General features: G+C 68.0%; 99 protein-coding genes and 12 pseudogenes (2 of these 111 cut by a window edge). 54 read left to right on the plus strand and 57 right to left on the minus strand.

Features of this window, described 5'->3' with window-relative positions:
- A protein-coding gene (locus QCD66_RS11480; RefSeq protein WP_375735562.1) for a tetratricopeptide repeat protein crosses the window boundary here: on the plus strand, nt 1-275 show its end. The gene continues 1,255 nt to the left of window position 1, outside the view; only the last 275 of its 1,530 coding nucleotides appear in the window; the start codon falls outside the window, past its left edge; its stop codon occupies nt 273-275.
- 207 nt (nt 276-482) lie between these two features.
- Here the strand turns inward: QCD66_RS11480 and QCD66_RS11485 are convergent.
- A pseudogene (locus tag QCD66_RS11485) lies at nt 483-1,012 on the minus strand (IS30 family transposase); the annotation flags it as partial.
- Between the two features lie 200 nt (nt 1,013-1,212).
- On the opposite strand from QCD66_RS11485, the gene QCD66_RS11490 reads away from it, so the two are divergent.
- On the plus strand, nt 1,213-2,418 hold the full coding sequence (locus QCD66_RS11490) for an IS110 family transposase (RefSeq protein WP_375735563.1): 1,206 nt from the start codon (nt 1,213-1,215) through the stop codon (nt 2,416-2,418).
- 14 nt (nt 2,419-2,432) lie between these two features.
- Here the strand turns inward: QCD66_RS11490 and QCD66_RS11495 are convergent.
- The 4 genes and pseudogenes from QCD66_RS11495 to QCD66_RS11510 all read right to left on the minus strand — a co-directional run.
- Nucleotides 2,433-3,107: pseudogene (locus QCD66_RS11495) on the minus strand (transposase); the annotation flags it as partial.
- Between the two features lie 297 nt (nt 3,108-3,404).
- Nucleotides 3,405-5,111 (minus strand): IS1634 family transposase, encoded by a 1,707-nt coding sequence (locus QCD66_RS11500; protein WP_375735564.1) that lies wholly within the window; start codon nt 5,109-5,111, stop codon nt 3,405-3,407.
- 736 nt (nt 5,112-5,847) lie between these two features.
- Entirely contained in the window at nt 5,848-6,078 is a 231-nt protein-coding gene (locus tag QCD66_RS11505) for an FIMAH domain-containing protein (RefSeq protein WP_375735570.1), read from the minus strand.
- A 498-nt stretch (nt 6,079-6,576) separates the two neighbouring features.
- Nucleotides 6,577-8,118, minus strand: coding sequence for an NAD(P)/FAD-dependent oxidoreductase (locus QCD66_RS11510; protein ID WP_375735565.1), 1,542 nt, complete (start codon nt 8,116-8,118; stop codon nt 6,577-6,579).
- A gap of 141 nt (nt 8,119-8,259) precedes the next feature.
- On the opposite strand from QCD66_RS11510, the gene QCD66_RS11515 reads away from it, so the two are divergent.
- The 4 genes and pseudogenes from QCD66_RS11515 to QCD66_RS11530 form a co-directional block, all read left to right on the plus strand.
- A complete protein-coding gene (locus QCD66_RS11515; protein ID WP_375735566.1) occupies nt 8,260-9,489 on the plus strand; it encodes a hypothetical protein in 1,230 nt (409 codons plus the stop codon).
- Nucleotides 9,490-9,814: 325 nt separating this feature from the next.
- Nucleotides 9,815-10,101, plus strand: a pseudogene (locus QCD66_RS11520) (IS30 family transposase); the annotation flags it as partial.
- A 266-nt stretch (nt 10,102-10,367) separates the two neighbouring features.
- Complete coding sequence (locus QCD66_RS11525) at nt 10,368-10,601, plus strand: transposase (protein ID WP_364223205.1); 234 nt, start codon at nt 10,368-10,370, stop codon at nt 10,599-10,601.
- 343 nt (nt 10,602-10,944) lie between these two features.
- Nucleotides 10,945-11,181 (plus strand): annotated as a pseudogene (locus QCD66_RS11530) (transposase); the annotation flags it as partial.
- Between the two features lie 288 nt (nt 11,182-11,469).
- Here the strand turns inward: QCD66_RS11530 and QCD66_RS11535 are convergent.
- Nucleotides 11,470-12,011 (minus strand): annotated as a pseudogene (locus tag QCD66_RS11535) (transposase family protein); the annotation flags it as partial.
- Nucleotides 12,012-12,246: 235 nt separating this feature from the next.
- On the opposite strand from QCD66_RS11535, the gene QCD66_RS11540 reads away from it, so the two are divergent.
- Together QCD66_RS11540 and QCD66_RS11545 are read left to right on the plus strand one after the other, a co-directional pair.
- Nucleotides 12,247-12,534 carry a DUF6194 family protein gene (locus QCD66_RS11540; RefSeq protein WP_375735567.1) on the plus strand — a complete coding sequence of 96 codons (288 nt, stop codon included), beginning with the start codon at nt 12,247-12,249 and terminating at the stop codon, nt 12,532-12,534.
- Between the two features lie 65 nt (nt 12,535-12,599).
- Nucleotides 12,600-13,226, plus strand: a complete 627-nt coding sequence (locus tag QCD66_RS11545; RefSeq protein ID WP_407567116.1) for a hypothetical protein — start codon at nt 12,600-12,602, stop codon at nt 13,224-13,226.
- Between the two features lie 346 nt (nt 13,227-13,572).
- Here QCD66_RS11545 and QCD66_RS11550 read toward each other — a convergent pair whose 3' ends face one another.
- On the minus strand, nt 13,573-13,698 hold the full coding sequence (locus QCD66_RS11550) for a hypothetical protein (RefSeq protein WP_375735569.1): 126 nt from the start codon (nt 13,696-13,698) through the stop codon (nt 13,573-13,575).
- Nucleotides 13,699-14,000: 302 nt separating this feature from the next.
- Nucleotides 14,001-15,701, minus strand: a complete 1,701-nt coding sequence (locus tag QCD66_RS11555) for an IS1634 family transposase (protein ID WP_407566753.1) — start codon at nt 15,699-15,701, stop codon at nt 14,001-14,003.
- A gap of 275 nt (nt 15,702-15,976) precedes the next feature.
- Between QCD66_RS11555 and QCD66_RS11560 the strand changes: the two genes are divergently transcribed.
- Nucleotides 15,977-16,327, plus strand: coding sequence for an Lsr2 family protein (locus QCD66_RS11560; protein ID WP_375736540.1), 351 nt, complete (start codon nt 15,977-15,979; stop codon nt 16,325-16,327).
- A 34-nt stretch (nt 16,328-16,361) separates the two neighbouring features.
- Here QCD66_RS11560 and QCD66_RS11565 read toward each other — a convergent pair whose 3' ends face one another.
- Entirely contained in the window at nt 16,362-17,609 is a 1,248-nt protein-coding gene (locus tag QCD66_RS11565; protein WP_375736539.1) for an MFS transporter, read from the minus strand.
- Nucleotides 17,610-17,750: 141 nt separating this feature from the next.
- On the opposite strand from QCD66_RS11565, the gene QCD66_RS11570 reads away from it, so the two are divergent.
- Nucleotides 17,751-18,308 (plus strand): CGNR zinc finger domain-containing protein, encoded by a 558-nt coding sequence (locus tag QCD66_RS11570; protein WP_364223174.1) that lies wholly within the window; start codon nt 17,751-17,753, stop codon nt 18,306-18,308.
- Nucleotides 18,309-18,567: 259 nt separating this feature from the next.
- Here the strand turns inward: QCD66_RS11570 and QCD66_RS11575 are convergent, their stop codons facing one another.
- Nucleotides 18,568-19,794 carry a CaiB/BaiF CoA transferase family protein gene (locus QCD66_RS11575; RefSeq protein ID WP_375736538.1) on the minus strand — a complete coding sequence of 409 codons (1,227 nt, stop codon included), beginning with the start codon at nt 19,792-19,794 and terminating at the stop codon, nt 18,568-18,570.
- Between the two features lie 264 nt (nt 19,795-20,058).
- On the opposite strand from QCD66_RS11575, the gene QCD66_RS11580 reads away from it, so the two are divergent.
- The 7 genes from QCD66_RS11580 to QCD66_RS11610 all read left to right on the plus strand — a co-directional run bounded on the left by QCD66_RS11580 (nt 20,059) and on the right by QCD66_RS11610 (nt 26,698).
- Nucleotides 20,059-21,231 (plus strand): extracellular solute-binding protein, encoded by a 1,173-nt coding sequence (locus QCD66_RS11580; RefSeq protein ID WP_375736537.1) that lies wholly within the window; start codon nt 20,059-20,061, stop codon nt 21,229-21,231.
- A gap of 177 nt (nt 21,232-21,408) precedes the next feature.
- Nucleotides 21,409-22,257 (plus strand): carbohydrate ABC transporter permease, encoded by an 849-nt coding sequence (locus QCD66_RS11585; RefSeq protein WP_375736536.1) that lies wholly within the window; start codon nt 21,409-21,411, stop codon nt 22,255-22,257.
- A gap of 80 nt (nt 22,258-22,337) precedes the next feature.
- Nucleotides 22,338-23,114, plus strand: a complete 777-nt coding sequence (locus tag QCD66_RS11590) for a carbohydrate ABC transporter permease (RefSeq protein WP_375736535.1) — start codon at nt 22,338-22,340, stop codon at nt 23,112-23,114.
- Between the two features lie 61 nt (nt 23,115-23,175).
- The gene (locus QCD66_RS11595; RefSeq protein WP_375736541.1) at nt 23,176-23,952 is read left to right on the plus strand and encodes an SDR family NAD(P)-dependent oxidoreductase; all 777 of its coding nucleotides are present in this window, start codon (nt 23,176-23,178) and stop codon (nt 23,950-23,952) included.
- Between the two features lie 53 nt (nt 23,953-24,005).
- Nucleotides 24,006-24,860: an SMP-30/gluconolactonase/LRE family protein gene (locus QCD66_RS11600; protein WP_375736534.1), complete on the plus strand. Its 855-nt coding sequence runs from the start codon at nt 24,006-24,008 to the stop codon at nt 24,858-24,860.
- Between the two features lie 10 nt (nt 24,861-24,870).
- Complete coding sequence (locus tag QCD66_RS11605) at nt 24,871-25,656, plus strand: SDR family NAD(P)-dependent oxidoreductase (RefSeq protein ID WP_375736533.1); 786 nt, start codon at nt 24,871-24,873, stop codon at nt 25,654-25,656.
- A gap of 34 nt (nt 25,657-25,690) precedes the next feature.
- Complete coding sequence (locus tag QCD66_RS11610; RefSeq protein WP_364223153.1) at nt 25,691-26,698, plus strand: LacI family DNA-binding transcriptional regulator; 1,008 nt, start codon at nt 25,691-25,693, stop codon at nt 26,696-26,698.
- A 32-nt stretch (nt 26,699-26,730) separates the two neighbouring features.
- Here QCD66_RS11610 and QCD66_RS11615 read toward each other — a convergent pair whose 3' ends face one another.
- Together QCD66_RS11615 and QCD66_RS11620 are read right to left on the minus strand one after the other, a co-directional pair.
- Entirely contained in the window at nt 26,731-28,155 is a 1,425-nt protein-coding gene (locus QCD66_RS11615) for a GH1 family beta-glucosidase (RefSeq protein ID WP_375736532.1), read from the minus strand.
- Nucleotides 28,155-28,976 carry an amidohydrolase family protein gene (locus QCD66_RS11620; protein WP_375736531.1) on the minus strand — a complete coding sequence of 274 codons (822 nt, stop codon included), beginning with the start codon at nt 28,974-28,976 and terminating at the stop codon, nt 28,155-28,157. Before QCD66_RS11620 ends, QCD66_RS11615 begins: the two co-directional genes overlap by 1 nt.
- A 214-nt stretch (nt 28,977-29,190) precedes the next feature.
- Between QCD66_RS11620 and QCD66_RS11625 the strand changes: the two genes are divergently transcribed.
- The 4 genes from QCD66_RS11625 (at nt 29,191) to QCD66_RS11640 (ending at nt 32,836) form a co-directional block, all read left to right on the plus strand.
- Complete coding sequence (locus tag QCD66_RS11625; protein WP_364223144.1) at nt 29,191-29,727, plus strand: 2,4'-dihydroxyacetophenone dioxygenase family protein; 537 nt, start codon at nt 29,191-29,193, stop codon at nt 29,725-29,727.
- 1 nt (nt 29,728) lies between these two features.
- Nucleotides 29,729-30,745, plus strand: a complete 1,017-nt coding sequence (locus QCD66_RS11630; protein WP_375736530.1) for a zinc-binding dehydrogenase — start codon at nt 29,729-29,731, stop codon at nt 30,743-30,745.
- 44 nt (nt 30,746-30,789) lie between these two features.
- The gene (locus QCD66_RS11635) at nt 30,790-31,776 is read left to right on the plus strand and encodes an NAD(P)H-quinone oxidoreductase (RefSeq protein ID WP_375736529.1); all 987 of its coding nucleotides are present in this window, start codon (nt 30,790-30,792) and stop codon (nt 31,774-31,776) included.
- Nucleotides 31,777-32,158: 382 nt separating this feature from the next.
- The gene (locus QCD66_RS11640) at nt 32,159-32,836 is read left to right on the plus strand and encodes an MFS transporter (RefSeq protein ID WP_375736528.1); all 678 of its coding nucleotides are present in this window, start codon (nt 32,159-32,161) and stop codon (nt 32,834-32,836) included.
- Between the two features lie 62 nt (nt 32,837-32,898).
- Here QCD66_RS11640 and QCD66_RS11645 read toward each other — a convergent pair whose 3' ends face one another.
- Complete coding sequence (locus tag QCD66_RS11645) at nt 32,899-33,249, minus strand: hypothetical protein (protein ID WP_407566987.1); 351 nt, start codon at nt 33,247-33,249, stop codon at nt 32,899-32,901.
- 104 nt (nt 33,250-33,353) lie between these two features.
- Here QCD66_RS11645 and QCD66_RS11650 point away from each other — a divergent pair, with 104 nt between their 5' ends.
- From QCD66_RS11650 to QCD66_RS11665, 4 genes are all read left to right on the plus strand, one after another.
- A complete protein-coding gene (locus QCD66_RS11650) occupies nt 33,354-34,472 on the plus strand; it encodes an IS630 family transposase (protein ID WP_375737351.1) in 1,119 nt (372 codons plus the stop codon).
- 158 nt (nt 34,473-34,630) lie between these two features.
- Complete coding sequence (locus QCD66_RS11655) at nt 34,631-35,671, plus strand: IS630 family transposase (protein WP_375737361.1); 1,041 nt, start codon at nt 34,631-34,633, stop codon at nt 35,669-35,671.
- A 66-nt stretch (nt 35,672-35,737) separates the two neighbouring features.
- On the plus strand, nt 35,738-36,871 hold the full coding sequence (locus QCD66_RS11660) for an IS701 family transposase (RefSeq protein ID WP_407567234.1): 1,134 nt from the start codon (nt 35,738-35,740) through the stop codon (nt 36,869-36,871).
- Nucleotides 36,872-36,876: 5 nt separating this feature from the next.
- On the plus strand, nt 36,877-37,035 hold the full coding sequence (locus QCD66_RS11665; RefSeq protein WP_375737403.1) for a hypothetical protein: 159 nt from the start codon (nt 36,877-36,879) through the stop codon (nt 37,033-37,035).
- Nucleotides 37,036-37,088: 53 nt separating this feature from the next.
- Here the strand turns inward: QCD66_RS11665 and QCD66_RS11670 are convergent, their stop codons facing one another.
- A complete protein-coding gene (locus QCD66_RS11670; RefSeq protein ID WP_407567117.1) occupies nt 37,089-38,033 on the minus strand; it encodes a sulfotransferase domain-containing protein in 945 nt (314 codons plus the stop codon).
- 504 nt (nt 38,034-38,537) lie between these two features.
- Between QCD66_RS11670 and QCD66_RS11675 the strand changes: the two are divergent.
- Nucleotides 38,538-39,479 (plus strand): annotated as a pseudogene (locus QCD66_RS11675) (ISAzo13 family transposase); the annotation flags it as partial.
- A 172-nt stretch (nt 39,480-39,651) separates the two neighbouring features.
- Nucleotides 39,652-41,352, plus strand: a complete 1,701-nt coding sequence (locus tag QCD66_RS11680; protein ID WP_407567114.1) for an IS1634 family transposase — start codon at nt 39,652-39,654, stop codon at nt 41,350-41,352.
- 469 nt (nt 41,353-41,821) lie between these two features.
- Here the strand turns inward: QCD66_RS11680 and QCD66_RS11685 are convergent, their stop codons facing one another.
- Both QCD66_RS11685 and QCD66_RS11690 read right to left on the minus strand, forming a co-directional pair.
- Complete coding sequence (locus tag QCD66_RS11685) at nt 41,822-43,861, minus strand: glycogen debranching N-terminal domain-containing protein (RefSeq protein ID WP_407567118.1); 2,040 nt, start codon at nt 43,859-43,861, stop codon at nt 41,822-41,824.
- Entirely contained in the window at nt 43,858-44,235 is a 378-nt protein-coding gene (locus tag QCD66_RS11690) for an SCP2 sterol-binding domain-containing protein (protein ID WP_375737197.1), read from the minus strand. Before QCD66_RS11690 ends, QCD66_RS11685 begins: the two co-directional genes overlap by 4 nt.
- 209 nt (nt 44,236-44,444) lie before the next feature.
- Here QCD66_RS11690 and QCD66_RS11695 point away from each other — a divergent pair, with 209 nt between their 5' ends.
- A complete protein-coding gene (locus QCD66_RS11695; RefSeq protein WP_364223333.1) occupies nt 44,445-44,822 on the plus strand; it encodes an SCP2 sterol-binding domain-containing protein in 378 nt (125 codons plus the stop codon).
- Nucleotides 44,819-46,879: a glycogen debranching N-terminal domain-containing protein gene (locus tag QCD66_RS11700; RefSeq protein WP_375737198.1), complete on the plus strand. Its 2,061-nt coding sequence runs from the start codon at nt 44,819-44,821 to the stop codon at nt 46,877-46,879. Before QCD66_RS11695 ends, QCD66_RS11700 begins: the two co-directional genes overlap by 4 nt.
- A gap of 446 nt (nt 46,880-47,325) precedes the next feature.
- Here QCD66_RS11700 and QCD66_RS11705 read toward each other — a convergent pair.
- Nucleotides 47,326-47,526: pseudogene (locus tag QCD66_RS11705) on the minus strand (transposase); the annotation flags it as partial.
- A 155-nt stretch (nt 47,527-47,681) separates the two neighbouring features.
- A pseudogene (locus QCD66_RS11710) lies at nt 47,682-49,215 on the minus strand (ISL3 family transposase).
- Nucleotides 49,216-50,026: 811 nt separating this feature from the next.
- Here QCD66_RS11710 and QCD66_RS11715 point away from each other — a divergent pair.
- The 4 genes and pseudogenes from QCD66_RS11715 to QCD66_RS11730 all read left to right on the plus strand — a co-directional run.
- Nucleotides 50,027-50,197: pseudogene (locus tag QCD66_RS11715) on the plus strand (polysaccharide deacetylase family protein); the annotation flags it as partial.
- A gap of 35 nt (nt 50,198-50,232) precedes the next feature.
- Nucleotides 50,233-50,445, plus strand: coding sequence for an Hsp20/alpha crystallin family protein (locus tag QCD66_RS11720; protein WP_375736275.1), 213 nt, complete (start codon nt 50,233-50,235; stop codon nt 50,443-50,445).
- Nucleotides 50,446-50,494: 49 nt separating this feature from the next.
- Nucleotides 50,495-50,797 carry a hypothetical protein gene (locus QCD66_RS11725; RefSeq protein WP_375736274.1) on the plus strand — a complete coding sequence of 101 codons (303 nt, stop codon included), beginning with the start codon at nt 50,495-50,497 and terminating at the stop codon, nt 50,795-50,797.
- Between the two features lie 328 nt (nt 50,798-51,125).
- Nucleotides 51,126-52,028: a fructosamine kinase family protein gene (locus QCD66_RS11730; protein ID WP_375736273.1), complete on the plus strand. Its 903-nt coding sequence runs from the start codon at nt 51,126-51,128 to the stop codon at nt 52,026-52,028.
- Nucleotides 52,029-52,128: 100 nt separating this feature from the next.
- On the opposite strand, the gene QCD66_RS11735 is transcribed toward QCD66_RS11730, so the two are convergent.
- From QCD66_RS11735 to QCD66_RS11760, 6 genes are all read right to left on the minus strand, one after another.
- Nucleotides 52,129-53,151, minus strand: coding sequence for an HAD-IA family hydrolase (locus QCD66_RS11735; RefSeq protein WP_375736272.1), 1,023 nt, complete (start codon nt 53,149-53,151; stop codon nt 52,129-52,131).
- Nucleotides 53,152-53,389: 238 nt separating this feature from the next.
- On the minus strand, nt 53,390-53,902 hold the full coding sequence (locus QCD66_RS11740; protein ID WP_375736271.1) for a GNAT family N-acetyltransferase: 513 nt from the start codon (nt 53,900-53,902) through the stop codon (nt 53,390-53,392).
- A complete protein-coding gene (locus QCD66_RS11745; protein ID WP_375736270.1) occupies nt 53,899-55,143 on the minus strand; it encodes a hypothetical protein in 1,245 nt (414 codons plus the stop codon). Before QCD66_RS11745 ends, QCD66_RS11740 begins: the two co-directional genes overlap by 4 nt.
- Nucleotides 55,144-55,302: 159 nt before the next feature.
- Nucleotides 55,303-56,442, minus strand: coding sequence for a methyltransferase domain-containing protein (locus QCD66_RS11750; RefSeq protein WP_375736269.1), 1,140 nt, complete (start codon nt 56,440-56,442; stop codon nt 55,303-55,305).
- Complete coding sequence (tgmB, locus tag QCD66_RS11755; RefSeq protein ID WP_375736268.1) at nt 56,439-57,410, minus strand: ATP-grasp ribosomal peptide maturase; 972 nt, start codon at nt 57,408-57,410, stop codon at nt 56,439-56,441. The genes QCD66_RS11750 and tgmB overlap by 4 nt, the downstream gene beginning before the upstream one ends.
- An 11-nt stretch (nt 57,411-57,421) precedes the next feature.
- Nucleotides 57,422-57,691 (minus strand): hypothetical protein, encoded by a 270-nt coding sequence (locus QCD66_RS11760; RefSeq protein ID WP_357543723.1) that lies wholly within the window; start codon nt 57,689-57,691, stop codon nt 57,422-57,424.
- Between the two features lie 236 nt (nt 57,692-57,927).
- On the opposite strand from QCD66_RS11760, the gene QCD66_RS11765 reads away from it, so the two are divergent.
- Nucleotides 57,928-59,139 (plus strand): helix-turn-helix domain-containing protein, encoded by a 1,212-nt coding sequence (locus QCD66_RS11765; RefSeq protein WP_375736267.1) that lies wholly within the window; start codon nt 57,928-57,930, stop codon nt 59,137-59,139.
- 345 nt (nt 59,140-59,484) lie between these two features.
- On the opposite strand, the gene QCD66_RS11770 is transcribed toward QCD66_RS11765, so the two are convergent.
- On the minus strand, nt 59,485-59,793 hold the full coding sequence (locus QCD66_RS11770) for an ArsR/SmtB family transcription factor (RefSeq protein WP_375736266.1): 309 nt from the start codon (nt 59,791-59,793) through the stop codon (nt 59,485-59,487).
- Between the two features lie 250 nt (nt 59,794-60,043).
- Here QCD66_RS11770 and QCD66_RS11775 point away from each other — a divergent pair, with 250 nt between their 5' ends.
- On the plus strand, nt 60,044-61,087 hold the full coding sequence (locus QCD66_RS11775) for an ArsO family NAD(P)H-dependent flavin-containing monooxygenase (protein WP_375736265.1): 1,044 nt from the start codon (nt 60,044-60,046) through the stop codon (nt 61,085-61,087).
- Between the two features lie 40 nt (nt 61,088-61,127).
- Here QCD66_RS11775 and trxB read toward each other — a convergent pair whose 3' ends face one another.
- From trxB to QCD66_RS11805, 6 genes are all read right to left on the minus strand, one after another.
- Nucleotides 61,128-62,057 (minus strand): thioredoxin-disulfide reductase, encoded by a 930-nt coding sequence (gene trxB, locus QCD66_RS11780; RefSeq protein ID WP_375736264.1) that lies wholly within the window; start codon nt 62,055-62,057, stop codon nt 61,128-61,130.
- Nucleotides 62,058-62,128: 71 nt separating this feature from the next.
- Nucleotides 62,129-62,536 (minus strand): arsenate reductase ArsC, encoded by a 408-nt coding sequence (locus tag QCD66_RS11785; protein ID WP_375736263.1) that lies wholly within the window; start codon nt 62,534-62,536, stop codon nt 62,129-62,131.
- Nucleotides 62,537-62,717: 181 nt separating this feature from the next.
- On the minus strand, nt 62,718-63,458 hold the full coding sequence (locus QCD66_RS11790) for an aquaporin (protein ID WP_375736262.1): 741 nt from the start codon (nt 63,456-63,458) through the stop codon (nt 62,718-62,720).
- 54 nt (nt 63,459-63,512) lie between these two features.
- Nucleotides 63,513-64,169: an arsenate reductase ArsC gene (locus QCD66_RS11795; protein ID WP_375736261.1), complete on the minus strand. Its 657-nt coding sequence runs from the start codon at nt 64,167-64,169 to the stop codon at nt 63,513-63,515.
- Complete coding sequence (locus QCD66_RS11800; protein ID WP_375736260.1) at nt 64,166-64,852, minus strand: ArsR family transcriptional regulator; 687 nt, start codon at nt 64,850-64,852, stop codon at nt 64,166-64,168. The genes QCD66_RS11795 and QCD66_RS11800 overlap by 4 nt, the downstream gene beginning before the upstream one ends.
- Nucleotides 64,853-64,940: 88 nt before the next feature.
- Nucleotides 64,941-65,273, minus strand: a complete 333-nt coding sequence (locus QCD66_RS11805) for an ArsR/SmtB family transcription factor (RefSeq protein ID WP_407567119.1) — start codon at nt 65,271-65,273, stop codon at nt 64,941-64,943.
- A 62-nt stretch (nt 65,274-65,335) separates the two neighbouring features.
- Here QCD66_RS11805 and QCD66_RS11810 point away from each other — a divergent pair, with 62 nt between their 5' ends.
- Nucleotides 65,336-66,463: a flavin-containing monooxygenase gene (locus tag QCD66_RS11810; protein ID WP_375736258.1), complete on the plus strand. Its 1,128-nt coding sequence runs from the start codon at nt 65,336-65,338 to the stop codon at nt 66,461-66,463.
- Nucleotides 66,464-66,719: 256 nt separating this feature from the next.
- Here QCD66_RS11810 and QCD66_RS11815 read toward each other — a convergent pair whose 3' ends face one another.
- The gene (locus QCD66_RS11815; protein ID WP_375736257.1) at nt 66,720-67,181 is read right to left on the minus strand and encodes a hypothetical protein; all 462 of its coding nucleotides are present in this window, start codon (nt 67,179-67,181) and stop codon (nt 66,720-66,722) included.
- A gap of 519 nt (nt 67,182-67,700) precedes the next feature.
- Here QCD66_RS11815 and QCD66_RS11820 point away from each other — a divergent pair.
- Nucleotides 67,701-68,789: pseudogene (locus QCD66_RS11820) on the plus strand (IS110 family transposase); the annotation flags it as partial.
- A 108-nt stretch (nt 68,790-68,897) separates the two neighbouring features.
- Here the strand turns inward: QCD66_RS11820 and QCD66_RS11825 are convergent.
- The 4 genes and pseudogenes from QCD66_RS11825 to QCD66_RS11840 all read right to left on the minus strand — a co-directional run.
- A pseudogene (locus QCD66_RS11825) lies at nt 68,898-69,126 on the minus strand (DUF4158 domain-containing protein); the annotation flags it as partial.
- The gene (locus QCD66_RS11830; protein WP_375736255.1) at nt 69,113-69,379 is read right to left on the minus strand and encodes a recombinase family protein; all 267 of its coding nucleotides are present in this window, start codon (nt 69,377-69,379) and stop codon (nt 69,113-69,115) included. The pseudogene QCD66_RS11825 and the gene QCD66_RS11830, both read right to left, overlap by 14 nt.
- Before the next feature lie 403 nt (nt 69,380-69,782).
- Nucleotides 69,783-70,736: a TerC family protein gene (locus QCD66_RS11835; RefSeq protein WP_375736254.1), complete on the minus strand. Its 954-nt coding sequence runs from the start codon at nt 70,734-70,736 to the stop codon at nt 69,783-69,785.
- Between the two features lie 132 nt (nt 70,737-70,868).
- A protein-coding gene (locus QCD66_RS11840; RefSeq protein WP_407567242.1) for an IS5 family transposase occupies nt 70,869-71,716 on the minus strand; the annotation gives its coding sequence in 2 pieces (ribosomal slippage) (nt 70,869-71,551 and nt 71,551-71,716; 849 coding nt in all).
- Nucleotides 71,717-71,858: 142 nt separating this feature from the next.
- Here QCD66_RS11840 and QCD66_RS11845 point away from each other — a divergent pair.
- Nucleotides 71,859-73,259, plus strand: a pseudogene (locus QCD66_RS11845) (IS3 family transposase).
- Nucleotides 73,260-73,624: 365 nt separating this feature from the next.
- On the opposite strand, the gene QCD66_RS11850 reads toward QCD66_RS11845, so the two are convergent.
- From QCD66_RS11850 to QCD66_RS11860, 3 genes are all read right to left on the minus strand, one after another.
- Nucleotides 73,625-74,374 carry an aspartate/glutamate racemase family protein gene (locus QCD66_RS11850; protein ID WP_375737305.1) on the minus strand — a complete coding sequence of 250 codons (750 nt, stop codon included), beginning with the start codon at nt 74,372-74,374 and terminating at the stop codon, nt 73,625-73,627.
- Between the two features lie 460 nt (nt 74,375-74,834).
- Nucleotides 74,835-75,959, minus strand: coding sequence for an IS630 family transposase (locus QCD66_RS11855; RefSeq protein WP_407567120.1), 1,125 nt, complete (start codon nt 75,957-75,959; stop codon nt 74,835-74,837).
- Between the two features lie 567 nt (nt 75,960-76,526).
- The gene (locus QCD66_RS11860; protein ID WP_375736798.1) at nt 76,527-76,850 is read right to left on the minus strand and encodes a hypothetical protein; all 324 of its coding nucleotides are present in this window, start codon (nt 76,848-76,850) and stop codon (nt 76,527-76,529) included.
- Nucleotides 76,851-77,564: 714 nt separating this feature from the next.
- Between QCD66_RS11860 and QCD66_RS11865 the strand changes: the two genes are divergently transcribed.
- Both QCD66_RS11865 and QCD66_RS11870 read left to right on the plus strand, forming a co-directional pair.
- On the plus strand, nt 77,565-77,861 hold the full coding sequence (locus QCD66_RS11865) for a polysaccharide deacetylase family protein (protein ID WP_375736799.1): 297 nt from the start codon (nt 77,565-77,567) through the stop codon (nt 77,859-77,861).
- 220 nt (nt 77,862-78,081) lie between these two features.
- Nucleotides 78,082-78,951: an alpha/beta fold hydrolase gene (locus QCD66_RS11870; protein ID WP_375736800.1), complete on the plus strand. Its 870-nt coding sequence runs from the start codon at nt 78,082-78,084 to the stop codon at nt 78,949-78,951.
- 68 nt (nt 78,952-79,019) lie between these two features.
- Here QCD66_RS11870 and QCD66_RS11875 read toward each other — a convergent pair whose 3' ends face one another.
- From QCD66_RS11875 to QCD66_RS11890, 4 genes are all read right to left on the minus strand, one after another.
- Entirely contained in the window at nt 79,020-79,211 is a 192-nt protein-coding gene (locus tag QCD66_RS11875) for an NUDIX hydrolase (protein ID WP_375736801.1), read from the minus strand.
- Nucleotides 79,212-79,372: 161 nt separating this feature from the next.
- Nucleotides 79,373-81,745 carry an RNaseH domain-containing protein gene (locus QCD66_RS11880; protein ID WP_375736802.1) on the minus strand — a complete coding sequence of 791 codons (2,373 nt, stop codon included), beginning with the start codon at nt 81,743-81,745 and terminating at the stop codon, nt 79,373-79,375.
- Nucleotides 81,746-81,780: 35 nt separating this feature from the next.
- The gene (locus QCD66_RS11885) at nt 81,781-84,996 is read right to left on the minus strand and encodes a hypothetical protein (RefSeq protein ID WP_375736803.1); all 3,216 of its coding nucleotides are present in this window, start codon (nt 84,994-84,996) and stop codon (nt 81,781-81,783) included.
- The gene (locus QCD66_RS11890) at nt 84,993-85,994 is read right to left on the minus strand and encodes a hypothetical protein (RefSeq protein ID WP_375736804.1); all 1,002 of its coding nucleotides are present in this window, start codon (nt 85,992-85,994) and stop codon (nt 84,993-84,995) included. The genes QCD66_RS11885 and QCD66_RS11890 overlap by 4 nt, the downstream gene beginning before the upstream one ends.
- Nucleotides 85,995-86,366: 372 nt before the next feature.
- Here QCD66_RS11890 and QCD66_RS11895 point away from each other — a divergent pair, with 372 nt between their 5' ends.
- From QCD66_RS11895 to QCD66_RS11905, 3 genes are all read left to right on the plus strand, one after another.
- Complete coding sequence (locus QCD66_RS11895) at nt 86,367-87,161, plus strand: hypothetical protein (RefSeq protein WP_375736805.1); 795 nt, start codon at nt 86,367-86,369, stop codon at nt 87,159-87,161.
- Nucleotides 87,148-88,407 (plus strand): helix-turn-helix domain-containing protein, encoded by a 1,260-nt coding sequence (locus QCD66_RS11900; RefSeq protein ID WP_375736806.1) that lies wholly within the window; start codon nt 87,148-87,150, stop codon nt 88,405-88,407. The genes QCD66_RS11895 and QCD66_RS11900 overlap by 14 nt, the downstream gene beginning before the upstream one ends.
- 650 nt (nt 88,408-89,057) lie before the next feature.
- Nucleotides 89,058-90,758, plus strand: a complete 1,701-nt coding sequence (locus tag QCD66_RS11905) for an IS1634 family transposase (protein WP_407566753.1) — start codon at nt 89,058-89,060, stop codon at nt 90,756-90,758.
- A 98-nt stretch (nt 90,759-90,856) separates the two neighbouring features.
- Here the strand turns inward: QCD66_RS11905 and QCD66_RS11910 are convergent, their stop codons facing one another.
- Complete coding sequence (locus QCD66_RS11910) at nt 90,857-91,204, minus strand: hypothetical protein (protein WP_375737367.1); 348 nt, start codon at nt 91,202-91,204, stop codon at nt 90,857-90,859.
- A gap of 383 nt (nt 91,205-91,587) precedes the next feature.
- A complete protein-coding gene (locus QCD66_RS11915) occupies nt 91,588-91,965 on the minus strand; it encodes a hypothetical protein (protein WP_407567121.1) in 378 nt (125 codons plus the stop codon).
- 114 nt (nt 91,966-92,079) lie between these two features.
- Here QCD66_RS11915 and QCD66_RS11920 point away from each other — a divergent pair, with 114 nt between their 5' ends.
- Nucleotides 92,080-93,192, plus strand: a complete 1,113-nt coding sequence (locus QCD66_RS11920) for an ISAs1 family transposase (protein ID WP_407566990.1) — start codon at nt 92,080-92,082, stop codon at nt 93,190-93,192.
- Here the strand turns inward: QCD66_RS11920 and QCD66_RS11925 are convergent.
- From QCD66_RS11925 to QCD66_RS11965, 9 genes are all read right to left on the minus strand, one after another.
- A complete protein-coding gene (locus QCD66_RS11925) occupies nt 93,185-93,595 on the minus strand; it encodes a hypothetical protein (protein WP_375737021.1) in 411 nt (136 codons plus the stop codon). The genes QCD66_RS11920 and QCD66_RS11925 overlap by 8 nt on opposite strands.
- Before the next feature lie 423 nt (nt 93,596-94,018).
- Nucleotides 94,019-94,783 (minus strand): GP88 family protein, encoded by a 765-nt coding sequence (locus QCD66_RS11930; RefSeq protein WP_375737022.1) that lies wholly within the window; start codon nt 94,781-94,783, stop codon nt 94,019-94,021.
- Between the two features lie 348 nt (nt 94,784-95,131).
- Complete coding sequence (locus QCD66_RS11935; protein ID WP_375737023.1) at nt 95,132-95,974, minus strand: replication-relaxation family protein; 843 nt, start codon at nt 95,972-95,974, stop codon at nt 95,132-95,134.
- A 285-nt stretch (nt 95,975-96,259) separates the two neighbouring features.
- Nucleotides 96,260-98,620, minus strand: a complete 2,361-nt coding sequence (locus tag QCD66_RS11940) for a helicase HerA domain-containing protein (RefSeq protein ID WP_375737025.1) — start codon at nt 98,618-98,620, stop codon at nt 96,260-96,262.
- Nucleotides 98,621-98,763: 143 nt separating this feature from the next.
- Complete coding sequence (locus QCD66_RS11945) at nt 98,764-100,569, minus strand: VirB4 family type IV secretion system protein (RefSeq protein WP_375737026.1); 1,806 nt, start codon at nt 100,567-100,569, stop codon at nt 98,764-98,766.
- 26 nt (nt 100,570-100,595) lie between these two features.
- Entirely contained in the window at nt 100,596-101,525 is a 930-nt protein-coding gene (locus QCD66_RS11950) for a PrgI family protein (protein WP_375737024.1), read from the minus strand.
- A gap of 511 nt (nt 101,526-102,036) precedes the next feature.
- Nucleotides 102,037-102,828 carry an IS1634 family transposase gene (locus QCD66_RS11955; protein WP_407567122.1) on the minus strand — a complete coding sequence of 264 codons (792 nt, stop codon included), beginning with the start codon at nt 102,826-102,828 and terminating at the stop codon, nt 102,037-102,039.
- Nucleotides 102,815-103,738, minus strand: a complete 924-nt coding sequence (locus QCD66_RS11960) for an IS1634 family transposase (RefSeq protein ID WP_407567123.1) — start codon at nt 103,736-103,738, stop codon at nt 102,815-102,817. Before QCD66_RS11960 ends, QCD66_RS11955 begins: the two co-directional genes overlap by 14 nt.
- A 179-nt stretch (nt 103,739-103,917) precedes the next feature.
- On the minus strand, nt 103,918-104,619 hold the full coding sequence (locus QCD66_RS11965; RefSeq protein WP_407567124.1) for a hypothetical protein: 702 nt from the start codon (nt 104,617-104,619) through the stop codon (nt 103,918-103,920).
- Here QCD66_RS11965 and QCD66_RS11970 point away from each other — a divergent pair.
- Nucleotides 104,612-105,055, plus strand: a complete 444-nt coding sequence (locus QCD66_RS11970; protein WP_407567125.1) for a hypothetical protein — start codon at nt 104,612-104,614, stop codon at nt 105,053-105,055. The genes QCD66_RS11965 and QCD66_RS11970 overlap by 8 nt on opposite strands.
- A gap of 27 nt (nt 105,056-105,082) precedes the next feature.
- Here QCD66_RS11970 and QCD66_RS11975 read toward each other — a convergent pair whose 3' ends face one another.
- A complete protein-coding gene (locus QCD66_RS11975) occupies nt 105,083-105,421 on the minus strand; it encodes a pilin (RefSeq protein ID WP_364219129.1) in 339 nt (112 codons plus the stop codon).
- 434 nt (nt 105,422-105,855) lie between these two features.
- Between QCD66_RS11975 and QCD66_RS11980 the strand changes: the two genes are divergently transcribed.
- Nucleotides 105,856-106,167, plus strand: a complete 312-nt coding sequence (locus QCD66_RS11980; RefSeq protein ID WP_364219126.1) for a hypothetical protein — start codon at nt 105,856-105,858, stop codon at nt 106,165-106,167.
- 205 nt (nt 106,168-106,372) lie between these two features.
- The gene (locus QCD66_RS11985; RefSeq protein WP_375735126.1) at nt 106,373-108,880 is read left to right on the plus strand and encodes a hypothetical protein; all 2,508 of its coding nucleotides are present in this window, start codon (nt 106,373-106,375) and stop codon (nt 108,878-108,880) included.
- 143 nt (nt 108,881-109,023) lie between these two features.
- Here QCD66_RS11985 and QCD66_RS11990 read toward each other — a convergent pair whose 3' ends face one another.
- Nucleotides 109,024-109,818 carry a hypothetical protein gene (locus tag QCD66_RS11990; protein ID WP_375735125.1) on the minus strand — a complete coding sequence of 265 codons (795 nt, stop codon included), beginning with the start codon at nt 109,816-109,818 and terminating at the stop codon, nt 109,024-109,026.
- A gap of 654 nt (nt 109,819-110,472) precedes the next feature.
- Here QCD66_RS11990 and QCD66_RS11995 point away from each other — a divergent pair.
- From QCD66_RS11995 to QCD66_RS12025, 7 genes are all read left to right on the plus strand, one after another.
- Nucleotides 110,473-111,189, plus strand: a complete 717-nt coding sequence (locus tag QCD66_RS11995; RefSeq protein ID WP_375735124.1) for a hypothetical protein — start codon at nt 110,473-110,475, stop codon at nt 111,187-111,189.
- Nucleotides 111,182-111,742 carry a hypothetical protein gene (locus QCD66_RS12000; protein WP_375735123.1) on the plus strand — a complete coding sequence of 187 codons (561 nt, stop codon included), beginning with the start codon at nt 111,182-111,184 and terminating at the stop codon, nt 111,740-111,742. Before QCD66_RS11995 ends, QCD66_RS12000 begins: the two co-directional genes overlap by 8 nt.
- The gene (locus QCD66_RS12005) at nt 111,739-112,284 is read left to right on the plus strand and encodes an XF1762 family protein (RefSeq protein WP_375735122.1); all 546 of its coding nucleotides are present in this window, start codon (nt 111,739-111,741) and stop codon (nt 112,282-112,284) included. The genes QCD66_RS12000 and QCD66_RS12005 overlap by 4 nt, the downstream gene beginning before the upstream one ends.
- Nucleotides 112,281-112,826 carry a hypothetical protein gene (locus QCD66_RS12010; RefSeq protein ID WP_375735121.1) on the plus strand — a complete coding sequence of 182 codons (546 nt, stop codon included), beginning with the start codon at nt 112,281-112,283 and terminating at the stop codon, nt 112,824-112,826. The genes QCD66_RS12005 and QCD66_RS12010 overlap by 4 nt, the downstream gene beginning before the upstream one ends.
- Before the next feature lie 105 nt (nt 112,827-112,931).
- Nucleotides 112,932-113,609 carry a DUF6244 family protein gene (locus QCD66_RS12015; RefSeq protein WP_375735120.1) on the plus strand — a complete coding sequence of 226 codons (678 nt, stop codon included), beginning with the start codon at nt 112,932-112,934 and terminating at the stop codon, nt 113,607-113,609.
- Nucleotides 113,534-113,953, plus strand: a complete 420-nt coding sequence (locus QCD66_RS12020; protein ID WP_375735119.1) for a DddA-like double-stranded DNA deaminase toxin — start codon at nt 113,534-113,536, stop codon at nt 113,951-113,953. The genes QCD66_RS12015 and QCD66_RS12020 overlap by 76 nt, the downstream gene beginning before the upstream one ends.
- Nucleotides 113,950-114,363: an Imm1 family immunity protein gene (locus tag QCD66_RS12025; protein WP_375735118.1), complete on the plus strand. Its 414-nt coding sequence runs from the start codon at nt 113,950-113,952 to the stop codon at nt 114,361-114,363. The genes QCD66_RS12020 and QCD66_RS12025 overlap by 4 nt, the downstream gene beginning before the upstream one ends.
- Nucleotides 114,364-114,788: 425 nt before the next feature.
- Here the strand turns inward: QCD66_RS12025 and menC are convergent, their stop codons facing one another.
- Nucleotides 114,789-115,343, minus strand: partial view of an o-succinylbenzoate synthase gene (menC, locus tag QCD66_RS12030; RefSeq protein ID WP_375735117.1) — the 3' portion only. It continues 567 nt past the right edge of the window; the window shows 555 of its 1,122 coding nt (coding positions 568-1,122); the start codon falls outside the window, past its right edge; it ends in the stop codon at nt 114,789-114,791.

Consider the following 115,343-nt stretch of genomic DNA (forward strand, 5'->3'; position numbering starts at 1 on the left):
GTGATGCGGTCGGCGCTGTCGCCGCCTACGAGCAGTTACTGACCGACCGCCTGCGGATCCTCGGCCCCGACCACCCTGGCACCCTGACTACCCGCCACGACCTCGCCCGCTGGTGGGGGCAGGCCGGTGATGCGGCCGGCGCCGCCGCCGCCTACGAGCAGCTACTCACCGACCAGTTGCGGATCCTCGGCCCCGACCACCCCGACACCCCGGCCACCCGCCACAACCTCGTCTATTGGCAGAACCGGGCTATCGCGGATGGCAACGATCCGTAAGCACTGCAGGTGAACGGAGGCGAACCCGCGCCAGACGAATACGCACTCCGGCTGTCGGCGATCATGAAGTTCGGTTCTGGCGATGATCTTGTGGTCCAGATGGTCAGGCGCTGAGCAGGGTTCGGCGGCGAAGGAGATCGAAGCTGGCCCGCCCATACATCGATCGTTTGGTGTGTCCTGAACATGGAGGAGGTTCGGTAGGCGAGTTCAACCGGTCGTTGCAACACCGGGTTGTTGTAGTGAGCGTAGCTGCTCGTCGAAGACCTCGGCCGGGGTCTTCCAGCCGAGGATCTTGCGGGGCCGGTTGTTGACCGCCAGGGCGACGGCTTCGAGGTCCTGGGCGGACCACCGGGACAGGTCGGTGCCCTTCGGGAAGTACTGGCGCAGCAGTCCGTTCGTGTTCTCGTTCGTCGGGCGTTGCCAGGGCGAGTGCGGATCGGCGAAGAACACCTCGTGCCGGTATCGAGGGCGAACTGCGCATGAGCGGAGAGTTCCTTCCCGCGGTCCCAGGTGAGGGTCTTGCGCAGCTGCTCGGGCAACTTTGTCATCGACACCGTCAAGGCGGTGTTCATCGCGACGGCGCCGTAGCCGCCGAGCGAGGGACCGTTCTTCACCGGTGGTTTCTCGCCCCAGCCCTCCAGCCGAGGCAGATGCACCAGGAGCGTGCAGCGGCTGGCGCGCTCGACGAGCGTGCCGATCGCGGAGCGGCCCGTCCCGATGATCAGGTCCCCTTCCGTAAGACTGTCGATGGCCCAGGAGGGTCGGGTGTGGCTGAGATCGCCTTGCGCTCTGGTCGCTTACTGGGAATGTCCGCCCGGCTCTTCGGGGCGCCCCGGCTGCTGATTGAGATCTGCGCTCGGTCGCTGGTTACGGAAGCGTCAGCGGGGTGTTCCACGGGCCGCTGACGGTATCCGGAGATCGACGGACGGAGACGCGCGTGGAGGGACAACGAGACAGAGCCTGGGTCGGTATTGATGTCGGCAAGGCCCACCACTGGGTGTGTGTCGTGGACGGAGACGGCAAGAGGCTGCTGTCGGCAAAGATCAATAACGACGAGGCTGAGATCGTCGCGCTCGTCTCCACCGCTGGCGCCCTGGCGTCACGGTTGACCTGGGCGGTCGACATCATCGGTGCACCGTCGGCGCTGCTGCTTGCGCTGCTGGCTCGCGCCGGCCAGTCGGTGTGTTACGCCTCGGGCCGGGTGGTCGCGGCGATGAGCGCGGCGTATGCCGGCGAGGGCAAGACCGACGCCAAGGACGCCTACGTGATCGCCGAGACTTCCCGGCTGCGCCGGGACTTGGCTGTCATCGACGCCCAAACCGACCTGGTCCGCAACCTCGCGGTGTTGACCGGGCACAGGGCGGATCTGATCGCCGATCGAGTGCGGATGATCAACCGGCTGCGGGACCTGATGACCAGCGTGTTTCCCAGCCTGGAGCGGGCCTTCGACTATTCGTCGCACAAGGGAGCGCTGGTGCTGCTTACCGGTTACGCGAGCCCTGACCGGATCCGGCGCATCGGCCAGACACGCCTGACCGGCTGGCTACGGAGTCGTAGTGTGCGCGGCTCGTCCGATGTGGCCGCCCGGGCGATCACTGCGGCGAGGACGCAGTCTGTCGTGCTGCCCGGTCAAGAGCTGACCGCGAGTATCATCGCGGAGCTGGCCGGGGCCATCCTTGCCCTCGACGAACGGCTGAAGGCTCTCGATGCCCAGATCGAGCAGACCTTCGCCGAACATCCGCAGGCAGCAGTCATTCAATCCATGCCCGGCTTTGGCCCGTTCCTCGGCGCTTCGCTGCTGGTCGGCACCGGCGACCTGCGTGCCTTCCCCAGCGCCGGCCATCTTGCCGCCGCAGCCGGGCTCGTGCCGGTCCCGAACGACTCTGGACGCCGCACCGGCAACCTGCATCGGCCGCTGCGCTACAGCCGCCCGCTGCGACACGTCTTCTACCTCTCTGCGCAGACCAGCATGATGCGCGCCGGTCCCAACCGCGACTACTACCTCAAGAAGCGCGACCGCGGAGCCACCCACAGCCAGGCCGTCATCGCCCTAGCCCGTCGCCGAATCGACGTCCTATGGGCGCTGCTGCGCGAGAACCGAACCTGGACCGCGACACCACCCGCGACAGCTCAGGCCGCTTGACAAGAACATTGAGATTCCCAGTGCCCGGGGACCGCGCGGTCCGCGGCTTCGGCGGGGCGCTCGGACAGGACGACATCGGCAGTGACATGCCCTCGCGGCTTGTTCTGTGACCGCGCCCGAGGCTCCCGCAGCGCCCGGCCGGCGCGCAGACACGCGACCAGTTCACGCTTGAGCGCGCCACGCCCCTGAATGAACAGTGACTGGTAGATCGCCTCGTGGCTGATGCGCATGGACTCATCATCGGGGAAGTCGACACGCAGCCGGTGCGAGATCTGCTCCGGGCTCCACGCCGTCGCCCAGCGGCGGTCCTGCCGATGCGGCTTGTTCAGCCCCTTCCACGCCGGCGTCTCAGGCCCGGTGACGATCGTGCCGTCGGGTCGGCGGACACCGCCGGCGAGCCGGTCCTGCACGTAATCACGCAACCTGTCGTTGCCCACGAGCTTCGCGGTCTTCGGGCGCTTGCCGGCCTGCTGCGCCTTCCACTGCGCCACCAGAGCCCGGTAGACCTGCTTACCGCCCCTGGTCGCCGCGTTACGGCGCAGCTCGCGAGAAACCGTTCCCGGGTCGCGTCCGATCCTGCGGCCGATCTCGCGCACGCCGACCCCCTGGGCACGCAGCAGCGCGACCTCCTCCCGCTCGGCAAATGACAGGTAACGGCCCGTGGGCTCGTCCAGACTGATCGGCGGCATGCCGCCAGCGTGACGGAACCACCGGGACCCGACCGGCCACGACACACCCACAGCCTCCGCGGCCTCCACCGTCGTCACACCCGACGCGATCCACCGCCAGAAAACACGCTGCACCGCACGAGACGGCTCCGGCCGTCCCGGTGAACGCATCGGCGGTCGCAATGCCCGATCCGCCGCCCACTGCCCCGGGTTCGACGTAATTCGGTGATCTGGAGAGCCGAATCTTGGGTTTGACCTGGGTGGACATGGGTGGGACCGCCTGTAGGGCGTTTCTCTAGGCGGTGGCGTTTCGGCTGGTCAGCGGGGTGTGGGCTGAAGGTCGAGGACCTGCTTGGGGTGGGGGATGCCGAGCTTGGCGAGCAGGTCGCGCTGGGGCTTGGTCAGGCTGGTGACCTGCTGGAACGTGCCGGTGGGGCCGGTGAACGTTCCGACGTGCAGGCGTTGGAGTTCACGGCGGGTCCGGGGCCAGGTCGTGTCGGTGCGGGTCTCGATGATGCGGATGAGCAGGAGGGCGAGCCAGCACAGGACGACGTGGGCGCGGATGCGTTCTTCGAGCCGGTGGTAGACCGGCCGGAGGTCGATGATCTGTTTCATGTCGCGCCAGCCGCGTTCGACTTCCAGGAGTTGCTTGTAGCCCAGGGCGATGTCCTCGGCGCTGAGGTGGGGGTCCGAGCAGCGCAGGAGGTATTTGCCGTCGAGGTTCTCCTCCGTCTTGATCCTGGCCTGGTCGAGGCGGAGCTTGCCGGCGGGGGTGGCGCGCAGGTAGCGGTTCAGTCCGGGTTTGCCGGCGATCTTCCCGCGTACCTCGCCGCGCTTGAACTCGCTGAGGGTGTCCGTGTCGGCGATCAGTTCTTGCAGGTGGGCGACGAGTTGCTCGCGCATGTGCTTGTCGCGTTGCGCGGCTTCGGGGTTGTGGCAGATCACGAACCGGTCGGTGTCGCTGATCCGTACTTCCTTGACGCGCATGTTCTCGGCGATCTCGGTGTAGCGGCCCTGCCGGGACAGGGCGGCCGTGACCTCGGATGATCCGGAGCGGAGCTTCTCGCCGATGATGTAGGCGTGGTCGCCCTGCCGCAGATAGCGGCGGTTGGCCGCGCAGGAGAAGCCGCGGTCGGTCACCCACACGATCTTCGCCAGGGTCCAGTCCCGCATCTCGTCCTTGACCTGCCGGATCACCGTGGAGTCGGAGGCGTTGCCCGGCCAGCACCAGCAGCGCACCGGGATGCCGTCGCGGGTGACGGCCATGCCGATGACGATCTGCGGCAGGTCGTCGCGGGAGTCCTTGGACTTGCCGTAGGCGCGGAACCCGCTGTGGTTCGTGTCGCCGCCTGCCTCGCTGTGGTGGAGCGGACGGCCGGCGTCGTCGCGGGCGACGGGATCGTCGGGCTCGGCCAGCTCGAAGTAGGTGCTGGTGGTGTCGAAGAACAGCAGGTCCACTTCGAGGTTCAGAAGGGTGGCGACGGAGTCGAAGACCTGCTTCTCCAGGTCGTCGGTGACCTCGTGCAGCCAGTCCATCGCCCGGTAGCAGGGCTGCTCGCCGATCTCGGGCAGTCCGTCGATGTGCACGTCGTTGGTGATCCAGTCGGCGGCGGCGAGCTTCGACGACGGCGCCAGGGCACGGTTGGCGACCAGGGCGAACAGCACCCGTTCGGTGGTGGTCATGTCTCGGGGCCGGCCGCGCTTGGGCTGTCCGACCCGGGCCACGATCTGGTCGATCTTCAGTCTGCGCCACAGGTGGTCGAGCACGTGGGTGCCGCCGATCGGCACCGAGGAAACGAACTCCAGGTCGGATGCGGCGGTGGCCACGAGCGCGTCACCAGGCTCCAACAGCTTCGATAGAGACGCGACCAGGCGCTTGACCGCGTCGCGGTCGAGCTGGTCCTCGCGGCCGAAGGTGAACAGCACCTTGGGCACCGCCCGGCCCTTGGCCGGGTCCCACTCGTTGTGGGCCAGGTGCAGGTACCGGACCGTGCCGGACTTGTTCTCCCGCTTCGTCGTCTTCACGTACACGGCTCTAGAGCATACGAGATACACCCAGGCCAGAACAGGCCAGCCCAGACAATCGCGTCTCTAGGCGTTCCTGGCTATCCCTGCCCCTCGCGGCCCGCTGGCCAGCGTGTTCCGCCACGCAGGACCTCCAGCCCTGCCGAATTACGTCGAACCCGGGACTGCCGACGCGCACCAGCCGGCACAGGCACCTGCTTCCTGCCACGCCCCATCGCAAACCTCCGTGATCAAGGTGTTGCGACGACCAGTTGAATCCGCCGTAGGTCGAGTTTCCGAAGTGGTGCTGCACGGATGATGAAGGGTTTAGCCCTTCGGAGTCGCCCGGCGGTGGAGGGCTCCAAACCGCCTCATGCTGCGTTGGCTGAAGACCGTCGTGGTGAGCGATGAGGAAAAGGCGCCCGAGAGGTGTCAGGTGGGGATCAGGAAGACGAATGCGAGTGAATCGTTGCTGACGTGTTGAAACAGATATAGAAGACATCAAAACCGGGGTGTCAAACGGATCCCGGGACGAGCCTGGCGGGTGTGCCGTCTTCTGGCCAGGTGGTGTCCGGCATGTGAGATTGTCGTCCGGCGAGAACGGCCCCCGTGCTACGTAGTGACGGACGGCGTTGGTCAACTCATCCAGTTGGTGCTGCCGCTCGTCCGGCCCGATCGCGACGCCCGCCAGGTATGTGATGGGCCGCGGGGCGGATTGGGTGCCGCCCAATCTGCCCCCGCTACGCCGTTTCGGGGGTCAGGTTCGGATTGAGGTGATCAGGGCTTGCCCGTCGCGGACCAGTAGTGCCTGTGGTCCGGGGGCGTTGAGGGTGTTGGCGTGGTTGAGGAAGGTGTTCAGAGCGGTCATCGCGGTGGCCTTGTCGCCGGCGCTCAGGGCGGCCGCGGCCTGGTTGAGGCTGGCGCTGAGTTGGTCTGCCTTGGGTGGCCGAGATTGTCCTGGTGGCTGCGTAGCCGTTGACGAGCGTATGCAGGTCGGTCAGCGACGTGGTGGTGGTGAACTTGACCGTTTTTGTGGTGACGTTGCCGGCTTGGTACTTGGCGGTGATCGTCAAGGTGTGCTCGCCTAGTGGCAGGTCGGCCAGTTTGATCGTTTTGTCGCGTCGGATCTGGTTTCCGTCGAGCAGGGCGACATTGTTGGTGCCGGCCGCGCCGGAGGTGGAGTTACTGACCGTCCAGTTCGGAGTCAGCGTGCCCGAGTCGCCGTACGAGGTGCCGTCGGTGATGTCCTCGACCTCGACTGTCGGCCCGGTGTGGTCTACCCGCAGCCACAGCGAGCGCTGCTTCGAGGTGTTGCCGGCCCGGTCGATTGCCTGGTAGAGCGGGCGGCGCGGACGCGGCGGGGATCGTGGCGCCCGCCGGCGGCGCCGTGGGATGCGGGCCAGGTCGGCCTGCTCACGTCCGGTGCGCTCGGCGACGGGCCGGATGATCGAGCCGGTCACCTCCCGAGGCCTGGGCGCGATCGCCGTCATGGCGGCCGGCTTGATTGGCCGTCGCCGTGGATGGCGGCTGCCACGGTGGTCGCGGGCAGCGGTGGGGCTGGTGTCAGCGGTGCCTCGCGGCCGGTGCTGCGGCGCCCGTCGCCTTTGGCCGGCTCCTCGTGGTAGTCCTGCTCCACGTTGACCGACCAGACGTCGTGGCCGGCGCCCTGGGCGATGTTCTCGGCGGTGAGCATCGCCGTCAGCATCGAGTGGTCCTGGTTGTTGTAGCGGTGCATACCGTTGCGTCCGACCGGGTGCACGTTCGGCACCTCCCGTGCCAGCCACTGCCGGATCACGTCGACGTTGCGTTCGTAGCGTTCGTCGTAAACCGGGTACGCCTTCGGCATCCGCACGACGTAGCCGGCCTCGACGACCCCGGGGCGGGTCAGCCCCAGCTTCTCCAACTCCGTGGTCGCGGCGACGATCAGGTCGGCGTCGGGTGTCCGCCAGGTCTCGTCGTCCACCGACACGAAGTACTCGAGGCCGAGGCAGGTGCGGCCGTCCTTCACCAGATACGACGACCAGGAGCCGAAGTTCTGGATGCGGCCCACCTTCACGCCCGGGTCGTGCACGTAGATCCAATTGTCGGGGAACGAGAACTCCGACGGCACGACCAGCGCCACGGTGAGGAAGTCCCGGTAGCGCAGGTCCTGGGCTGCGGCCCGGACCTCCGGCGGCGGGGCTGGACGCAGAGCGGCCACCAGTTCGGAGATGGGCATCGAAGAGACGATGTGGGCGGCCGGCTCGGTGCGCCGCCCGGCGGCGCCGTCGACGGTGACCGCGACCGCGCGACGCCGCTGCGGGTCGCGGTGGACGGCGGTCACCGAGGTGCCGGTCTGCACCGCGCCGCCGCGTCGTCGTACCTCCTCGGCGCAGCGTTCCCACATCATCCCGGGTCCCAGCTTCGGGTACTGGAATTCCTCGATCAGGCTGGTGACGTCCTTGCGGTTACGTTTCGGTAGTACCGCGTTGCGGATCGCCTTGGCCAGTGACAGGTTCTTGATCCGCTGGGCCGCCCAGTCCGCCCGCAGTCGGTCGGCCGGCATGCCCCATACCTTCTCCGTGTAGGTCTTGAAGAAGATCGAGTACAGCCGCCAGCCGAACCGGGCCGAGACCCATCCCTCGAAGTGTGACTGGTCCCTCGGTGGCCGCAGCCGCGCCCGCGCGTACGAGCCCATGCATCGGGCAGCCTCCCAGAGCCCCAGGTTGCGCAGCGCGTTGCCGGCATTCAGCGGGTAGTCGTAGAGCGCTCCCCGGTAGTGGATCCGGCTCATCCGGGGGCGGAGCAGGAAGTCCTCGTCGGGCAGGATCTCGTGCCAGAAGTTCTCGACCCGGGACACCTTCGTGAAGAACCGGTGCCCGCCGATGTCGAAGCGCCACCCGTCCCGCTCCACGGTCCGGCTGATGCCGCCGACTACCTCGTCGGCCTCGAACACCCGCACCGGAGCGCCTCGATGGAGCAGTTCGTACGCCGCGGTCAGGCCCGCGGGACCCGCACCGATCACTACGGTGCCGTGCTCGTCGCCCACGCCCCGCCGCCTCCCTCACCCGATCGGTCGGACGGCTGGCCGCTTACCCGCTACGTCGGCCATGACACACGCCAGGAGCAGGGTGTGGTCGGCTCCGTACCGGGTACGCGGCGCCGATTCGTGCGGGACGGTGGGGGACGGATGGTCGGGACGGGCGGGGTGGGCCGGCTGCTTGCTCGGGTGCCCGCGCCCTGGCCGTACGTGCTCGCGGTCTTCGTCGGCACCAAGGTCGCCCTCAGTCTGGTCGGAGTGCTCACGCTCGCCGCCTTCGACGAGATTCCCTGGGCGCCGCCGCCGGACGATGTGCTGATGCGCCAGCAGCAGCGGGAGGTCTCGCCGCACCGGTGGCTGTCGCTCTGGTTCGCCTGGGACTCATTCCTCTACGACCACCTTGCCCGGATGCCGCTCGACCAGCCGTGGCGGGACTTCGGCTTCCCCCTGCTGTACCCGTTCCTCGCCCGGCCGCTGGCCCCGCTGCTGGGCGGCGATACCACGCTGGCGCTGCTGGTCGTCGCCAACGCGGCCTTCGTCGGCGTGCTCTACTACGCCCACCAGCTCGGCGAGCGCCTGCTGACGGGCGCTACCACCGGCGCTGCCGGCGGTAGCGCCACCGACGGTGGCGGTGACCGGGCGTCGAGGCGGTTCGTGCGGTACCTGGTGCTGCTGCCCACCGCCTTCCTGTTCCACGCGGCGCTCACGGAGTCGCTCTTCCTCTGCCTGGCACTGGCGACCTTCTACTACGCGGAGAAGCGGCGGTGGCCGTTGGTCGGCGTGGTCGGCTTCTTCCTCGCGCTGAGCAGGTCGGCCGGGTTCTTCGTGGTCCTCCCGCTGGCCTTGCTACTGCTCGGGCAGGGCGGCTACCGGCTGGGCCCACGCGCCCTGCGGGGGTACCTGCGTACCGGATGGCCCCTGCTGCTGCTGCCTGCCGGCTGGCTCACCTTCATGGCGTTCTGCCGGTGGCAGAGTGGGGACTGGTTCGCCTACAAGCATGCCCAGGAGGAGGGCTGGAACATCCGCGTGCAGAACCCGTTCGGCGTGCTCTGGCACGGTGTGACCGGGACAGCGCCGCGGGACGCCGTACGGGTCTGGATCGCCGTCGTGGTCCTGGCCGTCCTCGTCACCGGCGCCCGCCACCTGGGCCTGCCCTACCTGGTGTATGGGGTGATGATGGTGCTGGTGCCGCTGTCGATGGGCCCACCCGTCTACAAGAGCCTGCTGCGCTACCTGCTCGCCGTATTCCCGGTGGCCCTCGTGCTGGCCTCCTGGGCGCGGCGGCCCAAGGTCGACGTCTGGTTGACCGCCGCGCTCGCGCTGCTCCAGGGCGTCCTGTTCGTCGTCTGGCTCGCCTACTGGACCCACTTCATCATCTGAACGACGCCGATCCGGCGGATGATTCCGGTCGCCAGCACCCCGACCCAGAGTGCCGCTGTCCCCGCCCAGTGCCAGCGAAATCGCCTGTGCCCCACCTGTATCAGGGGCAGCCGGACCGCCGTCAGAGCCGGGGTGACGTCCCGGGCCACAGAGCCGCCAGAGGTTTCGGCACACGGTGGAAATGGTCACCCCCGTCTGCACGGAGCTGGCCAGCCTGCGGGAACACCTGCTGACTCCGCTCCTGCGGCCTTGGCTGCCGGTCGTACACGCGATCACTGGGCGGATCCAACTGATCGTCGCAACACCTTGTCGGAGAGGTGGAGCGGTGGGCAGTGGGCCGGGGCAGAAGCGGGTTCGGGAGTATCGGGGTCAGATTCCCTCGCCGGGTCGACCGACAGTGGCGTGGCGTGAGGACCGGGTCAATTCTGGGCTGCGATCAGTCGCGGTGTGATGACCGAGGACGCGGCCGTGGCAGAGGGCGTGCCGTCGCCGGTCGGATTCCGGTGGTTCCGGCACGCTGGCGGCGTGAATCCTTCCATGTCGCCGACGGTGTCGGGCCGCTATCTGTCGCTCAGCGAACGTGAGGGCATCGCTCTGTCGCGGGCGCGAGGCAGGCCAAAGACCTGCGGATCAGAGGTTAGGGGTTCGAGTCCCTTCGGGCGCGCAAGATCAATAGTGGTCTGACCTGCTGGAATGCTGGTCAGGCCCCTTGCTCGTTCCGTCTCTTGTGGATGGTTGGGTGGTCGGTGGGTGCTCGTGCGACGAGCATCCCTCGCGTCCCGGCCCGTCCAGCGGCGGCAAGGCCTGTCCGGGTTGGTTTTGATCATGGTGTCCCCATCTCAGATGGTGATGTGCTGGCTTGCCATCCTCTTTGCGCGATGGTCGATGCGGACGACATGGTGCGGACCGGGGCTCCGGACGACTTCTGGCAGGAAGCCCAGCCGTTGATCCCGGTCCCGGCGGTGCGGCCGCAGGGTGGTGGGAAGCGGCGGGCTGATGGCCGGGCAGTCCTGGCCGCGATCGTCTATCTGGTCCAGGCCGGGTGCTCCTGGCCGAAGCTGCCCGCGGTGCTGATCACGCTGACTGCACGTGCATTGGCCGCTGCCCGTTGACACCGAACTCGCCCGCTCGATCGCGGTCCTCGCCCGGGCCTGCCAGGACGCCACGTGGCGGCGCACCCGGGCCGGCAACGAGCTGCGGTCCCTGCTGCGCGAGTATTACCCGGCCATGCTCGAGGCTGCCGCCAACCGCAGCGGCAGCTTGGCCACGCCGCTGACTCGAGTCCTGATCGAGCTGGCCCCGACTCCCGCCGCGGCGCTCACGGCGTCCACGGCCCGTATCGCGGCCGCGCTGCGCAGGGCTGGCCGTTCCCGCAACATCGACCAGGTCGCCGCCGAGCTTCACACGATCCTGCGCCGGCCCCACCTACGTCAGGATCCGCTCGTCGAGCAGGCGATGGGCGTCCAAGCCTTGCGGTTGCTCGCCACGCTCACCACGCAGTGCGAGACCATCGACCACTTGTCGGCGGCAGTCGAGGCGTCGTTCCGACAGCACCCGGACTACGAGATCATCACCAGCTTTCCCGGCATCGCAGCCCAGGCCGGCGCCCGACTGCTGGCCGAGATCGGCGACGGCCGTACCCGATTCGCCGATGCGCGATCTTTGAAAGCTTTCGCCGGCGCGGCACCGGTGACCCGTGCCTCCGGCCGCAGCCTCATCGTCTCGCAACGCCGGATCAAGAACGACAGACTCGCCGCGGTCGGCTTCACCTGGGGACTGTCAGCACTCAACCTGTCACCCGGCGTGGCGAGCCCACTACGACCGGCGCCGAACCGCCGGAGACGGCCACGCCGCAACCTTCCGCCGCCTGTTCAACCGCTTCCTCGGCTGCCTGCACCACTGCCTGCAAACACGGGAGCACTACCGAGAGCCGGTGGCCTTCCCGACCTCGACCGAAGCGGTCGCTGTTTGACAGTTACGCCCATCGGATGTCTTGTCCGCGAAGGTCATCACATCGACGCTGGTCAGGGCCTCGATGAGGCCGTGGGATTTGGCCGCGGTCACGTCGTGCGTCGATCCGGGCAGCGCGGCCGAGGCCCACTTGAGCCGGCCCGCGGGGTCGGCCAGGATCTGCACGTTGACTCCGTGTCGCTTGTGTTTTCCCGAGTAGTAGGGCCGTTGGTTGGCGACCCGGTCGATTGGGATCAGCGTCCCGTCCAGGATCGCGAACGCCAGCCGTGTGGCCTCGGCATCGTTACGGCGAGGTCTGGTGCGCAGGTGGCGAGTAGGTCGACGGCTTCCCGCAGGTATCGCCACGCGGTGGTCACCGATACCCCGAACCCGGCGGCCAGGCGGGTGAGGGTGTCGCCGTTGCGCAGGTGGGCCAGGGCCATCAACGCCTGCCGCTGCGCAGGTAGCCGGCGCCACCGGCTGCCGAGCGAGAGCCTGCGGGCCCGGATCAGGTCGGTCAGGCGGGTCAGGCTGCGCGTGGAAAGCGGGATGCTGGCAGGATAGGCAAGCAACGAAGCTCCCGTGGCGGACGGTGTGTCTTGGTCGACTGCTGTCCTGCCGGGAGCTTCGTCCTATCTGGAGCAGCGACACGCCATCCCCGCCCGTCCCGCCCAGACCAGACCTGATCACGATGAAAGAGGCTCATTGTCGAACATGATGTGTCGGTCTTCGACGAGCCCTCCCATTTCGTCCGCCCCGGCGTCTTCCGGCTCAACCTGGGACCTGGGCCGAGCCGAATTCGAGCGCGTGTTCGCCTTTCCGCCCAAGGAATTCGCTGCGCACCGGGATGAGTTCGACTTCGCCCGGGTGGACATGGTCGTGCCGCACCCGGGCTACGCGCTCTACGGCTTCGGCAGCATCGTCATGCCCGGCCCGCAGATGCGGCCCGAGATCGACCGGCTGCTCGCGATCGCCCACGCCCGAGCAGTCGACCGCCACGAGCGCGCATCCCGCCGGGCGGCCGACCAGCAGGGCGCGTTCGCCGACAGCGCGAATCATGGCGGGGTGACGGTTGACGGTCTTCTGCCGGAATGAAGTTGCTCCGACGCGGCTGTTTGTCGTACTCCGGTCAAGGTGGTGTTCGTCGATATCCTGACCAGATGCGATCTTTCCGTATGAGCCTCGGACCGCTGCTGCTACTTGCCCTCGTCGCCTGCTCGGGTCCTGACACGGCCGCGACCGCGCCTTCCTCGTCGCCGGCCGAGCCGCCCCGGCCCGGCCGGCTGATGCCGAGCGCCAACCCGTACACCGCTGACGGCCCCGCCACGACCACGGACTACGGCGCTCCCGGTACACCGCACGCGGAGATCATGTATAAGTTGCAGCAACAGGTGCTGAACCAGGCCGGCTCGCCGGCGCATACGTCCGTGACCTGCAACAAGAAGTTCTTGACCGGCAACGTGACGGCGAGGTGCACGGTGAAGTTCGACGACCTCGCGGTGCCGATGGACGTGACGGTGTCGATCGCCGACCAGTACATGACCTGGTCCGCCGTCGCCTCGGTCGGCGTGCTGTCCCGGCCGAATGTGGGTTTTCTGTGGAACAGCGAAGCAGCCAACAACAACGCCCGGCCGGGCACTGCGATGTGCGACGCCGCGATGCCCGACCAGGCGGTGTTCCCCTTCGGCGCGACGCCGTTCTACTGCTGGTACACCACGGAGTTGGGCACCGTGGTGGAAAAGCAGGTGTCGGTCGACCGGCGGGGCATCACCTTCGAGAATGCCTGACCATGAGGAGACTTCGCACGCCGCCGAGGGCGGAGTCGCTTCGCCGGGCAGCGACAGCCCATTGATGAACGCCCTTGAGGACATGTCACAGAGAAGACGTGTCCGCAGCCGAGACTGCGGGCACCTCCCTGTTGAGAAGGGTCAGTTCAGTCGGTACGCCGTTGGCATGGTCTGCTTCACGGTGTTGCCTTGGCTGTCTGGGGCGGTGATCCGCAGCGGCCGCCGCGCCGGTTGCGCCCTTCTTACGGTGGTGCTGATCCATGCCACTGCGCCTGCTCCTGTTCGACTTCGACGGGCTGCTCTGCGACACCGAGCGGGCCGCCCACCCAGGGCCTCGGCAAAGTCGTTAGGTGATGCCGAGTAGTGCCAGTGGGCGGCTGCTGTCGCGGGCGTGGTGGCGGGTTGCGGCGGCGATGTTGGTGACGCCGGCGGCGCGTAGCGCGCCGATGGCGGCGTTGTGCAGGGCGGTCATGACTTGTGGTCCGGTGCCGGTGCGGATCTGGGAGCGGTCTTCGTCGTGGGTGACGTCCCGAACGTGGATCAGTAAGGCGAGATCGTTTTAGTATTTGTAGTACGGGTCGGTTGATCCAGACCGTGGCGGGAGTCTGGGCGGCTGGGGTGGTCGCGGGAATCGTTGTGGGTGGCGGGTCTGGGCCCCGGGTTCCGCAGTTTGTAGTTCAACGATCATCGGAATCTGGATGTGGAGCAGCGAAGATTGACGTGCGTCGAACAAGAGGCGTGTGTCTACGCCCTCTTGCCAGGATCTGATCTTGGCTACTGGGGGTCGAAGGCGGTGACCCGGGCCGGCGGCTGGACGGAAAGTGCCTGGTAGATGGCCTTGTGTTCGGGTCTCAGCGGGGTGGTCTGCACGACGGTGCCGGCGGGCCCGGCGAGGGTGACCTGGCTGATTCGTCCGAGTTGCCGGTTGATGTTTCGCCAGGTCTGGCCGGTGGCGCGTTCGGCGACGCGGATCAGCAGCAGGGCCAGCCAGCAGATGAGGACGTGGGCGCGGATGCGGTGCTCGAGGCGGTGGAACACCGGCCGCAGCAGCAGTTGCGACTTCAGGTCGCGGAACCCGCGCTCGGCCTCGAGGAGGTTCTTGTAGCCCAGCGCGACGTCCTCGGCGCTGATGTGCGGGTCGGAGGTGGCGATGAGGTACTTGCCATCGAGGCGTTCCTCGGCCTTGACCTTGGCCTTGTTGACCTTCAGTCGTCCGTTGGGCTGCTGGACGAGCCACCGGCCCAGGGTCGGGTGGTCGCGCAGGGCGCACTCGGCGCGGGCGTGCGCCGCCTCGTTCTTCTTACGGGCCTTGTCTGCGACGGGTCGTCTGGCGTCGCGTTCGCGCTGGTCACGGATGCGTTCGAGTTCGGCTTCGACGCGGGCGATCGCGTCGTCGCGGTGCTGCTTGTCACGCATCGCCTGGTCGGGGTTGTGGCAGATGACGAACCGCACGTCGGATCCGTCGATGCGTACTTCCTTGACGCGCAGGTTGTCCTTGACCTGCTGGTAGCGGCCCTGGCGGGCCAGGACCCGCTCGACGAGGGGGTTGCCGTCACGCATGCGCATCCCGGCGATGTAGTGCCCGCCGGCGCGGCGCAGGTAGGCCAGGTTGTCCGCGCTGGAGAACCCGCGGTCGACCACGGTGATCACGCGTCCGAGCTTCCAGTCGCGCATGTCGTCGCGAACCTCGGCCAGCACGGCCTGGTCATTGCTGTTGCCGGGCCAGCACCAGCACCGCACCGGGATGCCTTCCTTGGTCACGGCCAGGCCGATGACGATCTGCGGCAGATCCGAGCGGTGGTCCTTGGAGTGCCCGAACCGGCGAAACGCATCGTCGCCGTCGTCTTCGGTGTCGCGTTCGAAGTAGGTGCTGGTGGTGTCGAAGAACAACAGGTCGACTTCAAGGTTGAACAGGTTGGCCACGGCGAAGAACACCGCCTCCTGCACCCGGCCGCAGGTATCGGCGTCGATGAGCAGGTCCATCGCCCGGTACGCGTGGTCGTCGTCCATACCGGTCAGGCCCGGGATGACCGTGTCCTGCCCGGCCCACTCGGCGGCCGACAGCTTGCTCATCGGCGCCACAGCTCGGTTGGCGACCAGCGCGAACAGCACCCGTTCCATGTTCGTGGTGAACCTACGCGCGTCCGCAGCCGCCCGCACCGCCGCGCCGACGTCGAGGCGCCGCCACAACCCGTCGAGCAGCCATGTCGACCCGATCGACCGTGCGTCGACGACGTCGAGAGGTCCCGCTCCGGCCGCCAGGCCCGCTTCCGCACCCGCGCCGTCTTCGCCGAAGTGCTTGTCGATCGACGCGGCGAGCCGGCGCAGCCCTTCGACGTCGACCCGGTCGACGCGGCCCAGATTCATAAGCACATCAGGCTTGATCTTGCCGTCCACGCGCCGGTTGTGTGCCAACGCGACGTAGCGCACCACGCTGCCGTCGGCGTTGGTCCGCGAGGTGAACCGCAGATACATGACTACGAAGAAACCACATCACCACTGGCAGAACAAGATGTGAATCTCAGGTCGTGTTACTACACTTTCGGATCCGCCGGCCCAGTCCGAGGCATCTGCGAGCCCGTGACCAGCATCGACCCCGACCCGATCATGCTTGTGTTCCTACGAACTGCGGAACTCGGGTGGGCGGTAGCCGACGTTTGTCGCAGTGCCGGCCAGCGATTGTCGTTCGAGCTGAGGAGGACGCTACCGGCCCTCCGGCACGTACTCGCGTTGACGTAACAGGAGACCCCATGGCCAGGCAGGTAATCACCACGCTCATCGACGACTTGGACGGGAAGCCGGCTGACCGGACCGTCGAGTTCGGAATCGGCGGTGTTAAGTACACCATCGATCTGTCCGAGGCCAACGCCGGCAAGCTACGCACCTCTCTCGACCCGTACATCGAAGCCGGCCGGCGACTCGGCCGCAGCGGACCGGCCTCGCCCACGAGCCGGCCGGCCAGCCGATCCGCGACGGCCCCCAACAGGCGTCAGGAGAATCGTGAGATCCGTGACTGGGCCGCCCAGAATGGTTTCGAGGTCTCCGTACGTGGCCGTATCCCACAAGAAGTGCTCGACGCCTACCGCACGGCACACCGGTAGCCGTCTCCATCTTCGGGCGGCATCGTCAGAGCCCTCATGGAACCCGAGGCGCTTCGCTGTCGGGTCTGGCAGCGGTGTTGGTCGTGGTGACGGGTCTGCGTCGTGGCGATCGTGACGGCTCCTGCGGCGAACATGGCGAGCACGAGCATCGCCTGACCAGGGTGTACAGCAGTGCTGCTGCCGCCTGCAGGAGGGCGATGCCGGTCAGGTACCAGTGTGCGGTGCCGACGGTGGCCAGCCCGGCGAGAGCGGAACCGGTAGCAGCAGCGGAGATCTTCAGCCCGGCCCCGATGGTGAACACCTGCGTGCGCAACTGCGGCGGGGAGTGATCGGCGCGGATGCGGAGGGTCACGGCAAGGACGAGACCGTCGCACGCACCGGCCGCGGCGAAGCAGACTGCCGCGACGGGGACGGAGGAGACCAGCGCCGCGGCGGCGAGCCCGAGAGCGGTACCGAGCAGGCCGATGACAGCCAACCGCTGCGGCAACACGGTCGGCCGCAGACGGGTCATGCCGAGCGTGCCGGCCATGGCGCCGACCGCGAACGCGGTCATCAGCAAGCCGCCGGCTCCCGCGCTTCCCAGGCTTGTGGCGAGAAGGACGCTGGTCGTGGTCAGTGCACCGATACCGGTGAAGGCCAGGCAGGTGGCCGCGGTGATGGCACGCAGTTCCCTTTCCTGCCAGACCGTTCTCACACCGTCGGCCATGTCCCTGCGAAGCCGCGTCGGCACCACCGGTGAGCCCTCGACGCCAGTGCGCAGCGGGAGCAGTGCCGTCAGCACGCAGGCACACGCCGCCGCCGCCGACAGGACGAGCATCGCCGTCGCCGGGGAGAGGGCCGAGGCGACCAGCCCGGCGGTTCCGGGGCCGGCGACGGCGGCGGCGTTGTAGGTCATGGCGTCCCAGGAGTAGGCGCGGCTGCGCTCCCCGCCCGCCGGCAGCAACCGCGTGATCAGGCTGGACAGGCCGCCGGAGACGATCGGCCCGCAGCAGCCCCCGGCCGCCGCGATGGTGAGGGCCAGAGGAAGGGGAATGCGTCCGATGCTGATCGCCAGGGCGGAAATCGCCATGGCGAAGCCACCGAGCGCGCCGGCGTAGAAGAGCCGGGGCCGGCGTGCACGTGCTGCCACGGCGCCGGCCAGCGGAGCCGCAAAGACATGGGGGGCCATCCAGGCCGTCAGGACGAACGCCCCGTGCGCCGCGCTGCCCGTACGGTCTATGGCCAGCATGACCACTGCCACCGCCATGCCCTCATCGGCCAGCCGCGCGAAGAACGCGGTCACCAGGTATCGCAGCACTCTCGACCGCCCTGACATCGCCACCTCCACCAAGTAGCGGGATCTTATTGCAAGACGTTACAGTCGAGGGTGTATGTATTTTCGATGCCCACCCGCCGTCCGGACCGCGGATCAAGGAGTGCAGACGTGACAAGCCAGGGCTTCCAGGCCGTCCAGCGCCTGATCGACCTCGCGAACGCCGTACGAACCCATCCCGAACTGCCGCGCGAGGTGGCGGTGTCGCTCTTGGCCCACCACGGCGAGGGCCCGCAGGACCTGACCGAAGCGGCACTGTCCGACGCAGACCTCCGGGAGCTGAGGGGCGCCGCTCTGAAGATGACCGAAATCCTCACCGAGAGCGACACCGACCGGGCAGCCGTCGCCCTCAACGAGCTCTTGGCCGACCACGCCGCCGCCCCCCGCCTGTCCCGGCACGACGGCCACCCCTGGCACCTGCACGTCGACCGCGGCGACGCCGGATGGGCCGACTGGTTCCTGGCCTCCAGCGCCCTGGCCCTGGCGCAGATCCTCACCGAGCACGGCCGCGCCACCTGGGGCGAATGCGCGGCCGCCAACTGCCGCAAGCTCTACCATGGCACCGGCCCCGGCAGCCCGCGCCGCTACTGCTCCACCACCTGCGCATCACGCACCCGGGTCGCCGAACACCGCCGCCGCAAGCAGACACACACCTCAGCTCACAAATGACCGGCAGACGCCCCTGGCAGGTTGCTCGACCGCGGCGGGCCGACCACGTTGTCAACGTGACCCCCCGGGTGCCGGTGTCGTCGCCCAGCTCGGTCGGGGCCTGCAGCGCGTCGCCGCCGATGTCGACGGTCAGGCCCTGGTCGCGGGCCCGGCCGGCGATGCCGGTGAGCGCATCACGGTCGCCGTCGGTCAGGTCCTGCGCTGGGCGACGATCGAGATCACGACTACCGTATCGACGAGGATGGACCGGGGGGCGAGGTCAACTTTCGCGGTGTGCGGTAGGTGGTACGGAGGTGACGCCAGCGTCCAGCAGGTCGGCGATGGCGTCTTCTGAGTAGTTGAGTTCGCGGAGGATGTCGCGGGAATGTGAGCCTTCTGGCAGTGGTGGCCGGTTGGGCAGAGTTGCGGCGCCGTTGAGCATGAAGCCCAGGAGCGGTACGCCGATCGGTCCGTCGATGCCCGGCACGGCGATTGGTGTGAAGGCGCCACGTTCGGCGTATTGGACGTCGCTGAGCGCGTCGGCGAGTGATCCTCGTACGCGGGCCGCGGGGATGTGGCTCCTCTGGAGTAGTTCTTCCCATTCCTCGGCGGTGCGGGTGAGCATGATCTTCGAGAGGGTGGCGTGCTCTCGGTCGAAGTCGGCGGTGGGGGAGTTGAACGGGTCGGGCTTGATCAGCTCCGGGTGGCCGAGCAGGGTCCACAGTCTGGTCATTTGATCCTTGTTGCAGGCACCGAGCATGATCGAGCCGGCTCGGGTCGGGTAGGTGGACGTGGTGGCCAGTGCCATGGTGTTCCCGGTCGGTGTGGGCTCGAACCCGTCGCGAAGGTGCGAGGTGACGTGGCAGGCCATCAGGATGGCGGCGACGTCGATCATGCCGACGTCGATAGACGTTCCTTCGCCGGTGCGGTCCCGGTGGAAGAGGGCGCTGGCTATGGCGAAGGCCGCGGTGATTCCGGTGGCGTAGTCGATGGCGGGCGATCCCTGGCGCAGGGGGCCAGTGCGCTGGTCGCCGTTGGCGGACATGTAGCCCGAGGTTGCCTGGACGACGTTTTCGTATCCGGTGTGCTCCCGCTTGGGACCACGGGCGCCGAACGCCGAGATGCCGCAGTGGATCAGCCCGGGATTGATGGCCGCGAGGTCTGCGTAGCCGATGCCGAGCCGCTCGTAGGCGCCGGGCCGGGCGTTGGTGAGGAACACGTCGCTTCGTCGCACGAGTTCCTTGAGCACCGCCCGGCCGCGTTCGTCCTTGAGGTCGAGCGTCAAGAACCGCTTTCCCGCGTTCTGGGTCAGGAACTGAGTCCCCATGCCCTGGTCGTTCAGGCTCGGGTCTGTGCCGACGTTACGCACGAAATCAGGAGAACACGGCCTTTCCACCTTGATTACCTCTGCTCCGAGCAGGGCGAGTTGGTAGGCCGCGTAGGGCGCGGCGAGCACCTGCGAGGCATCCACTACGCGGATGCCGGCGAAGGGTAGTGAAGCTCCCACAGTGAGTGCACCTGCCTCTTGTGCGGACTTGTAGTTACAGTCGGTAGTCGAAGTGGGTGGTTGGCAGTAAGCCTGGGACGTCCTATTATTCGATTAAGCAACCTCCACACCGCCGACGTCAACCCACCACGCCGTACGCAAGGAGCGACCATGCGTCCGAAGCCTCACGTAGCTATAGCCGGCATGACGGCCGTGGCTATCGCCCTTACCGCGTGTTCGTCCGGGGAGCCGGATGCGGCCTCGTCGGGGCCGCCCTCCGGGGGCGTGACGATCCTCAGTTGGCGGCTCGCCGACCCGGGCGCACTCGGCCAGCTGCACCAGAGCTGGATCGACTCCTTCAATGCGAGTCAGAGCGCCATCAAGGTCACCGGTGAGCCGGTTCCCTTCGCGGACAAGGGCACCAAGCTGGTCAACACCGCGCTGAGTGGGTCAGCCCCCGACATCGTCGCGATCACCACCTCCGAGATCGCCGACTACGCGAACTACCTCCTGCCGGTGGACGAGTACTGGCAGGCCGAAGGCGCCGAGTTCGCCGGTGCCTTCACCGAATCCGCCAGGAACCTGGCCAAGTGGGATGGCAAGCTCTGGGGAGTTCCCATCGAGGACGGCACCAGCGACGCCCTCTACTACAACAAGAAGGTGCTGGCCGAGGCCGGCGTCGACGTCGAGAACGCAGTTAGTTCTTGGGCGAACTTCCGGTCGGCGCTGCAGACCGTGAAGGCGTCCGGCAAGACACCGATGGTGTTCCAGGGCAAGGACGCCGCCAGCTTCGAACGGCACTGGGCGTGGTACGTCGCCGGTGGCGTGAAGCTGGATGATCCGGCGCAGTATGTCGCGCAGATGTGCAGCCCGCAGGCGGAGCAGACCTTCGCCTGGCTGACCGCGCTCTACACCGAGGGTGGCCTGGTCCCGAACCCGTCCGGCATCGGCTACGACGAGTTGACCCGCCAGTTCGCCGCCGGCGACGTCGGTTTCGTCACCGATGGTCCTTGGGGTCTCGGCATCTACGAGGGCAACAACCCCGGTATCGGCGACAGCATCGGGGTGACCCGCATGCCTCCGAAGGAAGTTGGGGGACAAACCGGGGCGAACCAGGACGCCCTTATCTTCGTTATCCCCAAGAACGCCAAGAATCCTCGGGCGGCCTGGGAGTTCATCAAGTACATGAGCACCGACAAGGCTCAGGAGGGCAGTGCCGAGGCAGGCGGATTCGTCCCCACACGCACGGCTGTCTTCAACTCGCCGACGGTCACCGAGAACGAGTTGCTGTCCACCTACAGCACGCTGATCGAGGAAGGTGGATTTGTTCGTCCTCGAGGGCCGCACATGGCAGAGATGCGGCAGATCCTGATTACCGCGTACCAGGCCGCCGTGACCGGCCAGCAACCCGTGGACCGGGCATTCCAGTCCGCCTGCAACCAACTCAAGGCACTCTGACCACCGCCCGGCCCGATGTCTGGTTCTCCTCCCTCGGCCTGTCGAGGAGGAGAACCAGGAGGGAAGCTGATCATGGACAGCGCAACAAAGAACCCTCCGCGGCGGCAGAAAACCCCCAGAGATGCCCGGAGTGCCGGGCGGGCCGTTGCCCGTCCCAGGGCGTCGCTGCGGATCCGGATGGTCTTCTTCGGGCCGCTCCTCGTTCTGATGGTGGGCCTGCTCGCCTTTCCGATCCTGTTCGCCCTGTATGCGAGCTTCGCCGACGTCAACAACCTGTTCTCGCTCAAGTTCGCCGGCCTGACGAACTACGAGTCGCTTCTGGCGCGCCCGGAGACCCTCTCCGGTCCGCTGGTCAACACACTGCGCTTCACCCTCGGCTCCGTGGTTCTGGCCCTGACGCTCGGCTTCGGCGCCGCCCTTCTACTGAACGGGCGGCTGGCCGGGCGCCGGGTGATGCGCAGCGCGTTCATGTTCCCGTGGGTGATTCCGACGGTCGTCACGGCACTGCTGTGGCGATGGATCATGGACTCCAACGCCGGTGCGTTCAACGGACTGTTACTACAACTGCGAATCATCGACCAGCCGGTCAGCTGGTTGGGTGAACCTCAGCTGGCGCCGTGGATCATCATCCTCGCCCAGGTCTGGCGCGGCTTTCCGTTCATCATGGTGATGCTGCTCGCGGCGATGCAGACCATCCCCGCAGAGCTGCACGAAGCGGCGGCTGTCGATGGTGCCGGACCGCTGCGACGTCTGGTGTCGATCACCTGGCCGGGCGTACGACCGATCTTCATCCTCGTCGGCACGCTGGAGGGCCTGTACGCGTTCCGCGAGTTCGCGATGATCGACGTGGTCACCGGCGGCGGCCCCGCTGGCGCGACCGAGGTTCTGGCCACCCAGGTGTACCGGCTGTTCTTCCAGTATCACCGGTTCGGCGATGCGATGGCACTCGCGGCGCTCATGTTCGTGCTGGCGTTGATCGCCACCCTGTTTCTCATGCGCATGGCAGCGCGAGGCGAGGAGGACTGATGATGGCGACCCGGTCCACGCGGCTGTACCACCTATCCCGTCTGACGGGCACCGCGATCAGGTACACACTCGTCGCGTGCTTGCTGCTGTTCGCGCTCCTGCCCTTCTTCTGGATGCTGTCCACGGCGTTGAAGCCGGCCACCCAGATCTACACCAGCCCGGTGACCTGGTGGCCGTCGAGCCCCACACTGGAGAACTTCGTCGCGGTCGTCACCCGCGCCGACTTCACCGTCATCATGGGGAACACCCTGCTGGTCGCCGGCGTGTCGGCAACGGTGAGCACCACCGTGGCGCTGCTCGCCGCGTACGGGTTGTCACGTCTGGCCAGCCGATGGGGTGAGCTCCTCGTCCTGCTCCTGCTGTTCGCGCAGATGATCCCGACGATCCTCTTCGTCATCCCGTACTTCCTCGTCTTCCGGACGCTGGGCCTGCTCGACACCCTGCTGGTGCTGATCGTCACCCACGTCTCGCTCACCATGCCGATCGCCACCTGGCTGTTGCGGCGATTCATCGCCAAGGTGCCCCGCGAACTCGACGAGGCGGCGCTCATCGACGGGTGCGGCCAAGTGGGTGCCCTTTTCCGGGTGGTAGCCCCGTCCGCGCGGGCGGGCATCGGCGCCGTCTTCTTCTACGCCTTCCTCGGCTCCTGGCACGAGTACCTCTTCGCCCTGTCGTTGACCAGCTCACCGGAGAACCGGGTGGTGACGCTGGGAATCACCTCGCTGGTGGGGCAGTACCAGGTGTCCTGGGGCGAACTGATGGCACTGGGCATCCTTACCACCCTGCCGCTCATCGCCCTGTTCCTGCTCGTGGAGCGGAACCTGGTCGAAGGCCTCGCCGGTGGAGTCAAGGGCTGAGCAGACTGCTCCGACAGGGCGGTCCGCAACGACAACCGAAAGGAAAGTGGCAGCAGTGGGAATGTTGGATGGCCGGGTGGCGATCGTGACCGGTGGCGCCCGTGGACTCGGCGAGGGAATCGCCCGGCGCTTCGCCGCCGAGGGCGCCTCGGTCGTCATCGCGGACCGCACACCGGCCGAGCCGTTACTGGCGCAGCTCGCGCCGACCCAGATCGGTCACCTGACGGCGACCGTGGACGTGCGGTCGCCCCGCGAGGTCGACGACCTCGTCGCCGACACGGTCGCCCGGTACGGCCGCCTGGACGTCATGGTTAACAACGCCGGCGTGATGGACTCGGGCGCCGAGGTCGCCGACCTGACCGACGAGGAGTACGACTTCGTGCTCGACGTCAACGTGCGGGGCGTGTTCAACGGCTGCCGGGCCGCGGCCCGGGTGTTCCGGGAACAGGACCGGGGGCGGATCATCAACGTCGCCTCCTACATCGGAAAGAAGGCGATCGGCGGTCACGCCCTGTACTCCGCGTCCAAGGCTGCGGTCATCTCACTGACCCAGGCCCTCGCCCTGGAGTTGGGTAAACACGGAACGACCGTCAACAGCATCTGCCCGGGCACCATGTACACCCCGATGTGGGTGGAGAAACTCCCGACCTTCGTCGGTGAGGCGAATCCGGATGTGGAGAAGTACCGGCGCGAGCACGCGGCGGCCAACATCCCGGTCGGTCGGATGGGAACCGGACAGGACGTGGGAGCGATGGCGGCCTGGCTGGCCAGCGACGACGCCGTTTTCGTGACCGGAGCGGCACTCAACCTCACCGGCGGCGAGGCGGTGTTCTTCTGAGCGGCGAGCCGCCGGCCGGAGCCGGCATCAGGGCCGTCACCGCACCTGAGGACGTGCTCGGCGAGTCTCCGGTCTGGCTCGGCGACCGCGACGGCCTGATCTGGGTCGACAGTCTGCGGGGCCGGATACGGTACCTCGCGGGTGGGGAACTCGATCTGGGGGAGAAGATCGGGTCGGTCGCGCCTCTGGCTGGCGGCGGCCTCATCGCGGCGCTGGAACACCGGGTGGTGGCGCTCCAGAGCGACCGTGCGGTGCGCGAGATCTGCCGGTTGCGTCTGCCGACGACGCACCGGCTCAACGACGGTGCGGTCGACCCGTACGGCAGGTTCGTGTTCGGAAGCATGAACGAGGAGCGCGACGCGCCCAGTGCTGCGCTCTACCGGCTGGGCTTCGGCGGTGTCGAGGTGCTGCGCGACGGACTGACCCTCAGTAACGGCATCGACTGGTCGCCGGACGCAACGACCATCTACTTCACCGACTCGACGGCGAAACGTATCTTCGCCGCCGAGTACCCGGCCGATGGTGGGTTGCGCAACGAGCGGGTCTTCGCCGAGTGGTCGGGCCCGGGCATGCCCGACGGGCTCGCGGTCGACGCCGCCGGACACGTCTGGTCGGCCATCTGGGACGGCTCGTGCCTGGTCAGGTTCGCCCCCGACGGTGATCTCGTCGGCCAGGTCGACCTACCGGTGCCCCGGCCCACCAGCCTGGCGTTCGGGGGAGCGGGGCTGCGTGCCGTGTACGTGACCTCGGCCAGAGTGGGGCTCAGCCGTCCAGCACTGGACCGGTGGCCGTACTCCGGCGCGCTCCTGGTCGGCACGCTCGATGCCGGCGGACTCGCCTCCCGTCGGGTGCGCGAGTTGCCCGAGAAACCGTCGACTTTCGACGGTGCGGTGAACCAGGATGGATGAGGGAGGACCAGTGAAGGCACTGACCGCCAAGGTTGCGGTGGTGACTGGAGCCAGGCAAGGGCTCGGCGAGGCCACGGCGCGTCGCCTGGCCGACGACGGGGCAACCGTGGTCGTGGCGGATCTGCAGGACCCGGGCGCGCTGGCCGCGGAGCTGGAGCAACGCACCGGCCGCCGGCATGCGGGTGTGGTCCTCGATGTCACGGACGGCCGGCGGCTCCGTGCGGCGCTCGACGACGTGGTGGCGAGGTTCGGTTCACTCGATGTCCTGGTCAACAACGCCGGGGTGAGCCAGCCGCAGCTTCCGCTGATCGAGACGACCGACGAGACCTACGAGCACGTGATGGCGGTGAACGCACGTGGTGTGTTCAACGGCATCCGTGCCGGCGGGGCGATCATGGCCGAGTCCGGCGGCGGCCGGATCATCAACATCGCCTCCTATCTCGGCAAACGTGGCCTGGCGACCTTCGGCGTCTACAGCGCGAGCAAGGGTGCCGTCATCTCCCTGACCCAGGCCGCCGCGGAGGAACTCGGGCCGTACGGGGTTACCGTCAACGCGGTGTGCCCCGGCACCATGGTCACGCAGCTCATGCTCGACACCCTGTCAGCGACGACGGGTGAGGAGAACCCAGACGCGGAGGCCTGGATGCGTGCGTACGCGGGCGACCGGATCCCGGTTCGTCGCATGGGCCGGCCGGCGGACGTCGCGGGGCTGGTGTCCTGGCTGGCAAGCGATGACAGCTCCTACATGACGGGGGCCGCGCTGAACCTCAGTGGAGGCGAGGCGTTGTACTTTTAGGTGTCCCATGGTGTCGCACCGGGAAGGAACCCAGATGAGCGGCGGAAACCGTCGACGTGTCACGCAACGCGACGTGGCGCGGGCCGTTGGCGTGACCTCGGCGACGGTTTCGTATGCCCTCAATGGCCAGCCGGGTGTCAGTGACGAGTTGCGGGAGCGCATCGCAAAGGTCGCGGACGAGATGGGTTTCCGCCCCAGCCGGCTGGCTGTCGGCCTGCGGCTCGGACACACGGACACGATCGGCCTGCTCGTGCCGGACGTGGCGAACCCGTTCTATCCGGAACTCGCGTCAGGCGTCATCGAGGCGGCGGCGGCCGAAGGGCTCCAGGTCTTCGTCTCGCAGGTGGGGCTCGACGGTCGTGATCAACTCCGCGTGATCACCGCGCTGGTCGACAGCCACTGCGAAGGGCTCCTGCTCACCGCGGTTCTGCCGGAGGACGCCTCCATGCTCAAGGAGCTACAGGCGCGCCGCATCCCATTCGGCCTGATCAACCGCAGGATCGAGGACTTACCCGCCGACTGGGTCGGCATCGACGACTTCGCCGCTGCCAAGGAACTCGTCGCACAGGTGGTGGGGAGCCGCCGCAGCGTCGCCATCTTCGGCGGCCCCGAGCGGTCGTCGGTGAGCGCGGGCCGGACCGCCGGAGCCCTGGCCGCGCTGCGGGAGGCGGGTCTGGAGCCGTTGCCGGACGGCCGGGCCGGCGCGCTGACACGCGATAGCGGCGCCGAGCGGGCGCGTGCCCTGTTCGATTCGCAGGGCCCAGTCGACCTGGTGGTCTGCGGCAATGACGTCATCGCGCTAGGCGTCATGGACGTGTGCTACGAGCGCGGGCTGTCCGTGCCCCAGGATGTCGCTATCACCGGCTTCGACGACATGAGCTTTGCCAGCGCCGGACCGCTGCGTCTGACCTCCGTCGAGGTGCCTCGACAGGAGATGGGGCGTCGCGCCGTTCAGACCCTGCGCAGGCGGATCGCCGGCTTCGACGGCGAAGCGCAGGTTGTCGAACTGCCCTATCGCATTCGCCGTCGAAGCACCGCTTGAGTCAAGACCGCCGTTGGCGATCCGGCTGGCGTCTATTCGGGGATGCGGCCGGTCCGGGCGAGTTCCGCGAACCACAACGCACTGTCCTTCTTCGTCCGGACGAGCGTGTCGTAGTCGACGTGAACGATCCCGAAACGCTTGGCATAGCCGTACGCCCACTCATAGTTGTCGAGCAGTGACCACACGAAGTAGCCGCGCAGGTCCACGCCAGCCTCGATAAGGCGGTGCACGGCCGTGAGATGCCGTCGCAGGTAGTCGACCCGCTCCACGTCGTGTACCCGGCCTGCCACGACTGTGTCTTCGAAGGCGGCACCGTTCTCGGTGATCATCAACGGCAGCTCCGGGTAGGCCCGCGCGATCGAGCCGACCAGTTCCATCAGGCCAGCGGGTTCGATGTTCCACCCCATCGCGGTGTGTGGGCCCGGCTGCGGAAGGAACTCGACGTCCTCGGCGCCCGGCCAGGGATTCCCAGCCAGGATCGCGTTGCCGCTGACCGCCCGTTCATCGGATGCGGAGTCCCACATCTGCACCAGCTTGGTCGAGTAGTAGTTGATCCCGAGCACGTCGAGCGGTTGCCGGATCGTATCGAGGTCACCGTCCCGGACGAACGACCAGTCGGTGATCTTCGCCGTGTCGGCGAAGAGATCCTCGGGGTAAGCGCCGCTGAGCATCGGTCCGGTCCAGATCCGGTTGCCAACGGCATCGATCCGCCGTACGGCCTCGGCACCGGTGGGGCCGGCCGGACGCAGCGCGTGCAGGTTCAGCGTGACCGAGAAGTCCGGATCGTTGCGCACGACACCGCGCAGCGCCTCGATAGCGAGCCCGTGGGCGAGGTTCAGATGGTGCGCGGCGGCCAACACGTCCGCCGGATCCTGCCGGCCTGGGGCGTGCACGCCCGACCCGTACCCGAGGTGGGCGGTGCACCACGGCTCGTTGAGAGTCGTCCAGGTCTGGACCCGGTCGCCGTAGCGTTCGCCCATCCGGCGGGCGTATTCGCCGAACGCCTCGGCGGTGTCCCGGGCCGGCCAACCGCCGTTGTCCTCGAGCGCCTGGGGCAGATCCCAGTGGTAGAGGGTCACCGTTGGGGTGATTCCGCGCTCGAGCAGCCCGTCGATCACCCGGTCGTAGAAGTCGAGGCCGGCGCTGTTCATCCGCCCGGTGCCCTCCGGGATGACCCGGGACCAGGAGATGGAGAAGCGGTACGACTGCAGGTGCAACGACTTCATCAGGTCGAGGTCTTCGTCGAGCCGGTGGTAGTGGTCGCAGGCCACGTCGCCGGTGTCGCCGTTGACCACCTTGCCCGGGATGCGACTGAAGGTGTCCCAGATCGAGGGGCCGCGTCCGTCCTCGTGTGCCGCGCCCTCGATCTGGTACGCGGCCGTCGCCGAGCCGAACACGAACCCCGGCGGAAACTCAAGACCGCTGTCGCGGAAGTCGGGTGAACCCTGCATGACCATCACGCCTCCTCGATCTTGAAGATCCGCCGGGCGTTCTCGGCGAAGAGCTTCCGCTTGTCGTCTTCGCTGATCGCCGCGTTGGCGACGAGCGGGATGTCGAGTGTCGTCTCGTAGTACGGGTTACTGCTGGCCCAGAGCACCCGGTCCGCGCCGAGGCGCTCGACCGCGTGTTCGATCGGGTAGAGCTGGGTGTGCGAGACGGCCGTGTCGAAGACGATGTTGGGGTGCCGCTCGCCCAGGTCGAGGCTGGCCGCCTCGTGCGTGGTGTCCATGAAGGGGTGCGCGTTGAGGAACGTCACGGTCGGGAAGGCGTCGGCCAGCCGGCCGAGCTGGAACGGTGCCTCCAGGACCGAGTGCTGCGCCGTGTGCACCTGGGCGACGGCGTCCGGGTATCGGGCGAGCCGCTCGACGATGGCGAACATGGACGGATGGTCGAGGGGGAGCCCGTTGAAGTCGTTGTGGAACATCAGACCCGAGAGGCCGAGGTCGGTCATGACCCGGTCGACCTCGTCCAGGGCGGCCGCGCCGTGACGGGGCTCCACCACCCCGAGTCCGCGCACCAGGTGGTCCGGGTGCTCCCGCAGGGCCGCGGCGATACCGTCGTTCTGCGCGCGTGAGTCGGCGACCCCGTTCGGATCCTCGTATCCCGGTATCGGCGAGATGACCGACTGGTCGATGCCGTTGAGCCGCATCTTTCGGATGATCTCGTCGGTCGAGCCCGCCACGGACAGTACCGAGCTGATTCCCAGGTGGACGTGTACGTCGATCTTGTAGAAGTTCGCCACTTTCTCGTCTCCCTCGTAACGAGTCTGACTCGTCACCGTAAACCAACCGCCCCGGCACCGAAGTCGCAGGACTTATTCGATTAATGTAGCATGGTGGCCGTTGGCTGAGGGCCGACCTGGCCCGGTCCGGGGCCACCCGTCCCAGCGCCCCGCGCGGTCGCATCCGGGCAGCCGACCCGAACTCGTTCCGACGCATCCAAGGGATGCCCGCCCCTGTCGGCGGCTACAAGAAGGGTGAACACAGATGCCGGTGTCGACACGAACGGATCCACTGACCGGCGAACCGCTGGCCTACCAGGGTGAGCAGCCGTTCGGGAAGGCGGACGACCTGGTCATCGCCGGCGTACTCGGCGCCGACTGCGACGAACGGTTGTGGGTGCCGCAGTCGGACGACGTCTCGTTCCGGCCGCTGCTGTTCTCGGTCAGTCACGGGTACTTCGTGAACGTCCTGCGCGTGCGGAAGACGGGCATCCTGTCCCGCCACCGCCACGCGGGTCCGGTGCACGCCGTCACCCTCAAGGGACGCTGGCACTATCTGGAGCACGACTGGTGGGCGGAGGAGGGCGGCTACAGCTTCGAGCCGCCAGGCGACATCCACACCCTCGAGGTACCCGACGACGTCGAGGAGATGAGGACCCTCTTCCACGTCTCGGGCGCCTACATCTACGTGGATCCGAACGGCGTGCCGCAGGGCGTAGAGGACGTCTTCACCAAGCTCGAGAACGCCCGCCGGCACTACGCCAGCAACGGCATCGGACTGGACTACCTCGACTCACTGGTCCGCTGACATGCCCGACAACGGCATGCGGGCACTGGTCAAGCGAAGTCGCAGCCCGCGCGACGTGGCAGTGATCGACTGGCGCCGGCCGGTGCCGTCTGCGGGCGAGGTCCTCGTCCGCACCGAAGCCGTAGGACTCTGCGGCAGTGACGTCCACGCCTGGAAGCAGGACATCGGTTACGAGTGGGTCGCACGCTCGGTGGTGCTCGGGCACGAGGCGGTCGGCGTCGTCATCGAAGTCGGCAGTGACGTGGACCCCGGATGGATCGGCCAGCGGGTCGTACCAATCTCGATCGACGGCTGCGGCGAATGCGACGTATGCGCCACCCGCCGCCGGCACATCTGCCCACGCCGTCAAGTCCTGGGACTCTCGTTCCACGGCGCGGCGGCCGACTGCTTCACCGTCGCCGCACAACGCCTCGTCGTCGTCCCCGACGATCTGCCCGTGCAGGCCCTCGTCCTCACCGAGCCGCTCGCTATCGCCATGCACGCCGTCAGCAAGCTGCAGGACGCCGCGCACGGGCGGGCCAGCGAGATCGTCGTCACCGGGCCGGGGCCGATCGGGCTCATGGCGGCGCTACTCCTGGACAGCTTCGGTCACCGGGTGACCCTCGTCGGCATCGCTCGTGATCAATCGGTCCGCCTCGCCGCCGCCGCCAAGCTCGGCCTTCAGACATCCCAAGGCGAGGACCTACCGCTCGCCCCCGACATGTGGCTGGAGGCCTCTGGATCCGGCGAGGCGCTCGACCGAGCCGTGCGCCAGACCGCGATCGGAGGCGCCGTCGTGGTGCCGGCGGTGTTCGCACGGATCCCCACGGTGGACATCAACGTGGTGACCCGCCACGAGCTGCACCTGCTGGGCAGTTACGGAGCAAGCCGAGAGGACTACGAACGGGCGGCGGCAACTCTCCAGCGGGATCCGGGCCGATGGGACGGCCTCACGACCTCCTTCCCCCTCGACCAGGGAGTCGACGCGCTCCACGCCGTCGAACAAGGGTCTGTCGTCAAGGCAATCCTCCTGCCCTGACCGAGGACATCAGTCGCCTGCCAACCAAGTGGAGACGGAACACGATGAAGGCCATCGAAATCACTCGCTACGGAGAACCCGAGGTGCTGCACTGGAGGGAGGTGCCCGACCCGACGCCCGCACCCGGGGAGGTGGTGATCGAGATCGCCGCGACGGCGGTCAACCGAGCCGACATCCTGCAACGGCAGGGAAGGTACGACCCCCCACCCGGCGCACCGATATACCCCGGGCTCGAGTGCTCGGGGCGAATCGTTGCGCTAGGCGAGGCGGTGTCTGACTGGGCGATCGGCGACCAGGTGTGCGCACTGCTGGCGGGCGGCGGATACGCCGAGTACGTCGCTGTCCCGGCCAGCCAACTACTACCGATCCCCACCGGCGTCGACCTCTACACCGCGGCCGGACTACCCGAGGTCTCCTGCACCGTGGAGTCCAACCTGTTCCAGGTCGCAGGACTGCGCTCCGGAGACACGCTGCTCGTGCACGGCGGTGCCTCCGGCATCGGTACCTTCGCCATCCAACGCGCCACGGCCGAGGGCATCCGCGTGCTGGTCACCGCCGGTACCCCAAGGAAGCTCGCCAGATGCCGGGAACTGGGCGCCGACGTGGCGATCTCGTACCACACCGAGGATTTTGTCGCGCGGGTGCGGGAGCAAACGGGCGACCGTGGTGTCGACGTAGTGCTCGATATGGTCGGCGGCGCCTACCTTAGCCGCAACGTCGAGGTCCTGGCCCTCGGCGGCCGCCTGGTCGTGATCGGCCTGCAGGGGGGCGACCGAGCCGAACTCGACCTTGGCCAGCTACAACGCAAGCGAGCCAGCGTAACGGCCACCACGCTGCGGGCGCGACCAATCGCGGAGAAGGCCGAAATCGTCCAAGCGGTACGGAAACGCGTTTGGCCGCTGATCGAGAACGGGCAGATCCGCCCACAAACCGACCGGACCCTGCCGATAACCGAGGTGGCGGAGGCACACCGGATCCTCGAGGCGAGCGGCCACATCGGCAAGATCATCCTAACCGTACGGTCGCAGTAGCACCCGCACGCGACCTGACTACCGGCCGCTGATCGGCCTGGCATTGCCGTCGGCGACCGACGGCCCGTCAGGCCGCCTGCCGGCGACCAGCAGTCTCATGGTCGTACGACAACGCCCTGGCCGAGTCGTACTTCGCCGCCCTCAACCGCGGCCTCGACGTCAACCACCGCCGATGGCGCACCGAGCGCCCGCCGCGACGTGTCCAGGTGGATCGCCCTCCACAACCACCTCCGCCGCCACCTCGCACTCGGCTACCTCGCCCCCCGCCGACTACGAACAGGCACTCAAACCCACTACCTCGCAACAGATAGCGGCATAACCCGGTGTCCACATCCCAGGGGACCCTCATGTCGGAATTCACCCAGGTGTATATACTCGTCGGGTGAGCGCGCCGGAATACCCCGCACCGGTCCAACCGCTGGTGGTCCGCCCGCTCTGGTCGCTTGCCGGCCCAACCCTCGGAGCGCTACTCGCCGCCGGGCTGATCACCGCTCCCATCGGACCATGGGGAAGCACCATCCAGCGGGAGCTCGGACTTTCCACCGCGACCACGGCAGTAACCCTGATCGCATCGTACGTGGCGGCAATGGCGGCAATGGCCGCACCCGGCTACCTGCTCGGCCGACGGTGGCCCACCGCGACCGGGGTTTCGGCGCTTCTGCTCCTGGTCGTCGGAAGCCTGGTGTGCTCTCTCGCGCCAGGTGCGGCGCCGATGGCGGTTGGACGGGTAGTCCTGGGGCTGGGGGCCGGAACCGTGATCGGCGTCCTCCTCGCCGTGTCCAGACAGCTGAACCGCTGGCGTTCTCAGGCCCAACTGGTTCTTGGCCTCACGCTCGGCGCCGCTCTCCTGCTCGGGCCTGTCGTGAGCGGCGTGCTGACGCAGACGATGACCTGGCGGATGGTGTTCCTGGTCGACCTACCGGTGGCCGGGCTCGCGCTGGTTGTTACCGCAGCCAGCGGGATCGCCATGTGGGTCATGCGTGCATCCCAGCCGAGCCCGCAGCCCGCCCCCGCTGCAGTGCGGCCCAGCGGCACCCGCCTCGGCGGCCCAACGCGCTGAAATTGTCAATGCATTTGAACAACGTCCCTCGACCGGCCGCCGGCCCTTAGTGCCTCTCGTCGTTAATTCGTCGGGGGTTGTGTCCAGGCGGTGGGGTCGTTGAGGTAGAGGCCGCAGGCGCAGTCGAGGGCTTCTTCGGGGCTGCCGGCGTGCAGTCCGTTGGGCAGGACGAAGTCTTGGTAGGCGTCGCGGCTGGCGAGGTAGATCGCGAAGCCCCACCTGCTGGCGGAGCCGCCGTAGCGGAGCCGGCACAGCGGCAGGGTGGTGCCGTCGGCGAGCCGCCCGTCGACGTAGGCGAAGATGCCGTGATACCGCACGGGCACGGCTGTGAGGGCGGGCCAGCGGGTGCGGGCGTGTGCGCTCAGGCGTTGACGCAGGCTGGTCTTGGTCGACTCGGGTGGGGGCTTGGCCACGACTGCCATCCTGCCCCACCCCCTGTGCCGTCGTGTCGGTGCTGGCGCCGTGGCGGTGCGGGTGGCACAACGTTGCGGTGCCTCCGTCATCCCCGTACCCGATCATGCTCGACGCTGCCGAGCGTGTCGTCCTGCAGGCGCTGGCCCGCCGGCCTACGACCTCCTACCGGCTGGTGGTGCGGGCTCGTATCGTGCTGGCCGCAGCCGATGGTGCCAGCAACACTGTGATCGCCGCCGATCAGCGGGTGCACGTGGATACGGTGCGTAAATGGCGGGTGCGGTTCTACCAGCGGCGGCTGGACGGGTTGGCCGACGCGCCGCGTCCTGGCCGGCCGCGCAGGTTCAGCGACGTGCAGGCCGCGCAGGTCAAAGCCCTCGCGTGTGAGTTGCCGGCCGAGCGTGGCGTGCCACTGTCCCGGTGGAGCGCCGCTGATCTGGCCGACGAAGCGGTGGCCGCCGGTGTCGTGGAGGACATCTCGGCGGCGACGGTGACGCGCTGGCTGGCCGCCGATGCGATCAAGCCCTGGCGGCACCGGTCGTGGATCTTCCCCCGGGACCCACAGTTCGCCGTCAAGGCCAGCAGGGTGCTGGACCTGTACGCCCGCATATGGGATGGGAGCCCGCTGGGCGGGGGCGAGTTCGTCATCAGCGCGGATGAGAAGACCTCGATCCAGGCGCGGTGCCGCTGCCATCCCAGCCTGCCGCCGGGCCGGTCGAGGCTGATGCGTGTCGAGCACGAGTACGAACGCGGCGGCGCCTTGGCGTACTTGGCCGCGTTGGACGTGCATCACGGCAAGGTGTTCGGCCGCTGTGAGCCCTCCACCGGGCTGGTCCCGTTCGCCCGCCTGGTCGAGCAGGTCATGACCAGCCAGCCCTACGCCTCAGCGGATCGGGTGTTCTGGATCGTGGACAACGGATCCTCCCACCGCGGGCAGGCCTCTATCGATCGCCTGACCGAGGCGTGGCCCACCGCGACGCTGGTCCACCTACCGATCCACGCGTCGTGGTTGAACCAGGTTGAGCTGTATTTCTCGATCGTGCAGCGCAAGGTCGTCACGCCGAACGACTTCTACGACCTGGCCGATGTCCAGGACCGGCTCATCGCCTTCCAGGAGCACTACAACCTCGGCGCCCGTCCGTTCAACTGGCGATACACCAAGAGAGACCTCGACGCCCTACTCAAACGACTCGCCGCGCACGAGTTCCTACCTGCCGCCGCGTAACCCCCGACGAATTAACGACGAGAGGCACTTAGCTAAGCAGGTTGCCGGAAGTTATGTCCGTAACTCGCCCGAGTCGACGCAGCTCCACATAGGAAGACCCCGTCGGGGGTTTGATCGAGTTACCACACAAGATCAGCCCCGACGAGGTCCCCGCCAGTATGCGCCCCGCGCACGTGTACGCCAACCCGACCGACGAGCAGTACCACCAGATCCTGGACGCCCTGCACCGGCAGTGGCGGGTCGCCACCCGCGCGATGATGGTCCTGCTGTCCGCCAGCGGAATGTCCGCCGCCGAGATCGGCGCCCTGCTGCACTACGACCCGGCCACCGTCCGCCGGTGGATCACCCGCCACAACCTCGAAGGCCTCGCCGGACTACCCGACCGGCCCCGTCCCGGACGCCCCCGCCTGGGCAGCCCACGCCTGGGCGACCGCATCCGTACCCTGCTCACCACCCCGAAGGCTTGGACCACCGGCCGGGTCTGGCGGGCGTTGGGCCGCCCACCACTGAGCCTGCGCACCGTCTACCGACGCATCCGGGAACAGGCCCGATGGTGCAGGCCCCGCCTGACCGCCAAGAGCGCCCCCGACCACGACACCGTCTGCGCCGGCATCCGCGACCAGATCGCCGCCCTGCCCGAAGGATCAGTCGTCCTCGCCGAGGACGAAACCCACCTCGACCTGCTCGCCCGGGTCCGCGCCTGCTGGACGCCGGTCGGCGTGCGTCACCGTGTCCCGACCCCGGGCACCAACCTGCGCCGCACCATCCACGGCGCGGTCAACCTGGCCACCGGCGCCTTCCACCACCACGTCTCGGTCCGCAACGTGTCCGTGGTGTTCTGCTACTTCCTCGACATGCTCCTGACCGCCTACCCCGACGCCCCCGTCGTCGCCGTGATCTGCGACAACGGCACCACCCACCACAGCGGCATCACCCGACGGTGGCTGGCCGAACACCCCCGCCTACTGCTGATCGAAGGCGCCAGATACAGCCCACAGGACAACCCCGTCGAACGGATCTGGGCCGCGCTGAAGCAGCACATCGCCAACACCGCCCCCGCCACCATGGCCGACCGGATCCGGCAGGCCCACACCTTCTTCCGCCACCGAACACCCGACCAGAACCTCACCACCACCGCGCCCTGGACCTCACCCTGGCTACCCCAGGGTTACGGACAGGACTTCTGGCCAGGCGCTTAGTACTGCAACGGCGTTTCGCAACCTTCTGTGGTTGTCGTAAGTTAGTTCATTGTGGTCAGTGTCGGGTTGGTCGAGTCGTGGGACGTTGAGCTTGGGGATCTGCTGGCGCGGATTGCGGGGCGGTTTTCGCGGGTGGAGTCGCGGAAGCGGGCGTTCGCGTATGTGCGTGGGCTGCTCGCGCCGCTGGAGCGGCGCAACGGGTGGACCCTGGCCGAGCAGGCCGGTGATGGTTCGCCGGACGGGATGCAGGCGTTGCTGTGCAGCCCGTGCTGGGACCGCAACGCGGTGCGGGACGAGGTACGCGACTACGTGGTGGAACACATCGGCGACCCGGACGGGGTGCTGATCGCCGACGAGACCGGTTTCGCCAAGAAGGGCCGAGCCTCGGCGGGGGTTCAGCGGCAGTATTCCGGCACGCTGGGCCGCACGGACAACTGCCAGATCGGGGTGTTTCTGGCCTACGCCACACCGAAGGGTCGGGCGTTGCTCGACCGGGAGTTGTACCTGCCGGTGTCGTGGACTGACGACCGTGCCAGGTGCCGCAAGGCGGCGGTCCCGGACGAGGTCGCCTTCGCGACCAAGCCACAGCAGGCCAGGATGATGCTTGAACGGGCGATCGCCGCGGGTGTGCCGTTCGCCTGGTTCACCGCGGACGAGCTCTACGGGCAGAACCCCGGGTTGCGCGGCTGGCTGGAGGAGCAGGACGTCTCGTATGCGATGGCGACCCGCTGCGATGACGAGGTGGCCTCCGGGCTGCACACCACCACCCGGGTCGACGCGCTGATCGGCAAGGTGCCGGGTGGTGCGTGGCGGCGTATGTCCTGCGGCGACGGGGCGCACGGGCCGCGGGTCTACGACTGGGCCTGGCTGCCGATCCGCCGGCCGTTCCTGCACGGCCGTCGCGGCTGGGTCCTCGCGCGGCGCAGTGTCAGCGACCCGACCGAGATCGCCTACTACGTGTGCTTCGGCAAGCGCGGCACCCGGCTGCGCGAGCTGGTCAGGGTCGCCGGGTCCCGGTGGGCGGTCGAGGAGTCGTTCCAGACTGCGAAGAACGAGGTCGGCCTGGACCAGTACCAGGTCCGCCGCTACGACGCCTGGTACGCCCACATCACCCTGGCCATGCTCGCCGCCGCGTTTTTGGTCGCCACCCGGGCCCGCGAGGTGGCAAAGGGGGCACCGACGACGGCGAGCACACGCTGATCCCGTTGAGCAGCAACGAAATCCGCCGCCTGCTCAGCAAACTCGTCCTCATCGGACGGGCCACGGCCGGACACGTGCTGCACTGGTCCGGCTGGCGTCGCCGCCGACAAGCCCAAGCGAAAGCCAGCCACTACCACAAACACTTCAAAGACCATCGTACGTGACGAACCGCCGTTGCAGTATTAGGCGGGATAGCGAGAAGGAGGGCGGCGTAGGGTCAGCGGGCGGGGACGATGGGGCCGCGGTGCAACCAGTCGATGAGGTCGAGCTCGGCCAGCTTCGCGACCCGATCCTCGTATCGTCGCAGGTCATCTTCGTCGAGCAGGTCCCGCCACTGGCCGCTGACACCCTGGTTGAAGAACCGCTTCGGATCGCGCCACATCGCCGCGACCGGGGTCAGAGCCTCCGCCCGGCCGCGCATCGAGTCGAATGTCGCCGCCCGCACCAGATCCGGCCACCGCGACTCCGGCACCTCGATTCCGAGGCGCCCGGCGAGGAACCTCATCTGGCCTTCAAGATCTGACTTCAGATCGTCGTAGTGCAGCAGCAGCACGTTGGGCCGCTCCCGCTCGGCCCAGAACCCCGACAGGTGGTGCAGCATCGACGGCAGGCCCACCTGCACATTGGTGTCCTCCAGCCAGGTCCAGAACCGGTTGTACGCGGACTCCGCAGGCGCCGGAGCCGTATCGGCGGGCTCCTGGGTCGGGCTACCGTTGGCCACCAGCATCGCGTCGAAGGCCTCTTGGGCGACGTTCTGGAAATGAGCGTCCCAGGAGATCGCGACGTCCCGGGGGTCCCGACCGACCGCAACGTAGGTCACCCCCTCATGGATGGGCAGCCCGTCGAAGGGCGTATGAGTCTTGATGAAACGGCGATGCCGCTGCGCCTCGTAGAACGCGAAGATGTCGTCCCGACTGCGAGTCAACATGTCGAGCCAGTAGGTGAGGTCGTCCAGCCGTGCCGGCAGCTCCGGTGTCTGGAAGATCAACAAGGCGCAGATCGTCTGGGTCCACGTCGTCCCGCACTTCGCGGGGGTCGAAACTACGATGTCACCTTCGCGGAACGGGAAACCCTCCCACCGTCCGCTGTCCATAACCTCGTTCTGGTACCGAACCGTCGGTTGACGCAACGGTCCTCCCTGCTTTTCGGTTGGTCTGTCCATGGTAGACCTAACCTATCGAACCGGGCGCCCGTCGACCATCGTGCGGGCCGGTGAAGGGCCAGGGTGCGAGCTATCTCGGTGGTTCGAGTTCGAGGGTCATGCCGGTGCTGGTGAAGAAGCCGGCGAGGAGATCGTTCTGTTGCTGACAAGCGCGTAGTTGACGTTTGACCAGTTCAGCGAGGTGGTCGATACCGCAGGCGGCGGTGTTGGTCAGGCCGCGTTCATCCAGCGCCCGACGCCTTCGGTGGGGTTGAGGTCCGGAGCGTAGGCAGGTAACCGGGTCACGGTCAGCCACGGCCGGGCGGTGGTCAGGGCGTGCATGCGGTGGCCGGCGTGGTGTTCAGGTTGTCCCAGGTCAGCACTATCGGTGCCCGCAGGCGCTGGTGGGCCTGATCGAGGAAGGCGATGTAATCGTCCTCGCTGAACGTTCCGCCAGCAGTCCACCGCCGTCGCCACAGGCGCGAATAACTAGCGGTTTTCGGGTCTCGCGTTGTCTGCTGTGGTATGGGCGTGGATGAGATCGAGGGGCTGCTGGCGGCGAAGTTCCGGGTGCTGTTCCCGCATCTGGATGAGCGGCAGCGTCGTCTGTTGATGGGGGCCGAGGCCCGGGGTTTGGGGCATGGCGGAATCAGGCTGGTGGCCAGGGCTGCCGGGGTCGCGGAGAGTACGGTCTCGCGCGGTGTCTCCGATTTGGACGCCGGTGAGGTGTCGTTGGGTAGGACGCGTCGGGTGGGTGGGGCCGGCCGCAAGCGGCTGGTCGATCTTGATCCGGGGCTGCGGCCGGCGTTGCTGGCGTTGGTCGAGCCGGACATACGTGGGGATCCGATGTCGCCGCTGCGGTGGACGACCAGGTCGACGCGCGGGCTGGCCCGGGAGTTGACCGGCCAGGGGTGGCGGATCTCGGCCGACACCGTCGCCGACGTTCTGCGTGACGAGGGCTTCAGTCTGCAGGCCAACGTGAAGACGATCGAGGGGAAGCAGCATCCGGACCGGGATGCCCAGTTCCGGTATCTCAACGAGTAGGTAAAGGACCACCAGGCCGACGGTGATCCGGTGATCAGCGTGGACACGAAGAAGAAGGAACTGGTCGGCTAGTTCCGCAACGGCGGGCGTCAGTGGCGGCCGATCGGTGACCCGGTCCACGTCAAGACGCACGACTTTCCCGAACGGCCGATCGGTAAGGCGATCCCGTACGGGATCTACGACGTGACCGCGGACACCGGCTGGGTCAACGTCGGCTGCGATCATGACACCGCCGCGTTCGCGGTCGCCTCGATCCGCCGCTGGCAGACCCGCGGCGCGGGCGACTATCCGAACGCCCGCAGGCTGCTGGTCACCGCCGACGCGGGTGGCTCCAACGGATACCGGACCCGGGCGTGGAAGACCGAACTCGCGACCCTGGCCGCCGAGACCGGCCTCGACATCACGGTGTGCCACCTGCCACCCTGCGTTCCGCAGCTTCGCGTCGATATAGTCGGCGCGCGGACCTGAAGCTGCAGCTCAAGGCGTCGCGGCCTGACGGAAACGGCGAAAACGCCTAGTGACACGCCTACCTGTGGATAACTTCTACTAGCTGCTGATCTATTGCGGTGGTCATAGTCGGTGTACGGTCTGGGCCGTGTACGTGAAGGCGTCGACGCGCAAGACCCGCGACGGGCAGACGATCCGCTACCTGCAGCTGGCCCACAACGAGTGGGACCCGATCGCGAAGGCGTCCAAGACGCGGGTGCTGTACTCCTTCGGCCGAGAGGACCAGCTGGACGTCGCCGGGGTGCGTCGCCTGGTCGACGCGCTGTCACGCCTGCTGGACCCGGCCGACGCCCTCGCCGCAGCCGCGCCGACGGGGCTGTCGTTTCTGGAGTCGCGGCCGTTGGGCGGGGCGTGGCTGCTCGACGGCCTGTGGCGGCAGCTGGGTATCGACAAGATCGCGCGAGGCATGGTCAATACCGCCCGTCGTGAGGTCGACGTCGAACGGGTGCTGTTCGCGCTGGTCGCCAACCGGGCGCTCAAGCCGTCGAGCAAGCTGGCGGCATCGGAGTGGGTCTGCCACGACGTGCACCTGCCCGGCCTGCCGAACGTCACCGACGACGCCTGCTACCGGGCGATGGACGACCTGATCGGCGTTGAGCCCGCGCTGACCCGGGCGATCTACGACAGCATCGCCGACCTGCTCAACCTCGAAGTCGACCTGCTGTTCTTCGACACGACCAGCACGTACTTCGAACTGGACGAGGCCGACGACCTGGCATGGCGCGACGACAAGGGCCGCGTGGTCGACGAAGGCGACCCGGCCGCGGTCAAGCAGGCCGGGTTCCGGACCCACGGCAAGAGCAAGGACCACCGCGACGACCTGCCCCAGGTCGTGGTCGGCATGGCCGTGACCCGCACCGGCATCCCGGTGCGGGTGTGGTGCTGGCCGGGCAACACGGGCGACTCGGCGCTGATCCGCCAGGTCAAGACCGAGATGCGTGAGTGGAGTCTCGCCCGGATCGTGTGGGTCGCCGACCGCGGCTTCGCCTCCGCCGAGAACAGAAGGTTCCTGCAGCAGGGCGCAGGCGGCTACATCCTCGGCGAGAAGCTGCGCGCCGGCACCGCCGAAGCCGACGCCGCCCTGGCCCGGCAGGGCCGCTACGCCACCGTCGCCGACAACCTGCAGGTCAAAGAGGTCAACATCGGTGCCGACGACCGGTTCGTGATCTGCTTCAACCCCGAAGCCGCCGAGCGCGACGCCGCCGTGCGTGAACGGCTGATCGCCCAGCTCACCGACAAGATCGACGGCTCGGACAAGCTCAACGCCACAAAACGCGCCGAGCTACGCGGGGTGATCTCCACCAAGCCTGGCCTCAACCGCTACCTGCGCGTCACACCCAAGGGCCTGCTACGAGTCGACGCCGCCGCCATCAAGGCCGAGCAGCGCCTGGACGGCAAGTACCTGCTGCGCTGCTCCGACCCGAAGCTGTCGGCCGAGGACATCGCGCTGGGCTACAAGCAGCTCCTCGAGATCGAACGCGGCTGGCGCGACATGAAGACCACCCTGGACCTGCGGCCCGTCTACCACCGCCGCGAAGACCGCATCCGCGCCCACATCCTGCTCTGCTGGCTGGCGCTGCTGCTCATCCGCGTCGCCGAGACCACCACCGGCCACACCTGGGCCAAGATCCGCACCGACGTCGAGCGGCTGCACATCGGCGTGTTCACCGGCCCCGCCGGCACGTTCTGCCAGCGCACCGAGCTGTCCCAGCCCCAGAAGGCCCTGTTCGCCAAGCTGAAGGTCGCCGAACCGCCCCGCGTCATCGAGGCGATACCCGCAACCGCCTGACCAGCCTGAATGCCGCGGCCTAGTGACACGCCTCGCCACCGGGCCTACCCGTGTTTGCCCAGCTCAAGCCGCAGATTCGCGGACTATATCGAAGCGAAGCTGCGGAACGCAGGACCAACCAGTGCACCGAAACCCGCACGACCCGGTCCCGGACGCCCGCCCGGCACCCCGAACCGCCTACGCGCACCCCGCCACGACGTCGGGAAAACCGCCGTCCGCGACCTGAGCATCACTGCCCGCAAACAACGCGCAGGGTTAAAGAACAAGCTGAGTGCCCGTTGAAGAACCAGGTCAGCGTGGCGGGCGTCGGCTGAGGGCACAGGAATCCGAATCGTTCTCGGTGTGTCGCGCGGACACGAGGTAGGGCTTTCGGCCAGCCTCGCGTGTCGAGTTGTGCCCTTCGGTGAGCGGTTGCCGGTTGGGGCGCTTGGTGCAGCGCTCGCTCTCCTTCGGGGGCGAGCCCGTGCGGTCAGCGTCGGTCCGGGTGGGCGCGTCCGACTGCACCCGCCCTGCCCCATCGCCCGGGGATGTCGAGCAGTTCGATCCGGCCCATGCCCGAAGGCACGGCCGGTCTGGCCACCAGGTGCTCGCCGCGTGGCTCCATGCCGAGCATGGTCCGCAGCAGCAACAGGGGAGTTCCGGTGGACCACGCCTGTGGGCTGCACGCCGTGGGGTACAGCACGGGATATCTGGTCAGCGTCCGCTCGTATCCGCCGAACGCCTCGGGGAGCCGCCCGTCGAAGTGTTCCGCGGCGTCGATGATTCCCTCGGCGATGCGGCCGGCTTCCTGGTGGAATCCGTAGCGGCGTAGCCCCCAGGCGATGAAGGAGTTGTCGAATGGCCAGACGGTGCCGACGTGGTAGCCGATCGGGTTGTAGCGTCCCTCGCCGGTGCCGAGCGTCCGCACCCCCCAGCCGGAGAACAGTTGGGGGCCGAGCAGGTGTTCGGCGATCTTCGGTGCCCGGGATTCGTCGACGATGCCGCTCCATAGCAGGTGGCCGATGTTGGAGGAGAGGGCGTCGACCTGGCGGCCGTCGCCGTCGAGGGCGAGGGCGTAGTACTCGCCGTCGGAGACCCAGAAGTCGCGGTTGAAGCGTTCCTTGAGGTCGGCGGCTTCCCGTTCGAGGCGGTCGGCGTACGCGGGGTCGTGCCAGAACTCGCGGGCCAGCCTGGCGCCGCGGATCTTGGCGTCGTACGCGTAGCCCTGCAGCTCACAGGTCGCCCGGGGCAGGCTGGGCAGCCGCCCGTCCCGGAACGAGATGGAGTCCCAGGAGTCCTTCCAGCACTGGTTCTCCAGCCCGGTCCGTTCGTTGCGGCGTTGGTACCAGGCGTAGCCGTCGCCCATGATGTCGCCGTACTCGTCGATCCAGTGCAGGGCGGCTCTCCCGGGACGTTCGAGAGACCGGACCAGCGTGGCGTCGCCGGTCCACCGCTCGTACTCGTCGAGCAGGATGACGAAGAGAGGAGTGGAGTCGGCGCTACCGTAGTACGGCGAGTGTGGCTGCTCCTCGAATGCGGCCGTCTCCCCGTACCGCAGCTCGTGGAGGATCTTCCCGGGCTCCTCCTCGCGGAAGTCATGCAGGACGGCCCCCTGTCGCACGGTGAGCTGGTGCAGCGTCGTGGCGGCGAGGTCGGGCGCGAACGGCAGTGCCTGGATGCTGGTGAGGATGCTGTCCCGGCCGAAGATCGCCATGAACCACGGTAGGCCGGCGGCGGGGATGGCGTGTCCGCTGGCGGTCAGCGGTGCGTAAAACAGCGCGGAGAGGTCGGCCAGGCTGCGTCGGTAGGTCATTCCCAACGTGGGGGAGTCGCAGGTGAGGCGGGGTGCCTGCGCGAGCCAGCCGGCCAGGTCCTGCCGGATCTGCGCTCGGGATCGACCGGGTCTGCCCTCCAGGCTCTTGCGAAGGTCGCGCCCGTCCAGGCCCAGCGCCTGCACGTGCAGGTCGGTGGTCCATTGACCGTGCGGTTCGAGTCGAACGTGGTATGTCAGCCCCTGCTCGTCGACTCGGGCCGGCACGGTGGACGAGACCAGGGTCTCCCGGCAAAACGCTTCCCGCCGATAGCCGAGACGTAGGCGCCCGCCGTCGACCTGGGTGTAGTACGTCCCGCTCTTGTTCCGCACGTCCTTGATCTCGAAGAGGTCGGCGAAGTCGCTGTCGACGTCGATCCGGATCCGCAGGTCGACGGGCTTGGGCTCGTGGTTGATCACGGTCAGTTGCTCCATGAAGCTTCCGCCGATGGAGCGGTCGCGAATGGCCGAAACACCGATGTCGACGAGTGGAGCGGGGAGGGTCGGGACGACGACCATGCGGCTCTCGAAGTACTCGACCTCCTCGACGGTGAGCACGTTGACCCGCTCGTCGTTAATGGACAGGATCCATCTCGACAGGAATCGGGTGTCGAACGAGAAGAACCCGGTCGGGATGGTGGGAGACGCGTCGATGTCGCCCGTCTCCTCACTGACGACGAACGTGTTGCCGTCCAGTAGCCGGACGAGGCCGTCGCTCATGCCGCACGTCTCCGTTCGCGGCCGAAATCCCGAGGGTGATGGGCTTCGGGCGGCGCCGGCATGAGCCGAACGAAGAGGCGGGCCAGCCGGACATCACCCTCCGTCGTGATGTCGTTGCGCAACCATGCCGGGTACATCTGTGACTGGCCAGCCAAGATCCGGTCGAAGGTCGCCCGGCTGCCATGGAATACACAGTCGGCCTTGCCTCCATCCCGAGAGACGCGGATATCGCCCCGTTCGATGGCCACGAACCAGCGGTCGACGCCCTGCTCGTGGGTGAGGTCGAACCGTATGGTCCCGGTGGCGTCCTCGAGGAGGGTTTCGTGCCCGCGACGGGCGAGGGATTGGAAGAAGCTCGTGGTGGGATTCGACATGTCCGCCTCCCTCCGATGCGCGCCGAGCCCGGATGAGCCGCCTACCCACCCTGACCCGGAGCGAGGCCCTGCCGCATCACCCGGATCGGGTGGATTTCCCCGCGCCGCTCGCGACCGCAGTCCAGGTTCATCCGTTCCGAGTGAGGCCAACCCACCCTGATGCGAATGATGCTGCTCGTGGTCCGGCGGTTTTCTACGGGGGTGGTGCCATGTCGGAGGCGACCAAGAAGTTCTTCGAAGCGCTCGAACGACACGGCCACGAACGCCTGCTGAAGAAGACGAACGGCACCATACGGTTCGACCTCGAGCGTGACCACGACGTCGACCACTGGTTCGTGGAGATCCGCGGCGGCGTCGTCCGGGTGTCACAGCAGAACCGCGCCGCCGACACCGTCATCCGCTCCGACGACGCCTTCTTCGACCGGATGGTCCGCGGCGAAGCCAAACCGCACCCGGCGTGGCTGAGGAACGACATAACGCTCAAAGGACAAATCCGGCTCGTCAGCTTGCTGGAGCGGCTCTTCGCGCCGCCGCCCAACGCGCGTCACCCGCGGATCGCCGCCCGGGACCGGGGGAGGCAGGGATGAAAACCGATCTCGTCAGAATCCTGGACGGCAACATCTCCGTGTTGAGCGACGACAGCGGCGACATAGAGTCGACGCCCAACGTCCCAACCGGCTACTTCTCATTCGACACCCGGTTCCTCTCGCTGTGGCGACTGACCATCAACGGCGAACGGGTGAGCACACTGGCGATGGACGACCCGTCGTACTTCGAGGCGCGGTTCTTCCTGGTGCCCGGGGCCCCGACACACTACGTCGACGCCAAGGTCTCGGTGATCCGCGAACGGGCGGTGGCCGGCAGCTTCGAGGAGCGGTTGACAGTGCTCAACCATTCCGGGGAACCGGCCGAGTTCACCGTCCGGGTGGACGCCGGCTCTGACTTCAGCTCCGTGTACATAATCAGACAAGAACGCACGCCGGCCGGCCGGCTCTACCAACGCGTCGAGAACGGTCGCCTGCACCTCGGCTACGTGCGGGAGAAGTTCCGGCTAGAGACGGTGATCTCCACGACCGAGCCGGCGCAGGTCGACCAACGGGGGCTGACCTACCACATCCGGATCGAACCCCACGGGCAGTGGACCACCATGCTGCACGTCCGGGGGCTGGTGCTGCATCCCGACGGTCAGGACATGCGAGAACACCTGACTCCCCCTCGCCAGCAACGCGACACGGCAAGGCTCCAACACGACCTGCGGCAGTGGCTCGACAAGGCTCCGCAGCTGAGCTGCGACTGGAAGCAACTGGAGCGGACCTACCAGCGCAGCCTGGTCGACCTTGCCGCGCTGCGGTTCTCGCCGCTGGCGCTACCGACCGAGCCGCTGCCCGCGGCGGGTCTGCCGTGGAACGCCACCCTCACCGGCCGCGACCCCATCCTCACCAGCCTGCAGGTCCTGCCGTTCACACCGGACATGGCCGTCAACACCCTGCGGATGCTCGGCATCTACCAGGGCAGCGTGCTCGACGACTTCCGCGACGAGGAGCCGGGCAAGATCCTGCGCGAGTTCCGCTACGGCGAGCTGACCGCGTTTGAAGAAAATCCCACATCGCCCTACTTCGGCGCCGCCGACAACACCCCGCTCTACGTCATCCTGCTCGACGAGTACGAGCGGTGGACGGGGGACGCCGCGGTGGTGCGCGAGTTCGAGGACGAGGCGCGCGCGGCGCTGCACTGGATCGACGAGTACGGCGACATCATGGGCGACGGCTACGTCTGGTACCAACGCCGCAACGAGCGGACCGGGCTGGAGAACCAGTGCTGGAAGGACTCCCCGACGGCCATCTCGTTCCGGGACGGGCGGCTGCCCAGCCTGCCCCGGGCGACCTGTGAGCTGCAGGGCTACGCGTACGACGCCAAGATCCGCGGCGCCAGGCTGGCCCGCGAGTTCTGGCACGACCCCGCGTACGCCGACCGCCTCGAACGGGAAGCCGCCGACCTCAAGGAACGCTTCAACCGCGACTTCTGGGTCTCCGACGGCGAGTACTACGCCCTCGCCCTCGACGGCGACGGCCGCCAGGTCGACGCCCTCTCCTCCAACATCGGCCACCTGCTATGGAGCGGCATCGTCGACGAATCCCGGGCACCGAAGATCGCCGAACACCTGCTCGGCCCCCGCCTCTTTTCCGGCTGGGGCGTACGCACCCTCGCGCAGGGCGAGGGGCAGTACAACCCACTCGGCTACCACGTCGGCACCGTCTGGCCATTCGACAACGCCTTCATCGCCTGGGGGCTACGCCGCTACGGATTCCACCAGGAAGCCGGGCGGATCGCCGAGGGAATCATCGACGCGTCCCGGCACTTCCAGGGTCGACTTCCGGAAGCCTTCGGCGGCTACGACCGCGAGTTGACCCGGCACCCCGTCCAGGAACCCGCGGCGAACAGCCCACAGGCCCTGGCCACCGCAGCGCCCCTGCTGCTGATACGCACGCTGCTCGGCCTCGAGCCCTACGGCGATGATCTGGTGGTCGTGCCGGCACTGCCCGAACGGTTCGGTCGCATCGAACTGCTCGACATCCTCGGACGCTGGGGCCGCATCGACGCCATCGGCGTGACATCCCAGGAGGCGTACGCGGCCGACAGATGAGCGTGGCGGCGTTGCCGCCGACCGATGCCGGTGACCAGTGCTGCGGCAGACAAAGCCGCAGTTCACAACCCCTGCGAACCAGTTATGGCACGGCACAGGGTCAACGGGCCAAGGGAGCCAACCTCCGCAGCTCCTCGGTAGAAATCTCCGGTTTTCCAAACGTGTTGCGGCGGGCGCACCGGGCGGTGATCTCCGGGGTGTCCGGGCCGGTGTGCCCGCCGGGACCGGCCGACAGCGGCGATGTCCGCCAGGGCCCGAGCGAATCGGTCCCTCGCGGGCAGGTCGAGCGCGACGGCTACCGCGTCGGGCTCGCCGACGTCGCTGGCGCGGGGCACCGTTGATGCGTCTCGACGGCCGGCTACCCACGCCGCAGACCGTGGGCACGACGTGGGAAGGCGCCTGGACCGACCGCCTGAACTCCGACAACTCGGTCCTTCAGCCCCAATGTCGGTGAGCACCGTCTTGGTCCGGCTGCCGTTACGGGTGTTCCCGCTGCCCCGACCGGCCGGGTCGTGCTTGTCGTAGCCGACGTGGTCGGTGATCTCACCGTCCAACGCGGACTCAAGAACCCGCTTGGTCAGCTGCTGTAGTAGCCCGCCCTCGCCGGTCAGCTTCAGCCCGTCACCGCGAGCCCGATCGACCAGCATCGCGATCAACTGCTCATTCGTGACCGCACCCGCCGGCGCCACGGCCGACCGCTGTTCCTCGGTGGTCTCGGTCGTCATCTGGCGTCTCTCCCTTGATCGGTCGATCAGCCGTTATTTGGGCCCTGTCTCACATTCGGTGGTGACGGAGCGTGCTGCTATCCGAGGAGGATGCGGTGGCGGAGCAGGGTGAAGCCTGCTCGTCCGTGCATTTGGCGTGCGATCCGTTTGGTCTTGGTGTTGACGCCTTCGGTGGGGCCGTTGCTGTACGGAAGCGTGAGCGCGGCGTTCACCGCGTCGCGGTCCCGCTCGAGGCCTCGGGTGAAGGCATGCAGATGAGGCAGTTCGACCGCACGGACGCCGTTGATCCAGTGCGAGAGCCGGTCGTCGTTTCCTGCGTGAGGCGTCAGGAGTTCGGCGAAGCCTGCGACAACGGCGGCCAGTTTGGTCATCTCGGGGCAGGCGGCGGTGAGCCGTGCCAGGAGACTTCGATGTTCGGGTTTGAGGTTGTCGGGTCGGGTGAGGATCATCCGGGCGAGCCGGCGTGGGGAGATGTGGCTGCGGTCGGCGTCCGCGCGGCCTTGGTTGATGTACTTGTGCAGGAGGTTCAGGCAGCCGGTGTATCCGAGGGCCTTGATCTGTTCGAACAGGTGCGCGATGGGGACGGCGGGGTCCTCGGTCCGGCGTTTGCGTAGGTGTTCGCGGTAGGGGTCGACGAGGCTGGCGCGGTATTTGGGGACGCGGAGCATCCGTTCGGGCCGGTCGGCTCGCGCGTAGCGTTTGACGGTGTTCAGGGCCAGTTGCAGGCGGCGGGCGCATTCGAGCAGGCCCACGCCCTGGTCGAGGAGGCGGTGGACCTGGTGCCAGCGTTCCAGGGTGGTTCGAGCGCGGGGTCCGTCGTAGATGGGTGCGTCCAGTACGGCGGCCCAGCAGGTGCTGTGTGCCTTCACCTCGTTCAGTGCGGCTTCGCACAGGTTGTGCCACAGGTGCCACCTGTCCGCGACCTGCACCGCGTCGGGCAGGGCGCGACGGATGGCCTCAGCGTAGGTAGCGGAGCCGTCACGGCACACGACCTCGACGCCCGGATGCCCGCGTAGCCAGGCTTCGAGGGTGTCGGCGGTGCGGTCGGGCAGCACGTCGATCCGTTCATGTGTCTCGGCGTCGATCACCACGGTGGCGTAGCGGTGCCGCTCGGCGCAGAGCGAAGTCGTCGACGCCGATCACCCGGGACGTCCGCCCGGCGGGCAACGGGATACGCAGCAGGGCGCGCAGGGCCGTGTGGCGGGACAGGCCGACCGCGAGTACCGCCAGCAGACGTGCCCCCGCCCGGCCCGCCAACTCCTTGACCACCGCCGCGACGTGCCTGGACAGGCGGATCGTGCGCCGCTGGTAACGCTCCAGCACTCCGGGCATCTGCTCGCGGAACGTCTGCCGGCAGCCCCGCGTGGGGCACACCAGGCGCCGAACCCGCACACGGACCACCACCCGCCGTCCGTCGACCGGCACGTCGGCCACCGTCCGCAGGTGAAATCCGTGCACCCGCCCCGACGACGCCCCGCACACCGGACAGACCGCGGTCCCTTGTGGAGTCCGTGCCCGCACCACGATCCGCTCGCCCTCGTCGGCCACATCCTCTATGACCAGCGGAGACAGACCCGAAAACACCGTCCGCACAAGCACGTCGACATCCATCACGCGAGTGTCAACAACCCCCACAACTCTCCGTCACCACCGAATGTGAGACAGGGCCGTTATTTGTACACACCCCAACCAGAGCGCCTTCCAACACGGCCGCCTCGCCGCACCACTGACCGCGCTCACCTCACCGACCCCATCACCAGCGTCATCATCGGCGTCACCGTCTTCCAGGAGACGATCCACCTCACCCCGCTCCGCGCGATCGGACTCGCCCTTGCCAGCGCGGCAATCGCGGTCGGCATCTACCTCGCCGGAACCAGCACCGGAAGCGGTCAGCGTCGCTGAGCGTGGTGGAGCAGAAACGTCGCCAGCACGATGAACCGTCACGGTCGGCGGCGCCGTGATCGTCACGGGGTCGCCTGCTGCCCCGCGAACGAGACGGCAGAAGGTGGCGCGGGCGGCCCACCGAGCCGACGGGAGCTCGACCGGGGCCGCCCACCACCTGAGCATATGGCCGCGCCCATGCCCGTTCCGGTGAAACCGGAACGGCCGGCCACGACCCATTCAACGCTGATCCCGGTGCTACCCGACGCCGGAGTGCGCTCCGCGCACCTCGGCACAACCAACGGCGTACGGGTGTCCGGGCACCGGTTTCGAGTACAGCACGCCTGCCGTGTCGATGAGGTACAGGTTTGCGCCGTTGGGATGGCAGAGATCCGGGTCCGGGCGGTCGCGACGACGTGAACTGCTACGCGACGGCGTGCTGCTCGCCTTCGGCGCAGGCGTCGGCGCGTCCGGGTTCGCTGAGGCCGCCGACGTCACCGAGCGGAAGCTTCCGATACGAGGCGGGGCCGCGAGCGCGGCGATGACGAGCCAACCGGACCCGCAGGGCAACAGTGACCTGCGGCTGACCTGGTGCGTCGACCCCGACCACAGGGCGGTCGCGCTCACCTTCGACGACGGTCCCGGACCACGATGGACGCTGATGGTCCTGGACACGCTGCACCAGCGTGGAGTACCTGCCATCTTCTTCATGGTCGGCACCCAACGCCCCGCCGTACCGACGACGATGTGCAGTGGGTCTGTCGGGAACGGCCGACTGGCACATTCGAGCGGCGGATCGCCCTGGGCGACGGGCTGGACCTCGACAAGGTCGCCGCGACCTGGCAGGACGGGGTCCTCACCTTGACGATTCCGCTCGTCGAGGCGTCCAAGCCGCGCCGTATGGCGATCACCGCCACCGACGGCCGCCGCCGAGGAAGCAACCGGATACACGGCCCATGATCGGGTAACGACCGGTGGCGTCGAGCGAGCTCGCGACCTTGACCTGTGGTTGTCCACGGAAGCCTCGCCGCTGCTCGTCGACCGGCTATCGGGCCGTGCCGCCTACCCCCGCCAGGGCGGACCGGCCCGCCTTTTCACGCTCCTGCCGGGGCAGATCGGCCGCTACCGGGCGAACTTCCGATTCACGGTCACGACCTGCGCCTGCAATCCGAACTGGTTCTATGAAGACTGGCTGATACTCATCGCCAACGGCGAAGTCCAAACCGACGAGTTCATCGCCCGCACACCCGACCACGACATCGATCACCGCGTCCATCTCTACGGCGGAGCGAGCCGGCCGCACCGACGGTAATCGCTCAGGCGCGCTTTGTCGGCGGCAGAAGGGGATACGGACCGCCGGTACGGTGCGCGGCAATCTGGACTGTCCTGAATGGAGTGAAGGGGTGGGCCTCCGCCGCTCGGCCTACCTGCTCCGGAGGCGGTCGACGACCGCGATGAGTGGGATCTGGCGCTTCGTCGCACCCAGTCCGCGGTTCGAACTCGCGGTATCCCCTTGACAGGGGTACAGATCCCGTGAGTCCGGGCGTAGTTCGTCCGGCTGTTGACGCGGACGTGGTTGTTGCTGGCCTGCGTCCGGCCGGTGTTTACCGGTGGACGGAAATCGATGGTTCACTGCTGTCATGTCAGAATATGAGCTCCTCGCGCAGCGGTTGAGAGAGACGGGCTTCCCGGTCACATCGCTGGTGGCGGTGACGGGCGGGTGCATCTGCGTCGCCGGGATGGCGTCATTGCGTGACGGCAGCCGGGTGTTCGCGAAAACCGAGACGGAGGCAGAGGCAGAGGCGGACTTGTTCGAGGTCGAAGCCGCCGGGCTGTCGGCGCTGCGCGACCTTGGCGGTGTACGGGTCCCGACGGTTATCCACGTCTCGCCGGGCCTGCTCGTGCTGGAGGCGCTGCAACCCCGCGACGATGGGCAGCGGTTCTGGGAGCAGCTTGCCCACATGGTCGCCGCGCTGCACACGTCCACCGTCTCCGGCCGGTTCGGCTGGCACCGCGACGGCTGGCAGGGCCGGATGCGGCAGGACAACACCTGGGAGACGGACGGGCACGCGTTCTACGCGCAGCACAGGATTCTGCGATGGCTGCCGGAACCTCTAGTGGAGGCGGAATTCGACCGCGAGGAGCGGCGAGCGTTGGAACGACTCTGCGCCGCGCTCCCGGAGCTGATCCCGCCGCACCCGCCGTCGCTCACCCACGGCGATATGTGGCCGGGGAACATCCTCGCTGACGGCTCCGGTGAGCCCGTGCTGATCGACCCGGCCGTGTCCTATACGTGGCCCGAGGTCGATCTGGCCGCGCTCTGGTGCTCGCTCCGGCCGCCGGAATCGGAGCGGTTCTTCGCCGGGTACGAGGAGCTCGCCCACCCCTTTGACGGTTGGCGGGACCAGGCGCAACTGCTGCGCATCTGGGACCTGTTCAGCGTGATCGCGCATGGCCTCGACACGTGGGGCGCTGCGGGTATCGTCCGCACACTGATCAAACCCTTCCGCTACCACACCACGAGCTGCGGCAGCGCGGCTTGACGTAACGCCGGTCAGGTACCGGCGATCAGGAGGCGCCGCTGGTGCCGGAACACCTCGGGCGAATCTGCCGACCAAGCCGCTCGGTCTGCTCGTTGGCAAGCTACCGGTGGCCCTGGAGAGGGATCCGGTGCAGAGTTCTCCACGCGTATCGCCGTTCCTCGCGGCGCAGCTCGACGAGGTCGATTGTGTTGATCAGCGTGGTCACTGGTGGCTCGGACCGCAGGCCACGTACCCGTTGCCTGACCGGCTGGGCGTCGACCTGACTGTTGTTGTAGGCGATCCCGACGTGCGGGACGTAGGTGGTGGAGCGCATCGGCACGTTCTCCGCTCCTCGTACTGCTGCGACCGCGGCCCGTACCGCGGCACGTATCCGGAGAACCGGCTCGTGAGGGCCGACGCTGAACCGGACAGCTCCGGCAGACCCGGCGAGTGGGCCGATCGTGATCGTGAAGGGCGGGATGCGCGACAGGTGAGGGCGGGCTTCGGTGACGATCCGATTCGCCTGGGTCGGTGTCCATTTGGCCGGCTTGTTGGCGTAGCCGATGACAGCGACGCCGGCCGCGTGGGCGGCCTCGACGTCGGTGGGTGAATCCCCGACCAGGACCGCCTCGTCGGGGCTGCTGTGGAGTTCGTCGAGCGCGGCCAGGACCGGCCACGGATTCGGTTTCATCCGGTCCGGCCGCCGCGCGGGTCGCCCGACGATGACGTCGATGTACCGGTCGAGGCCGTGTGCGCCCAGGTAGGCGGTCACGGCGTCGGCGGAGTTGTTCGAGACGACGGCGAGACGCTGACCGGTGTGGCGCGCCACGGCGATGAGCCGGGCGGCGTACGGCGTCGGCATGGTGCTGGTGGCGGCGCGGGTCTCGGCCGCCCGCAGAACACGCTCGACCTCGGCCGACAACGCGGCGGACCCGTGCCGGGCGATGTGGGTGAGAACCGCCAGCGGATCCCCGGTCATGCGCACGGCCTCCGGGAGGGCGGTCGATGGTTCGGGGATCAGGTCGCGGAGTTCGTCGGCGATCTGCCGGGCGGGTAGGCCGGCGAACAGGTGGCAGACGGGGCCGTCGAAGTCCAGCAACAGGTAACGGGCCAGCGCGACGAGGGCGGCCGGAGTGCCGATCACCACCGGATCACGGCCTCGTCCACCGTCGGTCGCCCCCCTGTACGTCGGAACCGCGCCGTCGCCTGCTGCTGATCACAGTATCGATCGATGCCTCGGGCCCCGGGCTGCCGGTACCGGTCGGGTACCGGTGTCGTTTCCGGTGCGGTTCGGTCCGTTTCCGGTTGGGTTCGTCCGCACTGGTGCTGCGGCCATCAGACTCGGCCCGAGGACGGCGATGCCTCAGCCCGTGGTGTCGTAGCTATCCGTGGTTACAACTCTTTGGCCATGTGGACACAGGGGATCCCGAGTAGGGACTCCTCCTTGAAGGTCCGGTAGCCGTGGTACGCGTAGAGATCGACCGCTGGGTGCTGGTCTCGGCCGGTGATGAGGGTGATCCGCCGATAGGCGAGCTGTCTTGCCGCGGTTTCAACGATTCGAGGATGAGTGTGCCGTATCCCTGCCCTTGGTACTGCGGGTAGACGCGCATGCGGAGTAGTTCACAGGATGACGGGCTGGTTCGGCGGATTCCTCCCATTGCGACGATCTTGTCGTTGATCTCGCCGACCAGCAGGGTTCCTCCGGCGGGCTCGGCGTAGGTGTTCTGAAGGTCTTGGAAGTCCTGGTCGGAGTAGTAGTCGTCGGCCGCCTTGATGCCGGCGGCCGCTAGGCCGTAGGCGTTGAGCGCTGCCAGTTCATCGAAGTCGCCTTCACGGAACTGTCGCAGCGCGAGCGGAGGGATTCCGGGACGTTTCTGGCCGGGGTCAGAGTTCATCGTCGGAGCCGCCTCCAGCGCTCGTTGATCCGCGTAGCACGTCTTCCAGTTCGCGGACCGGGACAAGGCTTCGACATGCTCGCGGCAGTTCCGAGGCGAATTCGTTGGCCCGTCGGATGACGATGGGGGCCAGATTCTGGGGAAAGCGCCTTCGGTGTCTGTGTCGCGAAGCGCGCGGCTTCCTCATGTTCGCCATCCTTGGATAGGCAGAATGCCCTGTCCATGCGGACCAGGGTGGAGTCCAGTGATGCCTTGGGCTCGTAGTAGGTCAATGCGGCACCCTGGGCACCATATGCGGTAGCCGTGTCGCCGATTTCGGTCAGCGCGTTGCTTCGGTAGAAATGCAATTGTGCGATTGTGTAGCCGTAGGCGTGTTGCTCGCCGTGGCCGGCCGCGAAGTCCTCGTATGCGATCTCGGCGCGGTCGATCGCCGCGCGAGTGTCTTCCCTCCGGCTGGGGCCGAGCCGGGAATAGGCTCGTGCTTGAACCGCCGGGGCCCACGCTGACGCGATGCAAGGAGTCGTGGCCGTCAACGCTATCGCTTGTCCGGTCAGGGCCAAGGCGCCGTGGGCGTCGTCCCAGTAGAGGGCGCTGACCGCGTGTCTGACGATGATCCAGGCCTCGAGTGTGGCGTCGTGACATTCTTGTGCCGCGCGTCGGGCGGTCTGGAACCAACTGCGTGATTCGCGATGATCGGCCAGGTTCACCAGGCTGGTCGCCAGCAGCCCTGCCATCTGTGCGGCAGGTCGGAGGAGATCCCGGCGTTGCGCTTCGGTGCACCACTGGTCGATTGCTGTCCTCAGTCCGGCCATGTCCTGGGTGATGCGCGTCAGGAAGTCCAGCGTCGGCGTGGTCCGGTAGGTACGGCCGTAGCTGTCCGCGATTGCCTGCCACTGCTCGACGGATGAGTCGTCGACTCCGTTCGCGGTTAGTGAGGTGTCAAGCTGTCGGCGGAGCTGACCGATTGTGGCACCGATCGTGACTGGTGGACCGGAGCGTTGAGCGAGGTCGTTGATCGTGTCGCGTGGGCTGGGTGTCTCGTCGTCGATTGGCGACCGCGACTGTTTGGGGTTCAACCGGTGCAGATTGGCGCAGTATCGCTCCAGTACGTCGCCGCTCACGGTTGTGAGATAGCTGTCCAGCATGGACTCGCTGAACGGGGCGAGTGGTGCCCCGTTTTCCCAGTTCGTCACGGACCGCAGGGTGATTCCGAGTGTGCGAGCGAAGTCGGTCTTGTTCATACGCGACGCCTCGCGTATTGCTCGCACGTGCTCCGCCGTCCATTCGCGGACGCTTTCCACGTCCCGGCTCTCCAATCTCTGTCGAGCATCGCTGTCCGCATCCCCGTTGTGCGATGTAGTGGGTTGGTTGGCCGGGTCGGTCCGGATGGGACCGCCGACTCAGCCCAGTTGCAGGTGGATCGGCTGGTCCTCGTGGTCGAGCCAGGCGTGTTGGTTGCCGTCGTCGTCGGCGGTGAGCCCGAAGCGGGCGCGGTCGGGGCGTCCGAGTTCGTTCCACCGCTGCCAGGCGTCGGCGATGCGGGGCCAGATCGGGCGTGGCCCGCCGTGCAGGACGGTCGACCCCGCCCCGTTGCCTGGCTTGATCTCGACCCAGGAGGCGTCGTTGGCGGTGACGAATACCCCGTCGCCGTTGCGGAGCGTGCGTCCGATCGGGCCGAGGCCGGGAACCGCGAGCTCGAGTACGAACCGGAAGTTGTTGTCGTCGAACGCGGACAGGGGAACGGTTGTCGTGTCGGTTTGCGGGGAGGTGAAGTCGTACGTCGCGGCGAGTTCGCCGCCGTCGCGTAGTGGGTTGTCGGCTTTGGCGCGCAGCCACATGAAGTGTCCCGGTGCCGGGAGGAATTGGCCGGTGACGGAATGCGGCGTGTTCTTGTGGGCGACGATGAGGCTGGAGGCGAGTTCGCCGCGTACGTCGGCGACGATGAGGCCCCCGTCGGCGAGTTGCGTGATCCAGTTGCGGGGGATGGTGGGTACCGCGCAGGTTGCGATGATCCGGTCGTACGGCGCCCGTGCCGGGACGCCGTTCGCGCCGTCGCCGGTGGCCAGGTGGGGCTGGTGGCCGAGGGCGGTGAGACGTCGGCGGGCGGTCTCGACGAGTGTGGGGTCGATGTCGATGCTGGTGACGTGGGCGTCGCCCAGGCGGTGGCTGAGTAGGCCGGCGTTGAAGCCGGTGCCGGTGCCGATCTCCAGGACGCGGTGTCCGTCGGTCACGTCGAGCAGGTCCAGCATGTGAGCCATCAGGCTGGGGCGGGTCGAGGAGCTGGTCGGCCACAGCAGGTCGGTGCCGGGCGCGGTCCGCAGTTGCGTCGTCAACGAGGTGTCGGAGTACACGGCGGTCAGCCAACGGTCGTGTTGCGCCGGGTCGGTGCCGCTGACCAGTTCGTCGTCGCTGGTGTAGAACTCGGGCACGAACAGGTGCCGGGGCACGTGCGTGAACGCCGGACGCCACTGCGGGGTCAGCACCCCGGCGCGCGTCAGTTCGTCGGCCAGCGCGGCGGCGTACGGCTTCCAGTCGGTCATCGTGCGGGTCCTTGGGTGAGCAGGTCCGCCAGCGCGGCGGCGATCGGCGCCCCGGTCTCGTGTTCCAGCCATAGCCATTGACCTGCCGGGTTGCATTCCAGCATCACCCAATCACCGTCCGGTGTGATCACGAAGTCGAACGCGCCGTATTGAAGTCCGAGGGCGTCCAGGAACCGGTTGACGCCCTGCGTCACGGTCGCCGGGACGTCGATCCGTGTATAGGTCAACGCGTCGTAGTCGGAGCGCCAGTCGATCCGTCCCGCCGCCGACGTCGACCGGACCGCCACGCCGATCGGGGTCCGACCGACCACGGTCACCCGCGCCTCGTACGCCTTGGGCACGAACTCTTGGATCAGGTGCGCGGTCGCCGCGATCGCGGCCGGGTCGATCGCGGCGGGGTCGATGACCGTGGTGTAGGTGACCCGCATCTCGTCGTTCTTGCTGAACACCAGCGACGACAGCTGCTTGCACACCACCGGCCCATCAACCTGCTCGGCGAAGTCGCGGACCTCGGTGTGCTGGTTCGTGAGTAACGTCGAGGGAATGCGCAGGCCACAGTTGGCCGCAGTGGCAAGCTGGAGCGGTTTGTACTCGGCGGCCGCCTGCCGGATCGGCTGGTTCACCCACAGCACGTCCAGCGCGGCGAGCAGGCCGCCGAAGCCGTGTCGTGCCTCGACGGCCGCGAAGACCTCGTCGGCCGGGGACATCCCGGCCGGCAGCCGGAACCGGGTCGGCCGGCGGAAGTACACCGAGCTGACCTCGGCAAGATCGACATGGGTGTCGTCGGTCGCCAGCCGGCCGGTCCAGCAGCCGCCCACCGTGGTCGCGGTCAGTGCCAGGGCGGTCGGGAAGTCGCCGGTGTCCATTCGGGCCACACAAGCATTTCGGCGTGACAGTTCGGCGATGACGGCATCGGCGGTCGGATCCTCGGCGCAGGTCAGAACGAGCACGGTCCCGGACGTGTCCACGACGGCTCGCCTCAGCTGTCCATACCGGTATCCTGCGTGGTGTCCGAGACGACTTCTCCGTCCTTGGACCGCTGGGTGGGAAGCGCCGTCGCCGGCCTGGTGCTGGTCGTGTGATGTTTGCCGACCTGCGGCATCGGCACCGCCAGGGTGGCCGAGTAGGGACGCAGCGGGCCGGGCGTGTGCTCCATCGGATACGAGACCCCACCCGGCTCGCTCAGCGGCAGCAGCGCCGTGGGCGAGAACAGCGGAGCGATCACCGTCGCGGGACGCGAAGGGTTCATCGAGTTCTCCCTTCCTCACCACCATTTGGCGGCAAATCGGTCGATGGATCAGGCGGGGCGGCCGCGAGCCGCAAGCGGCCGGCGCCAAAGCGGTACCGGACCGTTTCAGCGATGCTGGTCGACGTGGCAACCGCCCAGTCAGGCATGGATGGAACCTACCGTCAGATCCGTGCCACACTGGTACCAAGTGGTTCCGTCAGTTCGTCGGGCAGGACCGGAACCTCCGGGGAGCAGGAATGAGATCACGTAGCATCGCCACCGAACCGATCGGTGAACGACTGCGGATGCTGCGGCTGCAACGCAACTGGTCCATCCGTCACGCCGCTTCACTCGCCGGCATCAGCCACGTCCAGTGGGGCCGCCTGGAACGCGGTGAGCGCAGCGCCGACAACCGGTTCATGCTCGCCGCCCTGGCCAAAGCACTCAACGTGCCACTGGCCGAGCTCACCGGCACCGGCGCCGTCGGTCTCGAACACGGAGGAACCGAGGCCAAGACGGCCATCTACCACACGATGCAGGCCGTCATCGAGGCCGACCTCGAGGACGCTCCCGCCGTCGCGGCCACACCGATCGAGCGACTGGTCGAGCGGCTCGACCTCGTCGTCGACCTTCGCCTCAAGTGCGACTACATCGGCGCCGCCAAACTCATACCCTCCCTGCTGCAGGACCTGCATGCCGCCGCCTTCGGCGACGAACGCGAACGCGCCCTAGAGGCACTGGTGCTGGCCCAGGACACCGCGTCGTTCGTGGTCAGGTACCTCGGTGACCCGACCTCCTCGGTCATGATCGCCGACCGCGGACGACAGGCCGCCTCGTACCTCCAGGATCCGGTCATGCTCGGCATGGCCGCCTGGTCCCAGGCACACGCGGCGAGTGGCTGCGGTCTGTACGCCCGCGCACTACGTATAGCCGAACGCGCCGTCACAGAGCTGGAACCCCACACCGGCAACCCGCACGGCAAGGAGATGCTCGGCCAGCTCTACATGGTGACGGGATTCGCCAAATGGGCGCTCGGAGACACCGCCACCGCGGAGGCCGCGATCGCGGAAGCGGCAAAGCTGGCACAACTGACCGGACAGTCGCCCGCACTCGGCCTGAACTTCGGCCCGACAGCCATCGACGTCTGGCGCGTCAGCATCAACGCCGACGCGGGTGACCCACGAGTAGCGGTCAGAATCGCCCAGGACGCCGACCCCGCCGGACTCGCCGCGGTGTCCCGCTCCCGCCAGGCGGCGTTCTACATCGACACCGCCCGCGCACTGAGCAGCATCAACAAAGACACCGAAGCGCTACGGATGCTGCTGCACGCCGAACGCCTCGCGCCACAACGCGTCCGACTCTCCCCCCTGGTCAGCGAGACCGTCCGACACCTGCTCGAGAAATCCCGCCGAGGAAGCGGATGGACCGAGCTACGCGCCCTGTGCGAACGCGTCGGAGTCCAGCCATGACCGGCACCGTCACGGTCGTCTACGCCAACCAGCAACCACCCGACACATGGGACGCGCTGGCTTGTCGTCGGTCCTGTGCGGCTTCGGCGTATCGGTGCTCGACACGGAGACGGCCACCGCCTGATGATCCTCCGGTTCCTCGGAGAGCACGAAGAACATGGCGGTGGCCGTGTGGCCACGGTTTTGGCCTACCTGGGCGTGCTTTTACCGCCCTACACCCCGGCGACCGTACCCGTAATCCCGATGAGTCGGTGGGCAAGCCCTTGTCGGCTTCGTCAAACCCCTGACCAAGGCGGGCGTCATTGCCGGTACCGCATGATCGGAGTCCGGCCTTCTAGGGTGTCGCTAGCGGGTCTTCTTTGTCGCTCGCTTGCGGGGCGGAGTCAATAGGTCGGCGATCGTCCCGATCGCGGAGGGTACTAGGCGGTAGTACGCCCAGACCCCGCGCTTGTCACGCTCGAGCAGGCCGGCCTCGGTGAGGATCCGAAGGTGATGGCTCACGGTCGGCTGGGAGAGTCCCAGCGGCGCGGTGAGGTCGCTGACGGACGCTTCGCCCTCCGGGGCGGACTGGATCAGACTGAGTAGTCGGAGCCGGGCCGGGTCGGCGAATGCCTTCAGCACTCCCGCGAGCCGCTCGGCGTCGGCACGCTTCATCGGCTCGCCGGCTAGCGGCGAGACGGCTGGCGTGGCAGTTTTTACGGTTTCCACGTCTTCTATCGTTCCACCAACGTCATCGTTAGGCCGGTGGAACCAGGACCGTTCACCGTCAGTTTGCGTATGGAAAGCGTCTTTACCCGTCCAGGCCCTGTGCACTGCCGGATGGGCGACTGCCGGCACCGGCCCAGCGTGGCGCGGATCTTGGGCGCTCGGCATGATGATCTGCGGACGGAGGGAGGTGCCGAACGTGCCCGGATCGTGTGACGTGGTGGTTGTCGGGGGCGGGCAGGGTGGCCTGGCGGCGGGCTACTACCTGCGCCGCGCCGGTCTGGACTACGTCATCCTCGACGCCCAGTCTGAGCCGGGTGGCGCGTGGCGGCATGGCTGGGACTCGTTGCGGTTGTTCTCGCCGGCGGAATACAGCCCGCTGCCGGGGTGGGGGATGCCTCGGCAGGAGGGTGAGGACTTCCCGACCGCCGGGCACGTCGTGGACTACCTGCGGGCCTACGAGCAGCGGTACGACCTGCGGGTGCGTCGGCCGGTCCGGGTACACGAGGTGTGGCGAACAGGAGAGCGCTTGGTGGTGGAGACCGATGCTGGGAGATGGCTGGCCCGGTACGTCATCTCCGCCACCGGTTCGTGGGAGTGCCCGTACGTGCCCGACATCCCGGGCCGTGGGGAATTCGCCGGCCGGCAGCTGCACACGGTGAACTACACCTCGCCGGCGGAGTTCCGGGGGCAGCGGGTCGTGGTCGTCGGCGGAGGGAACTCCGCGGCGCAGATCCTGGCCGACGTGTCCCGGGTCGCCGAGGCCACCTGGGTCGCCTTGCGCCCGGCGCGGTTCATGCCGGACGACGTCGACGGTCGGGTGCTGTTCGGTGTGGCCACTCGCAAGGCCGCCGGTGGTGCCGGTGGCGGTGTCAGCGACCTTGGGGACATCGTGATGGTGCCCAGCGTCCGTGACGCGCGGGATCGTGGGGTTCTGCACTCCCGTCCGATGTTCGTGCGGCTCACCGAACGTGGCGTGCGTTGGGCGGACGGCGCCGAGCAGCCCTGCGAGGCCGTCATCTGGTGTACAGGTTTCCAGGCCAACCTCATCCACCTCGCGTCGTTGCTGCCCGGATGGCGGCAGGGGGAGGTGGCCACAGAGGGCACGCGGTCGGTGGACGAGGCCTGCCTCTACCTGCTCGGCTACGGCGATTGGACGGGGCCGGCGTCAGCCACGCTGGTGGGCGCCGGCCGTACATCGAAAGCGACGGTCGCCGACATCGCCTCCCGCCTGCGCGGATAGCCGCAGGCCCGAGGTCCGGTCGGGCCTACGGGGGCGCCGGTTAGGACAGGGCGGCCAGGTACCGCTCGGCGTCGAGGGCGGCGGCGCAGCCGGTGCCGGCGGCGGTGATGGCCTGGCGGTAGGTGTGGTCAACGAGGTCGCCGGCGGCGAATACGCCGGGCAGGTTGGTGCGGGTACCGGGGGAGTCGACGGTGACGTAGCCGTCATCGTCGAGGGTGACCTGGCCGCGGAACAGTTCGCTGCGCGGGTCGTGGCCGATGGCGACGAAAACCCCGGTGACGTTCAGGATCTGCTCGGCTCCGGTGGGAACGCTGCGGATCCGGACGCCTGCCACAACACCGTCGCGGCCAAGGATTTCCTCGATGACGCTGTTCCACTCGACCTTGATCTTGTCGTTCGACAGTGCGCGGTCGGCCATGATGCGGCTGGCGCGGAAGCTGCCGCGGCGGTGGATGATGGTGACGCTGCGGGCGAAGCGGGTGAGGAAGGTGGCTTCCTCCATGGCGGAGTCACCGCCGCCGACGACGGCGATGTCCTGGCCGCGGAAGAAGAACCCGTCACAGGTGGCGCAGGAGGACACGCCGTGGCCGAGCAGTTCCTGCTCGCCGGGGACGCCGAGGGGCCGCCACGCGGAGCCGGTGGCGAGAATGACCGCCCGCGCCTGGTAGGCCTGCTCGCCGACCCACACGCTCTTGACCTCGCTGGCGAGGTCGACGCGGGTGACGTCGTCGGTGATGAACTGGGCACCGAACCGGTCGGCCTGCTTGCGGAGGTTGTCCATCAGCTCTGGGCCGGTGATGCCGTCGGGGAAGCCGGGGAAGTTCTCCACCTCGGTGGTCGTCATGAGCGCGCCGCCGGACTGGGCGCCCTCGGTCACGAGGGGCATGAGGTTGGCGCGGGCGGCATAGACAGCGGCGGTGTATCCGGCGGGTCCGGAGCCGATGATGATCAGGCGATGGGGGTCGGACACGAGGGGCTCCTACTCAGGGCGCAGCCGCCCGCCCGACAGGTGATCGGCGGGCGGGCAGTACTGTGGATGGGTCAGGCGGTGGGACGAAGTTCGGTGAGGAGCTTCTCCACGCGAGTGCGGATCTCGTCGCGGATCGGGCGTACGGCGTCGACGCCCTTGCCGGCGGGGTCTTCGAGTTTCCAGTCCTCGTAGCGCTTGCCTGGGAAGACGGGGCAGGTGTCGCCGCAGCCCATGGTGACGATGACATCGGAGGACTCCGCGGTGGCGTACTCGAGGAGCTTGGGGGTCTGGTCGGTGATGTCGATGCCGACCTCCCGCATGGCCTCGACGGCGGCCGGGTTGACGGTCTCGGCGGGGGCGGAGCCGGCGGAGCGGACCTCGACGGTGTCACCGGCGAGGTGGCGCAGCCAGCCGGCGGCCATCTGAGAGCGGCCGGCGTTGTGGATGCAGACGAACAGGACGCTGGGCTTGTCGCTCATGGGGTGCCTTTCATGCCGTACGAGTCGTGGGGCCGGTTGACCGGCGCATCGTCGGGTCGAGGGCCAGGTGGTGGTCCGGGTTGCTGTTGCGGTCGACGGTGCGGTAGCGGCCGGGGTCGTGCCGCCGGTCGACGAAGACGTCGGTCCGGCCGAGCCGTGCTGGGACTGCCCGGGAGCGCTGTTATGAACGGCGGCCGACGGCGTCCTCGTCGGTGGGGACGACAACCTGGTCCGCCGCGGCGCCCGCGCCGGGGTAGAGAGCGGCGAGCAGGCCGACACCGACGACGAGGCCGGCGATCTGCGCCAGAACGAAGCCGGGCACGGAGCTGGGGGCGATGCCGGCGAAGGTGTCGGTGAACGCGCGGCCGATGGTGACCGCCGGGTTGGCGAACGAGGTCGACGAGGTGAACCAGTACGCCGCGCCGATGTACGCGCCGACCGCGGCGGGGGCGACCAAGGCGCGGCCGGAGCGGGCGAGGGCGAAGATCAGCAGGATCAGCCCGGCCGTCGCGACGACCTCACCGAGCCACAGGTGGCCCGCAGCGCGGTCCTTGTGGGAGAAGCCGACCGCGGCGAGGTCGAACATCAGGTTCGCCAGCACTGACCCGACGATCGCACCGAGTACCTGGGCCGCGACGTAGCCGCCCAGGTCGCGGGCGGTCAGGCCGGTTCCGGCGCGGCGGCCGAGGAACCAGTCAGCGGCGGACACGACCGGATTGAAATGGGCCCCGGAAATTGGACCGAAGATCAGGATCAGTGCGCCGAGGGCGAAGGCGGTGGCGGTGGAGTTCTGCAAAAGCTGGAGGCCGACGTCGCCGGGCGAGAGGGTGGCGGCCATGATGCCGGAGCCGACCACGGCGGTGACCAGCAGGGCGGTGCCGACGAACTCGGCCAGCAGGCGCCGCCGAAGCGCGATGGTCATCAGTCTGTTCTCTCCCATGATCTAGGGTTCCCGGGCTCGCCGAGGTGGTGGTTATCAGTTGGTGGTGACGTTCAGTTCGCCGAGGAGTTGGCGGATCCGGCGCTCGATCTCGTCGCGGATCGGTCGTATGTCGGCCAGGTCCAGACTGGCGGGGTCGTCGACGTTCCAGTCCTCGTAGCGGGTGCCGGGGAAGATGGGGCAGGCGTCGCCGCAGCCCATGGTGATCACGACGTCGGCGGCACGGACCACCTCGTCGGTCCAGGGCTTGGGGAACTCCTCGGAGATGTCGATGCCGCGTTCGGCCATCGCCGCGATCGCGGCGGGGTTGATCTCGATGCCGGGTTCGCTGCCGCCGGACCAGGCGATCGCCTGGCCACCGGCCAGGTGGGTGAAGAAGCCCAAGGCCATCTGAGAGCGGCCGGCGTTGTGGGTGCACAGAAACAGCACGACCGGGCGGCCGTCGCGGTGATGACCCTCGACCCGGGCAAGGGCACGCAGCCGTTGGCGGGCGAAGCGCTCGGCGAGCAGCGGAAGGTAGTTCGGGATGGTGGCGGCGGTGGCGAACTGGTCGTAGCTGTTGCGCAGGAACTTCTCGATGGTTTCGGTGCCGTAGATGCCGTCGAACTCCTCAGCGAGTCGCGTCGCGGCGGTGTGCAGGGCGACCTGCTGGTCGAGGGTGATCTCCTGGTAGGGGTAGGCGGTGTCGGTCATCGGGGACCTCCGGGCAGGATGGCGGGGGCGAGCCGGTCGACGCGGTCGGCGAGGTCGGCGTACGCGGCTTCGAACGCCTCGTCGGTGTCCACCCGCACCGGGTCCGGGACCGACCAGTGCAGTCGGGGGCGGATCGGGCCGGTCAGTTCCTCGTGGGCGTTGTCGCACACGGCGATCACCAGGTCGTCGCGGCGGACGACATCGGTGACGTGGGCGGTGCCGGTCGGGTCGAGGTCGAGGTGGTGGCGGTGGGCCACGGCCACTGCCCGGGGGTGCACCCGGGTGGCGGGCTTCGTGCCGGCGGAGGCGACATCACCGTGAGCGCGCTGCTTCCACAACGCGGCGGCCAACTGCGAGCGGGCCGAGTTGTGGGTGCACACGAACACCACCCGACCGACGCCCGCCAGACGCGGGGTGGCGAGAGCGGTCAGCGCCTCGGGGCGTAGCCGCAGGTAGGTGCGGCGCCGATCGCCCTCGGAGCGGCCCCTGATGACAATGCCAGTACCGGTGAGGACCTTGACGTGGTGGGCGACAAGGTTCGTCGGCATGGCGAGGGTATGTGCGATCTCGCCGGGGGAGGCGTCGCCCAGGGTGAGCGCGTCCACGATCGCCAGGCGTGCCGTATCGCCGAGGGCGGCATGGATCCGGGCCCGGACAGTCAGCGACGAAGACTCAGCATTCATTGACTCAACTATCGCTGAGCAGTTCTGCGGAGTCAAGCCGGTCTCGCGGAGGCCTTCATCTCCCTGGCGCCGGCGTCGGCGCGGCTGATCAGCAGCAGGTCGCCAGGTAGGACTGCAGATCCGACAGGGCGGCGAGGGCACCGTCGCGGTCGGCCCGGTAGAACACCGTCTTGCCGTCCCGTCGTGAGGTGACGACTCCGCCGCGTCGCAGCAGGGTCAACTGCTGCGACGCCGTGGCCTGGCTGATGCCGATCCGTTCGGCCACCTCGCCCACGGACATCTCGGCGCCGTCGGCGAACAGCATCATGATCCGCTGCCGGGTGGGGCTGCCGAGGGCCTTGAGGAACTCCTGCGTCTGCGGAGCAAGGCCTGGGGTGGCGCCCTGTGGCCCGTTCGGCTGGCTGGCGGCGGTCTGGCTCATGGTCATACCCTTCCCTGCCCTCGTCATATTGTCATTCAACAAAATGACGATATGATCGAGGTGTGACTGAGTTAGATCCCGTGATCATCATTGGCGGCGGTCAGTCCGGCCTCGCCGCCGCCCGCGCCGCCCTGGACGCCGGCCTGCGACCCGTCGTCCTGCACGCGGGCGCCGAACCGGTCGGCTCGTGGCCGGACTACTACGACAGCCTCGCCCTGTTCTCGCCCGCCCACTACAGCACGCTGCCCGGCATGCCCTTCGACGGCGACCCGGATCGCTATCCGCACCGCGACGACGTGGTCGACTACCTCCGCCGCTACGCCGACGCCCTCGACGTGGACATCCGCAGCCGCACCCGCGTCGTCGCCGTGCGGGCCCGTGTGGGCGGCGGATACCTTGTGCACACCGAGAATGGCGACGAGATGCCCGCCGTCGGGGTCGTCGCCGCTACCGGCTCGTTCGGCAATCCGTACCTGCCCACCCTGAACGGGCAGGGTGAGTACGGTGGAGATTTGCGGCACGTCGCCGACTACCGTCGCCCCGACGCGTACGACGGCAAGCGGGTCGTGGTCGTGGGGGCCGGCAACTCCGCTGTTCAGGTCGCCTACGAACTCGCCGCGTCCGCCCGCGTGACCCTGGCGACCCGCGAGCCGATCCGGTTCCTGCCACAGCGCATTGGCGGTCGGGACCTCCATCACTGGCTCCGTCTCACTGGCAGCGACCGCCTTCCGCGCGCGATCATCACCCGCGTCGTCCGGAACGCCACCGTGCTCGACACCGGCCGCTACCGCGAAGCCATCGACTCAGGTGAGCTTCCCCGGCGGGACATGTTCACTGCCTTCACCCCCGACGGCGTCTCCTGGAGCGACGGCACCACCGAGGCGATCGACGCGATCATCTTCGCGACCGGCTACCGCCCACACGTCGACTACCTCGCGCCCCTCGACACCCTCGATCGCGGCAAGCCGCGGCAGGTGGGCGGCATCTCCACCACCCATCCCGGCCTGGTCTACCTGGGCCTGGAGTTCCAGCGGTCCTTCGCCTCGAACACCCTGCGCGGCGTCGGGCGCGACGCCGCGCACGCCATGACGGCGCTCGCCGCACACGCGACCGGCCGTCCTCGCCTCCGACGGCCGGGGCGCCAGCGGACGGCGGCTCAATCGCGGGCCGAAGCCCCAGGCCGACCCTGACGGCGAGGACCCGCCCACCGGCCAGCGGGCGGAAGTGGCGGTGAAGGTGCGGCTTACGGCTGCGCCGCAGAGGCGGGCTCGATCGCCAGCAGGGCGGCGAGCTGGCGCAGGATCTGCGGCCGGGCACCATCCGACTGCCGGGCCGACAAGAGGGATCGACCGCACCCGCATGGACGTGTTCGAGATCGTGTCGACCGCCCGGTGGGGCCTCGGACGAGAACGTGATCGAGAGCCCCGCCGCTAGGTAAGGCTTGGACTAGGAACCGTGCACGTCGCTCGTCGCCCGCACCATGGCCCTGGCCAGGTAGTCCCCCACGCGTACGGTTACGGCGGTTCGGGGCAGGAGGACGCGGGTTTGGAGGAGTGCGGTTGCTGCGACTGCCGCGGCGAGTGCGCCACGAAGATCGCCTGCTGCTGCCCTGAGGCGATCAACAAGTTCGATCAGCGACTCGGCAGCGGTGGCGATCGCCGGATGTTGATGATGCGCCTCCTGCTGCAGCGCCCGGTATACGGCGTGCGGGTCGCTGCGGAGATCGAGGTCGAGTACGGTCTGCAGCCACGCGTCGATTGGCGCAGGCTCGGCATCGGGGGCGTCGTGGCCCACGGTTAGCGCGGAGGCGGCGAGTGTCCGCGAGGCGGTGAAGGGGTCAATGCCGAGCACTCCACGGAACAGCACCCAGGTCAGCGCCGATAGATCGTTGCGGCCGGTTCGTTCCACAGGTTGAGTTCCCCCGTTTTCATGGAGCGGTGGTTACCTGCTGCCGGCTGGTGCAGGGGTGGTGATAGGTGGCTCGGCTGGGTTGTGTTGGTGGGTGTGCCAGGCGGTTTCGTACTCGTCGGGGCTGAGGTAGCCCAGTTCTTTCTGGATGCGGTGGGTGTTGTACCAGCCGTAATGGCAACGGAGGACGCCCGTACCAGCCGTTGGCCGTCGAGCCTGGGAATCGAGATCGGCGCCTCGTTGAGGACTGCGGCCGCTGTTGACCCCTGCAACAACCTTGAGGGCTGGACCCTGGATTCCGGGAGGGGCGCAGTGGCCGCGGTGGTCGGCGAGGATGATCTGCCCGGGGTTCGCCGGCGGGCTGAGCCTTGGATTGGTCGCAGGCCGGGAGCCTTGCGCGAGTATGGGCGCCGCCGGTGGCGAGGTGAACGGCTCGTGAGATGTCGTGCGGCAAGCACTGTCCATTAGGGCGTCGCGCCTCGCTGTGGATTGAGACGGAGAGGAGTCGCGGTGACAGCGGTGGCGTGTGGGATCGACTGGGCGCAGGATCATCACGATGTGGCGTTGGTCGACAACAACGGCGTTGTCGTGGCCTCAGCCAGGATCAGTAACGACGCGGCAGGGCTGAGCCAGGTCCTGGCCCTGCTCGCCGAGCATGATCCCGAAGGCGGCGGGCTGCCGGTAGCGATCGAGACGAGTCAGGGACTGCTGGTCGCGGGGCTGCGGTCCGCTGACCGGCAGGTGTTCGCGATCAACCCGTTGGCGGTGTCGCGCTATCGAGACCGCTACCGGTCGTCGCGGGGCAAGTCCGACGCGTTCGACGCGATGGTGTTGGCCAACATCCTGCGCACCGACATCGAGGCGCACCGGCCGTTGCCGCAGGACAGCGAGGTGCTGCAATCGCTGCGCGTGCTGACCCGGGCGCAGCAGGACGCGGCGTGGGACCAGGTCACGATCAGCAACCGGATCCGGACGGTTCTGCGTATGTTCTTCCCGGCCGCGCTGGACGCGTTCGAGCGCGGCGGGCGGCATAGGCTGGACTCGCCGGCAGCCCGGACCATCCTGACTGCCGCGCCGACACCTGCCGCCGCAGCAGCGCTGACCGCAGACGATCTGGCGTCGCTGCTGCGCACGGCCGGCCGGCAGCGTGGCATCACCGCTGAGGCGGATAAGCTGCACAGCCTGCTCGGCAGCGAGCAGATGCGCCAGCCCGCAGCCGTGGAGGAGGCGATGGGCCTGCAGTTGCAGGGCTTGGTCCGGCAGCTCGACGCGGTCTGCCAGACGCTGGGACAGCTGGAGCACCGCATCGACGAGGTGTTCACCGCGCACTCGGACGCGAAGATCGTGACGAGTGTGCCCGGCCTCGGAGTGCAGCTGGGCGCGCGCCTGCTGGCCGAGATCGGCGACGACCGGCGCCGTTTCGTAGACGCACGAGCACTGCGGGCCTTCGCTGGCGCCGCTCCGGTGACCCGCGCGTCAGGCAAGAGCAGTTTCGTGCACGCCCGCCGCGCGAAGAACGATCGGATCGCCGCTACCGGCTACGTGTGGGCGCTGGCCGCAGTACGGCACGACCCGCACTGGAACGCCCGCTACCGAGCCCGCCGACGTCGCCGCCTCCGCGAGGGTGCGGTACATCCGCTCGGCGGCCTGGTCGCGCACCTGCGACACGAGCCGGGCCAGGGTGCTCACCCCGGGCAGCAGCACCCGGTGCCGACGCAACCACGCTGTGGCCTGAGTGAACAGGGCGAGGGCCCCCCGCGTGGGTCCACGCCCGGCCGTCCATAAACTCCCGCAGAGGCTCCTGCGCCGCCGGGTCGGAGAAGTCCCGGTACCCGTACGCGTCGCGGATCTCCCACGCGTGCTCGTACGCCGTCTTCTCCCGCTCGGTGTACCGCTTGACCACCGAGCATCCGCGACGCCAAGGGCAACGTTCACCGCCGTCCACGACGCGTTCTGGGCCGCGGCCCGCGCTTCACACGGCGAAGCCGCCGGCACCCGGGCGCTCGGCGGTGAAGGTATATGCCATCTCGGCGAACAGGGCCAGCAGTAGGAAGGCGATGCGGCCCCATGCCGTCGTCGGCGGTGTTGATCGGGAGCGGGTCGGCCAGCGAGTGTACGCCGATGTGCTTCTCGGCGAGGTCGTGCACGAGGTTGAGCACCTTGCGCAGATTGCGGCCGAGCCGGTCGAGGGTGTGCACGACGATCGTGTTGCCAGCCCGGGCGTACTTCCGTCAGGCAGAGAGGCGCCGTTCGTGACGTCGTGACCAGCGGGCGACGGTGGCAACCCGCAGGGGATGCGGGCGCCGGACACGCGCCCGGAACAGGAATGGCCCCGCAGTCCCCTCGCGGGAAAGATCGATCAATGCCACATCGAGTATGGACGACATGGTCGCGCTTTGCCACACCAAGGCCGAGGCCGAGCAGGTCAAGGCAAGGCTGGCCGCTTGGCTGGCACCCCGGGGCTGTCGTTCAACGACGCCAAGACGCGCATCGTCAGCCTCGAAGACGGGCGCGCCCGGGCGTTCGGCCGCCCTGGCTGCCCGTGTGACTATGCTGCTCAGGTCAGGTCCTCGCCGAGGCCGTCGAGGCGGCGACGGGCGCTCAGCCGCCAGCGGAGTGGCGGGGCCCGCGACGGGCGGCGATCACGCTCCAGCCGATGGAGACCGACAGGGCCAGTACCACCACCGCCAGGGTCAGCCAGATCGGCAACTTCCCCACCGGCGTCTCGGCGAGCATCAGCTTCAGCCCGGCGAAGGCGAGCAGCACCGCCAGCCCGTAGCGCAGGTAGCCGAAGTGCCGCAGCAGCCCGGCCAGGCAGAAGTAGAGGCTGCGCAGGCCGAGCACGGCGAAGGCGGTCGCAGTCCAGACGAGGAAGGTGTTGGTGGTGATGGCCAGGATCGCCGCCACCGAGTCAATCGCGAAGATCATATCGGTGGCCTCGATCGCGACCAGCGCGACCAGCAGCAGGGTGGCCCGCCGCCGGCCGTGCAGGCGGACGATGAACCGGTCACCGTGAAAGCGCGGCTCGGTCGGCGCCAGCCGGCGGAACAGCCGGACCGCCACGTTGTGGTCGGGATCGACGTCCGGCTCGCCGCGCACCGCGAGCCGCCAACCGGTCCAGATCAGGAAGGCGCCGAGGACAAACCCGGCCCAGGCTAGCCGGTCGAGCAGCTCCGCCCCGGCGAAGATGAAGACCAGGCGGAACGCGAGCGCCCCGATTACCCCCCAGAAGAGCACCTTGTGCTGATAGCCGGCCGGCACCCGGAAGTAGTCGAACAGCAGCGCGAAGACGAAGACGTTGTCGACCGACAGCGCCTTCTCCAGCAGGTATCCCGAGTAGTACGCGACCGCCGGCTCGCTGCCACGCCAAAACCAGATCAGCACGCCGAAGGCGAGCCCCGCGATGATCCACACGCCGCTCCAGATCAGCGCCTCGCGTAGCTCGATGACGTGGTGGTCGCGGTGCAAGAGCATGTCGACCGCGAGCATGACGGCGATAACCGTGCCGACCGCCGCCCAGGCCCAGAGCGGCACCGCGAACGTCGCCTCGTCCACCCGGCGCCCTCCGCATCCATGACGAGACAGGCGGCTCTGCCCCCCGACGCCTGCCCTCCCGGAAGCACCAACAGGTGCCTCAACATAATGGCAGAATCCGCGAGATGCCTCAGTGCCCGTTGAAGAACCTGGTCAGCGTGGGTGGATGGCGGTGTGGAGTCGGCCGGTGTGGTGGTATCTGGCCAGGCGTCGGGTCATCACGATGATCATGGCCCATTGGACCATCGCGGCGTGGTGTGCGGGATGGCGTTCGTAGTCGCGGACGGTGCGGCGGCAGCGGGTGATCCAGGACAGTGTTCTCTCGACGACCCATCTGCGGTGTAGGACCTGGAAGCCGACCTGGTCGGCGAGCTTGCGCACGATCTGGACGGTCAGGCCGAGCGTGCCGGTGGCCCAGTCGACGAGTTGGCCGGCGTAGCCGGCGTCGGCCCAGACCCTGGCCACGCGGGTGAAACAGCCGTGTAGGGCCCACAGCAGGAGGCGGGCGGCGTGGCGGTCCTGCACGGCGCCGGTGGTGACCAGGATGACCAGGAGCAGGCCGGTGGTGTCCACGACGATGTGACGCTTGCGGCCGTTGACTCTTTTGCCGGCGTCGTAGCCGCGGCTGGTCCTGGCGACGGTGTCGGCGGCGCGGACGGACTGCGAGTCCATGATCGCCGCGGACGGGGTGGTGTTGCGGCCCTCGGCGGTGCGGATCTGTTCGCGGAGGCCGTCGTGCAGGCGGGTGAGGGTGCCGTCGCGGGTCCAGGTGCGGAAGTAGTGGTAGACGGTCGGCCAGGGTGGGAAGTCGACCGGTAGTGCGCGCCATACGCAGCTGTGTGGTTGAGGTAGCGGATGGCGTCGACGATGTCACGACGCGGGTAGGTGACCGGGCGGCCGCCGCGATTGCCGGTGCCGCCGGTGGGCAGGTACGCGGCGATCAGCTGCCACTCGGTGTCGGTGGTGTCCGACGGGTAGCGGCGGGGACGGGCCGTGGGCAGGTGCTCCGCAGCGGTGGCGGGGCCCTGTCTGTCAGGGTGAGTTGAGGCCGGCGGTTGATAGCAAGTCCGCTGGACAGGGCGAGTTCAGGATCGGGATTCGTTGACTACTGCTGTTGAGATGGTCGTGGCCCAGGATGGGGTCATGAGTCGTAAGAAGGGTCCGCGTTCGGACGGGCCGCGGCCACGTCGGTCGTTCACGCCGGGGCAGAAGCTGGGGTTGCTGGCCGGCTATGAGCAGGCCGTCGCGGCTGGTGAGGGCGGGGCGTTCCTGCGGCGGGAGGGCTTGTACTCGTCGTTGATGTCGGAGTGGCGGCGGGCCCGTGACGCCGGCCTGTTGCAGGGCAAACCGGCCGGGGAGACGGTCGGGCGGCCGTCGGCGGAGCAGGCCGAGATCGCCCGGCTGCGTCGGGAACTGGCGCAGGCGCAGGCGAAACTGGCGCGGACCGAGACGGCGTTGACGATCATGGGAAAAGCACGAGAGCTCTTGGAGGACATCTCCAGGAGCGAGCCGGACGGTCCGGACGTGTTCGGGCTCGGGAAACGCTGATGGCCGCCTACCGGGAGCTGACCAGCACCGGCACCACGACCCGGCAGGCGGCGGCGATGACCGGGATCGCCCGGTCCAGCGCGGACCGGGACCTGTGCCGGCTGACACCGTCGCGGCCGGTGCGACGGACGCCGGCGAACGCGCTCAGCCCGAGCGAGCGCGGGCAGGTGCTGCGGCTGTTGAACAGCCCGGAGTTCGTCGACGCCGCTCCGGCGCAGATCTACGCGGCCGTTGCTGGACCAGGGCGTGTACGTGGGCTCTATCGCCACCATGTACCGGCTCCTGCGCGAAAACGAGCAGGTCCGCGAGCGTCGCCGGCAGGCCCGGCATCCCGCCAGGCAGCGTCCCGAGCTGATCGCCGACCGGCCGGGACAGGTCTACACCTGGGACATCACGAAACTCGCCGGGCCGGTCAAAGGCGTCTACTACGACGCCTACGTGATGATCGACATCTACTCCCGGTACATCGTCGGCGTCCGCGTGCACGCCCGCGAGTCCGGTCCGCTCGCGGAGTCGATGATGCGCGAGGTGTTCGGCGTCTACGGTGTCCCGCACGTCGTGCACGCCGACCGGGGCACCTCGATGACCTCGAAATCGGTTGCTGACCTGCTCGAAGACCTTCAGGTGACCCGCTCGCACTCCCGGCCGAAAACCTCAAACGACAACCCGTACAGCGAGGCCTGGTTCAAGACGTTGAAGTACGCGCCGGCCTTCCCGGACCGGTTCGCGTCCCTCGCCCAGGCGCGGGCGTTCATGACCGACTTCGTGACCTGGTACAACCACGCCCACCGGCACTCCGGGATCGGCATGCACACCCCCGCCGACGTCCACCACGGCCGCCACCACACCGTCCGCGCCAACCGCGAGGACACCCTCGCCGCAGCCCGGACGGCGCACCCGGAACGGTTCGGCACCACCCGGCTACTCCCCAAGATCCTCGACCTGCCCAACCAGGTCTGGATCAACAAACCCGAACCGAAACGACAGGCCGCTTAACTCCCGCTGGCCTCAATCCCTTGACACGTTCCGGGGGGCGCGGCGACGGCCTGGCCGCAGACCAGGTAGAAACTCACTGTAGGGCCTTCGGGATGGCATGGCTTCGACAACCACAGCCGTACCCGGAGGCCCTACCACGTGTCCGCGCGACACACCGAGATCGACTCGGATTCCTGCGCCCTCAACCGAGCCCAGCCACGCCGACCTGGTTCTTCAACGGGCACTAGGATCGTAAGGGCGAGGCGCCGTTGAGGCAGGTCGCGCAGGATTTCGGGATCTCCGATACGTGTCTGCAACCGGTGCCTGAAGCTCGCCGATGTCGAAGACAGGATCCATCCTGGTGTCTCGGGCTCCGACGTTCGATCTCAGTTGCCGAGGGATGCGGCGGCCAGCACCTCGGCATAGCGCACGAGCGTCTTGACCGGGTCGATGATCGGAATCGGCACCGTGTCACGGATTGACCCCAGTTGGCCGGACCAGAACGTGCATGCGACGAAGATGGCTTGGGCTTCGCCGTTGCGCCACAGATGTTCGGCGATCGCTGGTCCCTGACCGTGGATGGCTGCGGTCATGTTCTCTCGGACCTGGCCACCGGTGACCCTGGCTTGGGTTTCCTGGTCGTGGAGTGTCGAGGTGACCTCGTCGGCCGGACGGATGACTGGAACCGGAGCGCTCGGGCCGAGCAGGTCGAGTACGCCGTAGTCCCGTGCCAGTCGGCGTATCCAGTTGGCATTTTGAGGAAGGTTCTCGCCCGGGCCTGATGTTACGCCCGGGTACATGACCGAGAACCGACCAAAGGCAGCCGCGACGCGAGACGCCGCTTCGAAAGGGCCGGTGACGGGTGTCGGCACCAACGCCTTCGCCTCGCGCACGCCGGGGTCGGACGCGCAGGCGATGGCGATGGCGTCGAATCCCTCCTCGTGGCCACGGCGGACCGCGGCGAGTAGTGGGGACAGCAGCACATCCTCGGCCGGGATGTACGCGCTCACCGGAAGGGCGGGAAGGTGACGCACTTCGACCTCGGTTGCTGGGGACGCCGCAGCGCGGGCGATGGCGAGATCATGCTCGTTGTGGAGGTCGGTGCCGCTCGGGCTGATGACCAGGATTCTCGGCATGGCGGCTCCTGTCGGAGTGGCTGGAACAGGTAGGGGTGACGACCGTGACCTGTGGGGTGCGGTAGAGCAGATGTTGGCCTCGGTGAGCGGGCGTCTGTACACGCTCGAGCTGGATCACGGCTTGATGATGTCCATGACGACGGTGGTTTAGCAAGACAAAACATTGTTCACTGCTGCGTAAAGTGGGCGGTGTTCGGCGGTATCACCGCCCGCCGCGTAGATCGCCGTTTGCGACAACTCGCTCGAAGGAGGTTGCGCTCGATACGCTGCGTCAAGGACCTTGCTCAAGAGTTCTGCGCGCTCGGTTGCCGTCCCGCGTCGCGAAGCCACTCAGGTACCACCGCCTCGGCAACTTCGACCCACCTACACCGGATACGCCCTGCCCAGAAGCGGTGGCTCGGCGGGCAACTGGAGGCTGGGTGTCGACTACTGCTGTGACCGGAAACGTTGGCCGGGTTGGTCAGGCCGCTGCCCGGTCGGTGGTCTGACCCCAGCGTCGTTGGCGTTCGGAGCGGATGCGGGCGCGTTCGCGGCGTTGGGCGGCCAGGATGTCCGGGTGGCGGGCGTTGGCGTTACGCCAGCGTAGGTAGTTGTGCAGGGCTTGGGTCGCGACCGGGTGGTTGGGATGGTTCGATCCGGCGAGGACGAACATCCGTAGCGGTCCGAAGTGCGCCTCGATCGGGTTGGCCCAGGACGAATAGGTCGGGGTGAAGCACAGCTCGACCTTGTTGCGTGCGGCCCAGGCCCGGATCTTCTTGCCTTTGTGCGCGGACAGGTTGTCCAGGATCACGTAGATCGGGGCGCCGTCCGGCCGCGCCTTGCGGATCGACCTGAGCGCGGCCAGGGTGTTCGCCGCGGACTTGCGGCGCCGCACGACGCCCCACATGGTGTCGTCGCCGACGCTGTAGCAGGCGTGGAACTGCCGCACGCCGTGCAGCTTGTGGTAGTTGCCGGGCAACCGGTCCGGATGCCCGGCCGGCGTCCACGACGCGCCGGCGTGCGGCCTGATGCTCAACGGGCCGAATTCGTCGAAGGCGAAGACCCGGTCCGGGAAGGCGGTGGTCACTGCCTCGATCCGAGCGAGCTTCGCCTCGGCGTTCGGGTCGTTGGTCTCCTTCCAGGTCTTGGTTCGCTGGAGCGTGATGTCGTGCCGGTGCAGGAACTCCCGCAGCCGTTCCCGGCCGACCACCACGCGGCGCGGACCGCGGTTGTGGGCCAGGTAGTCGGCGAGTTTGCGCAGGCTCCACCGGGTGAACGGCTGACCGAGCGCCTGGGGTCTGGTACGGGCCGTCGCGACGATGAACGCTTCGTCGTCTTCACTGATCCGGCGGGGACGGCCACCCGCCCACCGAGGGTCCAGGCAGGCCAGACCGATCTTGTTGAACCGGTGGATGACCTCACGGATCGCATCCTCGTCGCCCTGGACCAAACGAGCGATCGCCGGGACGGTGTTCCCACTGGCCGAGGCCATGATGACCATCGCCCGTCGCAGCCGGACCGGTGATCCCGTCCCACGCCGCACGATCTGTTGTAGTCGCCGACCCTCGTCATCGGTGAGCCGACGCGCCCGAACAGCATCTGCCATCCCGACAGCCTGAACCCCGCCCGACACCGAACCGGTAACGATGACCGGCGTGTCACCCAACCCGGCCAACGTTTCCGGTCACAGCACTACCGCTGCCTCATCGAAAGCCCGCGATGGCCACCACCGGCCCAGGCGCCGGCGGCCCGCGTGGTTGGTGGATTCCGCGGGACCTGACGCCTTCCCCGTGTGGCGCCCCACTGCCGTCGATGCCGTGCGGCGCTCTGCCCACCAAGATCACTCGGCCGACGGCGAACTCGCCTGGTTCCCGGCTGCCGACGGATCCGTACCGGCTGCTCGGGCCGGCGGCGACTGGCTCAACTGCGCCCGCTCGACGGTGTCGCCGACACCGCCGGTCCGCTGCAGGATCTGCCAGCAACCGCTGCATGGGGCTGCGAGGCCCGGCTCAGCGGGTGGAGGCCGCTGTCTCCGCGGCGCCGGTCGGGGCGCGTAGGTCTTGATAGACCTCAGAGAACGTGCCTGTACGTCGACGGTCTCGCGTGGTGGTGGCGAGACGCCGTGTCGCAGGCCGCTGGGGCCACGATGACGCCCGCCGCCCAGGCCAGCGGCTCATAGAAGTCGACTCCCACAACACCCTGCCTCTCCCGCGGATGGCAGCCAATGCGCGAGGTTCAGTACGCCGACCAGGATCACGACCGCACTCAGGTGCCACAGGAAGACGGTGAGCACGACTGTGTTCATCGCGACGACGGCCCGCCAGGGACTGGCACGGCGTAGCCATCGCTCGACCAGCTGGCGGGCGAGCAGGATCAGCCCGAGTTGGCAGGTGGCCAGGGTCAGCAGGGCCAGGGTCAGCGGTGACGAGTTGTCCAACCGTTCGCCGGGTACGGTGATCATGCCGACCGGGTCCGGGCCGACGACGGTGAGCAGCACCAGGTCGATCGCTCTGGCAACCTGCTAGGCCGACGGTTGCCGGTGTCTCGGGTGAGGCGTGCCGGGTGCCGGGGTGCCGGGTCGACCCGTTGTCGCGACCCGGCACCCCTTATCCGCTGGCCGATGAGAACCCGTGGAGGTGCCCGGCCAGCTACCCAACACCAAGCAACGTACCCCGCCCTTCTGGCGCCCGGGACGCGTTTCAGCAGGTCAGACCTACTGCTAGTCGTCACTTGAATCAGCTGCGAGTTTTCCCCTTGGGCTCCAGTCGGCCCGCTGTCCTGGGCCGATCAACCTCATTTGGTGGTTACCCGGGCGTTTCCAGCAACGGTCTTGCTCGTTGAGTGGATGAAGCCGGTGGTGGGTTCGAGGGGGAGCCGCGTGGCAGACGACGAACAAGTAGACGGCAGTCAGCCGCACAACGCCCCACGCATGCGGTCCGCGTCTGCTGCCGCCGGCAACGCTCGTCCCTATCGGACTACAGCGCCGCCGGATCGGCTGCGCGGCAACCGGGCCTCGAATCGCAGCAAAGGGAGGCAATAGGCAGGGTTCTGTCTCAGTACGGCCGAACCGTCAGGCCGGACAAGACCGGGCTGGCGGCATCTTGAGGGCACCGGCGGCGGCCGCAAGCATGGGGGAGTAGTTGGCGGGCTGCGCCCGTTCGGCTCGCTGTCCCCGGCGCATCCGCGTCGGCGGTCCTGGTAGAGCTTCGGCATGTTCGAGCGGTCGGATGTGAGATCGCCCCTGGCCTTCGACGGCGGTCCGTCCACAGATCCACGCCGGCGTTCCCGGCTGTTCGGCGAGACGGATGTCCGGTCGACGTGCTTCCCGCTCGGGCAGATGCTCGACCGGGACGCCGGGCAGAGGCGCGGAATCGTAGCCGCAGCGTCCGAGGCGGTAGTCCACGGGTGGGAGCATCGTTGCCTGCTGTGGCGGTCACCGAGATCGGGGTATGAGGACACCCGCCTGAGCCCGGGATCGGATCGCGGAGGTGACGGGCCGTCACATTAGCCTGATCGTGCCAAGCGCCCGCCGATGCGGCAAAGTCGCAGATCCACTCGCCGTCGTCGCCGAGGTGGCCGACCACGTCGCGGTGTCCATGTCCTGCTCGCTGCCGCATGTTCCCTCGTCGGGACTCGCCTCGTTGTGGACCTGCACCGGTGTTCGGGAGGTGTATGGGCCCTGGGGCTGGGTAGCCCGCGGACCGCGGGTGTCAGCAGAGGGAGCGGTAATGGGTGGCGAGCGGATTCCGGGTTCCTTCACCGAGCAGACTGCGCAGGTCGGCGATGTCGCGATCAACTATGTTCGGGGCGGTCGGGGCAGAACGGTGGTGCTGCTGCACGGCTATCCCCAGACGTGGTACATGTGGCGCAAGGTCTTACCACAGCTCGCCGAGCACCACACGGTCATCGCGCCCGACCTTCGGGGAGCGGGCGGCAGCGACGCCCCGGCAGGAGGCTACGACAAGAAGACCCTCGCCGGTGACGTGTACGGCCTGCTCACCCAGCTTGGCCTCGATGACGAGGTCAGCGTCGTCGGACACGACATCGGGACCATGGTCGCCTACGCGTACGCCGCCGCTCACCGCGATCACGTCCGCAGGCTCGTGCTCACGGAAGCACCCATCCCTGACCAGAGCCTGTACCAGGCCCCGTCACTGACTCCGAAGGGACCCGGCTTCTGGAACTTCGGCTTCTTCAGCCTCCCGAACGGCCTACCGGAACAGATCGTGAACGGTCGCGAGGCCCTCTGGGTCGATCGGTTCACCGATTCGATGGAAGTCCAGAAGACCGGCATCAGTGATGACGATGTCCGCGAGTACGCCCGGCACCTGCAAGACGACGATCACCTGCGAGCCAGCTTCGACTACTTCCGAACACTGCCCCAAGACATCGCCGACAACGCCGAGTACGGCAAGACGAAACTGACCATGCCGGTTCTCGCACTCGGCGCCCGGGCCAGCCTCGGCGAGGCGGTACCCGCCCAGGTCGCGCAATACGCCACAACGGTAACCGGCGGCGTCATAGAAGACTCTGGCCACTGGATCTTCGAAGAACAGCCGACCGAACTCACCGCGCAACTCATGGAATTCGTCCAATAGGTGCGTGGTTGCGCTGGCATCGGCGCGGCCGTTCTGGTCTCGACGGACCGAACCGCGCACGTTCACGCCTAATTAGGCGAACACGTCGGCCAGGGTCCGTAGCCTTCCCGCGACTCGCGCATCAACGCCTGCTCGGCCGTCTCTCCCGGATCGATCTTGCCGCAGGGAAGGCTCCACGGCCGCTCGGTCTCGGTTTCCTGGTTCAGAAGCAAGGTCCGGTCGCTGTCCTCAACCACGATCGCGGTTACGCGCACATCCACCTTCGAACCGTATCCACCCGGCAGGTCGGGCCCCGCGGACGACGCGCCTTGACCTCAAGACCGGTGTCCGGCACCCAGGATCGCAGCGTTCCACCGGTGGCAGATGCGCCAGTCTAGGCCGCTGGCGCGATGTTGGACCGCGCCAGGAGCACCGCTTTCCGTCAGTTCGTGCAGAGATCCGGATGGTCGTTGAGGACCTGGGCGGCGAGATGGACGGGAGCGGGTAAAGAGGTCCGGCCGTCCCAGGCCAGGGGGTAACCGCAGAGCCGGGCGCTGAGCGCTGCGAGCTGCTCACGGCTGAATCCTCCGTGGTCGAGGATGACGAATTCGGTGCAGGTCATGGCATGCCACGGGGTTCTCATGGCGTTGTGGTCTGCGGTGACTTCGAATCTGGTCATGCGGTGGCCGGGGCGTACGCCGAAGTCTTTGGCTTGGTCGCTGCGTGATCGGTTGACGAGGTAGTAGACGTCTGCGGTGCTGTCGGGCAATTGGTACAGCTTGGTGCTGCCGGGGACGAGGGCCGGATCGGTGCCTTGTCGTGCGGCGAGGTCTCGTACGGGCTGGGGGAGCTTACGGCCGGCTGAGATGCCGACGCGGATGACTGCGATGTTGTGTCGGTCGGGCAGGGCCAGATGTGGAAGGTGTCCTGGTTCGGTGGATGCGAGGTTGTTGTTGGGCAGGCCGGGCCAGACGGGGTGCCGTTCGGAGGTGTCCAGGTAGATGATGATGGGCAGGTCGTCGAAACGGGCGCGGAGTTGATGCAGCGCCCGCTCAGCGTAGTCGCGGGCCTGTCCGGAGCGGGTTGCGACGTCGCGATGGTCGAAGCGGGTCAGGACGGTTGCGTGGTGGGCGGCGATGGCGTCGGGCAGTTCGTTCCAGCCGCGGGCGTCGGGATGGTAACCGAGCAGTTGCCAAGGTGCGTCGCTGCCGTCGGTGACGAGTGCTGCCAGGCTGACCATCCGCCGGGCGGGGCGTTGCCGTTCATGGCTGGAGATGCCGACGATGACGCATGGTTGGTGCCCGGTGAAGGGTTTGGCGAAAACCCGGGTGGGCGTAGTTGCGGTGAGGCCGGCTGCGCGGAGCAGGTCGCGTAGGGCGGCTTGCGCCGGGTGATCAACCTTTCCGGGTGCCGGCGCTGAGCCGACGTCCAGGAACTGGCTGACGACGCCCCGCGCAGCGAGCGTTTGACGGAGTTGGGGCTTGGGGTCGTGGGTGCCGCTTCCTTGCGCCGCCCGCTGCTTGTCGGTGTCGAGTAGTGCGATGTGCCGGGTGCCGGGCGGGACGTGCTGGCAGAGTTCGGTGACGAGTTCGACGCGGCGGTCAGGCAAACTCGGATCGAGCAAGGTGGACGGTGGGACGCTGGTGAAGGTGACGGTGAGTGCACCGTCGAGCAGTGTCGCGGTCCTGCCGGTCAGGGCTTCGGGAACGATGTCGAACAGGCCGGTGATGGCGGCTGCGGCCCTGGCGCGCTGGATGTCGTCGGTGTAGACGACCGAAAGGTGCAACGGACGCGTAGCGGTGAGAACGGCTGCGCTGAGAGTGTCGGCACGGTCGTCGCCGGTCGCTGGCGGCGCATCGAGGTTGCGGATCTTGGAATCGGTGAGGGTCAGCGAGTCGGTGCCGAGTCGGGTGGTGGCGTGTTCCAGCAGCGTCTCGAGGAATTTGCGCCCCGGACCGGAGGCGATCGGGTGACGATCGGGCTTGCTGGCATGTCGGGCCCGCAGGCGGGGCTTCGCCTCGCGCAGGTCGGCGGCGGTGAACTCGGTGGGCACGCCGTCGATGGAGAAGGAGTCGGTGAGCTCGGGCAGCATGCCGGTGACCAGGTTGACGTTGCGGACGCGGTCGTATCTCTGGCTCGAGGTGAGGAGCAGGCCGTGCTCGTCGGGGGCGATCCACAGGCTGCGGGCGTTGCCCGGCCAGCCGGTGGTGGCGCTGATGTGCGCGTCGAGGTTCAGCAGAATGCCGGGGTAGCCGGGCAGCGTCATGGGAGTGCAGCTGATGTAGTGGATGCCCTGTTCGCCGCGGGGGTGCTGTTCGGGCAGCGGGTGGTCGTAGGCGACGAGGTTGCCGTCGGTGTCCGGCCGCAACGTGATGTGTTCACCGTTAGGGAGCTTGAACCCGCCTTTGAGGAGTTCGACCGCGTGCCAGGTGGCAACGTCGTAGACCCAGGCGGGTGCGTTGCCGCCGGCTTTGAGGTGGCCGGCGATCTTCAGGGTGCGTGGGTGCAGGTTTTGCAGGTGGGCGGCGAGGATGTTGTCGAACGGCTTGTTGTGCCGGGTGGCGAGTCCTCGCTCGAACGCGGCGAAGAGTCGGCTGATGATGTCCGGGTCGAGCTTCTTGCGGGTCAGCAGCAATGTACCTGCGCCGACAGGGTCCTTGCGGATGGTGGCGTAGTCGCGGGACACGTACCGCAGTGCGAGGGTGAGCTCGCGGTAGGGCAGTTGTTCTGGTTGGCGGGTGTATCGGCGGGTGAGGTCCTGCCAGCTGTCGTTGAGGTCGTTGGTGAACGTGTAGCAGTAGACCGGGCGGGCCATGACGTCGGTGTAGGGGAAGGCGAGAGTTCGCATGGCTAGCGGGTCCTGTCGGTGAGTCCGGCGAAGTCGAGGAAAGCGTCGAGCGTGGTGCCGTATATGGCCTTGACCTGGTCGAGTGCGTTGGTGTCGTGCCAGTGGCGGTGCAGTGCGTGGACGAGGGAGCTGAAGTCGCTGCCGGGGGCGGCGCCGCCGCGGTGGAAGGCGTTGTCGACGAGGTAGAGCGTGGTGTCGGTGCCGCCTCTACGGGCCCGGCCGGCGAGTTGGATCAGGTCGGCCAGGACGTCGGCGAATATCGCTGTTCGGACGTCGGCGGGGAGCCGGCCGAACGCCGGGTTCGAGCGGTTGATCTTTTCGAGGTGTTTGCCGGCGAGGTCGTGGCGGGCGTCTAGTTCGCGGCGGGGGTCCGCGGCGGGGTGGCGGTTGCGACGGGCGTGGGCGCCGGAGTGGGCGACGAGCGCTGCTGGTTCGTCGATGAGTTTGATCGGGCGGACGCAGACCCATATCGAGTCGAGCGCTGAGCGGCGTCCGACGACGATGTTGAGTCCGCGGGCAACTCGGGCGAATGGGGAGATGAGCACGTCGCGGCCGGTGTCCGGGAAGGCGCTGAGCCTGGTGGCGGGTAGTGCTAGCACGTCGTCAGGGATCTGCAGATCGTGTGGTCCGTCGGTGGGTACGGCGATGGCGATGCGGGTTCGGTGGGCGCCGCCGCGGATCAGGCCCCGGCACAGTTCGACGCCCTGCTCGTAGGAGTTGGTGACGAGGAGGACTCGGGCCCGGTCGCGGCGGTGCGGGTGCTGTTGGAGGTTGGTGAGCCGGGGCTCGAGCGTCTGTTCCCACAGAGCAGCGCCGATGTCGCCCAGGAGTTGTGCTTTGCGGTTGCGGGCAGCGCCGGAGATGGTGATGCCGCGGTTGGTGGCGTCGTTGACGGCGGCGTTGCTGACCGTCAGTTTCCCGGTTCCGGCGGTGGCGTCGTCGGGGTAGTAGCAGGCGACCTCGGCGTGTACGTGGGTCGTGGGCGCGCCCGGAAGGTGGGCGGTTGCGGACATGCCCAGCACGATGCGCGGTGTCCCGGTCAGGGCGGGTGCGGTCGTCATTCCCAGTTCCGCGGTGTAGGCGTGTGGATCGCCGGAGATGATCTCGGCGTTGAGCTGCCGTTCGCTGGGATCGTTCTGGTCGCCGGTGACGGCGAATCCGAATACTGCCCGGCCGATCGGTCCTTCGGGGGTGGCCTGCCAGGCGGAGCCGCGGTCGAGGGCGGCTTCGATGTCGTCGGCGAGGCGCATGCCGCTGTCGCGCATGAGCGGCAGGAGCCGTTCCAGCTCGGCGAGTCCCTGTTGCAGTTCACCGAGGAACGCCCGACGCAGTAGGAGATGCGCAGTCTGCAGCGGGTCGGCCACGGTGATGTCGGGGAGCTTGCCGAGCGCGTCGATGACGTCCTGACGGCGCTGGTCGATCCGGTCGGCGTCGGGATGGTCGGACACCACCAGCCGCAACTGCTGACGCAGCGTTGCCCACCCGTCGGGAAGGTCAGCGGGGTCGAACACAGTGAACAGGCCGCTGAAGTGTTCGAGCTGGTCATCGCTGGGGCGTTCCTCCAACTCGTCGAGACCACAGAGCCGGCATGCGAGCAGGTTGTCCCAGCGTCGGGGTAGATGCAGGCGGGCCTGACGGGATCCGAGCGGGTCGCGTGGATCGATGAACTCGTTGACGACCGCGGCCAGATAGCGTTCGGAGAGAAACTCCAGCCGGTGGATCACCCGCTGGAAGTCCAGCTCGAGGTCACGAGGTACGTGTCGGGAGAACACCTGCGCTTGGCGCTGCTCGTCGAGCTTGGCGAGCAGGAGCCGTTGGGTGTCGCGTCGGGCCAACACGAGGGTGCGGCCGGACCGGCTGACCGCGTGCGCTTGGAAGGCGTCGACTTCATCGATCATGACGACGCTCGCCCGGCGCATCAGGAACGCCTGGGCGCTGATGCGGCCGTGGAGTTCACCGTTGACCATGACCGGCACGGGGAGCGAGCCCTGCTGGAAGTACGCGTGGTTGGTGACGATGATTCGCGCGGGGCCGGCAGCCTGCCGCCAAGGTGCCCACTTCTGACACACCCCGATCAGCGGGCAGCGGTGCCGTCCTTCCTCACCCGGCTCCTGCAGATCGGTGCACGGTTCCTGCCCCGGTTGCCAGGCCGCGCCGTTGTCGGCGGGCAGCAGGCAGGAGTACCCGATCTCCTGCCAGGTCCACCGAGTTCGGACAGGATCGTCGTTGGCGTCTTCGCTGCGGCGGACCGCCACATCGATCAGGCGGCGTGACGACATCAACGCGGTGACCGGCAGGTCCGGACGGCGCAGTGCGGTCAGGTCGCTGCGGATGTCAGCGACCAGGGCAAGAGTGCTCTCGATGTCCGGGGCCAGTAGCACCGGTACGTGGCCCTGCTCCGCCAAGTGCGTGGCGGCGACCCGCATCAGGATGCTCTTACCTGAACCGGTGGGCGCGATCGCGAGCGTCAACGGACCCGCCGGGAGCCTCAGCCGCTGGAGTGGGTGACCGGCTGGGCTGCGCAGCCCTGTGGTGAACGACTGCAGCGCGTCGAACAGGCTGAACGACGCACCTGCACGGGCGTCGTCGATCCGTTTGGCCGTTGCGCGCAGTTCATCCATGTCGAGGACGAGGTGCTGCGGAGCGGGCGTGTCGAGGACCTCGATCGGCGATGGCTGCGCCACCGCCGCCGGGATTTCGGGAATCTGGTAGGTATTGCGCCGGTACTCTTCCCGACCGGTACCGGTGAGAAAGACCGACGAGTTGTAGGTCCGTCCTGCCTGCGCCGCTGGTGGTGCCGCCGGCGGCGACGTGGCAGCATCCAATTCGGCCAACGCGGCGCTCAACAGCTGTTCCACGGGCACGCCGTCAATGACCTGCAGCAGGTCTCCGAACGGTGTGTATCGGGGCGAGCGACCGTTGCGAAGATGCACCGCGAGGCTCACTCGGAAGCCACCTTCGGTCGCCAGCCTGCGGGGGCGAAGGGCCAGCAGCCGGTCGATCATGTGCCGATGCTCGGGGGACAGTCCGTCCCGCCAGCGGTCCCACACACCCAACTGCCCGGACAGCAGGAAACGGGCATCGCGCGGGTCGACGGCGGGAGAACCGTCGTAGGTGGTGGTCGGCAGCAGGCACTCGGCGAGGCCGAGCGCGAGGCGAAGCGACGGACCGGTCAGCTGCTGTGCCGGTGCACTGCGGTGTCGGGGGCGGCCGGTCACGCACCCACCGCCTTCGCCACCGTCTTGAGGAAGACGGCCGACGTCATCGCAACGGTCCGGCGGGTGCCGAGGTGCCGCCGTAGCCGCTCGTTGAGGACACCAACCTGGCTGCTTCGATAGTCTGGCACGACGATCACGACCGAGGGGTCGCGCACGGCATCCTTCCTGACCAGTTCGGTGACGAGCCTCGCCGGGTCGGCGTAGTCCTTCACATCCACCCGCCACGGCAGCCGGCGGCGACCCGCTTGCACGTGCAGGTCGTAGCGGTCGGTGAAGGGCCAGAGCGTCACCGACACGTCCGGCATCACCGAGAGCAGCCGGTACAGCCGGAGTTCCTCGCAGCCGGGGATGACGGAGTACCGCCATGCTGGCCGGACCAGGCACACATGGCTTTCCACAGTGGCGGCCTCGATCGCGTCGGTGCCACCCAGGTCGGTCACCCGCTGGTGATTCCACGCCCCGACGGCAGGCCGGCGGCCTTTCGGGGTCCGCACTGTGACAGGTCCGCCAAGGGCCTTGTCGTGCGGCGGGTACAGGCAGGCGACCCGCCCGAGTTGTACCGTCATCGGGTAGCGGCACACGGGGCAGCCGAACCAGTACCGCTCGCCTTCGTGCAGGACCCAGGCCCAGGCCGGAATCTGCTCGACCAGCCCTTCGCGGGGCAGCCCGGCGGCCTTGATCGCGTCGAGCACGATGTGCATCACGCCAGCGGCGTTGTCGATGACGGCCTTGCGGGCTCGGCGGTAGCCCTCTTCGCTGCCGGTGTTGAGCATCTGCCCGTACAGCCAGCCCTGTACCTTCTCCGCGCCCAGCTGAGGGATCGACCATCCGGCGACGTCCTGGGGGGCCAGCGACGGTGCAAGGTTCTCCATCAGCAGGTCAGCCGCCGCCGGTGACAACTGGTCCTGCTCGACGAGCGGGACGTCGTCGCAGTCCTGTCGCAGGGAGGCGGGCAGCAGCGGCGCGAGCGGTCCGGTCAGCCCGTCGACGAACTGCACCAGCGACGGCATCTGCTCGCCCCTGATGAGATGGGCAATGCCGACCAGACCGTGCAGCTCCGTGACCCGCCGCCACCGCTGACCGACCGGATCCGCTGAGGTCCACACGTTCGCGGCGTGCGTCACCGCGGTCACGGTCGCGTCGCGACCGAACCGCTGTATGCCAAGTGTCATCTGTCCCCCCGGTCCGGCGCTGCACGCTGCCGTACGCCGCTGCGGCGCAGCCGGACATGTTGTGCGATCGAAGACCGCGACTGCGTCAGCGCCTGCGCTGACGGTAGACCCCCACGACACCAAAGTGTCGCTCTTTCGCGAAAAACTAAAGCACGAGTGCTATGGTTTTGCCTAGAGGTAAAGTCAGGAGGTAGCCCGATGGGACGTCAGACCAAGCCGGCCGCGTGGGCGACGTCGATGTTCGGCGCTCAGCTCGCTGCGGAACTGATGGTGGGACTTCCCGCTGCCATTCATGCCGCTGTAGCGCGGCAGATGGACGGCCACGACGTCGTCGGCCTGTCCTCCCGGCACGCCTTCGGCGGGGGCTGGCCCGCCCGCTACGAAGAACTCGCCTCCCATCTCGGCGAGATCCCCGATGCGCAGCTGGTGCGCCCGTTCGGCAAGAGCTACCACGTCGTTGTCGTCAACAATGTGGTGATCCTGCCCGTCGAGTACGCCAAAGACCTCGCCACCGCGTACGACAGCCCTCAAGCTCTGAGAAAGATCAACAAGACTGCGCTCGAGTTGGCCCGGCAGTTCGGTCCTGAGCCTTCGCACACGCAGCCTGTCCTCGACGGGTTCGAACCCGGCGGCGACGTCACCGAGGTGGCACCCGACCTCCTGCAAGGTCTCCAACCGGCCGGTATCGTGATCGTCTACTACGCCGCCCACGAGCGGCGAGGACTGCTCACCATCGGATGGGGTCAGATCAGCGTGAACTCCCACGGCACAGCACAGTGGGTCACCACCCAGCCACTGCCCCTGCCGACCGCCAGCCCCATCCCTGGCCTGCAGGTCCTCACGAACCCCCGTCCGTCGAAGCGCACCCCACGCTTCGACGATGGGGAGCTTGCCGCTCCGCTGATCAAGCCCCGCACGGCAGCCGAACGGGCCGGGCTGACCCCACCACCAGGCAACGAACCGAACCAGCAGCGCAGCGATGTCCAGGACTGACGAACCTGACGGCCTGTTCTCGGTAGCCGATGCCAAAGACGTCCTACCGGACGGATCCGCCGTTGCCGTCGCTCGCTCGTTCGACCCGGCCCGGCTGACCCAGGCCCGCCAACTCGCCGGCCTGACGAAAAAGGAACTCGCCGAGCGAACCGGCGTCAGCGCAGCAGCAATCGGGCAGTACGAGGCCGGCACCCGGCCCGGCCCGGACATACTCGCCGCGCTTGCCGACCGGCTCGGCTATCCGGTCGCGTTCTTTCAGATCGGCCGGCCCTACGCCCGACTCGACGCGTCCGCCGCCCACTTTCGGCATCTTCGTGAGACAAGGGCATACCAACGCGCCAAGGCGGTCTCCTTCACCGAACAGGTGTGGGAACTGATATACGCGCTCGAACGTCGGGTCGAACTACCGCACGTCGACCTGCCCGGCTTCGCCGGCGGGGAAATCACGCCAGGTACCGGCCTGCCGACCGACCCGGTGCAGGCCGCTCGCGGCCTACGACGCCTGTGGGCATTGGGCGTCGGCCCAGTCCCACATCTGGTCAGAACGCTCGAAATCCGCGGCATCGTCGTCGTCCACGCTCCCGCAGACGGCGACTTCCGGACCGTGGACGCGTTCTCCACCTCGCGCCTGCCACGACCCTTCATCGTGATCAGCCGCGACCGCACCACGGACGTCTACCGGCACCGGTTCACCACCGCCCACGAACTCGGCCACCTGGTCCTGCACGCAGATGCAATCCCCGGAGACCCCCGCCAGGAGCGCGACGCCGATGCCTTCGCCGCCGAGTTCCTCACCCCCCGCGACACCGTCGTACCTCAGCTACCGACCCGGGTGAACTTTCCTACCTTCGCCGAACTCCAGCGGACGTGGGGCGTGTCCATCAGCAGCCTGATCTACCGCTGCCGGGAAATCGGTCTGTACACCGACACAACCGCCCAGCGCGCATACCAACGGCTGAATCAGATGAAACCCGAGCCGGAGCCCATTGAAGGCTTCCCCGGCGAACAGCCTAGCCTGCTCCGCAAGGCGCTCGAGCGGGCAAGCGAATACGGCCTCACCGTGCCGGACCTTGCCACCGAACTACGGTGGCCCTTGACCAGGGTTCGCCAACTACTCGGCAGTACAGACCAACGCCCGACCCTGAACCTCGTCCCCGGCGGCCGTACAGACAGCCTCCCGGCCCGCCCCGGAGCATTCCCATCGCGGCATCTGCAGGTGGTTGCTTCGAACCCAGAGGACCAGTGACATTGCCCGCCACCGCGCATGCTGTCAGCTTTGTCGTCGAAGGTGCCGATTTCGAGTTCGACGGTGACGCGGTCGGTCATGAGGTGTAGGGCCATCTTGTCGTCCGGTGAGCGACGGGTCGCCAAGCAGCCACTCGAACCTGTGCTGTCGCGCCGCCTGTTCGCCCAGCACGTCGTCGCAACCCGGGTTCCACAGATAATCGGGGTCCTGCGACACCGGTGATCGCGCGATCCGTGTCACTAGGGATTCTCGGCTCTTCCGCTAGACCGCAACGCCCTGACCAGCGACAGGACCCGCAGACGTGTCGCAGGACCCGGATTATCTGTGGAACCCGGGTCCATACGCTGCGTGGTTTTCGAACCACCGCGATTCGCTGCCTGGTCAGCACCGTCGACCCGCTCATGCTCGACGACTAGGGAGGCATCTACGGCGGCCGGCACCGCATCCAGGCGATGATCGACCAAGGGGTACGGCGGGCCGTGCTGCCCGAGTTCCGCAGTTCGTAGGAACACAAGCATGATCGGGTCGGGGTCGATGCTGGTCACGGGCTCGCAGATGCCTCGGACTGGGCCGGCGGATCCGAAAGTGTAGTAACACGACCTGAGATTCACATCTTGTTCTGCCAGTGGTGATGTGGTTTCTTCGTAGTCATGTATCTGCGGTTCACCTCGCGGACCAACGCCGACGGCAGCGTGGTGCGCTACGTCGCGTTGGCACACAACCGGCGCGTGGACGGCAAGATCAAGCCTGATGTGCTTATGAATCTGGGCCGCGTCGACCGGGTCGACGTCGAAGGGCTGCGCCGGCTCGCCGCGTCGATCGACAAGCACTTCGGCGAAGACGGCGCGGGTGCGGAAGCGGGCCTGGCGGCCGGAGCGGGACCTCTCGACGTCGTCGACGCACGGTCGATCGGGTCGACATGGCTGCTCGACGGGTTGTGGCGGCGCCTCGACGTCGGCGCGGCGGTGCGGGCGGCTGCGGACGCGCGTAGGTTCACCACGAACATGGAACGGGTGCTGTTCGCGCTGGTCGCCAACCGAGCTGTGGCGCCGATGAGCAAGCTGTCGGCCGCCGAGTGGGCCGGGCAGGACACGGTCATCCCGGGCCTGACCGGTATGGACGACGACCACGCGTACCGGGCGATGGACCTGCTCATCGACGCCGATACCTGCGGCCGGGTGCAGGAGGCGGTGTTCTTCGCCGTGGCCAACCTGTTCAACCTTGAAGTCGACCTGTTGTTCTTCGACACCACCAGCACCTACTTCGAACGCGACACCGAAGACGACGGCGACGATGCGTTTCGCCGGTTCGGGCACTCCAAGGACCACCGCTCGGATCTGCCGCAGATCGTCATCGGCCTGGCCGTGACCAAGGAAGGCATCCCGGTGCGGTGCTGGTGCTGGCCCGGCAACAGCAATGACCAGGCCGTGCTGGCCGAGGTTCGCGACGACATGCGCGACTGGAAGCTCGGACGCGTGATCACCGTGGTCGACCGCGGGTTCTCCAGCGCGGACAACCTGGCCTACCTGCGCCGCGCCGGCGGGCACTACATCGCCGGGATGCGCATGCGTGACGGCAACCCCCTCGTCGAGCGGGTCCTGGCCCGCCAGGGCCGCTACCAGCAGGTCAAGGACAACCTGCGCGTCAAGGAAGTACGCATCGACGGATCCGACGTGCGGTTCGTCATCTGCCACAACCCCGACCAGGCGATGCGTGACAAGCAGCACCGCGACGACGCGATCGCCCGCGTCGAAGCCGAACTCGAACGCATCCGTGACCAGCGCGAACGCGACGCCAGACGACCCGTCGCAGACAAGGCCCGTAAGAAGAACGAGGCGGCGCACGCCCGCGCCGAGTGCGCCCTGCGCGACCACCCGACCCTGGGCCGGTGGCTCGTCCAGCAGCCCAACGGACGACTGAAGGTCAACAAGGCCAAGGTCAAGGCCGAGGAACGCCTCGATGGCAAGTACCTCATCGCCACCTCCGACCCGCACATCAGCGCCGAGGACGTCGCGCTGGGCTACAAGAACCTCCTCGAGGCCGAGCGCGGGTTCCGCGACCTGAAGTCGCAACTGCTGCTGCGGCCGGTGTTCCACCGCCTCGAGCACCGCATCCGCGCCCACGTCCTCATCTGCTGGCTGGCCCTGCTGCTGATCCGCGTCGCCGAACGCGCCACCGGCCAGACCTGGCGAAACATCAACCGGCAACTCGGACGAATCAGCCAGGTCACCCTCGCCGGGCCCGCCGGCACCGTCGTGCAGACCACCCCGCTGAGACCCGAACACAAGGCCATCTACCAGGCACTTTCCGTCCAGCCGCCGGCCCGGGTCACCGCCTTCGACCCCCAGTAGCCAAGATCAGATCCTGGCAAGAGGGCGTAGACACACGCCTCTTGTTCGACGCACGTCAATCTTCGCTGCTCCACATCCAGATTCCGATGATCGTTGAACTACAAACTGCGGAACCCGGGTTGCACGGCGAGGCGTTGATGGCGGGCCTGGGTACCGCTGAGCACGAGGTCCGGCGTGGCGACAGCGGCGCGAACGGTGCACCACGCCACGAGCAGGCCACCCGAGTAGACGAGATAGGCCGGAGTGTCGATGCCGACAACACCTGCGGCGCGGGCGTCAAGCGAAGCCCGCAGGGCGGCGGCCTGGGTTGCGGGCAGCCCGTCGAGTCGCAGCGGCGGTGCGCCGCCGTACCGCTCGGCGAGGGCGATGCCGACCAGGGTGCCGGCGTTGAAACTGTCGAACTGCCGGATTTCCGTGAGGGCTTCGGAAATGGTGCTCCGCCTCATGTCGCCTCCAATCAGGTAGGACCGGTCCGGTTGTGATCCGGACCAGATGAAATGGGCTGGCGAGCCGACCCATGAGCTGGATCGGTTTGATGTCGGGGCGCTCGTGACCTATGGCGCGACCCAGGCTGGCGCCTCCCTTCTCGGCACCGTCTGGCCGGCGCCCTCCGGTGGGCATGGCAATGGCCGGGCCGGCGAGGATGCCTGCCCGGCGTCAGTGGGGCCGTAGGAGGGACGCGCACACATCGCCGGACTCTGTCCAGTGATGTGGCCGCTGATAAACGGTTGACTTCGACAGGAACGGCGCCGACTGGTGTGGATCTTCGGCGTGGGTGGAACCGGGCAACTCGGCTGGCAAAGCCCGAGCTACCCGCTCGCAATCGTCGCTATTCGCTGCCGGACTGAGCAGTGATAGCCACGAGTGGGGTGTCCCGATGCAGACGGTCGATGTAGTCGTTTGCGGCGTGCAGATAACGCAGCTGGTCGAACAGCCGTCCGCTGCTCGTAGTGAGCAAGTCGCCGTCGGCGGTGGCGACAGCGTCGCCGGGAACCGCGGCGAGCGCGGCGAGGGTGCGGTACGCGTTGAATCCCGATTGCAAAGACTCCAGTCGTGCTCGGGGAATGGGGTGCTGCCGGTACGCGGCGTTATAGGCGGTCATCGCCAGCACGCGGGGCTGCGCCAGGGCCCCGGCAAAGTCGTGATGGTGCCCGACTTGGATCGCTTGGAGTAGAAGCGCCGCAGTTGGTGGCAGCAAGACGGGCATGACGGTTCAGAAGATCATCAAGGTTCCTACGCCACGATGATCTATCCGAAGTGAGTCATGCCCGCGCTGCCATCATCGCTGATCTCGTCCCTGTCCCGCGCACCGGCTCTGACCGTGCCCGAAACCGCGGGCGGGCTGCCCGCAGCACTCGCCGATGTGCCCGATCCGCGTGCCCGGCGAGGCGTACGGCACCCGCTGACGGTCGTGGTGACCGCGGCGGTATGCGCCGTGGTGGCCGGCTACCGCTCCTACACCGCCATCGCCGAGTGGATCGCCGACGTTCCGGACACGACCGTCCTGGCCGTCGGTATCGCCCCGGACCGACGACCGTCCGAGGCCATGATCCGCCGACTGTTGCAGGCCCTGGACCCAGACCTGCTCACCACCGCCATCGGCACCTGGCTCGCCGGCAGAGCCCCGGCCAGCACCCCAGTGAACCGGCAGGCGATCGCCGTCGACGGCAAAACCCTGCGAGGATCACGCACCGCCGACAGCACGGCCCAGCACGTCCTGGCCGCCTGCGATCAGAACACCGGCGTCGTGCTGGCCAGCACCGACGTCGACGGCAAAACGAACGAGATCACCCGGTTCGAGCCCCTGCTCGACCAGATCGGCGACCTGACCAACACGGTGATCACCGTCGACGCTCTGCACTGCCAGCGCGATCACGTAACCTACCTCGCCAAACGCGGCGCCCACTGGATCCTGACAGTCAAAGGCAACCAACCTCACCTGCACAAACAGCTCGCCGACCTGCCCTGGCGGCAGGTCCCGGACGCCACCCGCCATGACGATCGCGGGCACGGCCGTCGAGAAATCCGCACCCTGAAGATCCTCTCGGTCTCCACCGGCATCGCGTTCCCGAACGCTGCCCAGGCCCTGCAGATCCGCCGCCGCAGACGCCGCCTCGACCAACCGAGACGCTTCACCACCGAGACCGTCTACGCCATCACCGACCTACACGTCCACCAGGCAAAACCCGAACAACTCGCCACCTGGATCCGCGGCCACTGGTCCATCGAAAACGCCGTCCACTGGGTCCGCGACGTCACCTACGACGAAGACCGCTCCCAAATCCGTACCGGCACCGGACCCCAAGTCATGGCCGTCCTACGCAACACCGCCATCAGCGCGCTCCGCACCGCCGGCGTCACCAACATCGCCGCCGCCAACCGACACCACGCCCGCGACAGCACCCGCCCCCTGGCACTACTCGGCATCATCTAACGACTTTGCCGGGGCCCTGGGGCTGCGCCAGGTACGCCTGTTGGGCCCGGCTGACCGGCCAAGTGTCCGAGTCGGCGCGGTGCCGGTCGACGAACACCCACCAAGGTTGGGCGTCGCGGGTGCCGGAAACGACAGCACGCCATTGTTGCCACTGCCATGCGGCGTAGTTGTCGGCCTGCGTACGCATGGATTGGAAGTCGAGGAGACGGATCGGGCCGCCGGCGGCGCGCCCGCGAACGCGGCGCAGCAGCTTGCGGGTGAGACGGCGACGCGCCGAGAAGTGGCCAACCGCACCAGCCGGCAAAAGGTCCTGGCTGCGGACGCGGGAAGCGGCCGAATCGGCAAGCGCCGCGGTTGCGGTGTCGGGGTCGAGGGCGACCACGACGGTCAACGGTGAGGACATGCAGATACCTCCATTCTGATCAATGAGATTGGTGAGGTGGTACAGGTGTCGCCGGAATGGGAATCCAGGCGAACCGCAGGGGCCGGAATGTTCTCGGCGGTGCGGTCAGTACGAGAACGGTGGGGCGGGGTGGGCGGAGCGTCGCGGAAGAAGGTGTCGCTGCCGACCGGCCGGTGGCGGGTGGGCGGGTGCGGTTCCTGCCGGGACGGGCCGATGCCCGAGGTGGTGCGAGGTGAGGGGTTCATGAAATGAGTCCCCACCGTAGCCCGTCCACCCAACAGGAGACGATCATGGTGTGGGATCGCAAAGAGTCGGCTTGACCAGGGCTGTTGGCCGACGAGCAACCCTTGCGGTCGCGGCCATCGGCGGATGCTGTTGGTCAACGAGGACGGGGCTGTTGGCCAACGGACACCCCCTGTTGGGTCATGTCCCGTTGACATGCGACTCCGGCCGCCGGGCGACGCGTTCGGCGTCGATCTCGGCCTGCCAGTTGCTGGCACGCCGGCCAGCGAGCTTGCGCAAGGCTGCGGGGATGCGGTTGGCGAAAATCCCGACCAGTCGAGGACCGAGAACGGCGAGGAGATCACTGGCCTCTTGGGATGACCATCCGGCGGCGGTGATGGCGTTCTCGTCGGGGAAGATGTCGGCGATACGGTCGGTGGCGGGATCCAGCGCGGCGTCCTGGGCGCCGCCCAGGGAGTACACCCAGAGGAAGTTCGGCGGCGGGTCCGGTTCGACGAGCCGCCGGAACCTGTCCACCTCCTTGCTGTAGGCATAGAAGTTGATCCCCGGACGGGCGCGACAGATGCGCATCCAGGCCTTGGTGTAGTCGTCGGAGAAGAAGTCGCCGGAGTCGTGGATCCTGATCCACGCGTCCTGAAACCTCCGTCTCTCAAGCTCGGCAACCATGGCTGCTTCCCATCCCGGTGGATCGTCGAGCACGAACATCAGATTGGCGTGATGTTTGGCGCGCACCGTTGGCCAGGTGTAGGTGCCGTGCCGCGCGTAGCAGATTTCGCGGCAGATGCCGGCTGATGGGCAGGTGTTGTATGGCCGGCCGTCAGGAAGACGGCCGGCCCACGCCGGTATGGACCAGTTCCATGCCCCGATTCTTCTCATCTCCCGGTTCTGGGTGAGGAGTCGGCGTGGGCGCTGGGTGTTCGTCGTGAAGGGACCTTCTTCGGGCATGGATCTCCCTTGTGGAAAGGCTCTGAATTGCTGCCGCGGCGGTGATGGCGGCGGGAAAGGCCGCAAGCGAACGCGATGTGTGGTCAACTGGATTCGACGGCCAGTACGGATTCTGGTGGGCCGACGTCAGGTGCCACGTGCGAGAAGACCGCGACCGTTACCGGGTTGAGGTGACCGATGTCGGCCGCGCGGAAAATGCGCGACCCCGGGAACGGGCCGACCGGTACGGCAGAGGATCTATGAGATCTCTAGCGGGGGTGTGCGCGTGTCGTTCGGTTGCCATCGGGGGAGTGGTTCGCCGCGCAGAGGGGTGAATTCGAGTACGGGTTCTCGGCGTGCTTCGACGAGTCAGGTGAGCTCGTGTAGCGGGTCTTGATCGGTTGAAGGCGGCCCCGGATTGAGTGGGCCGGGCTCCTCTTCTGTGGTGGGAAGGTCGGCGAGGCGTAGCCGGTGGCCGCCGTTTCCTACGAGCCGCCACACGGGCCCGGCCGGGCCGTGACCATTCACGCGGTCCCGGGCGCAGGTCGCGATAGCGACAGTGGCCAAGGCGTCGGCGACCCGATGGTCGTGGCCGGCCGTCTCGCCCAGATGGTGGTGGAGGTTCCGCTCCCTTTCCCGGCTGGGAAGGGAGAACAACAGGACATGTCCGGGGCCGCCGTCGACACGTAGCCGGCGATAGGGCTCCAGCTTGTCGCGCAGCCGCACGTGGCCCTCGGTGCCGCGGTCGTACTCCAGCCAGAAGCCGACTCTGCGTTGGCCCGTGGTCCAGACACCGTGCCCGTCGGGGCGTACGCGGCGGCCGAACGCGGCGGCGGTCTGCTGCTCGGACCACCAGCGGGTCAGCCGGGACTGTGGGTGGGATCGGCTGTGCGCGAGCAGGTCGATGAAGAACTGGTTGGTCTCGATGGTGTGCCGGCGAGTGCGGTCGGACAGGACGCTGTCGGCGGCCATGGCCACCGCTTTCGGGCTTGGTGGTGTTTCGCCGCGGGTGAGGGCGACCAGGCGGGCCGACAGTCGTCCGGGCACCCAGTAGACCTGGGACGGCTGTCCGGAGCGCAGGACGCGGTTGATGAAGTCCATGCGGCGTAGTGCGTAGAGGCGGTGGGCGCAGGTGATCGGTGAGTCGAACAGGACCGCGGCGATCTGGTCGCTGGTGAGCGCGGTGTGGTCCGAAAGCAGGACGGCGATCACCCGGTCGCGGGGGCGTAGCCGGGCGGAGATGTCGGCGAGGGTCGTTGTCGTGCGTCGGGCGGGCGTACGAGGGCGTGGGGGTGACGGGGCGTCCCCCGGTCGGAGAGTATCCCCCTGAGGGGACTGTCGGGATGGTTGATCATGGGGCATTCGGGGCACCTGCCTGCGCTGTTGGGTGGCTGAGGGTGGGTTGGGTTTCGCCGGGACCAGGCCGGGGTGTGGACCAGGGGCCGACCGCTGCCAGGCCGGGCCGGCGCCCGGCCTGGCAGCGGTGATCGACGGCGTTTACCGGCGGCCTTCGGGCTGGGTAGCCAGCCGCTTGGCGAGTTGTTCGATCGCCGTGGGATCGCCCGCGCTACGGCTGGCCGCGGCGCAGGCCCTGCGGACCTGATCTGCTGCGCCAGGGATCGAAGGCCGGGGCGGTCGGGCCCGCAGCGTGAATGCCGCGGTTTCCCGGTTGTTGATCACGAGTCGGGCGGCGGCCTGGTAGGCGTCCAGATGGCTCAGGTCGTGTTCGGACAGTTCGGGGAACATGTGCCGGGCCATCTGGTGGGCGTCCTCGGGCGCCACGTTGAACGTGATCTTGTTCCTCGCGTTCGCGGACAGCGCCAGTTGGGTGGGCCGCGGTAGCTGGGCGAGATCCTGGTGGGCCAGCACGAGGCTCATCCGGTAGCCGCGGGCCTCGGCAAGCATGTCGTCCACCGACCCGGGCAGATTAAGAAAATTGTGACACTCATCGATGTAAACGGTGCAATCGCGGCGTTTGTCCTCAGGCAGTTTCGCGCGCGCGGTGGCGGCCTGCCAGGCACGGGCCAGGACGAACGAACCCATCAGCCGGGAGGTGTCCTCGCCAAGCTGTCCCTTCGGTAGCCGGGCAAGGAGGATTCCGCCGGTGTTGAGCAGGGTTTCCATGTCGAACGACGAGCGCGGCGTGCCGAGCGTGCGACGCGGGAAGTCCCGCAGCAGGAAGGCACGCAGCCGCGCCATGACGGGGCCGATGACCTGTGCCCGCACCGGCGGCGGCATGGACTCGTACCAGGTCCAGTAGCCGAGCAGCCCTTCCGGATCGTCGAGGTCTTGGGTGAACGCCGTCCGGAACTTTTTGTCGTTGAGCAGCGGCGGAACGAGGGCGAGGGTGGCGTTGGCCTTGCGCATCAGGGTCAGGCAGGCCACCCGCAAGGTGTCGTCGATGCGGGGTCCCCAGTGCCGTTGAAAGATCTTGGAGAAGATGGAGACCACGTTGTCCACCGCGAGGTCGTGGTCGTCGCCGGACAGCGGATTGAAGTAGCCGCCCTGTCCCTGGTCGGGGTCGATGAGCACGACCCGGTCGGCGAACTTCGGGTCGAGCCGGTCCAGGACATCGGTGACCAGGTCGCCCTTGGGGTCGATGACGACAACCCCGCGGCGGGCGGCCACGTCGTCGAGGATCAGGTTGACCAGAAACGTGGACTTCCCGACGCCCGTGCTTCCAAGAACGTGCAGGTGTTGGCGGGCATCGACGACAGGTAGGGCGACGGTGTGGCCGCCGATCTGCGCGCGGCCGAGCTGTTTGACGCCCCGGCCACCGGATGGCGCCTCGACCGGTGCCGGCATCGGTCTGGCACGGGCGCGTACCAGGCCGGGCACCGCCAGATCGGTGGGCAGGGCGGCGACAGCGGCAAGCTCAGCGACGCCGAGCAGATAGCCGCAGCGCAGCGGCCGGCTGGCCAACACTGCGGCCGGCTGGCCGAGGCGGACGCGCCGCAGCCGCTGCCGGGCGGTGTACAGGCCGTAGGCGGACGCGGCGCCGTGGGCGAGCGTCCTCAACCGGGCCCGCAGCTTGTCCTCACCCGCCTTGCGCGGGTTGGTGTGCGCGATGCCGTACCGGATCGACGCCTCCCACAACTGGCCCGAGGCGAGCTTGTCCACCGCCGCACGGGCGTCACGCTCCCGCTCCGGATCACCAACCGGCGGCCGGTACGCCACGCTGCGGCCACCGGCACCGGTGCTGGCACGCCCGGGCCCGGGCATCAGCAGATTGGCGATCCCTTCCAGCCAGGTCGCGGGATCGAAGGCGCCCCGGGCGGGCTGTCCGGTACGCAGCGCCGCCGTGCCGGCCCGCAGCCGGCGAACCTGCCGGCGTGTCGCCGGCCGGGCGAGGACCTGCACGCAGGCGTACTCGTGCTCGCCCAGCCCGGACAAGGCGGAGATCAGGAGCCGCAGAGGGTCGCTGTCGTGGCCAGTGACGATCGGATACCAGGCCGGCAGCGTCGGCGCCAGGGCGTCACCCTCGGCGATGACGGTGGCGGGGATCGGGTCGGCGGCGTCGCCGACCGTGGCGGTGGCGCCCGGCCAGGCGCCGGCGACGGCAGCGAGGACCGGTCCGGCAGGAACGGTGCCAGGCAGCCAGATGACGATGGTCAGCTGCCGGCCCGCCCACCGGTACTCGAAGCCGACGTGCGGTGTGCCGTAGAGCAGACGCCGCCAGCCCATGGGACGCAGGATCTCGGCACAGGTCGCCCACCACCGCGCCGCGCTGTCCGACTCCACCTCCAGCGGCGGGGTGATGGTGATCTGCTGGGCGTGGCGCTGCCAGCGCTGCTGCCGCCACCTCAGCAGCCGGGCGTGAGCGACGAACGCGAGCACACCCAACGCCACCGCGGCCATCGCGAGCCACGGCCGGGCCGAAGACCACGCAACCGCGTTCCCGACAGCGTCGGGGACCAGGCTGGACGGGGCCGGCGTGCCGAACGACGGCAGCGGCGCCGGAGTAGGCGGGGTTGGTGCCGGGACCGGCGAGGCGACCCTGATCACGGCGTCTCCTCGGGGTCGGTGTTGCCCGTGACGCACAGTGCGTGCTCCCGGTAGGAGGACACGGCATGGCTGGCCACCCGATTGCTCCCGGACAACAGGAGACTCTCTCCGCGTTGGGCGGACAACAGCATCCGTGCCTCACCACCGGTGAGGCTGAAACTGTCGGCCACGGCCGCGACCGCCTGCGGAGCCTGCCTCATCAACACCTGGGTGGCACTGTTGGCGATGACCGCCTGACCGAGCTCGGAGCCCAACAGATCGGCCGCGTCCTGGGTGATCACCGACAGGCCGGCGCGACGCTTTCGGGCCGCCTTCGCCAGCCGGTTCAGGAACCGCACACCCTCGCCATCGCGCAACAACGTCCACGCCTCGTCGACGATGACAAGCCGACGCCGGCCGCCGGTGGGATCAGCGGCCGGCGGGGCATCCACGACCCGCCAGATCGTGTCCAGGGCCAGGAGCATGCCCGGGGCACGCAACTCGTCGGCGAGCCGGCGGGTGGACCACACCACCAGATGACCGGTGGGTCGGGTGGTGGTCGGCCCGGCGAACAGATCGCTGAAGCTGCCGGTGGTCCACGGCGACAGTCGAGCGGCAAGGGTGACCGCCGGTGGGGAGCCGTCCGCCTCCAACGCGGCCGCCACGTCCCGCAGCAGCGGCGCCGGCCGCCTCCAGGTGGCCGGGTCGTTGGTGACGCCCGCCCCAAGGTAGGCGGCGTTGACGGCCCGGTCGAGGGCTGCGCGTTCGACCGGGTCCATGCCACCCGCCTGACCAGCGGCGCCGAGCAGCACGTTGACCAGGGCGTGGGCGAACAACGCCCGCCGGTTACGGGCGTCCGGCCGGGTGTCGTCGGCGGCAATGTCCAGCGGGTTGAGCCGCACATCCGGCGCACCGAGGTCGATCACCGTGCCGCCGACCGCCCCGGCGAGGCGCCGATACTCGTCCTCGGGATCGATGACATGAACCTGCACCCCGTCATACAGCGACCGCAGCGTCTCCAGCTTGATCATGTAGCTTTTGCCGGCGCCCGAACGGGCGAGAACGACAGAGTTGTGGTTGTCCGCGGCCCACCGGTCGTGCCAGACGATCCCGTTGGTGGCCGTGTTCACCCCATACAGGACACCGGACGCGCTGGGCGGATCACCCGGCAGCGGAGCGGGCAGATCGGCGGAGGCCAGAGGCATACCGGCGGAGAGGCTGTCGGTGTCGAACACCCGCCGCATCCCGATGCTGTCCACCCCCAACGGCAAAGTGGACGTCCACGCCTGCATCTGCCGCCAGGTCGCCGGGACGGTGTCGAGCATGACCGACGCGGCGGTGGCCCGCACATGAGCGACGGACTCTGTCAACTCCTCCAAACTCGTCGCATGCACCGCGACGTAGTGACCGACCCGGAACAGGCGACTGGCTCCGCAGGCAACCCGGTCAGCCAACTCCGCGGCATCGGCGGCAGCGGCCTCGGTAGACGGGTCGTCCAGGCGGCCATGCTCGGCATCCGAACGCCGAGACGATTCCAAGCGCGCCCGCTGCCGCCGCAGCCGCGACGCGGCCACCTGCGGAGCGAGAGGCTCGATGTGGATGACGACGTCGGCGCGCCCGGGCCAGCCGGTCAGCGGGGACAGCCAACCCGCCCCGACCTCCGCGGGGTACCCGTTGACCAGCAGCGTTGAGGTGTAGCCGTCACCGACCTTCAGGTAGCGGGCAGTGACCTCGACGCTGGCCGGGCCGACCAGCGCCGGCAGCGTGTCAACATCCGCACCAGCCGGCGCCGCGGACGCAGACCGTCCCGTGAGCACGGACAGAAGGAACCGCAGCAGTTTCGGTAGCTTCACGACGCCTCCCCGGTGATCGGGGCGTCCAGCAGGGCCCGTTCACCGGGTACCGGCAGCGTGAACGGGTCCACCGCGGCGGCGAGTACCGTCGCGACGGCCGGCCCGTCCAAGACCCGGGTGGTGGCACCCAGGCCCTGCAACGCGGCGGCGGTGTGCTCGGCGGCGCGCAGCACATCGGTGTCACGCCGGGCGCCGGTGGCGGTGTGAACGATCGTGACGGTCCGCCATAGCGGCTGCCTCTCGTCCTCCAAGTCGAGAAGGAACTCGGCGTAGTCGGCGGCGGCATCGGCCAGCGCCGGGTCGGGTAGCAGGTGGGCGGCCCCGGCGATGCGCTGCGCATGGCCGGCGAGGTCGACCGGTTGAGTGGAGACCACGATCTGCACCGGCGCGGTCAGACTGTTCAGCCACCTGGCGTAGGCACCGACCAGCGCGGCCTGCTCCGCCGGGGTGCGTAGCCCCAGGTTGACGGTGGTAACCGCGACCAGGGCGGCGCTGCTCCCGCCGAGGTCGACGACGCCGTTGGCGGCGATCGCCCGCGCCGGCAGCCGCAGCGGAGCCGGCGCGGCCAGATCACCCTCGGCTCCGGCCGGGGGCGGCGCCCACTGGGGAGCTTTCCCTACTCCGGCGGGAGCGGGGACCTGCCGGCGCGGGACACGCGACCCCCGGACAGCGGCAAGGAGCCAGGCATCCAGGCTCAGTCCGTCACGGCGGCCCAATGCCAGGACCGTGGCAGCGCCGAGCAGCGGGAACATGGCTGCAAGGAGGAACGGCATCGGCACATGCCCCAGCAACGCCCGCCACAACAGATAGGCGACGGCGGCGGCGACCGCCAGGATGGACACCTGCCGCGCGGTCAGGTTGTAGAGAACACGATCCGGCGTCTCGACGTCCGCCGGAATCCGAGCACGAAGATCAACATCAGACATGGAAGCACCAATCCTCAGGTCAGGTGGGATATCAGTCCGACCGGCCGGTGCCGCTGCCGTCGTGGCTAGCGCCTGGCCGGTCGTGGATGGGCGGCAGCGGCACGAGCCGCTGCCGAGGCGCGGATGGTCCGGGTGGCCGCCGCCCGGCGCCGACGGTCACCGGCCGCCGCTGCATGCGCGGGCGAAAGCCGCAACGAAGCCGACCACCGGCCCGCCGGACGACGTCAGCGGTCCCGGGGCCAACCCGTGCCGCCGGGCGGGCCGCCGACTCCGCTGTCAGGCTGACCACCGGCGACACATGCGGTCCTGACAACGGTTCGGCCTCCGCCGGCCAATCCGATCCGCTCGCTGCTCGATGCGGACCGGTAGGCGACGTCGGCACAGACTCGGCACCCGGGTTCCGCAGTTTGTAGTTCAACGATCATCGGAATCTGGATGTGGAGCAGCGAAGATTGACGTGCGTCGAACAAGAGGCGTGTGTCTACGCCCTCTTGCCAGGATCTGATCTTGGCTACTGGGGGTCGAAGGCGGTGACCCGGGCCGGCGGCTGGACGGAAAGTGCCTGGTAGATGGCCTTGTGTTCGGGTCTCAGCGGGGTGGTCTGCACGACGGTGCCGGCGGGCCCGGCGAGGGTGACCTGGCTGATTCGTCCGAGTTGCCGGTTGATGTTTCGCCAGGTCTGGCCGGTGGCGCGTTCGGCGACGCGGATCAGCAGCAGGGCCAGCCAGCAGATGAGGACGTGGGCGCGGATGCGGTGCTCGAGGCGGTGGAACACCGGCCGCAGCAGCAGTTGCGACTTCAGGTCGCGGAACCCGCGCTCGGCCTCGAGGAGGTTCTTGTAGCCCAGCGCGACGTCCTCGGCGCTGATGTGCGGGTCGGAGGTGGCGATGAGGTACTTGCCATCGAGGCGTTCCTCGGCCTTGACCTTGGCCTTGTTGACCTTCAGTCGTCCGTTGGGCTGCTGGACGAGCCACCGGCCCAGGGTCGGGTGGTCGCGCAGGGCGCACTCGGCGCGGGCGTGCGCCGCCTCGTTCTTCTTACGGGCCTTGTCTGCGACGGGTCGTCTGGCGTCGCGTTCGCGCTGGTCACGGATGCGTTCGAGTTCGGCTTCGACGCGGGCGATCGCGTCGTCGCGGTGCTGCTTGTCACGCATCGCCTGGTCGGGGTTGTGGCAGATGACGAACCGCACGTCGGATCCGTCGATGCGTACTTCCTTGACGCGCAGGTTGTCCTTGACCTGCTGGTAGCGGCCCTGGCGGGCCAGGACCCGCTCGACGAGGGGGTTGCCGTCACGCATGCGCATCCCGGCGATGTAGTGCCCAGCCGGCGCGGCGCAGGTAGGCCAGGTTGTCCGCGCTGGAGAACCCGCGGTCGACCACGGTGATCACGCGTCCGAGCTTCCAGTCGCGCATGTCGTCGCGAACCTCGGCCAGCACGGCCTGGTCATTGCTGTTGCCGGGCCAGCACCAGCACCGCACCGGGATGCCTTCCTTGGTCACGGCCAGGCCGATGACGATCTGCGGCAGATCCGAGCGGTGGTCCTTGGAGTGCCCGAACCGGCGAAACGCATCGTCGCCGTCGTCTTCGGTGTCGCGTTCGAAGTAGGTGCTGGTGGTGTCGAAGAACAACAGGTCGACTTCAAGGTTGAACAGGTTGGCCACGGCGAAGAACACCGCCTCCTGCACCCGGCCGCAGGTATCGGCGTCGATGAGCAGGTCCATCGCCCGGTACGCGTGGTCGTCGTCCATACCGGTCAGGCCCGGGATGACCGTGTCCTGCCCGGCCCACTCGGCGGCCGACAGCTTGCTCATCGGCGCCACAGCTCGGTTGGCGACCAGCGCGAACAGCACCCGTTCCATGTTCGTGGTGAACCTACGCGCGTCCGCAGCCGCCCGCACCGCCGCGCCGACGTCGAGGCGCCGCCACAACCCGTCGAGCAGCCATGTCGACCCGATCGACCGTGCGTCGACGACGTCGAGAGGTCCCGCTCCGGCCGCCAGGCCCGCTTCCGCACCCGCGCCGTCTTCGCCGAAGTGCTTGTCGATCGACGCGGCGAGCCGGCGCAGCCCTTCGACGTCGACCCGGTCGACGCGGCCCAGATTCATAAGCACATCAGGCTTGATCTTGCCGTCCACGCGCCGGTTGTGTGCCAACGCGACGTAGCGCACCACGCTGCCGTCGGCGTTGGTCCGCGAGGTGAACCGCAGATACATGACTACGAAGAAACCACATCACCACTGGCAGAACAAGATGTGAATCTCAGGTCGTGTTACTACACTTTCGGATCCGCCGGCCCAGTCCGAGGCATCTGCGAGCCCGTGACCAGCATCGACCCCGACCCGATCATGCTTGTGTTCCTACGAACTGCGGAACTCGGGCGGCACGGGCCCCATCAGCGACGCCGGCGGGGGTACCGCTTTGGCAGCGCGGTGCCCGGGGTTCGTCCGGGCGGGAGATTCGGCGCCCCGGCCTGGGCCAGCGCCGCAGCCTTTGTACGGCGCCTCACCGGGCCGGGCGTTGTGCCACTGCCGCGGGCTGGCCGAGGCAGCGGAACCCCGCCAACCGGAGTACCGCCACCAGGCCCGCCCGCCTTCGGTGCGCGGCGCGTCCGATCGGCCCCAGCCCTTGCCGTGACACGGCCACCGCCCAACAGGCCACGGGTCAGGGCACGGCCGAGCTGCTGAACGACCGCGACCCGGACGAAGGCACCGACCACGTTGCGGGACTGGCCGCCGGTGACATACCGGCGTACCAGGGCCGGGATCCGGGTCACCGCCAGCAACAGGCAGCAGACGATGAGCAGGTTGAGAGTTCCGGTCGGATCGTCGGGCAGGCCGAGGGCGGGCAGGTTCGCGGTCGGGCTGACGAACACCGTCAGCCCGGTGTGCAGCGCGAGGGCCTGGCCGCCAACGGTGGCGAAGACGCCGAGGAAGGCCCGCCACCACAGCTTCGCGACCGGCTCCGTCCAGGGTGTGCCGTGGCAGGCCAAAGCTGCGGGTCCGACACAGACCAGTATCACCAGCAGGCCGAGGCGAAGGATCCAACCGGCCATGATCGTTGCGGCCAGGGTCGCGATGACCCCGCCGATGATCAACGTGAGCAGCGCGTTGGCCGGGTTGGTCAGCGCGGCGAGAATCGTGCGTTGCAGTTGCCCCAACGAGCCGTCGTCGGCGACCGGCCCCCCGGTGACGGCCTGGATCAGCGTGTTGCCCAGATTGATGAACTCCCGGCATGGGCATCGCGAAGTTCGCCGCGATGATGCCGATGACCAGACGGGGCGCGAGTTCAGTGACGCCGTAACGGGCCTGGACGCTGTCGCGGGCCATGAGCACCACGCCACAAGCGATGATCGCCAACACGTAGCAGGTGTTGACGATCCACAACGCTCGGCTGCCGACCGCCTGGACCTGCGGCAGGACGGTAACGTCCGGCACGATCAGGAACGCCGAGGACAGCAACCCCCACAGGATGTTGATGACCTCGGCGACGCGCTCGGCCATCCATCTCAGGACCGCGTCCAGCAGGGGTGAGATCCCGACGATGTCCCAGAGCACCGGTCAGCTGCCCAGGATGCCGCGCAGGATGGTCAGCAGCACCGGCGCGAGTACCGCGAGGGCGTAGCCGGTCGCGGCACCCTTCAGCGCCCCCTTGGCCTTCTCCACCTGGCCGGGGTCGCCCCCGGCCATGAGGTACAGGGCACCCCCGTACGTGAGGAAGAGGGTCGCGATACCGACCAGGATGCCGACGATCCAGGTGGTGAGATTGTTGATCACGGTCGGCAGATCGTTGACCGCAACCGAAGCCGGCGGCCCGGCAAAGGCCGCGCTGGTCGTGTCGGTGAGAACGACGGCGACCGTCGTGGCGGACAGGAACAGACAGGACAGGATGCGACGCATCTGGTCTTCACCTCCCGCCTCGCCTCGCGGCGAGACGCACTCGAAAACAGATGGGAGGCGCCGCCCGCGCGGGCGGAGACCGTGGAAGCGCTACTCCTTCCACACCAGGTTCGGAATCGTGGTGAGCACGGGCCGATGCCGGGCCGAGTCACCACCCACACCGGGCGGCGCCCGAGACCAGTCACTAACCCGGCTGGCGCGCCGGGGCGGATCGGTCTCGTGACCGCCAAAAGCCGGTGTCGGCCGCGATCTGCGGGGGCTGGCAACCCAACAGCGGCTAACGGAGACCCAACAAGGCCAGGAGAATGCTGTGTTTGTATGATGAAGGCGAGAATAGGGGCATTCTGGGATTTGCACCTAAAATGCCGACTTTTCTTACTGTCGATAGTGCAGAAGCAACTGAACTGGCGTGCTCCGGGTGGCAGCGTCAGCGCATGGATTTCCTGATGCTGCTACCCAGTCGGATCGGAATCGTGATCGGGTGCGACGGCGAGCAGCACTACGCACATCGCGACGGCACAGCCGATCCGATCCGCTTCGCGGTAATGAAGGCCGAGGGCCGTCACCTACGGCTGCGCGGCTACGAGGACTACCGGTTCGGCGGCATCGAACCCGTTGACGCCATCGCCACCCAGATGCTCGACGGACCTCTTCGACTGTCTCCTCGCCAGCTCGAGCAGCAACCCGTCCGATTGCCTATGCAAGCGCAGCAACCCGCTCTTTTGGCGGCTGAGCATGAAGATTAGCTTGGTCAGACTTTGTCAGATGTGGTGCGACTGCCGGGCAGTGCAGATCCAGCGGCAGGGTTCAAGCGACATCGGACTCGGTTCCGGCTGCCATCCCTATGCCGGGATAACTCGGGCGAGTTAAGGACACACCTTCCGGCACCCTGCTTCGGGATGGAAGGATCGTGCCCAACTCTTTCCTTACGCCCATTGGGGAGTCGCTTCGATGCAGCTCGGCCGTCGTTTGCTGGCGTTGCTTGTACTGACCGCCGTGGTGATCTCAACCAATGCCGCTTCAGAAGGGCAACCACGTGGCCGGCTCGTGGTGACGGTCGGAGGTCTTCCGTCAGGCGCAGTGCCACAGGTGGAGATTGACGGCGAGGGACGCGTCTGGCGCCTGGGTTCGTCCAAGGCGCTGTGGGTGCGGCCGGGAAGATACACGATCAGCGTCGCGCCGGTGGACGCTGGCGAGGCGAAGTTCTACGGCGCGGTGGACGCGCATCAAGTCGACGTGGCGGCGTCGGACACCGTCACGGTCGATGCCCGCTACCGGGTGGCCATTCCGTACACCACAAAGGTCGTTGACGACCCCGAGGATCCGCCCACCGTCGCCGTCGCACCAGACCACGTCGTGTTGATCGCTGGCGAGTACGCCGACAGTCTTCGGCCCGGCGACGCGATCGTCGTGGCCGAGGGGCCAAGAACCCGAGATGGCCTGTCCCGCAGAGTGGTTGCACTGGAGCGCAAGGGCGGCACTGTTGTTGCTCGGACAACTCCCGTAGCTCTGCTGGAGGTGGTTCCGAAGCTGGTGATGCAGTTCGACCATGCGCACACCACCGTGATGCCGGCTCCAGCCGCTGGCGGCGGTGGCGGCGTACTATCGCTGCCGCACGTACCCGCAGAACCGTGGAAGAGGCTCGAATCGACGCTGTTCGAGGCAACGCTACACGAACGAGAGGGGGCCCGCCCTCAGAAGGTGGAGGTGCAGCTCGCCGCCAACATGGACATCAACATTGACGGGTACATAGACATCGACCTCTGGGGGGATCCCTACGTCGAGGTAGGTGTAACCCCAAAGGTCGACTACGACGCCGGAGTCAGCTTTTCGGCGACCGGCAGAACGAACATGTCGACCCGCAAGGACATCGACCTGAAGAAGCAGGGCCGCTCGGTAAGCCGGATCTGCAAGTCAGTGGTCGGGAAGCTACTTCGGATCGGGCCCTTCTCACTCGGCTGTGACCTGAAGGGCGTCGCGCAAGCCGAGGTTGCCAGCAATGGTGACATTGCGCTCTCGAGGGGCGTAAAAGGCAGCCACTCCATCCCCGTGTCTTGGCGCACAGGAGAACTCCCCAAGGGATCGCTGCGTGGGTGGCCCTCAGAAGTGGAGCGGTATTCCCAGACGACGGTGTCCGCCGAAGGTGCAGCCACGGCACAGGGTGGCCTGACGTTCTCTTTCGGCGGCAACACCTGGATAGCGGATCTCAAGCTGCTGCTAAGGATGTCCTACGGGCTTGAGGTCAAGGCGTCGGCGAACCCCTTGGAGGTCACGGCCGGGCAGTCCTTCGAAGCCGGCCTAGACATCGAAATCGACGTGCCGATTGACCGGCTCGACGCGAATGTGAATCTGTTCTCGAAGGAGTTTGACTTCGGTTTCTCTACTTCGGCCGACCATGATGAGCGAGATCTCGACCCTCCAGCGCATGTGGGGATCGCTTTCAGGGACAGCGCTGGCCTGCACGTCGTCAGGCCGGCGACCGGTGAGGTCGAGACCGCGCCTGAAGGCAAGGGAACCCCCAACGGGGAAATACTCTTAGGTCCCGACGGTCGATTCCTGGCCGCGAGCTATTTGCCCGGCTCCGGCGGATACCCGCAGTCGTTGCTCATCTGGGACACTGAGACTGGGAAGACGTACTGGACGGATGAAACAGTTGGCTACGGAACCTTTGGTTTCGTCGACGCCAACACCCTCGTCGGCATAGAGACCGACTATCCCATGGACGCCGACGATGTAGCCGAAGGATGGCTTTACCAAGTGGACCTACCTTCGGGAAAACTTCAGCGGGTCGCGTCCGTGCCGCCGTACACCGATTTCGCTGGACTGACCTCTACGGGAACAGTGCTGGCATTGGAACCGAAATGGCGCGACGGCAAGGTCTGGGATCAGGAATCCAGCAACCTGCTTTGGCTCAGTCCTGACGGCGAGGTGTCCCGCCGGCTTCATCTTGACGCGGTGGTCTCCCGCGGCGTGATGTCGCCGGATCGAACCCGAGTGGCGGCCGTAGCCGCTCCGTGGGACACCATGTCCAAGTTTTTCATCGTCGATGTGGAGAGCGGGCAAGCAACCTCGGTGGATGCCTCACGTACCGGCCAATTGCTCAATCCTGAATCCGTCCGCTGGGCCGACAACACGCGAGTACTGGCTCAGGAGTACGACCCCGACAATCCTGAAGGCGCACGCACTATGATGTGGGAGTCCAACGAGTGGCACATCGTCGATACCGAGACTGACGTGTACGCAATAGCGCTTGGACGCGGCATTCAGGCGGTCCTCACCAGCCACCCTTACTTATCGGAACCACGGCCCGGCGACCTGTACCTTTTCTATGGACGTCCCTACGCCCAACGGTACGACCTATACACTCAACCACAACGTCAGGACGAGCCGATCTCTCGCGGTGGCGTCAATCGGATCAGTTTCCCGGTCTGGCAGCAGCCAACATTCACTCCCAACTAAACGATCTGTTGATAATGCCGTCCGATCCAGGCATCGCAGCCTGACGCCAGAACTCCTTCGGGTACTGAGCTACCCCGCTTTCGTGGAGCCGCTGAGCTGCCGGAGGCACCTCATCTCCAGGCCAGCGCAGTCGGGTCGCGCTCCTATGCCCCGGGCCAGGCGATCAACGCGGTTCGTGGGACGGGCCTGACTGGCCGCGGGCGTAGGCGCACGTGGGCGAGTTCGCCGGCACGGATGGCTGCGACCAGACGCAGTTCTGCCCGGTCGCGCCACTGGGAGGCGAGCTGGCCCTGGATACTGCGGCGGGCGGCGGCGGTCTGCACCGATACGCCTTCGAGTCGGGTTTCGGCGATGAGGTTCGCGTCGTCGGCGTCGATTACACCGAGGGCGATGGCGCGAGCGAGGACGAACTCGGGGTGGTCCCACGGGTGGAGAGGGAGGCGTGGCCCGGCCGGTTCGCTGTCGAGTTGGTCGGTGGTGACATCGGCGTAGCGGATCTTGCGGCCGGCGCGTTCGGCGGCGTCGAGTATCCGCCCGAGAATACGGTGCTGGTCGAGGTCGACACGTTGGAGCATCTGCTCCCAGAAGGTTTTGAGCATCTCGGCGTCGATGTCGTCGGTGTCGCCGCGGTAGCCGCGGGTGATGTCGCCGGCCCGCTTGCGCAGGCCGGGCATGGCGATGCCGATCGCGCCGATGCCCCATCCAGCGCCGTCGCGGCGAGCCCGTACGACCAGTTCGCGCCACACGCTGTCGCGGACCTCCGGTGTCGTGTCGCGGTCGAGCAGGAAGGTCTTCAGCTCGTCCAGGGCCATGATCCGTTGGGGGCAGCCGGAGAAGCCGCAACCGTCGAAGGCGATTGGCACAGGCCGGCGGACGAGCAGGTTGAACGCGCGCTGGTGGGCGTCGAGCGGCGACTCCCCGTCGAAGATCGAAGGCATGAAGCTCTCCCGAGATCCTTGCGACGCCGCGCCGGTCGGCACAGCCACGGCCCATCCACGCACGGCCACCCAACAGTGATAGCGACACGCCAACCCTGTTGGGCAACGGCGGTGGGGGAGAGGTAAGGCATGGCCAGCTGTTGGGCGCAGGTCAGAGCTTTGATCCGCGCGACCGTGTCGCTGTGGCACCCGGAGCCGGTGCGTGGGCTGCAGGTGCGGGGAGTTGCTGTCGGGCCAGCTCACGGGCCTGCCAGCCGCTGTTGGCGGGTAGTTGGCCAACAGCGGCGGCGGTCGAGGTCTTTGCCACCTCGCCGGCTGCACACATGGCCAGGCCGCCGGCCTTGTCGGCTCGATGCACGGGATGGTGTGACCTGTTAGCCGTCCTCCTCGCCGGCAGGAACCTGTGGATACGGTCTGTGGCCCGCCTGTCCGCAGGACTACGCGCTGCTTGTTTGGTTGGTCGTCGCGCGTCGTTGGGTAGTCCCCGGTCCGCTGTTGCGTGAGCGGTCCGGGTTCGTGGCCGCGAGCGCGTCCACGGCCGCGTCGCTGTTGGGTGCTGTTGGCCTGGGCACGACAGGCGAGCCCCCGCAGATCCGGGGTTGGGTGCGCTTTTGGGAGTCGTGAGCACGGGCCGCCGGTGGAAGCCACCTACCGATGACCGATCCCTTTGCAACATCCGAGCATCATGGCGAGCCGCATCAGCCGCCGCCCGGCGAGCCGGCGAGTCGCGACGCGTCCCTACCCGCTGACGTCGCGTACCGCGACTTCCTGCGTGTGGACCTCACCGACGGCCCACCGGTACCGATCTCGGTCTGGCGCGCCGTGCCGAGAGATGGCGATGACGAGGAGTCGTTCCGGCAGCGGCTGGCGCGGCGGATCGTCGTGACCTTCAGTCAGCGTGACACGACCGTGGTCGACTTCGACGGCGACCCAGCAATCGAGGAGGCGACCACCGCAGCCGGTCGTCTCTACCTGCCGGTCACCCATCCAGCCGATCTCACCGACGTGGACGACGTCCGGGTCGACCTCATCGTGCTGCGATGGCCCCGGCCGGCCGCGGCAGCTGACGCCGTGGTGGACCTGTTCCGCGCCTTCCGGCTGGTCGTCACCCCGGACGGGTTCGCGGTCCTCATCGTCGACCCCAACCAGCCGGCGGGCAGCTACCCGGAGCAGACCCACCGCCTGATCCCGGCCGCGGACGCCGGCGGAATGGCCTACCTGCAGCGCATCATCGCGATCACCGTCCCGATCGCTCTTACCACGGGCGACACCACGTCCGACGACGACACGAACTCCGGCAGTTCGACAGCCGGGCGACGCACCCACGTCGACGTCCTTGTGTTCGTCGTCGCGGGAGGCCACCGTGGCTGACACCCAACCCGGTCCCTCGCTGGTGTCCGTGCCGCAGCGGCCGGTGTGGCTCGAGCAGCGCCCGGTAGCCGCGCAGCGTCGCGGGAACCTGGCGAATGTGCTCGCTTCGATGCGGCCGGAACGTCCCGTGCTGGTGGTGACCTCGCCGCCGTACGGGCCCACCATGCTCAGCCGTGTCGCGAACCGTTCTTACTGTGGCGACCTCACCACCGGCCCGACTGCGGTACTCGCCGGCTGCGTACCGCTGCTGCGGCAGGACGCCACCGTCGTGGTCGCGCCGCGCCGCCACCCCAACGACACAGCCGACCCCGACACAGTCCTCGCTACCGGAACCGGCGCCAGGGTGACGCTCATCGAGCACAGCATCGGCCTGCTGGCCAACGTCCGCGCCGGCCACCTCGTTCCCACACCGCCGATACGCCTGCCCTGGGCGCCCGCCTCGCTGCCCGACGGCTTTCCCCTCCACCAGACCGCCTACGAGGACACCTACGTGTTTCAGCACCCGCCGGCGGCGGACCCGCTGGAAGCCGACGAGCAGGGAACGTGCCGATGATCAGCGACTCCTACCGCCGGCTGCCCCGGCCTCGCGTCCGCCCTGTCACCTACCGGCAGGCCAGAGACTTCATCACCGACCACCACCGCCACCTCACCCCGCCGCAAGGGCACAAGTTCTCCCTCGGCCTGACCAACCCCGCCGGGGACCTGCTCGGAGTGGCGGTGGTCGGCCGGCCCGTTGCCCGCCACCTCGACGACGGACTCACCGCCGAGATCACCCGCCTGGCCACCGACGGCTCCCGCAACGCCTGCTCCGTCCTCCTGGCCGCCGCCTGGCGCGTCGCCCGCCACATGGGCTACCAGCGCATGATCACCTACACCCGCTCCGACGAGCCCGGCACCAGCCTCCGCGCCGCAGGCTGGACCGCCGTAGCCGACCTGCCCGCCACCCCCGGCTGGGACCGGCCGAGCCGGCCCCGCACCACACACGAGGCTGACGGTGTGGCCCGTACCTGGTGGCAGGTCACCACTTCCGACTGGGCAGGCGTGGTTCGTCGTCCGCCCCGGCGTCCCCGGCGGCAGGGCGGAGAGACCGGATGACCATCTTCGACACTAACCCGGGTGACCCGGCTGACCGGTTCCTGCAGCACCGGGATGAGGCGATCACTGTCCACGGCGATGCTGAGCAGGTCCTCGCAACCCCGCCTACGGCCAGCGTCGGGGCCGCGGTCACCAGCCCGCTCCACGATCGGCTGCAGACCCCCTGGCGGCAAGGACCATACGGATCCGAAACCACTCGGCTGCACTATGTCGCCGGGAGGACGTGGGTCTTCGGGCATGTCCACCGGGTCCTTGAGATCACCGGCACGCTCCGGTTGGTTTTCGGCGGCTTGTACAGGATCAGCTCTGGCGACGAACCGCAGAACTGCAGCGATCTCAGCTACCACAGCCCCGACACCGCTCGTCTACCGATCAAGGCGCCCCTTGGGCTGTCCACGCCCATAGCTGTCCCCGACGACAATTCACTCGCAAAGATCCACAATGGGCGGCGGACAGATCTGCTACCCGATCACCGTGCGGTCGATGCCACGACGATCTGCGGCATCGGCACCCGTAACGCAGCATCGGGAAACCGGGAGTGACCAAGTGATGCCTGTCCATAGCTGTCCGTTCGAACATTTCGCCCGTCGGACTTTCGTGGAGGCCGGATCATTGCCGATGATGGGCTGGTTGAGCGGGAGGTGGGCGTGTCGCTGATCGATTCCATCCGGAGCAGGCTGCACGCGATGACGGCGGCTATCAGGCATGCGCAGGAGCAGACCGCGGCGGCTGATCACTCCGCACAGCAGGTAGTCGCGCATGCGGCGGGGGCAGGTTTCATCGGCGTCGCCCGTGAGATGGCCAGGGTCCGCGACCTGCTCGGGCAGCTCCAGGCCGGGATCGGTGGCCTGTCGGTGCTGGTCGGCGAGACCGGCACAGCGGTAGCCGGCGCGCACGCACAGCCCACGGCCGGTCAGATCACCGCTGCGTTTGCCCCGTTACTGCATCGTCTGGGCGCGCTTCCTGCCGAGGTTGGGCGGTGTATCGGCCAGGTTGACCAGGCCAGGCAGTTGACCGTTGCGATTCTGCGGGGTGGCGATCCTGGTGTGATGATGGCGCGGCTGGACGCGGTCCGACAGGCCCTGGTCGCGGTCGGTCAATACGGTGCGGACACCGTGCGGGATGTCGAGGCGGCCGTTGCCGAGGCGGGTCAGCTCGGCGGTTCGGGAAACCGGCTGCGGGTGTGGGCGTACCTTCGGGGTCGCCGGCACCCGATCCGGCATCTGCCGACACGCCGACCGGCCGGCCGGTGCCGGCGTGGATCGGGGACGCGGCCCGGCGACTACCTCGACGTGACGGGGACCAGGGCCCGACCCATGGCGTGATGTTCGATCCGGACGGGCGTCGGTTGACCCGTCGACCAATCCGGTCCGGAGAGGACCCCTCGCTGGCCGATGACCTGGTACCTCGGGCGCGTGGCTGGATGACCGTCATCAGCCACGTGGAGTCGTACGCGGCGGCAATGATGCGCCGGAACCAAGCCCCCGACAGCGTCGATGTCGTGGTCAACAACGACGTCTGTGTCGGTCCCTTGAGCTGCGACACCCTACTGCCCGGTCTGCTGCGGCCGGGCCAGCGGATGCGGGTCTGGGTGAAGGCGCCGGAGACACCCGAAGGCGTACGGTACTACGACGAGTACGAGGGAAACGGGAAAGGGATCCGGTCGTGAAGTTCGCCGTACAGTGGGGCCGCAACGCCGCCGTCCCGGTCGCCACCGTCGAGGAACTCGACACCGTGCTCGACCACATCACCGACGAACGGCGGCCACAGATGGTCAACCTGTTCAACCCCGACCACGGCGACCCGTGGGACGAACAGAGGATCCTCCAGATCGGACTGGGGCACCCCGATCGGTCGTTCGCATACCTGGACCCCGACCAGGTCTGGGCCGTCGATCCCACCCTCGAACCCGCCAGCGAGCCGATCTGGTTCAACTACGGCGGCACCCCGACCGAGTACTCAACGGCCAGGACCCGCATCCACCCGGCAACCGCCCGACAGGCGGCACGCGACTTCCTGACCACCGACGGACAACGCCCCGGCCACATCGACTGGCAACCAATGACGGAACAGGTCTGAGGTCAAGTCGACTGCCATCCGTCGGCGCTCGACGTACGGCGCCTGGTCGAAGAGGATCGTCAGCCGGCGCTGCCGCTACGGCGACGGCGAGGGTCTCAACATTGATCGCGCCGATGACGCCGGTCGACGCGACGTGCCGGCGCTGGCGCTACGGCGTCGGCGAGGATCTCAACCGGGACCTGGTCCACGGCGTAGGCGACCACGACCCGACCGGCGCTGGCGCTATGGCGTCGGCGAGGATCTCACCGCCGTTGCCTGCGGCGAATCAGCCGCTGGCCATGGGCGTGGGGGTGTACCGCCACGACCGCCGTTGTCGTGAAGGGCGATTCAGTGTTCCCTCGGGCGGGGGGACTGTGCCCGGACGATGCTCGGCCGCCTCACCGACCGTGCTCCCCAACGGGCGTGGGGTGGGTGGAGGGCGAATGTCAGCGCGGGGCTCGGCGCCGGTTGATGTCGAGGGCGACCGACTCGATCCGGGCCAGGTCGACCGCCAAGCCCAGGCCGGGGCCCGGCGCTGGGGAAACGTATCCGTCCCGCGCGATGATCGGCGGATCGACGATGTCGTGTGTGAAGTATTTGTCGGAGCCGGAGAGGTCGCTCGGGTAGCCGAAGGCGGGATCGCACGCAAAGGCGATGTTGGCCGCGCGACCCACTCCGAACTCGTGCATGCCGCCGCACCAGACGCTGACGCCGTTTTCGGCGCACTGCCGGGCGAGGGCCAGCGCGGGCGTCAAACCGCCCACACGGGAGACTTTGAGGTTGACCACCTGTGCCGCGTCCAGCGTGACCATCGTCTCCAGGTCGGCGGCGTCCTCGATGGACTCGTCGAGGCACAGTGGTGTCGCGATCCGCTGCCGCAGGCGGGCGTGAGACACGAAGTCCCGGCCGGGGTACGGCTGTTCCACCATGGCCAGCCCCAGCCCGTCCAGATGGCGCATCACCTCGTCGGACTCGGCTCCCGGCCGGTAGGCGCCGTTGGC

The organism is Polymorphospora sp. A560 (genome assembly GCF_045781765.1).
Taxonomy (GTDB): Bacteria; Actinomycetota; Actinomycetes; order Mycobacteriales; family Micromonosporaceae; genus Polymorphospora; species Polymorphospora lycopeni.

What these genes read in the sequence shown, in the direction of transcription:
- QCD66_RS11690 (WP_375737197.1), bottom strand. Translation starts at nt 44,235, where the DNA reads ATGTCGAATCCCACCACGAGCTTCTTCCAATCCCTCGCCCGTCGCGGG.
- QCD66_RS12005 (WP_375735122.1), top strand. Translation starts at nt 111,739, where the DNA reads ATGATCAGCGACTCCTACCGCCGGCTGCCCCGGCCTCGCGTCCGCCCT.
- QCD66_RS11585 (WP_375736536.1), top strand. Translation starts at nt 21,409, where the DNA reads ATGGTCTTCTTCGGGCCGCTCCTCGTTCTGATGGTGGGCCTGCTCGCC.
- QCD66_RS11895 (WP_375736805.1), top strand. Translation starts at nt 86,367, where the DNA reads ATGGGACGTCAGACCAAGCCGGCCGCGTGGGCGACGTCGATGTTCGGC.
- QCD66_RS11880 (WP_375736802.1), bottom strand. Translation starts at nt 81,745, where the DNA reads ATGGCCCGCCCGGTCTACTGCTACACGTTCACCAACGACCTCAACGAC.
- QCD66_RS11545 (WP_407567116.1), top strand. Translation starts at nt 12,600, where the DNA reads ATGCGATCTTTCCGTATGAGCCTCGGACCGCTGCTGCTACTTGCCCTC.
- QCD66_RS11655 (WP_375737361.1), top strand. Translation starts at nt 34,631, where the DNA reads ATGCGCCCCGCGCACGTGTACGCCAACCCGACCGACGAGCAGTACCAC.
- QCD66_RS11695 (WP_364223333.1), top strand. Translation starts at nt 44,445, where the DNA reads ATGTCGGAGGCGACCAAGAAGTTCTTCGAAGCGCTCGAACGACACGGC.
- QCD66_RS11745 (WP_375736270.1), bottom strand. Translation starts at nt 55,143, where the DNA reads ATGAACAAGACCGACTTCGCTCGCACACTCGGAATCACCCTGCGGTCC.
- QCD66_RS11930 (WP_375737022.1), bottom strand. Translation starts at nt 94,783, where the DNA reads ATGCCCGAAGAAGGTCCCTTCACGACGAACACCCAGCGCCCACGCCGA.
- QCD66_RS11795 (WP_375736261.1), bottom strand. Translation starts at nt 64,169, where the DNA reads ATGACCGACACCGCCTACCCCTACCAGGAGATCACCCTCGACCAGCAG.
- QCD66_RS11975 (WP_364219129.1), bottom strand. Translation starts at nt 105,421, where the DNA reads ATGCGTCGCATCCTGTCCTGTCTGTTCCTGTCCGCCACGACGGTCGCC.
- QCD66_RS11650 (WP_375737351.1), top strand. Translation starts at nt 33,354, where the DNA reads ATGCTCGACGCTGCCGAGCGTGTCGTCCTGCAGGCGCTGGCCCGCCGG.
- QCD66_RS11525 (WP_364223205.1), top strand. Translation starts at nt 10,368, where the DNA reads ATGGTCGATGCGGACGACATGGTGCGGACCGGGGCTCCGGACGACTTC.
- QCD66_RS11850 (WP_375737305.1), bottom strand. Translation starts at nt 74,374, where the DNA reads ATGCCGAGAATCCTGGTCATCAGCCCGAGCGGCACCGACCTCCACAAC.
- QCD66_RS11700 (WP_375737198.1), top strand. Translation starts at nt 44,819, where the DNA reads ATGAAAACCGATCTCGTCAGAATCCTGGACGGCAACATCTCCGTGTTG.
- QCD66_RS11900 (WP_375736806.1), top strand. Translation starts at nt 87,148, where the DNA reads ATGTCCAGGACTGACGAACCTGACGGCCTGTTCTCGGTAGCCGATGCC.
- QCD66_RS11515 (WP_375735566.1), top strand. Translation starts at nt 8,260, where the DNA reads ATGGTCGGGACGGGCGGGGTGGGCCGGCTGCTTGCTCGGGTGCCCGCG.
- QCD66_RS11615 (WP_375736532.1), bottom strand. Translation starts at nt 28,155, where the DNA reads ATGGTCATGCAGGGTTCACCCGACTTCCGCGACAGCGGTCTTGAGTTT.
- QCD66_RS11805 (WP_407567119.1), bottom strand. Translation starts at nt 65,273, where the DNA reads ATGAGCCAGACCGCCGCCAGCCAGCCGAACGGGCCACAGGGCGCCACC.
- QCD66_RS11855 (WP_407567120.1), bottom strand. Translation starts at nt 75,959, where the DNA reads ATGGCAGATGCTGTTCGGGCGCGTCGGCTCACCGATGACGAGGGTCGG.
- QCD66_RS11560 (WP_375736540.1), top strand. Translation starts at nt 15,977, where the DNA reads ATGGCCAGGCAGGTAATCACCACGCTCATCGACGACTTGGACGGGAAG.
- QCD66_RS11800 (WP_375736260.1), bottom strand. Translation starts at nt 64,852, where the DNA reads ATGAATGCTGAGTCTTCGTCGCTGACTGTCCGGGCCCGGATCCATGCC.
- QCD66_RS11790 (WP_375736262.1), bottom strand. Translation starts at nt 63,458, where the DNA reads ATGACCATCGCGCTTCGGCGGCGCCTGCTGGCCGAGTTCGTCGGCACC.
- QCD66_RS11970 (WP_407567125.1), top strand. Translation starts at nt 104,612, where the DNA reads ATGATCAACGTGAGCAGCGCGTTGGCCGGGTTGGTCAGCGCGGCGAGA.
- QCD66_RS11730 (WP_375736273.1), top strand. Translation starts at nt 51,126, where the DNA reads ATGTCAGAATATGAGCTCCTCGCGCAGCGGTTGAGAGAGACGGGCTTC.
- QCD66_RS11955 (WP_407567122.1), bottom strand. Translation starts at nt 102,828, where the DNA reads ATGCGCATGCGTGACGGCAACCCCCTCGTCGAGCGGGTCCTGGCCCGC.
- QCD66_RS11685 (WP_407567118.1), bottom strand. Translation starts at nt 43,861, where the DNA reads ATGAGCGACGGCCTCGTCCGGCTACTGGACGGCAACACGTTCGTCGTC.
- QCD66_RS11765 (WP_375736267.1), top strand. Translation starts at nt 57,928, where the DNA reads ATGAGATCACGTAGCATCGCCACCGAACCGATCGGTGAACGACTGCGG.
- QCD66_RS11670 (WP_407567117.1), bottom strand. Translation starts at nt 38,033, where the DNA reads ATGGACAGACCAACCGAAAAGCAGGGAGGACCGTTGCGTCAACCGACG.
- QCD66_RS11925 (WP_375737021.1), bottom strand. Translation starts at nt 93,595, where the DNA reads ATGTCCTCACCGTTGACCGTCGTGGTCGCCCTCGACCCCGACACCGCA.
- QCD66_RS11915 (WP_407567121.1), bottom strand. Translation starts at nt 91,965, where the DNA reads ATGCCCGTCTTGCTGCCACCAACTGCGGCGCTTCTACTCCAAGCGATC.
- QCD66_RS11910 (WP_375737367.1), bottom strand. Translation starts at nt 91,204, where the DNA reads ATGAGGCGGAGCACCATTTCCGAAGCCCTCACGGAAATCCGGCAGTTC.
- QCD66_RS12010 (WP_375735121.1), top strand. Translation starts at nt 112,281, where the DNA reads ATGACCATCTTCGACACTAACCCGGGTGACCCGGCTGACCGGTTCCTG.
- QCD66_RS11940 (WP_375737025.1), bottom strand. Translation starts at nt 98,620, where the DNA reads ATGGCCGCGGTGGCGTTGGGTGTGCTCGCGTTCGTCGCTCACGCCCGG.
- QCD66_RS11595 (WP_375736541.1), top strand. Translation starts at nt 23,176, where the DNA reads ATGTTGGATGGCCGGGTGGCGATCGTGACCGGTGGCGCCCGTGGACTC.
- QCD66_RS11610 (WP_364223153.1), top strand. Translation starts at nt 25,691, where the DNA reads ATGAGCGGCGGAAACCGTCGACGTGTCACGCAACGCGACGTGGCGCGG.
- QCD66_RS11950 (WP_375737024.1), bottom strand. Translation starts at nt 101,525, where the DNA reads ATGTCTGATGTTGATCTTCGTGCTCGGATTCCGGCGGACGTCGAGACG.
- QCD66_RS11630 (WP_375736530.1), top strand. Translation starts at nt 29,729, where the DNA reads ATGCCCGACAACGGCATGCGGGCACTGGTCAAGCGAAGTCGCAGCCCG.
- QCD66_RS11995 (WP_375735124.1), top strand. Translation starts at nt 110,473, where the DNA reads ATGACCGATCCCTTTGCAACATCCGAGCATCATGGCGAGCCGCATCAG.
- QCD66_RS11985 (WP_375735126.1), top strand. Translation starts at nt 106,373, where the DNA reads ATGCAGCTCGGCCGTCGTTTGCTGGCGTTGCTTGTACTGACCGCCGTG.
- QCD66_RS11770 (WP_375736266.1), bottom strand. Translation starts at nt 59,793, where the DNA reads ATGAAGCGTGCCGACGCCGAGCGGCTCGCGGGAGTGCTGAAGGCATTC.
- QCD66_RS11555 (WP_407566753.1), bottom strand. Translation starts at nt 15,701, where the DNA reads ATGTATCTGCGGTTCACCTCGCGGACCAACGCCGACGGCAGCGTGGTG.
- QCD66_RS11550 (WP_375735569.1), bottom strand. Translation starts at nt 13,698, where the DNA reads ATGACCGCCCTGCACAACGCCGCCATCGGCGCGCTACGCGCCGCCGGC.
- QCD66_RS11635 (WP_375736529.1), top strand. Translation starts at nt 30,790, where the DNA reads ATGAAGGCCATCGAAATCACTCGCTACGGAGAACCCGAGGTGCTGCAC.
- QCD66_RS11990 (WP_375735125.1), bottom strand. Translation starts at nt 109,818, where the DNA reads ATGCCTTCGATCTTCGACGGGGAGTCGCCGCTCGACGCCCACCAGCGC.
- QCD66_RS11960 (WP_407567123.1), bottom strand. Translation starts at nt 103,738, where the DNA reads ATGTATCTGCGGTTCACCTCGCGGACCAACGCCGACGGCAGCGTGGTG.
- QCD66_RS11980 (WP_364219126.1), top strand. Translation starts at nt 105,856, where the DNA reads ATGGATTTCCTGATGCTGCTACCCAGTCGGATCGGAATCGTGATCGGG.
- QCD66_RS11740 (WP_375736271.1), bottom strand. Translation starts at nt 53,902, where the DNA reads ATGAACTCTGACCCCGGCCAGAAACGTCCCGGAATCCCTCCGCTCGCG.
- QCD66_RS11905 (WP_407566753.1), top strand. Translation starts at nt 89,058, where the DNA reads ATGTATCTGCGGTTCACCTCGCGGACCAACGCCGACGGCAGCGTGGTG.
- QCD66_RS11760 (WP_357543723.1), bottom strand. Translation starts at nt 57,691, where the DNA reads ATGAACCCTTCGCGTCCCGCGACGGTGATCGCTCCGCTGTTCTCGCCC.
- QCD66_RS11750 (WP_375736269.1), bottom strand. Translation starts at nt 56,442, where the DNA reads ATGACCGACTGGAAGCCGTACGCCGCCGCGCTGGCCGACGAACTGACG.
- QCD66_RS11870 (WP_375736800.1), top strand. Translation starts at nt 78,082, where the DNA reads ATGGGTGGCGAGCGGATTCCGGGTTCCTTCACCGAGCAGACTGCGCAG.
- QCD66_RS11865 (WP_375736799.1), top strand. Translation starts at nt 77,565, where the DNA reads ATGTTCGAGCGGTCGGATGTGAGATCGCCCCTGGCCTTCGACGGCGGT.
- QCD66_RS11785 (WP_375736263.1), bottom strand. Translation starts at nt 62,536, where the DNA reads ATGAGCGACAAGCCCAGCGTCCTGTTCGTCTGCATCCACAACGCCGGC.